General features: G+C 71.9%; 98 protein-coding genes, 1 tRNA gene and 1 riboswitch (1 of these 100 running past the window's edge). Of the genes, 40 read left to right on the plus strand and 59 right to left on the minus strand.

Going from position 1 to position 112911, the window contains the following annotated elements; genetic code table 11:
* Positions 1–151: 151 nt before the first annotated feature.
* The 3 genes from ACIGWZ_RS24645 to ACIGWZ_RS24655 form a co-directional block, all read right to left on the minus strand.
* Positions 152–1756 (minus strand): DUF5719 family protein, encoded by a 1605-nt coding sequence (locus ACIGWZ_RS24645; RefSeq protein WP_400068089.1) that lies wholly within the window; start codon positions 1754–1756, stop codon positions 152–154.
* Positions 1753–5529 carry a glycosyltransferase gene (locus ACIGWZ_RS24650; RefSeq protein ID WP_400068092.1) on the minus strand — a complete coding sequence of 1259 codons (3777 nt, stop codon included), beginning with the start codon at positions 5527–5529 and terminating at the stop codon, positions 1753–1755. The genes ACIGWZ_RS24645 and ACIGWZ_RS24650 overlap by 4 nt, the downstream gene beginning before the upstream one ends.
* A gap of 326 nt (positions 5530–5855) precedes the next feature.
* On the minus strand, positions 5856–6119 hold the full coding sequence (locus tag ACIGWZ_RS24655; protein ID WP_003983763.1) for a WhiB family transcriptional regulator: 264 nt from the start codon (positions 6117–6119) through the stop codon (positions 5856–5858).
* A 688-nt stretch (positions 6120–6807) separates the two neighbouring features.
* Here ACIGWZ_RS24655 and ACIGWZ_RS24660 point away from each other — a divergent pair.
* The 3 genes from ACIGWZ_RS24660 to ACIGWZ_RS24670 are packed head-to-tail and all read left to right on the plus strand — an operon-like array spanning position 6808 to position 9706.
* Positions 6808–7374: a cysteine dioxygenase gene (locus tag ACIGWZ_RS24660; RefSeq protein WP_400068094.1), complete on the plus strand. Its 567-nt coding sequence runs from the start codon at positions 6808–6810 to the stop codon at positions 7372–7374.
* 47 nt (positions 7375–7421) lie between these two features.
* Positions 7422–8378 carry a 2-phospho-L-lactate transferase gene (cofD, locus tag ACIGWZ_RS24665; RefSeq protein WP_400068096.1) on the plus strand — a complete coding sequence of 319 codons (957 nt, stop codon included), beginning with the start codon at positions 7422–7424 and terminating at the stop codon, positions 8376–8378.
* The gene (locus ACIGWZ_RS24670; RefSeq protein WP_400068098.1) at positions 8375–9706 is read left to right on the plus strand and encodes a coenzyme F420-0:L-glutamate ligase; all 1332 of its coding nucleotides are present in this window, start codon (positions 8375–8377) and stop codon (positions 9704–9706) included. Before cofD ends, ACIGWZ_RS24670 begins: the two co-directional genes overlap by 4 nt.
* A gap of 6 nt (positions 9707–9712) precedes the next feature.
* On the opposite strand, the gene ACIGWZ_RS24675 is transcribed toward ACIGWZ_RS24670, so the two are convergent.
* The 3 genes from ACIGWZ_RS24675 to ACIGWZ_RS24685 form a co-directional block, all read right to left on the minus strand.
* Positions 9713–10618, minus strand: coding sequence for a DNA-3-methyladenine glycosylase family protein (locus tag ACIGWZ_RS24675; RefSeq protein WP_400068100.1), 906 nt, complete (start codon positions 10616–10618; stop codon positions 9713–9715).
* A 40-nt stretch (positions 10619–10658) separates the two neighbouring features.
* Complete coding sequence (locus tag ACIGWZ_RS24680; protein ID WP_400068103.1) at positions 10659–11741, minus strand: sugar phosphate nucleotidyltransferase; 1083 nt, start codon at positions 11739–11741, stop codon at positions 10659–10661.
* 192 nt (positions 11742–11933) lie between these two features.
* Positions 11934–13253: a peptidoglycan recognition protein gene (locus ACIGWZ_RS24685; protein WP_400068105.1), complete on the minus strand. Its 1320-nt coding sequence runs from the start codon at positions 13251–13253 to the stop codon at positions 11934–11936.
* Between the two features lie 151 nt (positions 13254–13404).
* Between ACIGWZ_RS24685 and ACIGWZ_RS24690 the strand changes: the two genes are divergently transcribed.
* The 4 genes from ACIGWZ_RS24690 (at position 13405) to ACIGWZ_RS24705 (ending at position 19386) form a co-directional block, all read left to right on the plus strand.
* Complete coding sequence (locus ACIGWZ_RS24690) at positions 13405–14169, plus strand: TIGR03089 family protein (RefSeq protein WP_400068107.1); 765 nt, start codon at positions 13405–13407, stop codon at positions 14167–14169.
* A 169-nt stretch (positions 14170–14338) separates the two neighbouring features.
* The gene (locus tag ACIGWZ_RS24695; RefSeq protein ID WP_400068109.1) at positions 14339–15616 is read left to right on the plus strand and encodes an LCP family protein; all 1278 of its coding nucleotides are present in this window, start codon (positions 14339–14341) and stop codon (positions 15614–15616) included.
* 232 nt (positions 15617–15848) lie between these two features.
* A complete protein-coding gene (locus tag ACIGWZ_RS24700) occupies positions 15849–17615 on the plus strand; it encodes an LCP family protein (protein ID WP_400068111.1) in 1767 nt (588 codons plus the stop codon).
* 70 nt (positions 17616–17685) lie between these two features.
* Complete coding sequence (locus ACIGWZ_RS24705) at positions 17686–19386, plus strand: LCP family protein (RefSeq protein ID WP_400068113.1); 1701 nt, start codon at positions 17686–17688, stop codon at positions 19384–19386.
* Positions 19387–19474: 88 nt separating this feature from the next.
* On the opposite strand, the gene ACIGWZ_RS24710 is transcribed toward ACIGWZ_RS24705, so the two are convergent.
* Entirely contained in the window at positions 19475–20512 is a 1038-nt protein-coding gene (locus ACIGWZ_RS24710) for a glycosyltransferase family 2 protein (RefSeq protein ID WP_400068115.1), read from the minus strand.
* A gap of 233 nt (positions 20513–20745) precedes the next feature.
* On the opposite strand from ACIGWZ_RS24710, the gene ACIGWZ_RS24715 reads away from it, so the two are divergent.
* From ACIGWZ_RS24715 to ACIGWZ_RS24725, 3 genes are read left to right on the plus strand one after another with little or no spacing between them, the layout of a single operon-like run.
* On the plus strand, positions 20746–22221 hold the full coding sequence (locus ACIGWZ_RS24715) for an LCP family protein (protein WP_400068117.1): 1476 nt from the start codon (positions 20746–20748) through the stop codon (positions 22219–22221).
* Entirely contained in the window at positions 22218–22673 is a 456-nt protein-coding gene (locus ACIGWZ_RS24720) for a hypothetical protein (RefSeq protein ID WP_400068119.1), read from the plus strand. The genes ACIGWZ_RS24715 and ACIGWZ_RS24720 overlap by 4 nt, the downstream gene beginning before the upstream one ends.
* A gap of 20 nt (positions 22674–22693) precedes the next feature.
* Positions 22694–23284, plus strand: a complete 591-nt coding sequence (locus tag ACIGWZ_RS24725; RefSeq protein WP_400068121.1) for a VanZ family protein — start codon at positions 22694–22696, stop codon at positions 23282–23284.
* An 82-nt stretch (positions 23285–23366) separates the two neighbouring features.
* Here the strand turns inward: ACIGWZ_RS24725 and ACIGWZ_RS24730 are convergent, their stop codons facing one another.
* The 3 genes from ACIGWZ_RS24730 to ACIGWZ_RS24740 all read right to left on the minus strand — a co-directional run bounded on the left by ACIGWZ_RS24730 (position 23367) and on the right by ACIGWZ_RS24740 (position 26101).
* Positions 23367–24650 carry a cytochrome P450 gene (locus ACIGWZ_RS24730; RefSeq protein ID WP_400068123.1) on the minus strand — a complete coding sequence of 428 codons (1284 nt, stop codon included), beginning with the start codon at positions 24648–24650 and terminating at the stop codon, positions 23367–23369.
* Positions 24650–25438 carry an alpha/beta fold hydrolase gene (locus ACIGWZ_RS24735; RefSeq protein ID WP_400068125.1) on the minus strand — a complete coding sequence of 263 codons (789 nt, stop codon included), beginning with the start codon at positions 25436–25438 and terminating at the stop codon, positions 24650–24652. Before ACIGWZ_RS24735 ends, ACIGWZ_RS24730 begins: the two co-directional genes overlap by 1 nt.
* A 105-nt stretch (positions 25439–25543) precedes the next feature.
* Positions 25544–26101 (minus strand): acyl-CoA thioesterase, encoded by a 558-nt coding sequence (locus ACIGWZ_RS24740; protein ID WP_400068127.1) that lies wholly within the window; start codon positions 26099–26101, stop codon positions 25544–25546.
* Between the two features lie 274 nt (positions 26102–26375).
* On the opposite strand from ACIGWZ_RS24740, the gene ACIGWZ_RS24745 reads away from it, so the two are divergent.
* Complete coding sequence (locus ACIGWZ_RS24745) at positions 26376–27671, plus strand: LCP family protein (RefSeq protein WP_400068129.1); 1296 nt, start codon at positions 26376–26378, stop codon at positions 27669–27671.
* Positions 27672–27769: 98 nt separating this feature from the next.
* Here the strand turns inward: ACIGWZ_RS24745 and ACIGWZ_RS24750 are convergent, their stop codons facing one another.
* Positions 27770–28942, minus strand: coding sequence for an acyl-CoA dehydrogenase family protein (locus tag ACIGWZ_RS24750; RefSeq protein WP_400068131.1), 1173 nt, complete (start codon positions 28940–28942; stop codon positions 27770–27772).
* Between the two features lie 203 nt (positions 28943–29145).
* On the opposite strand from ACIGWZ_RS24750, the gene ACIGWZ_RS24755 reads away from it, so the two are divergent.
* Complete coding sequence (locus tag ACIGWZ_RS24755; protein ID WP_400068133.1) at positions 29146–30486, plus strand: UDP-glucose dehydrogenase family protein; 1341 nt, start codon at positions 29146–29148, stop codon at positions 30484–30486.
* Between the two features lie 7 nt (positions 30487–30493).
* Here the strand turns inward: ACIGWZ_RS24755 and ACIGWZ_RS24760 are convergent, their stop codons facing one another.
* Positions 30494–31060: a CGNR zinc finger domain-containing protein gene (locus ACIGWZ_RS24760; protein WP_400068135.1), complete on the minus strand. Its 567-nt coding sequence runs from the start codon at positions 31058–31060 to the stop codon at positions 30494–30496.
* A 74-nt stretch (positions 31061–31134) separates the two neighbouring features.
* Here ACIGWZ_RS24760 and ACIGWZ_RS24765 point away from each other — a divergent pair, with 74 nt between their 5' ends.
* Entirely contained in the window at positions 31135–31509 is a 375-nt protein-coding gene (locus tag ACIGWZ_RS24765) for a VOC family protein (protein ID WP_400068137.1), read from the plus strand.
* A 22-nt stretch (positions 31510–31531) separates the two neighbouring features.
* On the opposite strand, the gene ACIGWZ_RS24770 is transcribed toward ACIGWZ_RS24765, so the two are convergent.
* The 4 genes from ACIGWZ_RS24770 to ACIGWZ_RS24785 form a co-directional block, all read right to left on the minus strand.
* A complete protein-coding gene (locus ACIGWZ_RS24770) occupies positions 31532–32755 on the minus strand; it encodes a dipeptidase (RefSeq protein WP_400068139.1) in 1224 nt (407 codons plus the stop codon).
* Positions 32756–32970: 215 nt separating this feature from the next.
* On the minus strand, positions 32971–34158 hold the full coding sequence (locus tag ACIGWZ_RS24775) for a dipeptidase (protein WP_400068141.1): 1188 nt from the start codon (positions 34156–34158) through the stop codon (positions 32971–32973).
* Complete coding sequence (gene purE, locus ACIGWZ_RS24780) at positions 34155–34691, minus strand: 5-(carboxyamino)imidazole ribonucleotide mutase (RefSeq protein WP_400068143.1); 537 nt, start codon at positions 34689–34691, stop codon at positions 34155–34157. The genes ACIGWZ_RS24775 and purE overlap by 4 nt, the downstream gene beginning before the upstream one ends.
* The gene (locus ACIGWZ_RS24785; RefSeq protein ID WP_400068732.1) at positions 34688–35818 is read right to left on the minus strand and encodes a 5-(carboxyamino)imidazole ribonucleotide synthase; all 1131 of its coding nucleotides are present in this window, start codon (positions 35816–35818) and stop codon (positions 34688–34690) included. The genes purE and ACIGWZ_RS24785 overlap by 4 nt, the downstream gene beginning before the upstream one ends.
* A 229-nt stretch (positions 35819–36047) precedes the next feature.
* Between ACIGWZ_RS24785 and ACIGWZ_RS24790 the strand changes: the two genes are divergently transcribed.
* The gene (locus tag ACIGWZ_RS24790) at positions 36048–36479 is read left to right on the plus strand and encodes a protease inhibitor I42 family protein (protein WP_400068145.1); all 432 of its coding nucleotides are present in this window, start codon (positions 36048–36050) and stop codon (positions 36477–36479) included.
* A gap of 137 nt (positions 36480–36616) precedes the next feature.
* Complete coding sequence (locus ACIGWZ_RS24795; protein WP_400068147.1) at positions 36617–37174, plus strand: GtrA family protein; 558 nt, start codon at positions 36617–36619, stop codon at positions 37172–37174.
* Positions 37175–37187: 13 nt separating this feature from the next.
* Here the strand turns inward: ACIGWZ_RS24795 and ACIGWZ_RS24800 are convergent, their stop codons facing one another.
* Together ACIGWZ_RS24800 and ACIGWZ_RS24805 are read right to left on the minus strand one after the other, a co-directional pair.
* Positions 37188–38438, minus strand: a complete 1251-nt coding sequence (locus tag ACIGWZ_RS24800) for an ATP-binding protein (protein WP_400068149.1) — start codon at positions 38436–38438, stop codon at positions 37188–37190.
* 16 nt (positions 38439–38454) lie between these two features.
* A complete protein-coding gene (locus tag ACIGWZ_RS24805) occupies positions 38455–39135 on the minus strand; it encodes a response regulator transcription factor (protein WP_046927718.1) in 681 nt (226 codons plus the stop codon).
* A 488-nt stretch (positions 39136–39623) separates the two neighbouring features.
* Between ACIGWZ_RS24805 and ACIGWZ_RS24810 the strand changes: the two genes are divergently transcribed.
* Positions 39624–41153, plus strand: a complete 1530-nt coding sequence (locus ACIGWZ_RS24810) for a peptide MFS transporter (RefSeq protein ID WP_400068152.1) — start codon at positions 39624–39626, stop codon at positions 41151–41153.
* 93 nt (positions 41154–41246) lie between these two features.
* On the opposite strand, the gene ACIGWZ_RS24815 is transcribed toward ACIGWZ_RS24810, so the two are convergent.
* The 9 genes from ACIGWZ_RS24815 to ACIGWZ_RS24855 all read right to left on the minus strand — a co-directional run bounded on the left by ACIGWZ_RS24815 (position 41247) and on the right by ACIGWZ_RS24855 (position 49877).
* Positions 41247–41981, minus strand: a complete 735-nt coding sequence (locus ACIGWZ_RS24815; protein WP_400068154.1) for a TetR/AcrR family transcriptional regulator — start codon at positions 41979–41981, stop codon at positions 41247–41249.
* 138 nt (positions 41982–42119) lie between these two features.
* Positions 42120–42662: a hypothetical protein gene (locus ACIGWZ_RS24820; protein WP_400068156.1), complete on the minus strand. Its 543-nt coding sequence runs from the start codon at positions 42660–42662 to the stop codon at positions 42120–42122.
* On the minus strand, positions 42659–44050 hold the full coding sequence (locus ACIGWZ_RS24825; RefSeq protein ID WP_400068158.1) for a hypothetical protein: 1392 nt from the start codon (positions 44048–44050) through the stop codon (positions 42659–42661). Before ACIGWZ_RS24825 ends, ACIGWZ_RS24820 begins: the two co-directional genes overlap by 4 nt.
* A gap of 252 nt (positions 44051–44302) precedes the next feature.
* Positions 44303–45721 (minus strand): hypothetical protein, encoded by a 1419-nt coding sequence (locus tag ACIGWZ_RS24830; RefSeq protein ID WP_400068734.1) that lies wholly within the window; start codon positions 45719–45721, stop codon positions 44303–44305.
* A gap of 8 nt (positions 45722–45729) precedes the next feature.
* Positions 45730–46731, minus strand: a complete 1002-nt coding sequence (locus ACIGWZ_RS24835) for a hypothetical protein (RefSeq protein WP_400068736.1) — start codon at positions 46729–46731, stop codon at positions 45730–45732.
* A 110-nt stretch (positions 46732–46841) separates the two neighbouring features.
* Complete coding sequence (locus ACIGWZ_RS24840; protein ID WP_400068160.1) at positions 46842–47846, minus strand: hypothetical protein; 1005 nt, start codon at positions 47844–47846, stop codon at positions 46842–46844.
* A 68-nt stretch (positions 47847–47914) separates the two neighbouring features.
* A complete protein-coding gene (locus ACIGWZ_RS24845; RefSeq protein ID WP_400068738.1) occupies positions 47915–48634 on the minus strand; it encodes an LPXTG cell wall anchor domain-containing protein in 720 nt (239 codons plus the stop codon).
* A gap of 192 nt (positions 48635–48826) precedes the next feature.
* The gene (locus ACIGWZ_RS24850) at positions 48827–49336 is read right to left on the minus strand and encodes an ATP-binding protein (protein WP_400068162.1); all 510 of its coding nucleotides are present in this window, start codon (positions 49334–49336) and stop codon (positions 48827–48829) included.
* Positions 49337–49508: 172 nt separating this feature from the next.
* Positions 49509–49877, minus strand: coding sequence for an STAS domain-containing protein (locus ACIGWZ_RS24855; RefSeq protein WP_046927713.1), 369 nt, complete (start codon positions 49875–49877; stop codon positions 49509–49511).
* Positions 49878–50137: 260 nt separating this feature from the next.
* Here ACIGWZ_RS24855 and ACIGWZ_RS24860 point away from each other — a divergent pair, with 260 nt between their 5' ends.
* Entirely contained in the window at positions 50138–51091 is a 954-nt protein-coding gene (locus tag ACIGWZ_RS24860) for an RNA polymerase sigma factor SigF (protein ID WP_400068165.1), read from the plus strand.
* 259 nt (positions 51092–51350) lie between these two features.
* On the opposite strand, the gene hutI is transcribed toward ACIGWZ_RS24860, so the two are convergent.
* From hutI to hutU, 4 genes are read right to left on the minus strand one after another with little or no spacing between them, the layout of a single operon-like run.
* On the minus strand, positions 51351–52541 hold the full coding sequence (gene hutI / locus ACIGWZ_RS24865) for an imidazolonepropionase (RefSeq protein WP_400068167.1): 1191 nt from the start codon (positions 52539–52541) through the stop codon (positions 51351–51353).
* Between the two features lie 59 nt (positions 52542–52600).
* Complete coding sequence (locus ACIGWZ_RS24870) at positions 52601–53959, minus strand: formimidoylglutamate deiminase (protein WP_400068169.1); 1359 nt, start codon at positions 53957–53959, stop codon at positions 52601–52603.
* Positions 53950–55167 carry an allantoate amidohydrolase gene (locus ACIGWZ_RS24875; protein WP_400068740.1) on the minus strand — a complete coding sequence of 406 codons (1218 nt, stop codon included), beginning with the start codon at positions 55165–55167 and terminating at the stop codon, positions 53950–53952. Before ACIGWZ_RS24875 ends, ACIGWZ_RS24870 begins: the two co-directional genes overlap by 10 nt.
* 17 nt (positions 55168–55184) lie before the next feature.
* Positions 55185–56855: a urocanate hydratase gene (gene hutU, locus ACIGWZ_RS24880; RefSeq protein ID WP_400068171.1), complete on the minus strand. Its 1671-nt coding sequence runs from the start codon at positions 56853–56855 to the stop codon at positions 55185–55187.
* A 279-nt stretch (positions 56856–57134) separates the two neighbouring features.
* On the opposite strand from hutU, the gene ACIGWZ_RS24885 reads away from it, so the two are divergent.
* The 5 genes from ACIGWZ_RS24885 (at position 57135) to ACIGWZ_RS24905 (ending at position 61432) form a co-directional block, all read left to right on the plus strand.
* Complete coding sequence (locus ACIGWZ_RS24885) at positions 57135–57623, plus strand: hypothetical protein (protein ID WP_400068173.1); 489 nt, start codon at positions 57135–57137, stop codon at positions 57621–57623.
* Positions 57620–57967: a transcriptional regulator gene (locus tag ACIGWZ_RS24890; RefSeq protein WP_400068175.1), complete on the plus strand. Its 348-nt coding sequence runs from the start codon at positions 57620–57622 to the stop codon at positions 57965–57967. The genes ACIGWZ_RS24885 and ACIGWZ_RS24890 overlap by 4 nt, the downstream gene beginning before the upstream one ends.
* A complete protein-coding gene (locus ACIGWZ_RS24895; protein WP_400068177.1) occupies positions 57964–58935 on the plus strand; it encodes an ABC transporter ATP-binding protein in 972 nt (323 codons plus the stop codon). The genes ACIGWZ_RS24890 and ACIGWZ_RS24895 overlap by 4 nt, the downstream gene beginning before the upstream one ends.
* On the plus strand, positions 58932–59801 hold the full coding sequence (locus tag ACIGWZ_RS24900; RefSeq protein ID WP_400068179.1) for an ABC transporter permease: 870 nt from the start codon (positions 58932–58934) through the stop codon (positions 59799–59801). Before ACIGWZ_RS24895 ends, ACIGWZ_RS24900 begins: the two co-directional genes overlap by 4 nt.
* A gap of 86 nt (positions 59802–59887) precedes the next feature.
* Positions 59888–61432 carry a diaminopimelate decarboxylase gene (locus tag ACIGWZ_RS24905; RefSeq protein WP_400068181.1) on the plus strand — a complete coding sequence of 515 codons (1545 nt, stop codon included), beginning with the start codon at positions 59888–59890 and terminating at the stop codon, positions 61430–61432.
* Between the two features lie 65 nt (positions 61433–61497).
* On the opposite strand, the gene ACIGWZ_RS24910 is transcribed toward ACIGWZ_RS24905, so the two are convergent.
* From ACIGWZ_RS24910 to ACIGWZ_RS24920, 3 genes are all read right to left on the minus strand, one after another.
* Positions 61498–62034, minus strand: a complete 537-nt coding sequence (locus ACIGWZ_RS24910) for a hypothetical protein (RefSeq protein WP_400068183.1) — start codon at positions 62032–62034, stop codon at positions 61498–61500.
* A 153-nt stretch (positions 62035–62187) separates the two neighbouring features.
* Positions 62188–63084: a MurR/RpiR family transcriptional regulator gene (locus ACIGWZ_RS24915; RefSeq protein WP_400068185.1), complete on the minus strand. Its 897-nt coding sequence runs from the start codon at positions 63082–63084 to the stop codon at positions 62188–62190.
* 197 nt (positions 63085–63281) lie between these two features.
* The gene (locus tag ACIGWZ_RS24920; RefSeq protein ID WP_400068742.1) at positions 63282–64763 is read right to left on the minus strand and encodes an aromatic amino acid ammonia-lyase; all 1482 of its coding nucleotides are present in this window, start codon (positions 64761–64763) and stop codon (positions 63282–63284) included.
* Positions 64764–64982: 219 nt separating this feature from the next.
* On the opposite strand from ACIGWZ_RS24920, the gene ACIGWZ_RS24925 reads away from it, so the two are divergent.
* The 5 genes from ACIGWZ_RS24925 to ACIGWZ_RS24945 all read left to right on the plus strand — a co-directional run bounded on the left by ACIGWZ_RS24925 (position 64983) and on the right by ACIGWZ_RS24945 (position 69079).
* Complete coding sequence (locus tag ACIGWZ_RS24925) at positions 64983–66248, plus strand: ABC transporter ATP-binding protein (protein ID WP_400068187.1); 1266 nt, start codon at positions 64983–64985, stop codon at positions 66246–66248.
* Entirely contained in the window at positions 66245–66937 is a 693-nt protein-coding gene (locus tag ACIGWZ_RS24930; protein ID WP_400068189.1) for an ABC transporter permease, read from the plus strand. The genes ACIGWZ_RS24925 and ACIGWZ_RS24930 overlap by 4 nt, the downstream gene beginning before the upstream one ends.
* Before the next feature lie 7 nt (positions 66938–66944).
* Entirely contained in the window at positions 66945–67616 is a 672-nt protein-coding gene (locus ACIGWZ_RS24935) for an ABC transporter permease (RefSeq protein WP_400068191.1), read from the plus strand.
* Positions 67617–67690: 74 nt separating this feature from the next.
* Positions 67691–68620 carry an ABC transporter substrate-binding protein gene (locus ACIGWZ_RS24940; protein WP_400068744.1) on the plus strand — a complete coding sequence of 310 codons (930 nt, stop codon included), beginning with the start codon at positions 67691–67693 and terminating at the stop codon, positions 68618–68620.
* Between the two features lie 132 nt (positions 68621–68752).
* Positions 68753–69079, plus strand: coding sequence for an STAS domain-containing protein (locus tag ACIGWZ_RS24945; RefSeq protein WP_400068193.1), 327 nt, complete (start codon positions 68753–68755; stop codon positions 69077–69079).
* Here ACIGWZ_RS24945 and ACIGWZ_RS24950 read toward each other — a convergent pair.
* The 3 genes from ACIGWZ_RS24950 to ACIGWZ_RS24960 all read right to left on the minus strand — a co-directional run bounded on the left by ACIGWZ_RS24950 (position 69076) and on the right by ACIGWZ_RS24960 (position 71753).
* Positions 69076–70098, minus strand: a complete 1023-nt coding sequence (locus ACIGWZ_RS24950) for a sigma-70 family RNA polymerase sigma factor (protein WP_400068195.1) — start codon at positions 70096–70098, stop codon at positions 69076–69078. The two genes, ACIGWZ_RS24945 and ACIGWZ_RS24950, sit on opposite strands and share 4 nt — an antisense overlap.
* 117 nt (positions 70099–70215) lie before the next feature.
* The gene (locus ACIGWZ_RS24955) at positions 70216–70707 is read right to left on the minus strand and encodes a hypothetical protein (protein WP_400068197.1); all 492 of its coding nucleotides are present in this window, start codon (positions 70705–70707) and stop codon (positions 70216–70218) included.
* Complete coding sequence (locus tag ACIGWZ_RS24960) at positions 70704–71753, minus strand: LacI family DNA-binding transcriptional regulator (RefSeq protein WP_400068199.1); 1050 nt, start codon at positions 71751–71753, stop codon at positions 70704–70706. Before ACIGWZ_RS24960 ends, ACIGWZ_RS24955 begins: the two co-directional genes overlap by 4 nt.
* 164 nt (positions 71754–71917) lie before the next feature.
* Here ACIGWZ_RS24960 and ACIGWZ_RS24965 point away from each other — a divergent pair, with 164 nt between their 5' ends.
* From ACIGWZ_RS24965 to ACIGWZ_RS24980, 4 genes are all read left to right on the plus strand, one after another.
* On the plus strand, positions 71918–72835 hold the full coding sequence (locus ACIGWZ_RS24965) for an amidohydrolase (RefSeq protein ID WP_400068201.1): 918 nt from the start codon (positions 71918–71920) through the stop codon (positions 72833–72835).
* A complete protein-coding gene (locus ACIGWZ_RS24970; protein ID WP_400068203.1) occupies positions 72832–73437 on the plus strand; it encodes a cysteine dioxygenase in 606 nt (201 codons plus the stop codon). Before ACIGWZ_RS24965 ends, ACIGWZ_RS24970 begins: the two co-directional genes overlap by 4 nt.
* Positions 73438–73555: 118 nt before the next feature.
* Entirely contained in the window at positions 73556–74968 is a 1413-nt protein-coding gene (locus tag ACIGWZ_RS24975; protein ID WP_400068205.1) for a purine-cytosine permease family protein, read from the plus strand.
* A gap of 41 nt (positions 74969–75009) precedes the next feature.
* Positions 75010–75411: a hypothetical protein gene (locus ACIGWZ_RS24980; RefSeq protein WP_400068207.1), complete on the plus strand. Its 402-nt coding sequence runs from the start codon at positions 75010–75012 to the stop codon at positions 75409–75411.
* 356 nt (positions 75412–75767) lie between these two features.
* On the opposite strand, the gene ACIGWZ_RS24985 is transcribed toward ACIGWZ_RS24980, so the two are convergent.
* The gene (locus ACIGWZ_RS24985) at positions 75768–77156 is read right to left on the minus strand and encodes a cystathionine beta-synthase (RefSeq protein WP_400068209.1); all 1389 of its coding nucleotides are present in this window, start codon (positions 77154–77156) and stop codon (positions 75768–75770) included.
* Positions 77157–77554: 398 nt separating this feature from the next.
* On the opposite strand from ACIGWZ_RS24985, the gene ACIGWZ_RS24990 reads away from it, so the two are divergent.
* The 3 genes from ACIGWZ_RS24990 (at position 77555) to ACIGWZ_RS25000 (ending at position 81392) form a co-directional block, all read left to right on the plus strand.
* Positions 77555–78571, plus strand: coding sequence for an SGNH/GDSL hydrolase family protein (locus ACIGWZ_RS24990; RefSeq protein ID WP_400068211.1), 1017 nt, complete (start codon positions 77555–77557; stop codon positions 78569–78571).
* A 167-nt stretch (positions 78572–78738) separates the two neighbouring features.
* Positions 78739–79959, plus strand: coding sequence for an acetyl-CoA C-acetyltransferase (locus ACIGWZ_RS24995; protein ID WP_400068213.1), 1221 nt, complete (start codon positions 78739–78741; stop codon positions 79957–79959).
* Positions 79960–80453: 494 nt separating this feature from the next.
* Positions 80454–81392: a hypothetical protein gene (locus ACIGWZ_RS25000; protein ID WP_400068215.1), complete on the plus strand. Its 939-nt coding sequence runs from the start codon at positions 80454–80456 to the stop codon at positions 81390–81392.
* A gap of 28 nt (positions 81393–81420) precedes the next feature.
* On the opposite strand, the gene ACIGWZ_RS25005 is transcribed toward ACIGWZ_RS25000, so the two are convergent.
* Positions 81421–81765: a hypothetical protein gene (locus ACIGWZ_RS25005; RefSeq protein ID WP_400068217.1), complete on the minus strand. Its 345-nt coding sequence runs from the start codon at positions 81763–81765 to the stop codon at positions 81421–81423.
* 98 nt (positions 81766–81863) lie between these two features.
* Here ACIGWZ_RS25005 and ACIGWZ_RS25010 point away from each other — a divergent pair, with 98 nt between their 5' ends.
* Complete coding sequence (locus tag ACIGWZ_RS25010) at positions 81864–82091, plus strand: DUF4287 domain-containing protein (protein ID WP_400068219.1); 228 nt, start codon at positions 81864–81866, stop codon at positions 82089–82091.
* A gap of 124 nt (positions 82092–82215) precedes the next feature.
* On the opposite strand, the gene ACIGWZ_RS25015 is transcribed toward ACIGWZ_RS25010, so the two are convergent.
* Positions 82216–83043 carry a Bax inhibitor-1/YccA family protein gene (locus ACIGWZ_RS25015; protein ID WP_400068221.1) on the minus strand — a complete coding sequence of 276 codons (828 nt, stop codon included), beginning with the start codon at positions 83041–83043 and terminating at the stop codon, positions 82216–82218.
* Positions 83044–83716: 673 nt separating this feature from the next.
* Between ACIGWZ_RS25015 and ACIGWZ_RS25020 the strand changes: the two genes are divergently transcribed.
* Positions 83717–86566: a CDP-glycerol glycerophosphotransferase family protein gene (locus tag ACIGWZ_RS25020; protein ID WP_400068746.1), complete on the plus strand. Its 2850-nt coding sequence runs from the start codon at positions 83717–83719 to the stop codon at positions 86564–86566.
* A gap of 11 nt (positions 86567–86577) precedes the next feature.
* Positions 86578–87792: a glycosyltransferase gene (locus ACIGWZ_RS25025; protein WP_400068223.1), complete on the plus strand. Its 1215-nt coding sequence runs from the start codon at positions 86578–86580 to the stop codon at positions 87790–87792.
* A 90-nt stretch (positions 87793–87882) separates the two neighbouring features.
* On the opposite strand, the gene ACIGWZ_RS25030 is transcribed toward ACIGWZ_RS25025, so the two are convergent.
* Both ACIGWZ_RS25030 and ACIGWZ_RS25035 read right to left on the minus strand, forming a co-directional pair.
* Entirely contained in the window at positions 87883–88176 is a 294-nt protein-coding gene (locus ACIGWZ_RS25030; protein WP_400068225.1) for a hypothetical protein, read from the minus strand.
* 468 nt (positions 88177–88644) lie between these two features.
* Positions 88645–88726: transfer RNA gene (locus ACIGWZ_RS25035), tRNA-Leu, on the minus strand.
* A gap of 490 nt (positions 88727–89216) precedes the next feature.
* Between ACIGWZ_RS25035 and ACIGWZ_RS25040 the strand changes: the two genes are divergently transcribed.
* Entirely contained in the window at positions 89217–89999 is a 783-nt protein-coding gene (locus ACIGWZ_RS25040; RefSeq protein WP_400068227.1) for an ABC transporter ATP-binding protein, read from the plus strand.
* Between the two features lie 71 nt (positions 90000–90070).
* A complete protein-coding gene (locus tag ACIGWZ_RS25045) occupies positions 90071–92617 on the plus strand; it encodes an ABC transporter permease (RefSeq protein ID WP_400068229.1) in 2547 nt (848 codons plus the stop codon).
* Between the two features lie 75 nt (positions 92618–92692).
* Here the strand turns inward: ACIGWZ_RS25045 and ACIGWZ_RS25050 are convergent, their stop codons facing one another.
* From ACIGWZ_RS25050 to ACIGWZ_RS25095, 10 genes are all read right to left on the minus strand, one after another.
* Positions 92693–94012: a class I SAM-dependent methyltransferase gene (locus ACIGWZ_RS25050; protein ID WP_400068231.1), complete on the minus strand. Its 1320-nt coding sequence runs from the start codon at positions 94010–94012 to the stop codon at positions 92693–92695.
* A gap of 211 nt (positions 94013–94223) precedes the next feature.
* Positions 94224–95612 carry an NAD(P)/FAD-dependent oxidoreductase gene (locus ACIGWZ_RS25055; protein WP_400068234.1) on the minus strand — a complete coding sequence of 463 codons (1389 nt, stop codon included), beginning with the start codon at positions 95610–95612 and terminating at the stop codon, positions 94224–94226.
* A gap of 613 nt (positions 95613–96225) precedes the next feature.
* On the minus strand, positions 96226–97167 hold the full coding sequence (locus tag ACIGWZ_RS25060) for an exopolyphosphatase (RefSeq protein WP_400068236.1): 942 nt from the start codon (positions 97165–97167) through the stop codon (positions 96226–96228).
* Complete coding sequence (locus ACIGWZ_RS25065) at positions 97164–97724, minus strand: DUF501 domain-containing protein (RefSeq protein WP_400068238.1); 561 nt, start codon at positions 97722–97724, stop codon at positions 97164–97166. The genes ACIGWZ_RS25060 and ACIGWZ_RS25065 overlap by 4 nt, the downstream gene beginning before the upstream one ends.
* A 116-nt stretch (positions 97725–97840) precedes the next feature.
* Positions 97841–98308, minus strand: coding sequence for a septum formation initiator family protein (locus tag ACIGWZ_RS25070; RefSeq protein WP_400068240.1), 468 nt, complete (start codon positions 98306–98308; stop codon positions 97841–97843).
* 123 nt (positions 98309–98431) lie between these two features.
* Positions 98432–99712: a phosphopyruvate hydratase gene (gene eno, locus ACIGWZ_RS25075; RefSeq protein WP_400068242.1), complete on the minus strand. Its 1281-nt coding sequence runs from the start codon at positions 99710–99712 to the stop codon at positions 98432–98434.
* Between the two features lie 350 nt (positions 99713–100062).
* A complete protein-coding gene (locus ACIGWZ_RS25080; RefSeq protein WP_400068244.1) occupies positions 100063–100725 on the minus strand; it encodes a transglycosylase family protein in 663 nt (220 codons plus the stop codon).
* Positions 100726–100731: 6 nt separating this feature from the next.
* A riboswitch (cyclic di-AMP (ydaO/yuaA leader) is annotated at positions 100732–100942 on the minus strand.
* A 210-nt stretch (positions 100943–101152) separates the two neighbouring features.
* Positions 101153–102328: a transglycosylase family protein gene (locus ACIGWZ_RS25085; protein WP_400068246.1), complete on the minus strand. Its 1176-nt coding sequence runs from the start codon at positions 102326–102328 to the stop codon at positions 101153–101155.
* A 70-nt stretch (positions 102329–102398) separates the two neighbouring features.
* Positions 102399–103757: a cytochrome P450 gene (locus tag ACIGWZ_RS25090; RefSeq protein ID WP_400068248.1), complete on the minus strand. Its 1359-nt coding sequence runs from the start codon at positions 103755–103757 to the stop codon at positions 102399–102401.
* 53 nt (positions 103758–103810) lie between these two features.
* Positions 103811–104686 carry a LysR family transcriptional regulator gene (locus ACIGWZ_RS25095; protein WP_400068250.1) on the minus strand — a complete coding sequence of 292 codons (876 nt, stop codon included), beginning with the start codon at positions 104684–104686 and terminating at the stop codon, positions 103811–103813.
* 149 nt (positions 104687–104835) lie between these two features.
* On the opposite strand from ACIGWZ_RS25095, the gene ACIGWZ_RS25100 reads away from it, so the two are divergent.
* A complete protein-coding gene (locus ACIGWZ_RS25100; RefSeq protein ID WP_400068252.1) occupies positions 104836–106095 on the plus strand; it encodes an MFS transporter in 1260 nt (419 codons plus the stop codon).
* Between the two features lie 102 nt (positions 106096–106197).
* On the opposite strand, the gene ACIGWZ_RS25105 is transcribed toward ACIGWZ_RS25100, so the two are convergent.
* From ACIGWZ_RS25105 to ACIGWZ_RS25135, 7 genes are all read right to left on the minus strand, one after another.
* The gene (locus ACIGWZ_RS25105) at positions 106198–107211 is read right to left on the minus strand and encodes a nucleoside triphosphate pyrophosphohydrolase (protein ID WP_400068254.1); all 1014 of its coding nucleotides are present in this window, start codon (positions 107209–107211) and stop codon (positions 106198–106200) included.
* A 57-nt stretch (positions 107212–107268) separates the two neighbouring features.
* Complete coding sequence (locus ACIGWZ_RS25110) at positions 107269–107907, minus strand: SurA N-terminal domain-containing protein (protein ID WP_400068256.1); 639 nt, start codon at positions 107905–107907, stop codon at positions 107269–107271.
* Between the two features lie 202 nt (positions 107908–108109).
* Entirely contained in the window at positions 108110–108538 is a 429-nt protein-coding gene (locus ACIGWZ_RS25115) for a nuclear transport factor 2 family protein (protein ID WP_400068258.1), read from the minus strand.
* Positions 108539–108935: 397 nt separating this feature from the next.
* Complete coding sequence (locus ACIGWZ_RS25120; RefSeq protein WP_400068260.1) at positions 108936–109208, minus strand: hypothetical protein; 273 nt, start codon at positions 109206–109208, stop codon at positions 108936–108938.
* A 529-nt stretch (positions 109209–109737) separates the two neighbouring features.
* Positions 109738–111468: a protein kinase gene (locus tag ACIGWZ_RS25125; RefSeq protein WP_400068262.1), complete on the minus strand. Its 1731-nt coding sequence runs from the start codon at positions 111466–111468 to the stop codon at positions 109738–109740.
* Positions 111465–112085, minus strand: a complete 621-nt coding sequence (locus tag ACIGWZ_RS25130; RefSeq protein WP_400068264.1) for a hypothetical protein — start codon at positions 112083–112085, stop codon at positions 111465–111467. The genes ACIGWZ_RS25125 and ACIGWZ_RS25130 overlap by 4 nt, the downstream gene beginning before the upstream one ends.
* 176 nt (positions 112086–112261) lie before the next feature.
* On the minus strand, positions 112262–112911 hold the end of the coding sequence (locus ACIGWZ_RS25135) for an N-6 DNA methylase (protein WP_400068266.1). It continues 1534 nt past the right edge of the window; only the last 650 of its 2184 coding nucleotides appear in the window; its start codon lies off the right edge, out of view — the gene reads right to left on this strand; its stop codon occupies positions 112262–112264.

Raw genomic sequence — 112911 nt, forward strand, 5'->3', positions numbered from 1 at the left:
CCGACGGGATCGCGGGACCAGGAGTGAGCCGTACGGCATGGATGCCCGGGGCGGGAGCCGTTGCCGGTTGCGGTTCACGTCGTGGTGACCGCGGGATGCCGCCAGGGCCTGTCCGATGGGCAGGCCCTGGCGGCGGTCCGTGCGGGGGCTCTCAGTCGTTCAGCAGTGACAGGTCCTGGCCCGCCGTGGGGACGACGACCGTGCCCCGGTCGTCGGGCAGGGTCTGCACGGTGAAGGCGGGGATGCCGCCCATCGGCTGCACCAGGGTGCGCGCCGCATGGACCGGGCCGCTGCCCGGCTGGGGCTCCACCGTCAGCGCGTAGGAGCCCTTGAGGCCCGACGGGCGCGGCGGGTCGACGGCGAGCGTGCTGCCGCCCTTGACCGTGTACGTCTTGGAGACCGGCGTGCCGCCCTCGCTCCCCGCCGATGCGGTGACCTTGACCTTGGCGTCCTTGCCCGGCACCGGCGCGACGAGGGAGAGGGTGCTGCCCTTGGCCCGGTTGTCGGCGACCGTGGCGCGCTTGTCCACCGGGCGGGTCGCCGGGATGAACGCCATCTCCTGGTTGGCGCCCTTGCCCCGGGTCACCCGCAGCGCCGCCGTGACCGGGGCCTTGGAGCCGCCGTCGGCGGGCGTGAGCACCAGCGATCCGGCCTCGCCCTTGGTCAGGTCCTTGAGGTCGACGGCCGTGGTCATCCCGCTCTTGACGTGCAGCGTCTCCGCGCCGGCCGGGGTGATCAGGCCGGTCGGGGTGGCCAGCTGCACCTTGAGGTCGGCGTCCGCCGCACCGGGCGCGACGGCGACCAGGCGGACGGAGGTGGCGTCCTTCGGGATGCCGGGCAGCACCAGCGCGGCGGCCGGGTCGGCAGCGGGCGGCAGCCAGTCGCTGCCGAGCTTGGCGTCGGAGGCCTGGACGGCGGCGCCGACCCGGCCCTGGCGGACGACGACGTGCAGCGCGGCGTTGGTGGCCGGGGTGCCGGTGAGGGTGGACAGCAGCCGCGTGACGGTGGTGTGCGCCGGAACGGTGATGCCCTCGGCCGTGGTGCCGCTCAACTCCCCGTCCTTGCCGCGCAGTTCGAGATCGACCTCGGCGTCGGTGGGGCCGGGGTTGGTCAGATGGACGTGGTCCTGGCGGGCCTTGTCGGTGCTCACGCCGGGGAACCAGAACGTGGTGTCCGGGGCGGTGCAGCTCAGCCCGAGCAGTCCGCGGCCGTTGCCGGCGGCGACGGAGGTGGTCTGCTGGACGGTCCAGCCGGGGGCGAGGGTGCCGTCGGCGTCGCCCACCAGCGCGGGCGCATCGGCGGCGTCGGTCGTCGCGGTGACCGGCCGGCCTGCCTGCCGGAGGGGCGCGACGGGCTTGGTGTCGCGGGGCGGGACGATCGCGCTTCCGGAGTCCGCGCCGCCGCTCCTGCCCGCGTCCTTGCCCTTGCCCTTGCCCTTGCCCTTGCCGCGCTGCTTCGACGTGCCGTCGCCGGCGCCGCTGTCCTTGACGGTCCCGGCGGGCAGCAGCTTCGCGGTGCCCTTCTTGGCGTCCGCACCGGCCGCCGCGCCCCGGGGGACGAAGGAGGTGTACGTGGTGTCGCCGACCTCCGAGGACGTCGGGACCGGGCAGAGGAGCGCGGAACGCTGGACGGGCAGCCGGGTGCCGCCCTGGGGCGCCGCCTCGGCCGCGCCGTCCGGGGCGGCGACGGCGGCGACACCGGCGACGGCGGCCAGCCCGGCGGCCGCGCCGATCAGGGACATCATCGTGCGCTTCACTGCTGGTCGCTCCCGTCACGGCGCGGCTGCTCGGGGAAGGAGCCGGGGTACGTCGTGCCGTCGTCGTAGGGCTGCTGGGGCTGTTGGGGCTGCTGCTGGGCGTAGCCGTACGGGTCGTAGGTGCCCGCCTGGTAGGGATCCGCCGCGAAGGAGTCGGCGGCCTGGTAGGGGTCGGCCTGCGGGTACGGCGGCTGCTGGGCGTACTGGCCGGCCTGCGCGTACGGGTCGGCCTCGGCGGCCTGGTACGGGTCGGCGGGCGCGTAGGGCTGCTCGGCCGGCTGTCCCGGCTGGGCCGGAGCCGCCTGCTGGGCGGTCCCCCACTGCTCGTACGACTGCTGCTGCGGCACCGCCGCGTACGGGTCCCCGCTCTGCACGGCCTCCTGGGCCGCCACCGCGGGGGGCTCCTCCTCGGGTCCCGCCGCCTGGGCGCCCGGCTCCGGTGCGGCCTGGTGACCGGCCGCCTCCGCGGCGGCCCGCAGCCTCCGCGCCCGGCGGCCGTCGCCGGTGGCCGCCTGGGCCGCGGCCAGCACGGCGGCGTCCTCGGGCAGGTCGTCGTCGATCTCCCGGCGGCGGCCCGGCAGCGCCATCACGACCAGGACGACGGCGAGCAGGCCCTGGGTCCACAGCCAGACGGTGTGGCCGACCGGGTTCTCGTAGGTGAGGTCGAGCCGCCCGCCGCTCGTGGGGAGCGCGAAGCCCTGCGCCCAGCCGTCGACCGTCACGGGCTTGAGCGCCGTGCCGTTCAAGGTGGCCCGCCAGCCCGGGTCGGCGGTGTCCGCGATGCGCAGCACCCGGCCGGCGGGGCCGCCGGGCACCTTGTCGGTGTGCGCCTCGATGGGGCCGGACGGTACGGCGACCGGCGCGGCGGTCTCGCCGGCGCGGGTGCCGTCGGTCGTCCCGCCCTGCACGATGGAGACCCGCGAGACGCGGCGGTCGACGCGCCACAGGGCGCTGCCGTCGTCCTGGCTGAGCCGGGTCAGGCCCGGGGTCGCGTCCAGTACCCGGCCCATCGCGCCCGACGCCTTGTCGCGCACCAGGATGTAGCGGATCGCGTAGCCGCCGAGCTGGTTGGTCTGGTCGGCGCCGGAGCCCGCCACCAGGTTGGCGACGATGCCGCCGAGGCGCTTGTCCTCGCCGGCCGTGGCGGCCAGGTCGGCGTCGCCGAGCCGGGCGCCGGAGCCGCGGACCAGGGCGTAGTCGACGTGGCCGGTGCCGCCGTCCAGGACCAGCGTGCGGGCGCGGTCGTCGGTGCCGGACTCCTCGGCGACGAACGCCGGGACCTGCGCGGGATCGCGCCGCTCCAGGGGGCCGGCCGCACCGGTGACCATCCAGCTGACGGCGGCGTAGAGCGGGGCGAGGAGGGAGGCCAGCGCGATCAGCACGGCGACCGGCTGCTTCCAGCCGAAGCCCATGGCGGCCATCCGGGTGCGGATGCCCTCGGCGCCGATCGCCGCGGCGCACAGCAGCGCCAGCCCGTAGACCAGCATCGCGGGCCCGGTCCAGCCGGAGCCGTTGCCCAGCGCCGCGCACAGCAGCCCGGCCACCGCCGCCACCCAGGCGGTACGGATCGCCGTCTGCCGCTCGGCGCGCAGCGTCGCCGCCAGCGCGGCCAGGACGACGCCGGTCAGCAGCAGTCCGCCGGCCGCCTCGGGGCCGCCGGGGCTCAGGCCGATCAGGTCCAGTACGGAGGCCGATCCGGCGCCGTAGTCGAGCCCGGCCTCCTGGAAGAAGCGGGTGGGGTTCGCGAAGAGCGACAGCGACCAGGGGGCGAGCACCACGACGGGCACGACGGCCACGGCCAGGAAGCGCAGCAGATAGCCGACCAGCAGCTCGCGGCTGTCCAGGACGCGCCGCACCAGCAGCGCGACGCCGAGCAGCACCGCGAGCGGCCAGACGACCGGGGTGAAGGCCGTGGTGAAGGTGACCAGCAGGGTGTACGCCCAGGTGGCGCGCCAGCTGGGCCGGGTGCCGGGGCTCAGGCGCAGGCCGCCGGCGGCGACCGCGGCGCGGGCCGTCAGGGGCAGCAGGACGGCGAGCACCGCGGTGCCCAGGCGGCCGCCCGCCAGCGCGCCGGTGGCCGCGGGCAGGAAGGCGTACGCGATGCTGCCCCAGGCCCGCAGGAGCCGGGAGGCGACCAGCGGGCGGGAGGCGAAGTAGGCGGTGAGTCCGGCCAGCGGGACGGAGCACACCAGCAGCAGGGTGAGGGTGAAGCCCGTGCTGCCGAGGAAGAGCGTGGAGACCAGGGCGACGACGGCCAGGTAGGGCGGCGCGGAGGCGGCGTCGCCGGTGCCGACGGCGTGCCAGCTGTCGAGGTACGCCGACCACAGGTCGGACACGCTGCCGGGTGCGGGGAGCATCGCGCCGCCGGTGAGCGCGCCGGTGCCGAGCAGCCCGCGGCAGGCGATCAGCGAGACCGCCAGCAGCAGCAGGAAGAGCACCGGACCCGGCTTGCGGGCGATCCGCTTGAGCCGCGCGAACTGCTCGATCTCCAGGAAGTCGGCGTCGTCGCCACCGGGCCCGGATTCCCCGGCGCCGTGCCGGCCGGCCGAGGCCACATCGGGCGCGGCGCGGCCCGCGAGGTTGCCGGCGACCTGTTCGACGGTGGCGCGCACGGTCGCGCCGGGCGGCGGGAAGAGGGGCCGCAGCTCGCTCGCGTCCACCTGGGGGCGGCCCCTGCGTTTGCGGGCGGCGAGGATCTTGCCGGGCCGCAGCAGGGTGCCGAAGAGGCCGGCGAGTTCGTCGAGGGCCTGGCCGGGGACCTTGCCGACGAGATAGGCCAGGACCCGCAGGAAGGTGCCGAGCACCAGCCGCAGCAGGGTGTACGGGAGCAGCGCGCCGCGGGTGTTGGCGAGCAGGGTGTAGACCGCGCCGGCCTTGTCCACGCGGTGCGGGTTGGCGACGAAGCGGCCGACGCAGTCGATGGGGCGGCGTTCGCGGGCGGATGCCTCGGCGTGCCGCAGTATCGCGTCCGGCGCGACGAGCACCTGGTGGCCGGCCGCCTGGGCGCGCCAGCACAGGTCGACGTCGTCGCGCATCAGCGGCAGCCGGCGGTCGAAGCCGCCCAACTGCTCGTAGACGTCACGGCGGATGAGCATGCCGGCGGTGGAGACGGACAGCACGGGACGGATCTGGTCGTGCTGGCCCTGGTCCTGTTCGCGGCGGTCCAGGCCGGTCCAACGGCGGCCGCTGCGGGCGATACTGACGCCGGCTTCGAGCAGCTGGCGGCGGTCGTACCAGCTGCGCAGCTTGGGGCCGACGACGGCGGTGGAGGGGCTCGCGTCGGCGACCCGCAGCAGTTCGGCGAGCGCGGTGGGCGCGGGGGCGCAGTCGTCGTGCAGCAGCCACAGCCACTGGACCGGCTCGCCGTGCGGGAGATCCGGCATGTCGTAGGCCTCGTCGCGCCACGTCCGGCTGACCGGGTCCCAGCCGCTGGGGCGGCGCAGGTAGGCCAGATCGTCGGGGGTGAGCACCGGGGCCGTACGGACCGCCTCGTCCACCGCGGTGCCGAATCCGGAGCGGCGGGCGAGATGCAGCACCCGCTCGTCCCCGATGGCATCGGCGAGCAGCTTGGCGGATTCGTCCGCGCTGCCGGTGTCGGCGCCGATGACGTTCTGCACCGGGCGCTCCTGGCCGAGCAGCCCGGCGAGCGCGTCGGGCAGCCAGCGGGCACCGTCATGGGAGACGATCACGGCGGTGACGACATGCCGCGGGAACTCTGGGGTGTCAGCTGCGTATGAGGCGGCCTGGGCCGCCGACTGGCTGTGCACGGACATCGAGGTACGGGCCCTCCGGACCCGGGAGTCCGGGGCCCGCGGCGAAGTCGCTCAAGGCCCCCGCCCCCGGAAGACACTGCGACGGACTACGAGGCGACGCGCGCGACCCATGGGGCGGCGGCGCATCTCGGACGGTGCCCCACACTAATGGTTCGCGCCGGTGTCCCGTCCGGGCCCGTGCACAGCAGGAAACAACAGTCCGCCTCCGGCGTACAGGGCGCTGGAGGCGGGGTGTTCGCTATAGGGCGATATGGGGAGCTGGCGTGGCACGGCGGCGGGCGCGGTGAAGCCGCGCGCCGTGGGCGTTACGGGCTGCCGCGACATCGTCAGACGGCGGCCTTCTTCAGCCGGCGCCTCTCGCGCTCGGACAGACCGCCCCAGATGCCGAAGCGCTCGTCGTTGGCGAGCGCGTATTCAAGGCACTCGGAGCGGACCTCACAGGCGAGGCAGACCTTCTTGGCCTCGCGGGTGGAGCCACCCTTCTCCGGGAAGAAGGATTCGGGGTCGGTCTGGGCGCACAGTGCGCGCTCCTGCCAGCCGAGCTCCTCGTCCGCCTCCTCGACCAGCAATTCCTGGAACAGCTCGGTCATGTGCGCCCCTCGTCTGTCTTTACGTCCCCGTGATCCAGCCGTGATCGTTTTTGGCTGAACGACACGAGTGAAATTACAAGTGTGCTGATCCGGGCCAGTCAAGCCGAGATCTGCTATTGGGCCTCTTATTCACTCTGTGGAACCAAGCGTATGCGGAAAGTGTTCAAATCACCAAAAACCAGGACACATCCCCAGGCGCGCCGCCTGGGGAATCTTTCTCGCTACCTGAGATGCGATCGGACGGCATTCGCGTTGCATCCCGCGCGCCGGAGCGGGAAAGATCACAGACGGATCACGAGACCACAACGGCGTTTGGATGCGCGGTTGATGGGCGACATCTCCCGGTCGGCAAGTGCACAAACCTTTCGCCGGGCCCCGCAACCGGATGAGGTGAATCATCCGCGGCAAACCCGACATCCGGTTGACATCGCGCCGGGAACCCGGTCTCCTTGTCCGCATGCCAGTGACTCCCGCGCCCCGACTGACCCGTGCTTACGGGTCGCTCTGCGCTGCGCAGGCTCGCTGTCGCTGTTCCAGCTGTTGAAGCCACTGAGCTCCAGCCGTATCGCTCGCACCACCCCGCAGCGCCCCCGCATTCCCTGCGCGCCCGCGCCGTGCCCCCCACCGGGAAAGCCCGCGCCGTGCCGCACCCCTCTCCCAGCTCTTGCGCCGAGGAACCCGTAACCCCATGAACAGCGACGTCCAGATCGCCGGCGACCCGCTCGCCATCCCGCACCTGCTGCCGCCCGTCCCCGCCCACCCCTCGACCGTCGCCGGCTTCGTGGGCCTGGCCCGCTCCCTCGCCGCCGACCGCGCCAGCTGGGCCCCGCTCGTGCGCTACGACGCCACCACCCGCTGGTACCACCGGTTGCGCACCGGGCCCGGCTACGAGGTGTGGCTGCTGAGCTGGGTGCCGGGCCAGGGCAGCGGGCGGCACGACCACGGGCGCTCGTCGGGCGTGCTGACGGTCCTGGAGGGCGAATTGACCGAGCACGCCGGGGGCGCCCCGCGCACGCTGGGGGCGGGAACCCAACGGGTCTTCGCGCCGGGGTACGTCCACGAGGTCGTCAACGACTCGCTGACGCCCGCCGTCAGCCTGCACATCTACTTCCCCGGCATGACGGAGATGCCCATGCGCCCCCAGTCTCAACTCCGTTCGACCGGGGGGACCCCCACCCAGCCTCAGCTCCGTTCGACCGAGGGGACCCCCGTCGCCCAGTGCGCGCCGTCGGCGCAGGAGACCGCGGCCCGCTGAGGCCCGGCCCCTCTCAGGGACCCGTCCGCGGCTGACACACTGTCGCCATGCGCATTGTGGTTCTGGCCGGCGGTATCGGCGGCGCCCGCTTTCTGCGGGGACTGAAGGCAGCGGTTCCGGACGCGGAGATCACCGTCATCGGGAACACCGGCGACGACATCCATCTGTTCGGGCTCAAGGTGTGTCCCGACCTCGACACCGTGATGTACACGCTCGGTGGCGGCATCAACGAGGAGCAGGGCTGGGGCCGCACCGACGAAACCTTCCGGGTGAAGGAGGAGCTGGCCGCGTACGGCGTCGGACCCGAGTGGTTCGGGCTGGGCGACCGGGACTTCGCCACGCACATCGTGCGCACCCAGATGCTGGGCGCCGGCTATCCGCTCAGCGCCGTCACCGAGGCGCTGTGCGCCCGCTGGCAGCCGGGCGTACGGCTGCTGCCGATGTCCGACGACCGGATCGAGACCCATGTCGCCGTCGAGGAGGACGGCGAGCGCAGGGCGATCCATTTCCAGGAGTACTGGGTGCGGATGCGCGCCTCGGTCCCCGCGCACGCCGTGGTGCCGGTCGGCGCCGATCAGGCCAAGCCCGCGCCCGGGGTGCTGGAGGCCATCGCCGAGGCGGATGTGGTGCTCTTCCCGCCGTCCAACCCGGTCGTCAGCATCGGCACGATCCTGGCCGTGCCGGGCATCCGGGAGGCCATCGCGGACGCCGGGGTGCCGGTGGTGGGGCTCTCCCCGATCGTCGGCGACGCCCCCGTCCGCGGGATGGCCGACAAGGTGCTGGCGGCGGTGGGGGTCGAGGCGACGGCGGCGGCCGTGGCCCAGCACTACGGGTCGGGGCTGCTGGACGGCTGGCTGGTCGACTCCGTCGACGCGGGCACGGTGGCCGAGGTCGAGGCGGCCGGCATCCGCTGCCGGGCCGTGCCGCTGATGATGACGGACCTGGAGGCCACGGCCGCGATGGTGCGCGAGGCGCTGGCGCTGGCCGAGGAGGTACGGGCATGACGGGCGCCGCCGAGGCGCCCGCCTTCCGGGTGTGGGCGCTGCCGGGGTTTCCGGAGGTGCGCCCCGGTGACGACCTCGTCAAGCTGATCGCCGCGGCGGCGACCGGCGCCGGGCGGTCCCAACTGGCCGACGGGGACGTCCTGTTGGTGACGTCGAAGATCGTCAGCAAGGCGGAGGGCCGGGTGGTCGAGGCCGCCGACCGCGAGGCGGCGATCGACCAGGAGACCGTACGGGTGGTGGCGCGCCGCGGTGCGCTGCGGATCGTGCAGAACCGGCAGGGCCTGGTGATGGCCGCGGCCGGGGTCGACGCCTCCAACACCCCGTCGGGGACGGTGCTGTTGCTTCCGCAGGACCCGGACGCCTCGGCGCGCGCCATCCGGGCCGGGATCCGCGAGGCGCTCGGCGTGACGGTCGGCGTCGTCATCAGCGACACCTTCGGCCGGCCGTGGCGCAACGGGCTCACCGACGTCGCCATCGGGGCGGCCGGGGTGCGCGTACTGGACGATCTGCGCGGCGGCACGGACGCGCACGGCAATCCGCTCAGCGCCACGGTGGTGGCCACCGCCGATGAACTGGCCGCCGCCGGTGACCTGGTCAAGGGCAAGGCGGCCGGGCTGCCGGTCGCGGTGGTGCGCGGGCTTTCGCACATCGTCGAGGAGGCGGGCGACGGCGACGGGGCGCGGGCGATGGTGCGCGACGCCGAGGACGACATGTTCCGGCTGGGGACGTCGGAGGCCGTACGGGAGGCGGTGACGGCGCGGCGTACGGTCCGCGCCTTCACGGACGACCCGGTCGATCCCGGGGCGGTCCGGCGCGCGGTGGCGGCGGCGCTCACGGCCCCGGCACCGCATCACACCACGCCCTGGCGGTTCGTCCTGCTGGAGTCGCCGCAGTCGCGGACGCGGCTGCTGGACGCGATGCGGGACGCCTGGATCGCGGATCTGCGCGGCGACGGCAAGTCGGAGGAGTCCATCGCCAAGCGGGTGCGGCGCGGCGATGTGCTGCGCCGGGCGCCGTATCTGGTGGTGCCGTGCATGGTGACGGAGGGCTCGCACACCTACCCCGATGCGCGGCGCAATGCCGCCGAGCGGGAGATGTTCGTGGTCGCGAACGGCGCCGGGATCCAGAACTTCCTGGTGGCGCTGGCGGGCGAGCGGCTGGGCTCGGCCTGGATCTCGTCGACGATGTTCTGCCGGGACGTCGTACGGGAGGCGCTCGGGCTGCCCGGGGAGTGGGAGCCGATGGGGGCGGTGGCCATCGGCCGGGCGGCGCAGCCGCCGCAGGAGCGGCCGGCGCGGGACGGCGCGGACTTCCTCGTGGTGCGCTGAGCCCGTTCAGAGGCGGGCGATGTCCCCTACGGGGAACCTGGGCGCGCGCCGGGGCGGCGTGATGCCGGACAGCAGGATCAGCCGGGCCGCGCGGTGCCGCTGGCCCTCGTAGGGGGCGAGGAGTTCGAGCATCTGCGCGTCGGTGGTGCCGCGGCGGCCGGTGAGGGCGTAGCCGATGATCTTCGGCAGGTGGAGGTCGCCGACGGTGAGGGCGTCCGGGGCGCCGAGGGCGCGCTGGAGCGTCTCGGCGGCGGTCCAGGGGCCGATGCCGGGGATGGCCGTCAGACGGCGGGTGGCGGCGGCCAGGTCCATGCCCGCGGCCTCCTCCATCCGGCGAGCGGCGCGTACGGCGCGCAGGATCGCCGAGGAGCGCTTGGCGTCGACGCCCGCGCGGTGCCACTCCCAGGAGGGGATCAGGGCCCAGCTGCGGGCGTCCGGCATCACCCGCATCCGGTCCCACGGGCCGGGGGCGGGCTCGCCGTGCCGCTGGAGGAGGAGGCGCCAGGCGCGGTAGGCCTCGTCGGCGGTGACCTTCTGCTCCAGGACCGAGGGGATCAGCGATTCCAGGACCAGGCCCGTGCGGGCGAGCCGGACGCCGGGGTGGCGGCGGCGCGCTTCGTGGAGGATGCGGTGGCGGGCGGTGAGCCGGTCGGGCTCGTCGGACTCCCCCAGCAGGTCGGGCAGCCCGTCCAGCAGCCAGTCGGCGCCGGGGCCCCAGGCCTCCGCCTCGACGGCTCCCGCGGCCGGGCGGGCCGCCAGGCGCAGCGTGCCGGGTCCCTCGGGCGTACGGCAGGAGCGCCACACCTCGTCGCCGCGTACGGCGAAGGCGGGGTCGCCCGGTCCGCGCCGCAGCACGCACAGGGTGCGGTGCAGGTCGTACGGGCCGGGCGGGACCCAGCTGCGGGTGGGCATGCCGCCAGGTTAGGCGACACCACCGACACCCGGCCCGCCGCTACTGGTCGGAGGAGAAGCGCACCGACCCCGGCGGGATGTCGGCACCGCACCAGATGCGGATCCCGTCGCGCAGCTCGTTGTCGGCGCCGACCCGGGCGCCGTCGCCGATGACCGCGCCGTCCAGGACCGTGCGGGCCCCGATGCGGGCGCCGGCGCCGATCAGGGAGTCGTGGATCTGGGCGCCCGGTTCGATCACCGCGCCCTCCAGGACGGCGCTGCCCTCGATGCGGGCGCCGGCGCCGATGACGGCGCGCCGGCCGACGACGGTGCCGCCGGTGAGCTTGGCGTCCGGGGCGACCTCGGCGGTCTCCAGGACGAGGCGGTCGCCGCAGCGGCCGGGGACGGCCGGGGAGGGGGCGCGGCCCAGGACCAGGTCCGCGGAGCCGCGTACGAAGGCCTGCGGGGTGCCGAGGTCGAGCCAGTAGGTGGAGTCGACCATGCCCTGGAGGTGGGCGCCGTCGGCGAGCAGTCCGGGGAAGGTCTCGCGCTCGACGGAGACCGGGCGGCCGGTGGGGATGGTGTCGATGACGGAGCGGTTGAAGACGTAGGCGCCCGCGTTGATCTGGTCGGTGACGATCTCCTCGGGGGTCTGCGGCTTCTCCAGGAAGGCGGTGACCCGGCCGGTGCCGTCGGTGGGGACCAGGCCGAAGGCGCGGGGGTCCTCGACCCGGGTGAGGTGCAGGGAGACGTCCGCCCGGGAGGTGCGGTGGGTGGCCACCAGGGCCTTGATGTCCAGGCCGGTGAGGATGTCGCCGTTGAAGATCAGCACCGGGTCGCCGGGGGCGGAGTGCAGCCGTTCGGCGACGTTGCGGATGGCGCCGCCGGTACCCAGCGGCTCCTGTTCGGTGACGTATTCCAGGTGCAGGCCGAGCGCGGAGCCGTCGCCGAAGTACGGCTCGAAGACCTCGGCGAGGTAGGAGGTGGCCAGGACGATGTGCGTCACGCCGGCGGCGCGGGCCCGCGCCAGCTGGTGGGTGAGAAAGGGCACACCGGCCGCCGGGACCATGGGCTTGGGCGTGTGCACCGTCAGCGGGCGCAGCCTGGTGCCCTTGCCGCCGACCAGGAGGATCGCTTCAGTCACCTTGTCGTCTCTGCTTCCTGCTGGGGTCGGCAAACGGCCGACCAGTGTAGGCAGACGGATCTTCGACCGCGCTCCGCGGGACGCCGAGCGGCTGCGGGAGCGCGTGTCATGGCCGGTAGGACGCGACGAGCGCGGGGACGGTTCATTCGGGGCACAACCGGACGGTACCGGACGGTAACTGTCGGGGGACGGTCAGCGCCCCTGAAGCTTGGCGGCGGCGGTGCGGGCGTCGGCGAGCTGGTCGTAGAGGCGGTCGCCGGGGCAGGCGGACCGGTAGCCGTCACGATGGCCGGAAATGACGTTCAGGTTGGCGATCTCGTCCCTGTCGAAGAGGTTGCTGCCGTCGGAGGTGAGCCGGGCCGTGCCGCGCGGATCGACGCCGGCCAGGCCGAGCTTCCAGGCCGTCAGGGCGGAGATGGCCTCGACGGAGGCCTTCGACGGTTCGGTGTCGGTGAAGGTGCCCAGGACGGCGATGCCGGTGGTGTCGGTGTTGAAGCCGAGGGTGTGCGCGCCCAGGACCGGCTTGGAGACGCCGCCCGCGCGGCCCTCGTAGATGACGCCGCACCTGTCGATCAGGAAGTTGTAGCCGATGTCGCGCCAGCCGCTGCTCTTGACGTGGTAGCGGTAGATGGCGCGGATCGCCGAAGGGGAGTCCGAGCAGCTGTAGTTGTTGCCGGTCGCGGTGTGGTGGACGAACGCGGCGCGGACGGGGCCGGTGTAGGGGCCGATGGGTTCGCGCAGGTTCTCGTCGGCGCCCCAGCCGGCCCGGGTGACGATCCGCGGGCGGGGTCCGATGTACGTCTTGCCGGCCGGCCGCTCGCCCCCGGGGACCGGGGCCTGCGTCCGGGCCTCGGCCTGCGCTTCGGCCTGCGCCTCGGCCCGGCCGAGCGGTCGGAGTTCGGTGACCGCGCCGCGCTCGGTGCGCCGCGCCGCTCCCGGGTCGACGAGCTCCAGCCTGAGCCCGCCCGGGAAGGGGGCCGGGGCGCGGTCCATGTTCTCCGGGGCGATGCGCAGTTGTACGGCGTCGGAGGCGCCGACCCACAGGGGCGCGGTGCTGCCGCGTACCCCGCTGTTGCGGCGTTCGGCGGACTCCGGGTCGGGCAAATCGTCGTTGTGGGTCTGGACGTCCTGCCAGCCGGACCAGGTGTGGGAGCCGGCGGCGCGGGTGCGGACCTGGACCTGGCCGTGCAGCTCGACCTCGGGGTCGTCCCACACCACACCCAGGAGCGAGAACGGCCGTACCTCCCGGACCGGCATGACCCGGGTCCCGGGGACGGGCGCGGGCTCGGATTCGGCTTCGGTGGCGGGCGGGTCGACCGCGCCGAGGTCCGCGAGGGGCAGGGACTGGGTGCTGCCCGGTGCGTCATCGGCGGGGGCGGCGAGGGGGCGTTCGGCGGCGGTCGCGGCGGCCGGCGGCAGGAGCGAGGGGAACGAGAGCACCAGGCCGGCCGCCCAGAGGGCGCCGAGCGAGGTCGCACGAAAAGACCGCGAAGCAGCAGGAAAAGGGCGCATGGTCACCATCGTTGGCACGGCCCGGCGGATGACGCCATCGCTGATCTGACGGGGCATCGGCCGAACGGCGGGCGGCGCCTGGGCCGAACCGGTGGCCGGGCCCGCCGCGCCCGGCAGACCGCCGGCCGCCGCCGCGCGTACCCTGACGGCGATGAACGCCACCGACCGCACCCCCGCCGACCTGCTGGGTTCCGCGCTCGCCGCGGACCCGGCCCGCCCGCTGGTGACCTTCTACGACGACGCCACCGGCGAACGCGTGGAACTGTCCGTCGCCACCTTCGCCAATTGGGTGGCGAAGACCGCCAACTATCTCCAGGGCGATCTGGCCGCCGAGCCCGGCGACCGGCTCGCGCTGCTGCTGCCCGCCCACTGGCAGACCGCCGTCTGGCTGCTGGCCTGTTCGTCGGTCGGCGTGGTCGCGGAGGTGGGCGGCGATCCCGCCGCGGCCGATCTCGTCGTGAGCGGCCCGGACTCCCTGGAGGCGGCGCGGGCCTGTTCCGGGGAGCGGGTGGCGCTGGCGCTGCGTCCGCTGGGCGGCCGGTTCCCGCAACCGCCGGCGGGCTTCGCGGACTACGCCGTCGAGGTGCCGGGCCAGGGCGACCGGTTCGCGCCGTTCGCGCCGGTGGACCCGGGCGCGGTGGCGCTGGCCGTCGGCGGCGAGGAGCTGACCGGCGCCGGAATCGGTGGGCGGGCGCTGGCCGACGCCGCGGCCGCCGGGCTGCCCGAGGCGCCGCGGGTGCTGTCGGGGCTGGGGTACGACACCTGGCAGGGCCTGTCGTACGGGCTCTACGCCCCGCTGGCGACCGGCGGCTCGGTGGTGCTCTGCCGCCATCTGGAGCGGCTGGGCGCGGACGGGACCGCCGCCCGGGAGACCGCCGAGAAGATCACGTACCGGGCGCCGGACACCCTCGTCTGACGTCTCCCTCCCCCGTCCGGCGCACCGGACCCCGCTCGGGGCGGGCCGGTTCGTCCGCGGTGGGCGAGGATTTTGCGTACGTACAACCCTGCGCGGGGTCCGTCCGTCCACCGCCCAACGGGCACCGCGTGCGGGCGCGACGCCGACTCCGTGAGGGAGGAACGCACACGTGACCGAGAGCCCCGGGACTCCATCCGGCCGCGCGGGCCCCGCCGAGGGCACCGGCCGGACGGGTGCGGGGCCCGGTCGCGCGGCGAAGTTCCCCGGCTGGGGCGCGCGGCCGCTGCGCTCGGGCGCCGCGGGCGACGGCCCCGGCCCGCCGCGTACCCCGCCCTCCCCGCTCCACTGGATGCGCCGGGCCGCGCTGGCCACCGTCGTCGGCGTCCTCGTCGCGACCGGCACCGGCTGGGGCCTGTACACGAAGCTGAACGGCAACATCCGCTTCGACAGCGACACCCAGAACGAGCTGGAGAAGTACGAGTCGGAGCGGCCCGACCCGGGCCCGCCGAACGCCGAGAACATCCTGCTGGTCGGCTCCGACAACCGCGGCAACGGCAACGAGGAGTACGGCACCGACAGCGGCACCCAGCGCTCCGACACCACGATCCTGCTGCACCTGGCGGCGGACCGGAAGAGCGCCACCGCGGTGAGCATCCCGCGCGACCTGATGGTGACGGTGCCGCACTGCAAGCGCTCCGACGGCAAGGAGATCGCCGAGCAGACGGCGCAGTTCAACTGGGCGTTCCAGTTCGCCGGGGCCGCCTGCACGATCCGTACGGTCGAGAAGGCGACCGGGATCCGGATCACCCACCACATGATCATCGACTTCGTCGGGTTCAAGAAGATGGTGGACGCGGTGGACGGCGTCGAGATCTGTCTGCGCCGGCCCATCGATGACGAGAAGGCGCATCTGGTGCTGCCCGCCGGCCGGCAGACGCTGCTCGGGGAGGACGCGCTGGGCTTTGTCCGGGCGCGGAAAAGCCTGGGTAACGGCAGTGACACGCAGCGTATGGAACGTCAACAGGAGTTTCTTGGCGCGCTCGTGAAGAAAGTGCAAAGCAATGGTGTGCTGCTCAATCCGACGCGGCTGTATCCGGTGTTGGATGCCGCGACGAGTTCCCTGACCACCGATGCGGATCTGGCTTCGCTCACCGGCCTGTACGAATTGGTCCGCAGCATGCGCAGCATTCCGACGGACCGGGTGCAGTTCCTGACCGTGCCCCGGCGGGAGTACCGCTACGATCCCAATCGCGACGAGCTGGTGCAGCCGGATGCCGATCGCCTCTTCGGTGAGCTGCGCAGGGACCGCCCGGTGCGGGTGGCGCCGGCCGGGGCCCCCGAGGAGACCACCGCCTCGGACGGGAAACCCGATGACTCGCCCTCTCCGCCCGCCGGTTCGGGTCCGGCCTTTACCGGAACCACGGCGGAACGCGGGAGCTGCGAATAAAGATGCCGCAAAGGAACGTGCGGCGTCGCGAATGGATTGGGCGGATTGCCCAGTTGTAGGGAAGTGGAATTTGTCACCGCCGTCGCCGGGCGCTGAACTGGGCGGATAGTGTGAGCGACCCGGCCCGCCCGACCAGCGGGCCGATGACCATGTGGTCAAGTATTTGCACGATCGACCGATCGAGCGCCTTGAGGGGGAGGCGCCGCGCCACCGACGGAGGATTCAGGGCACCGTGGACGCGCAAGGCCGTGGGCGGGCGGGCGACGACAACGTCGATCCCGCCGATCAGTGGGTGTTCGATCCGAACACCGGCAACTACGAGCTGCGGCTTGACCCTGCCGGTCAAGCCTCGGACCGGCCCTCCGGCCGCAAGGCCCCCGGCTCCAGACGCGGCCGGAGAAATCCGGCCGGCCAGGGCGACGACACCGACACCCGTCCGCTGCCGACCCAGCGCGACCGCCGGGGCGACGCGCGAAGCGGCGGCGCGGACGAGCGGCGCGGCGGTGGCCGGGCGGAGCGCCGTGCCGCCGCGCGGGGCACGGCGTCCGCGATGGCTTCGGGTCCGGCGAGCCGCCGGCGGCCCAAGCCGAAGAAGTCCGGGAAGAAGAAGGCGCTGTACTGGACGTCCGGCGTGCTGGGATTCGTCCTGGTGGCGGCGGCCACGACGGCGTACGTCATCTACCAGCAGCTGGACGGCAACATCAAGAAGGTCGACGTCGGCATCAACAACGACGCGGTCTCCGACGGTCCGGTCAACCTCCTCGTCATCGGCACGGACTCGCGCGCCGGCAAGGGCAACGCGGGCTACGGCGACGCCGGCAGCGTCGGGCACGCGGACACCACGCTCCTGATGCACATCTCCAGGGACCGCTCGAACGCGACCGCGCTGAGCATCCCGCGCGACCTGATCACCGACATCCCCAACTGCCCGACGAAGCAGAAGGACGGCTCGACCAAGATCATCCCCGGCGAGCAGCAGGTACGCTTCAACACCAGCCTCGGCCAGGAGGGGCGGGACCCCGGCTGCACCTGGCGCACCGTCGAGAAGCTGACCGGGCTGAAGATCAGCCACTTCATGATGGCCGACTTCAACGCGGTCAAGGAGCTGTCCAACGCGGTGGACGGTGTCGAGGTGTGCGCCGGCAAGGACATCAACGACCCCAAGTCGCACCTGAAGCTGTCGGCCGGCCGGCACACCGTCAAGGGTGAGCAGGCCCTCGCGTTCGTCCGTACCCGGCACAGCGTCGGCACCGGCAGCGACCTGAGCCGGATCCAGCTCCAGCAGCAGTTCATCGGCTCGCTGATCCGCAAGCTGAAGTCCAGCGCGTTCAGCAGCCCGGGCAAGCTGTACGACGTCGCCCAGGCCGCGACCAAGGCGCTGACCGTGGACACCGGCATCGGCAGCGCGAGCAAGCTGATGGACTTCGGCGACGACATGAAGAAGGTGAACATCAACAAGATCACCTTCGCGACGGTGCCGGTGCTGGACAACCCCAAGGACCTGGCCACCGTCATACTCGACCGGGCCAAGGCCGATCCGCTGTTCCGGATGGTGCAGGCCGACCACGCCCTGGCCAAGGGCAAGAAGTCCAAGGGGAAGAAGGCGCCGGTCAAGAAGGCCCCGCCGGAGCTCGTACGGGTCGATGTCCTCAACGGCGGCGGACCGATCGGCGCGGCCCAGGAGAGCGTGGACTGGCTGCAGAACACCAAGGGCGCCCGGCTGTCCACCAACGCCGGCAACGCCTCGCAGAAGGTGGCCGAAACCGTTCTCGAGTACGCCCCCAACCAGGCCGACCAGGCCGCCACTCTGGCCGACTGGATGGGCCTGCCCAAGAGCGCGCTGAAGAAGTCCGCGCAGGACGCCGGCGACCGCGTCCCGATGAAGCTGACGCTCGGCAGGGACTTCAAGGCGGCGGGCGAACCGATTGAGGCGCCGACCGAAACCCCGGACGGGGTCCAGAACGTCAATGCGGATGACAAGAACGTCTGCGCCAAGTGACCCGAGCGGGATCCGGCCGCCTGCGAAGGCGCCGAGCGCACCACCGGACTGACAACGGGGAGAGGGCCCAATGCGGCAGAGCAGTGTGCGTGGTGAGCGATCACCCGGGCGACGGCAGCCCGGAGCACCACAGAGGCTGGGCTTCGACACCGGCCTCGACGAGGACGGGGCGGGCGGGCTGCCGCCGGATGCGCCCGGATGGACGCCGGAGGACGGCGACGGCGCGGTGCCGTCCGCGCCCGACGAGGGCGGCCGGCGCGCGGGGCGCCAGGGCCGCCGGAAGAAGGGCGGCAAGGGCCGCCGGGTACTGCGGTGGACCGCGCTCGGCCTCGGCGTCCTGCTGGTCGTCGGGGCGGGCGCCGGCTACTGGTACTACGAGCACCTCAACGCCAACCTCCGCAAGGCGCCCAGGATCCTGGGCGGCGGCGATCTGAAGAAGCCCGATCCCAATGCGTTCGGGCAGACGCCGCTCAACATCCTGCTGCTGGGCTCCGACGGCCGCAACAGCAAGAAGAACATCGAGCTGGGCGGTGCCCGTCAGGACGCCGACCGCAAGCCGCTGGCCGACGTCCAGATGCTGCTGCACGTCTCCGCCGACCGCAGCAACATGTCGGTGATCTCCATACCCCGGGACACCCGCGTCACCATCCCCAAGTGCACCGACCCCAAGACGCACGAGAACTACCCGCAGACCACCGCCGCCATCAACCAGTCGCTCCAGCACGGCGGTCCGGGCTGCACGCTCGCCACCTGGCAGGAGCTGACCGGCATCTACATAGACCACTTCATGATGGTCGACTTCTCCGGCGTGGTGGACATGGCCGACGCCATCGGCGGCGTCCCGGTCTGCGTCAACCACAACGTCTACTCGCACGACAGCAAGGGCCACGGCAGCGGGCTCAAGCTCACCGCGGGCACCCACTCGGTCAAGGGCGTCCAGGCCCTGCAGTGGCTGCGCACCCGCTACGGCTTCGAGGACAACACCGACATCGGCCGGGCCAGGGCCCAGCACATGTACATGAACTCCATGGTCCGCCAGCTGAAGCAGAACGCCAAGCTCACCAACCCCGGCCAGCTGCGCGACCTGGCCGAGGCCGCGACCGCCGCGCTGACCGTCGACGACGGGCTCGACACCGTCAAGAAGCTCTACGACCTGGGCGGCGACCTCAACCGGGTGCCGACCAAGCGCATCACGATGGTCACCATGCCCTGGGTGTACGGCCCCGGCGAGGAGTACGTCCTGCCCAAGCCGGGCGACGCGGAGCAGACCTTCGCGATGATGCGCAACGACACCGCGCTGGACGGCAAGGACGCCAGGAAGAAGCCGGCGCCCGACCCCAAGCCGTCGACTCCCAAGGGAGAGCTGAAGGTCGTCGTCCAGAACGGCACCAACAGCACGGTGTCGGGCCCGGTTTCCGGCCGCGCGAGCGTCGTCCAGCAGCGGCTCGCGCAGCTCGGCTACACCGCCGCCGGCACCGACTCCTCCCTCACCACCCAGGCCGACACCACCATCACGTACAAGGACAAGGCGCAGCGCGGCGACGCCCTCGCGCTGGCCAAGGCGCTCGGCCTGTCCAAGGGCGCGGTGAAGGAGTCCAGTTCGGCCACGGAGATGCGGCTGGTGGTCGGCAACGACTGGCGCACGGGGGCGGAGTACCCGAAGAAGCAGGGCGGCGACAAGACTCCGGACAAGGCGCCGGACAGCGCGGATGCGCTCCACGGGAACGACAAGACGGCGTGCATGAAGGTGAATCCGGACTACACGTTCTAGGTGGTGTCCGCAAAGTCGGAGCGCGTCGCACGGAAAGGGGGCGGGTGGCCGAAGTGGCCGCCCGCCCCCTTTCCCGCGTTTCTCGCGCCTACTCGGCCGCGGGCTGCCCCGCCGCGGTCGTCACCGCCGGCCGGCGGCTCGCGATGACCTTCCTGGCGAGCGCGCGCGGGCTGGTGAGGAACCCGTAGCCCCAGGACATGTGCATGGTGGCGAGCGCGACGGGGATCTGGGCGCGGGCCTTGAGCGACAGCCCCTTGCCGGCCGGGAGCGAGCCCGCCACGATCGCCGCCAGGTAGCCGGCCGGGACGACGAAGCCCCACGGCGTGACGGCCGCGCCGACGACGGTGCCCGCCGCGATGGCGCACACCGCGGTCGGCGGCGCCAGATAGCGCAGATTGATCGACCCGGAGTGGTAGCGCGCGACGACATGGCGCCACTTGCCGTAGTCCTTGTACTGCTTGGCCAGCGCCTTGATGCTCGGCCGCGGACGGTACTGCACCTTCAGCTCCGGCGAGAACCAGATCCCGCCGCCCGCCTCGCGGATGCGGAAGTTCAGCTCCCAGTCCTGCGCGCGGATGAACTCCTCGTTGTAGCCACCCTGTTGCTCCAGCGCCTCGCGCCGGAACACCCCGAGGTAGACGGTCTCGGCGGGCCCCGCCTGTCCGCCCGTGTGGAAGGCGGCGTTGCCCACGCCGACCTTGGAGGTCATGGCGGCGGCGACCGCGTCCTCCCAGGCGTTCTCGCCCTCGGCGTGCATGATGCCGCCGACGTTCTGCGCGCCGGTCTCCTCCAGGAGGCGCACGGCGGTGGCGACGTAGTTCGGCGAGAGCATGCCGTGCCCGTCGACGCGCACCACGATCGGATGCCGGGAGGCCTTGATCGCGGCATTGAGCGCGGCCGGGGTGCGGCCGGTCGGATTGGGCACGGTGTGCACCCGCGGGTCTTCGGCGACCAGCTCGGCGGCGATCTCGTCCGTACGGTCCGCGGACGGGCCGAGGGCGATCACCACCTCCATTTCGCCGGCGTACTCCTGCTCCAGGATGTGCCGGACCGAATTGCGCAGGTGACGTTCCTCATTGAGCACCGGCATGATCACGGAGACGGCCGGGGGCTGCTGCTGCGGCATGGTTCCTCGGGGGTACGGCCCGCGCGCGAGCCGCCATGGGCGGCAGCGCCCGCCGGGAGACTGCGGTATCTCGCCTCACGTTACCGCGAACGGGGGACAGGGGCGGACGTCGGACGGGTGGCCGGGCGGGAGGTGCCCGGCGTGTGATGCTTTGCAGTCGATCGTATGGGCCTACGGTGTTCCCGCCGGCTTCACCCCGACTCGCCGCCCGTCCCGCCGCGGAGGTGTCCCCCGTGACCGCCCCGTCCCGCTCGACCCGCCCCACGCAGCGCCGGACCACCGAGCCCACGGGGCGCCGGCACCCGCCGCGCAAGCGCTGGGGGCTGCGCAGCAGCGCCGTCACCGCCGCGCTGCTGCTCGGCGCGGGCGGTGTGGGCCATGCCATGGTCACCGGCGTGGAGACCCGGATCGGCCGGGTCGACGCCTTCAGAGGTATGCCGACCGACGAGCGGCCCGGTGGCGGCAGCGGCCTGAACTTCCTGGTCGTCGGCACGGACGGCCGCGACAATCTCACCAAGGACGAGAAGCGGACGTACCACCTGGGCGGGGCGCCCTGTCACTGCACCGACACGCTGATGCTGGTGCACCTCTCCGCCGAGCGGGACCGCGCCAGCATCATCAGCCTGCCGCGGGACTCGTACGCCGAGGTCCCCGACCATCAGGACTCCGCCACCGGGCGGCGGCACCGCAAGCACGCCGTCAAGCTGAACGCCGCGTACGCGGAGGGCGGCCCCAACCTCACCGTGCGGACCGTCGAGCACATGACCGGCGTGCACATCGACCACTACCTGGAGGTCGACTTCACCAGCTTCATGCGGAGCGTGGACGCGGTCGGCGGGGTAGAGGTCTGCACCCCGCGCCCGCTCAAGGACAGCTTCAGCGGCCTCGACCTCCCCGCCGGCAAGACGCTCCTCGGCGGCGGCCAGGCCCTGCAGTACGTCCGCTCCCGCCATATCGACGCCTCCGCCGACCTCGGCCGGATGCATCGCCAGCAGCGCTTCCTGGCCTCCCTCATCCACAAGATCACCTCCTCCGGCGTCCTGATGAACCCCATCCGCTTCAAGGACGTCGCCGAGACGATGCTGGAGTCCGTCCGCGCCGACTCCGGCTTCGAGGCCAACGATCTGGTCGACCTCGGCCAGGCCATGCGGGGCTTCACCCCGTCCTCCTCGGAATTCGTCTCGGTCCCCCTGACCAAGGAGAATCTGCGGCTGCCGGGCGGCGGCGAGGCCGTCCGCTGGGACCCGGTGGCGTCCCAGCAGCTCTTCCAGGCGGTCCGCGACGACAAGCCGATCGCCAGGCACCCCGCCAAGGACAGGAAGCAGCCGCGGGCCACGGTCGTGGACGTACCGCCGTCCGCGATCAGGGTCCATGTCGACAACGGCACCGCCCGGCCCGACCTCGGCGACACCGTCGCCAAGGCGCTGCGCGCCACCGGCTTCGTCATGGCCGGCGTGCCCGGCAACACGGCGCGCGGCACGGCCCCCCGTACCGTCATCGACTACGACCCGCGCTGGGACCGCTCGGCCCGCTCGCTGGTCGCCGCGCTGCCCGGTGCGCAGCTGCGCCCGATGGCGGGGCGCGGCCCGGTGCTCCAGGTGACCGTCGGCGACGACTTCAAGGCGGTGACGCCGGTCAGGGCGGAGCAGCCGCCGCAGACGCCGGGCACCGTCGGGGCGATCACCGGGGACGAGGCGGTGTGCCCGTGACGGTGCCCGCCCCCCGCCGCACCGGGCCCCGGCAGCTCGCCGGCCGCCCGGCCGCCCACCGCTACGCGCCCCGGGCCGGCGTCACCCTCGCCGCCCTGTGTCTGGTCGCCGCCAGCGCGGCCGCGGCCCCGCCGGCGCCCGCCGCCCCGACCGGCTGCGGCGATCTGGCCAACGGCCGGCTGTGCCTGCACGGCCCGGTGGGCGCGACGGGCAGATACACCACCGCCTACCGCCGGCAGGCGCCCGCGCCGACGTCCGATTTCTCCGTACGCCTCGGCTACCAGCGCAAGAACGCGAGGATCACCGCCTTCCCCGGCTGGTTCGGCAGCCGCCGCCTGCGACACGGCTCCGCCGCCCTCGGCAGCCGGGTGGAGATGCTGGCGGGCGAATGCATCCGGGGCGTCATGGAGCACGCCGGGACCGTGTTCGTCACCAAGTGGAGCTGCGCCTGACCCCCAGGTGGCGGTCCCCCATGTCCAGGGCCCCTCGCAAGGAGGACACCATGTGGCAGGCAGCGGTACCGGCCTTCTCCCCCACCACCGTCGCGCTCTTCCTGGCCGCCATGGCGGCGCTGGCCCTGTCCCTCGCCGGCTGGACCGCCCGCGCCCCCGCCGCCGCCCGCACCACGGCCGCCGCCCTGCTGGCCGGCTGGCTCCTGGTGCTCCTCTTCGCGACCCTGTCCCCCACCCAGCCGGTCGGCTCCGGCGACGCCACCGTGTGGTGGCGGCCGGGCGAGGGCCTCTTCGACCCCGGCGCCCAGCTGCCGCCGCAGGAGCTGGCGATGCTGATCCGCCAGCACCTCGCCTACGCCGCCCTGTACGTGCCGGGTCCGCTGCTGCTGCGCTTCGCGGCGCCCCGCTGGCCGGCCGCCGCCGCGTTCCTGCTCGGGGTGGGCCTGTGCGTGACGGTCGAGACGGCCCAGCTGCTGATGCGGGCCGGGCGGATCGCCGATATCGACGACGTCATGTGCGCGGCGGCCGGGACGGTGATCGGGGCGGGGCTGGGACTGCTGGCCCGGCTGGCGGCCCGACGGCTGGGCCGCGCCGCCGCGGTGGCCGCGTAGGCGCACGCGAGCGGGCCGGTACCCCGGAATCCCTGGGGTACCGGCCCGGAATCCGGGCTACCGGGGCATCGCCGCGGGGCCCTCACACCACCCGCAGCCGCAGCGATTTCACGCCATGGATGAAGTTGGACACCAGCCGCTGCGGTGGCGCGGCGAGTGCCAGTGCGGGCAGCAGGTCGCGGGTCTCCTCGTAGAGCACCCGCAGCTGGAGGCGGGCGAGGTGTGCGCCCAGGCAGACGTGCGGGCCGTCGCCGAACGAGACGTGGGGGTTGGGGGTACGGGTGAGGTCCAGCCGGTGCGGGTCGGCGAAGACCCGCTCGTCGTAGTTGGCCGAGCCGTGGAAGACGACCACCTTGTCGCCGGCGCGGAGCGGGCGGCCGGCCAGTTCGGTGGCGTACGCGGCGGTCCGGCGGAAGCTGAGCACCGGCGGGTGCCAGCGCAGCAGCTCCTCCACGCAGGCCGCCGTCGGCACCGCCCGGGCGCGCAGCGCGCGGTAGGCGGCCGGGTGCCGGGCCAGTGCGAGCAGGCCGCCGGGGGCCGCGCTGCGGACGGTGTCGTTGCCCGCGATGGTCAGCAGGAAGAAGAACATCTCCAGCTCGGGCGTGGCCAGTTCGCGGTCGGCGGCGAGGACGGTCATGACGTCGTCGCCCGGGTTCCGGCGCTTGTGGGCGGCCAGCTGCCGCGCGAAGGCGAACATGTCCTGGAGCATCGCCGGGGAGCGCGGGTTCGCGGGGCGGCCGTCCGCGCCGGAGGCGGCCGGGCCCGCTTCGTCCGGGTCCTGGTAGCCGATGACGCGCCGGGTCCAGTCCAGGAGCAGCCCGCGCTCGCCGGGCGGGACGCCGAGCAGGTCGGCGAGGTTGAGCAGCGCATAGTCGTCCGTGACGCGGGCGACGAGGTCGCATTCGCCGCTCCCGGCGCGGGCCTCCTCGACCGCCGCCGTCAGCAGGCCGCGGGCCCGCTCGCGCGCCACGGCCTCGAAGCGCTCGACCCGGCGCGGGGTGAAGGCACGGCTGACCAGGCGGCGCAGCCGTCCGTGGTCGTTGGAATCGCCCCCGCTCGACCGCGTGCGAGAGCTCGGGGCAGGGTCCTGGTTGAGCATCATGCGGCGGATGAACGGCAGGTCGGCGGGGTCGGGATCGCGGATCTGGGTGGCGCCCAGACGGGAGGAGAAGGTGCGGGCGTCCTTCAGGACCCGTACGACGTCCTCGTGCCGGGTGACCGCCCAGAAGCCGGGGCCGGCGGGCCAGCCGAGCACCTCGGGCTCGTCCTGCCAGGCGACCGGGTGCCGGTCGCGCAGCAGCCGGTAGGCGGCGTGCGGCAGCCCGTCGGCGTAGCGGCGCGGGTCGAAGACGTCCGGTACGGCCATCAGGCCCGCGGCCGGTCGTCGCCGTCGGCGCGCAGGAAGTCCTCCACGGCCCGGATCAGCTCCAGCGGCGTCTCGTCCATGGCGTAGTGCCCGGCCGACGGCAGCTCGACCAGCTCGCTGTCGGCGTACCACCGCAGCCAGGTCTGCCGCGCGAGTTCGGCGTTCAGCGCGGGGTCCAGCGTCCCGGTGACCGCGAGCGCCGGCACCGCCGAGCCCTCGACCTCGGCGGCGAAGCCCTCGGTGGCCCAGGAGTCCAGCCAGGCGCGGAACGCCTTGGGGTCGCTGCACTCCAGGGACCGGCGCACCATCCGGTCCAGCCAGGCCGCGGGGCGCTGCCCGCCCGTGGTGAGGTCGATGATGACCCGCCGGTTGTCCGGGGCGTGCGCCGCGCCGGCGAACAGCTCCCACTGCTCGGGCGGCAGCGGCAGCCCGGAGGCGGGTACCGGAGAGATGCCGACGAGCCGGCGCAGGCGGTGCGGTGCCGCGGCCAGCACCCGCTGGGCGACGCTGCCGCCCATCGAGTGGCCGATCACCGAGAACCGTTCCCAGCCCAGCCGGTCGGCGAGCGCCAGCACATCGGCCGCGCCCTCACCCGTGGTGTAGGCGCCGGCCGCCGCCTTCGCCTCGCCGTAGCCGCGGAGGTCGACCAGCGCGTACTGGAAGGTGTCCCGGTCGAGGTCCGGCAGTACCGGGTCGAAGGCGGAGCGGTCGGCGAACCAGCCGTGCACCGCGATGACCTTGTGCGCTCCCCGGCCGTGCAGGGCATGGGGCAGTACGAAGGAAGCCACGCTCGCTCCAGAGGGGTGACGGAGCGCGCCCTGGGTGGGCGGCGCCTGCGGTCCCAGACTGGCGTCGGCCGCTCCACCGGGCAAGGGCGCCGCGGGCCCGCCGGTCTACTGCGCCGCGTCGAGCCCCTCGGCCGCCCGCCGCTCCCGCAGCTCCATGATCGCGCGGCGTCGGGCGAGGCGGTGGGTGCGGCGGATCTGGGCCTCCTGGTAGCGGCCCTTGTCGCGCTCGGTCTCGGGGAGCACCGGCGGTACCCGGCGCGGCTTGCCGTGTTCGTCGACGGCGGCGAAGACGAGGTAGGCGGAGCCGACCTGCTGGGCCGGGGTGGATTCGTTCCAGCGCTCGGCCAGGACCCGTACGCCGACCTCCATGGAGGACCGGCCGGTCCAGTTCACCTGGGCCTTCACATGCACCAGGTCTCCCACCCGGACCGGCTCGAGGAAGGCCATCTCGTCCATCGAGGCCGTCACCGCGGGGCCCCCGGAGTGCCGGCCGGCCACGGCGCCCGCCGCGTCGTCGACCAGTTTCATGATCACGCCACCGTGCACCGTCCCGAGGAGATTGGTGTCGGACGCGGTCATGATGTGCGACAGCGTCGTACGGGAGACGGAAGTGGGCTTGCCCGCGAGCTCGCCCTCCTGGCTGTTGGTGACGAGTTCGGTCATGCCGACCAGCCTAAGCGGGGCTTTCGCGAGGCCGCCCGGAACCGAGCGTGACGCCCGTCTCGTGACCGCTCTCTCCCCGCGTGACGCTGGTCACCCCGCCCTCGCCGGAAACTATCCGGAATGACTTGTTCCGATACACGCGCCGGAATGGTCACGGCCCCTTGCACTATGGGCGGGAAGGCCGTCGTCTCTTTGCATCAGCTCTGCAACAGCCCTGGCCCGATCCGGCACCCGCTCTATTGGGCGGTCCCTCTTGGCGTGCACACTGCCGGTTATGAATGAGTGGCCCAATGGGTGGTCCGGGGACCAGGACGGCAACCGGTACGGACGCGGCAGCGGCAGCGCCGATCCGGAGGGCGCGCGTGCCATGCGGCAGGTGCGGCGCGACGCCGGCTCCGGCTACCCCCGAAGCGAACCCCCGCTGCCCCCGCAGATGTCCCCGCGCCGCGGCTCGGTCCCGCCGCAGCAGTCCCAGGGCTACGACGAGTACGACAGCGGCTACAACACCGGCCAGGTCTACGGCGGCGGAGGCGGCGGCCGCGACGGCGACGGCTACGACGGCTCGTACGGCCGCGGCGGCGCCCGGCCGCGCCCCAACTGGGGCCGCCGCATCAAGTGGACCGTCCTGACGCTGGTCGTGGTGCTGGCCGTCGCCTCCGTCGCCACGTACTTCTGGGCGGACGGCAAGCTGCGCCGCCAGGTGGACCTGAGCAAGGTCATCGACCGGCCGGAGGCCGGTGACGGCACGAACTACCTGATCGTGGGCTCGGACAGCCGCGAGGGCATGACGGCCGAGCAGAAGAAGAAGCTGCACACGGGCTCCGCCGACGGCAAGCGCACCGACTCGATGATGATCCTGCACGACGGGTCCGACGGCCCGACGCTGGTCTCGCTGCCGCGCGACTCGGACGTCGAGATACCCACCTTCGTCGGCTCGGACTCCGGCAAGAAGTACCCGGGCACCGGCCGCCACACCAAGCTCAACGCGGCCTACGCCGAGGACGGCCCGGAGCTGCTGGTGCGGACCGTCGAGTACAACACCCACCTCCACATCGACCACTACGTCGAGATCGGTTTCGCCGGCTTCGCCAACATCGTGGACTCGATCGGCGGGGTCGAGATGGACATCCCCAAGGCGTTCAAGGACAAGTGGTCGGGCGCCGACTTCCCGGCGGGCAAGCAGACCCTCAACGGCCAGCAGGCCCTCGCCTTCGTCCGCACCCGGCACGCCTTCGCGGGCAGTGACCTGGACCGTACGAAGAACCAGCAGAAGTTCCTGGGCACCCTGGCCGGTCAGGTCGCCACGCCGGGCACGATCCTCAACCCCTTCAAGCTCTACCCGACGATGAGCGCCGGCCTGGACACCCTCATCGTCGACAAGGACATGAGCCTGTGGGACCTGGGCCAGATGTTCTTCGCGATGAAGGGCGTCATGGGCGGCGACGGCAAGTCGATGAACATGCCGGTCTCCGGCTCCACCGGCGGCAACCTGGTCTGGGACAAGGCCAAGCTCCGGCAGCTGGTGCAGCAGCTGAACAACGACGAGAAGGTCACGGTCAGCGGCAACTGACCGACGGCGGGGACAGACCAACGCCGGAGGGCCCGTACCGCAGCTGCGGTACGGGCCCTCCGGCGTTGCGGCGCCCGATGCTCGGCGCCTGACGCGTACTACGGCAGGTTCCGCGCCATCACGATCCGCTGGACCTGGTTCGTGCCCTCGTAGATCTGGGTGATCTTGGCGTCGCGCATCATGCGCTCGACGGGGTAGTCGCGGGTGTAGCCGTAGCCGCCGAGGAGCTGGACGGCGTCCGTGGTGATCTCCATGGCGGCGTCCGAGGCGTAGCACTTGGCCGCGGCGCCGAAGAAGGTGAGGTCCTCGTCCTTGCCGCCGGCCGAGATGCGCTCGGACTTGGCGGCCGCGGCGTAGGTCAGCTGGCGGGCCGCCTCCACCTTCATGGCCATGTCGGCCAGCATGAACTGCACGCCCTGGAAGTCACCGATCGGCTTGCCGAACTGCTTGCGCTCCTGGACGTAGCCCTTGGCGTAGTCCAGGGCGCCCTGGGCGATGCCGAGCGCCTGGGCCGCGATGGTGATGCGGGTGTGGTCCAGGGTCTTCATGGCGGTGGCGAAGCCGGTGCCCTCGGCGCCGATCATGCGGTCGGCGGGGATGCGGACGTTGTCGAGGTAGACCTCGCGGGTCGGCGAGCCCTTGATGCCGAGCTTCTTCTCCGGCGCGCCGAAGGAGACGCCCTCGTCGCCCTTCTCGACGACGAAGGCCGAGATGCCCTTGGAGCGCTTCTCGGGGTCGGTCACGGCCATCACCGTGTAGTACTCGGAGACGCCGGCGTTGGTGATCCAGCGCTTGACGCCGTTGAGCACCCAGTAGTCGCCGTCGCGTACGGCCTTGGTCTTCATGCCGGCCGCGTCGGAACCGGCGTCCGGCTCGCTCAGGCAGTACGAGAACATCGCGTCGCCCTTGGCGAGCGGGCCCAGGTACTTCTTCTTCAGCTCCTCGGAGCCGGAGAGGATCACCGGGAGCGAGCCGAGCTTGTTGACGGCCGGGATGAGGGAGGAGGAGGCGCAGACCCGCGCGACCTCTTCGATGACGATGACGGTGGCCAGCGCGTCGGCGCCGGCGCCGCCGTAGGCCTCCGGTACGTGCACGGCGTGCAGGTCGTTGGCGACCAGCGCGTCCAGCGCCTCCTGGGGGAAGCGCGCCTCCTCGTCGACCGCGGCGGCGAACGGCGAGATCTTCGCCTCGGCGAGCGCACGCACCGACTCGCGGAGCATGTCGTGCTCCTCCGACGGCCGGTACAGATCGAAATCAGCGGTTCCCGCCAAGGTTTCTCACTCCCCTGTGAGCTGATGCTAACTACCGTTAAGTAACTCGTTACGTCTTCGGATTCTAGGCCTCGGTCCGGGCTACGGATACGTGAGGTTGCCGACAGCCTCCTGGCGGGGGGCGCACGGCCGGGTCCGCGCGCAGGGGGCACGACTATGCTCGGTCAGCACCATTTCCCCCGGAAGCGTCTGGAGCAGCATCCATGGCCCCCAAGATCACCGTGATCGGCACCGGCTACCTCGGTGCCACCCACGCCGCCGCCATGGCCGAGCTGGGTTTCGAGGTGCTGGGCCTGGACGTGGTGCCGGAGAAGATCGAGATGCTCCAGCGCGGCCGGGTCCCGATGTACGAGCCGGGGCTGGAGGAGCTGCTGCGCCGCCATGTCGCCGGGATCGAGGGCTCGAGCGGACGGCTGCGCTTCACCACCTCCTACGAGGAGGCCGCGGCCTTCGGCGATGTGCACTTCGTGTGTGTGAACACGCCGCAGAAGCACGGTGAGTACGCCTGCGACATGACGTATGTGGAGAGCGCCTTCGACGCGCTGGCGCCGCATCTGACCCGGCCCGCGCTGGTCGTCGGCAAGTCCACGGTGCCGGTGGGCAGCGCGGCCCGGCTCGCCGTACGGCTGGCGGAGAAGGCCCCGGCCGGCGAGGCCGCCGAGCTGGCCTGGAACCCGGAGTTCCTGCGCGAGGGGTTCGCCGTCCAGGACACCCTGCACCCCGACCGGATCGTGGCGGGCGTGGCGAGCGAGAAGGCCGAGGCGCTGCTGCGGGAGGTCTATGCGACGCCCCTCGCGGAGGGCTCGCCGTTCATCGTGATGGACTACCCGACCGCCGAGCTGGTCAAGACCTCCGCGAACTCCTTCCTGGCGACGAAGATCTCGTTCATCAACGCCATGGCAGAGGTGTGCGAGGCGGCCGACGGCGATGTGGTGAAGCTGGCCGAGGCCATCGGGCACGACGAGCGGATCGGGAAGAAGTTCCTGCGGGCCGGGATCGGCTTCGGGGGCGGGTGTCTGCCCAAGGACATCCGGGCGTTCATGGCGCGCGCCGGTGAGCTGGGCGCGGACCAGGCGCTGACGTTCCTGCGCGAGGTCGACTCCATCAACATGCGGCGCCGCGGCCATATGGTCGAGCTGGCCCGCGACGCGGTGGGCGGCGGCTTCCTGGGCAAGCGGGTCGCGGTACTGGGGGCCACCTTCAAGCCGGACTCGGACGATGTACGGGATTCGCCGGCGCTGAACGTCGCGGGTCAGATCCATCTCCAGGGCGGCCAGGTGACGGTCTACGACCCGAAGGGGATGGAGAACGCGCGGCGGCTGTTCCCGACCCTGGCGTATGCGGACAGCGCGCTGGAGGCGGTGCGGGGCGCCGATGTGGTGCTGCATCTGACGGAGTGGAACGAGTTCCGGGAGCTGGATCCGGCGGCGCTGGCCGAGGCGGTCTCCGAGCGCCGGATCCTGGACGGGCGCAACGCCCTGGATCCGGAGCTGTGGCGGAAGGCCGGGTGGACGTACCGGGCGCTGGGCCGCCCGCAGGCGTGACCCTTTCCTACGAGGACTCCGCGCGTCGGGCGCGGTAGGTCCGCATCTTCGCCCGGCTGCCGCAGACCGCCATGGTGCACCAGCGGCTGCGGCCGGCCGGGCTCTTGTCGTAGAAGACCCAGCGGCAGTCATGGGCCTCACAGGCCTTGAGCCGGGTCCAGGTGCCGTCGGCGGCCGCGGTGGCGATGCCCGCGGCTATCCGGGCGGTCAGGTGGGCGGCGCCGCGGAGCGCGGCGGCCGGGCGCAGCGCCGCGCCGCCGTCGGCGCCGACGGCCAGGACCAGGGGTGCGCGGGCGAGCAGCCGGTCCAGGGTCCCGGTGGTGTCCGCATCCACCTCCGTACGGGTCGTATGGGCGACGCAGACCGCGCGCAGCGCCTCCCTCAACTCCCGCAGCTCGGCCGGAGCCGACGCCGGCTCCCCTTGGCCCAGGGCGGCTTCGGGCACGCCGTGCGCGCGGAGGAAGGCCGTCGTGCCGCCCTCCGCCGCCAGCGCGTCCTCGCCCGTCTCGACGTCGAGGGTGTTCACCAGGTCCTGCACCAGAAGCAGGGCGTCGGGAGCTGTTCGGTCGGCCACCCTTGCCACGTTACGTGAAGACCGCCATGATGCAGTAACGAAGTTACCGGTTGATACGAGGAAGAGGTAACGCCATGGCTCTGATCGATCTCGGCGTCACGGTGCTGGACTGCCCCGACCCGCGGGCGCTCGCCGACTTCTACGCCAAGATGCTCGGCTGGCGGGTCGAGGACTCGGACGAGGCGGACTGGGTGGAGGTCGCCGGGCCCGGTGGCCGGACGCTCGCCTTCCAGCAGGTGGACGGCCCCTATCGGCCGCCGCGCTGGCCCGGTCAGGACCAGCCGCAGCAGTTCCATCTCGACTTCGACGTCCGCACCGCCGACATCGACGAGGCCGAGGCCAAGGTCATCAGGCTGGGCGCGAAGCTGGTCCAGCCCGATGACGGCAAGCGGGACTTCCGGGTCTACCTCGATCCGGCGGGGCACCCCTTCTGCCTCTGCCTGAAGTAGGCCGCGCGGCCGCTCCGGGCGCTCACACCCGTGGCCCGTCCAGCCGCGCGATGGTCGCGGTGGACGGGACCCGGCGGCCCCGTACCGCGCGCGCGACGAGCTCCGCGCCGCGCACCGCCCGCAGCGCATTGCCCCAGGTCAGAGCGGCAAGATCGCGGAAGGACCAGCCCCGGTCGATGAGTTCGGCGATCACCAACGGATAGCCCGCGACGTCCGGGACCGGGCTGCGGTGCGTACTGGCCGGATCGGTGTCGAAGCCGGCGCCGAGGCCGACGTGGTCGGGTCCGGCCACCGTCCGGATGTGGTCGAGGTGGTCGGCGACGTCCTGGACGGAGGCGGGGACGCTGCCGCACGCGAGGTGTTCCGGGGTGAAGGTGACCATGCAGACCCCGCCGTTGTGGGGCAGCAGCGTGAGCACCTCGTCGGGGACGTTACGGGCGTGCCCGGTGACCGCGCGGGCCGCCGTGTGGCACAGCAGCACCGGGGACTTGGTGATCGCGAGGGTGTGCCGCATGGTGTCGGCGGAGCACCACGACAGGTCGATCAGCATGCCGAGGCGGTTCATCTCGCGGACCACCTCCTCGCCGAACGGCGTCAGCCCGCGGGCCCCTGGCGCGTCGGTGGCGGAGTCCGCCCAAGGGGTGTTGCGGTCGGCGGTGAGCGCCAGGGAGCGTACGCCGAGCCGGTAGAAGGACCGCAGGACGCCCAGCGAGCTGTCGATGGCGTGACCGCCGGCGGAGCCGAGCAGCGAGGCTATCCGGCCGTGGTCGCGGGCCTCGGTCATATCGTCCGCGGAGAGCGCGAGGTGCAGCGCGTCGGGGTAGGCGCGGACCAGCGCGTGGACGAAGTCGATCTGCTCCAGCGTCGCGCTGACGGCCGCCTCGCCGGTCAGGTCGGTCGGCACCTGGAGGGACCAGAACTGGCCGCCGACGCCGCCGGCCCGCAGCCGCGGGATGTCGGTGCGTACCCCGGTCTCGCCGTGGTCCAGGTCGAAGCGGTGGCCGGGGGTCAGGTCGTGGCCGGTGCGCTGGCGCAGTTCCCACGGGAGGCCGTTGCAGCCGTCGACGACGGGGTACGCGGCGAGCAGGGCGCGGGCCCGGGCGAGCGGGCCGCGCAGATTGAGCGGCAGCGGGCCGTCGGACTCGGCGCCGGCCTCCGGGTCGAGGGCCTCGTCGGGGTCGATGACACCGGATATCTCCGCAATGCCGGTGGAGTCGGTCAGCTCGGCGGGGGCGAGATCGGCCATGGCGTTCTTCCTCCCGGGGAGGGGCGCGCGGTCGGGGGAGCTCGTTGTGGACGTCGGGCGGGCAATGGTGACGCCACCGTCGCACGCGGGCCCGTACGGTTCGCGGTGAGCGATGCGTACGGGTTAGCACCGTCCGTCGCGGTGGTGCGGTGGATGGGGGCCGGGAAGCTCGGTTGCCCCGCCGGAGCCGTCCGCCCCGGCCCCCTCGACAGGCCCTAGCCGTCCAGCTGCTCGATCGTCGCGTGGGAGGGGCCACGGCGGCCCTGTTCCTCGCGCGCCACGTCCTCGGCGGCGCGCAGCGTGCGGACCGCGTTCTGCCAGGTGAGCTTGGCGAGGTCGGCCTCGGACCACTTGCGGTCCAGCAGCTCGGCCAGCAGGTTCGGGTAACCGGCGACATCGGCCAGGTCGGCGGGGGTGAAGGCGGTGCCGTCGTAGTCGCCGCCGATACCGATGTGGTCGACGCCCGCGACCTCACGCATATGGTCGAGGTGGTCGGCGACGGTGGCCGCGGTGGCCTTCGGCCGCGGGTGGGCGGCCTCGAAGGCCCGCTGGACCGTCATGCCCGCCTCGGTGGTGTCGAGGTGGTGCAGCCCGTGCGCACGCATGTTCTCGTCGGCGCGCAGCGTCCATTCCCCGGCGGCCGGCAGCACGAACTTCGGCACGAAGGTGGCCATCGCGGTGCCGCCGTTGGCGGGCAGCTGGGCCAGGACGTCGTCGGGGACGTTGCGCGGGTGGTCGCAGACGGCGCGCGCGGAGGAGTGCGAGAAGATCACCGGCGCCCGGCTGACCCGGAGCGCGTCGCGCATGGTCGTGGCGGCGACGTGGGAGAGGTCGACGAGCATGCCGAGGCGGTTCATCTCGCGGACCACCTCCTCGCCGAAGGCGCTGAGGCCGCCGGCCCGCGGCTCGTCCGTCGCCGAGTCGGCCCACGCCAGCGAATCGTTGTGGGTGAGCGTCATATAGCGCACGCCCAGCTCGTACAGGGCGCGCAGCGTGGCGAGGGAGTTGTTGATGGAGTGGCCGCCCTCGGCGCCCATCAGGGACGCGATCCGGCCCTGCGCGCGGGCCGCCTCCATGTCGCCGGCGGTGTGCGCCGCCCGCAGGTCGTCGGGGTAGCGGGCGATCAACTGCCGTACGACATCGATCTGTTCGAGGGTGGCGCTGACCGCCGTGTCGCCGACGTAGTCGGCCCGTACGTAGACGGACCAGAACTGGGCGCCGACGCCGCCGGCCCGCAGCCGGGGGATGTCGGTGTGCAGATGGGCGGACTGGTCGCCGGCGATATCGCGCCGGTCGAGGTCGTAGCGGACCTGCTCGCGCAGCGCCCAGGGCAGGTCGTTGTGGCCGTCGACGACGGGCCAGCGCGCGAGCAGGTCCGCCGCGGCGTCCCGGGAGGCGCTCACTTGCCGCTGCCGAAGCCGAAGCCGCTGGGGGTCGCGACCTTGTTGCGCAGCCGCTTGCCCTTCTCGGTGGCCTGGTCGTTCAGCTCCTGCTGGAACTCCCGCATACGGGTGAGGAGTTCGGGGTCGTGGGCGGCGAGGATCCGGGCGGCGAGCAGCCCGGCGTTACGGGCGCCGCCGACCGAGACGGTGGCCACCGGGACGCCGGCGGGCATCTGGACGATGGAGAGCAGGGAGTCCATGCCGTCCAGGTACTTGAGCGGCACGGGCACGCCGATGACCGGGAGCGGGGTGACCGAGGCCAGCATCCCCGGGAGGTGGGCGGCTCCCCCGGCGCCCGCGATGATCACCTTCAGGCCGCGCTCGGCGGCGTCCTCGCCGTAGGCGATCATCTCGCGCGGCATCCGGTGCGCCGAGACGACATCGACCTCGAAGGGGATCTCGAACTCGGCGAGGGCCTGGGCGGCGGCCTCCATGACGGGCCAGTCGGAGTCGGAGCCCATGACGACGCCGACGGCAGGAGAGCTGCTTGTCATTCGGTGATTGTTCCTCGCAGATAGCCGGCGGCGTGCGCGGCGCGCTCGCGCACGTCGGCAAGGTCGTCGCCGTAGGTGTTGACGTGACCGACCTTGCGGCCGGGCTTCACGTCCTTTCCGTACATGTGGATCTTCAGCTGGGGATCGCGTGCCATGCAATGCAGATACGCCGCATACATGTCGGGATAGTCGCCGCCGAGGACGTTGGCCATCACCGTCCACGTGGCGCGCGGGCGCGGATCGCCCAGCGGAAGGTCGAGCACGGCGCGGACGTGGTTGGCGAACTGCGAGGTGATCGCGCCGTCCTGGGTCCAGTGGCCGGAGTTGTGCGGGCGCATCGCGAGCTCGTTGACGAGGACCGCGGGCTCGCCGTCGGCGTCCCTGACCTCGAACAGCTCGACCGCGAGGTGGCCGGTGACGTCGAGCTCGTCGGCGATGCGCAGGGCGAGCTGCTGGGCCCGCGCCGCGAGGGAGGCGGACAGGCCGGGCGCCGGGGCGATCACGGTGTCGCAGACGCCGTCGACCTGGATCGACTCCACGACGGGATAGGCGACGGCCTGGCCGTGCGGCGAGCGGACGACATTGGCGGCCAGTTCCCGGACGAAGTCGACCTTCTCCTCGGCCAGAACGGGCACTCCCGCACGGAACGGCTCGGCCGCCTCCTTGGAGGATCGTACGAGCCATACTCCCTTGCCGTCGTACCCCCCTCGGACGGTCTTGAGGATCACCGGGAAGCCCTCGCCCTCCTCGGCGAACCGCTCCACGTCCTGGGGGTCGGAGACGATGCGGTGCCGCGGACAGGGCACGCCGATCGCGTCCAGCTTCGCGCGCATCACCCCCTTGTCCTGGGCGTGCACCAGCGCCTCGGGACCGGGCCGCACGGGAATGCCGTCGGCCTCCAGCGCCCGCAAGTGCTCGGTGGGAACGTGCTCGTGATCGAAGGTGATCACATCGCAGCCGCGAGCGAAGGCGCGCAGCGTCTCCAGGTCGCGGTAGTCGCCGATGACGACCTCGCTCACCACCTGGGCCGCCGAGTCCTGCGGGGTGTCACTGAGGAGCTTGAACTTGATGCCGAGGGGGATACCCGCCTCGTGGGTCATACGGGCGAGCTGACCGCCGCCGACCATGCCGACTACCGGGAACGTCACGCTCCCCAGGGTATCCGCACATCAGCGCTGCCCCGACCCGTCTTTGGATGATCCTCCGAATACGAACGTTCGGGGATCACCCGCGAAGACCGCCTGGCGAAGATCGGTGCGGTCCGGGGACGGCGGCGCCGGGGATCGGCGAGGCTGTGGGTCGACAGGCCCGCGGACCGGCCGGGGCCGCGGACCGGCGAGGCGAAGGAGAGAGCGGATGGGGACCGGTGACATAGCGAGGAACTCCCGGCTGCTGGTGATCGCCGTCGCGATCGTCACACTGCTGATCGCGGTCCACTCCGTCGTCAGCCAGCTGTCCGGACCGAAGGTCTACGACCCCGGCAGCACCGAGATATCCGTCCGGGCCGGCGAGCACTTCGAGATACGGGTCCCGGACGGGCCCGCCGACGGCCTCCACTGGGTCGTCGCCGCCCCACGTCCCGATCCGGCCGTTCTGAAGCCCGCCGGAAACCACCTCGAAGCGGACGAGCCGCCGCCGTCCGGCGAGGGCGGCTCCCGCTACTTCGACTTCGAGGCGGTCGGCGCGGGCCGTACGGATCTGCGGCTGCTGCGCTGCCGGCGGTGCGACACCGGAGCCGGCGGCGCGGACGGCGCCCGGAGTCTCGTTTTCCGTATCACGGTCGGCTGAACCGGACCGGGCCCGCGGAGTTCGTGGCCGGAGTTGACCGGCGGCGGGCACCGCTTGGTACCCGTGGTTAGCATGAGGGAGCGGACCAGGGTTGACGGCCGCCGACATCCGCCCACGACGGGAGCTGAACGATCACCATGAGTGAACGGAGCGCGCTGCGGTCGAGGCTTCAGGCGCTCACCCGGGAAGTGGTGAAATTCGGCGCGGTCGGCGGCGCGGGCGTGTTCGTGAACTTCGCCGTGTTCAACCTCGTACGGCATCTGACCGAGATCCCGGTCGTCCGGGCCAGCATCGTGGCCACGGTCGTGGCCACCGGCACCAACTACCTCGGTTACCGCTACTTCACCTACCGCGACCGCGACAAACAGGGCCGCACCAAGGAACTCACGCTCTTCCTGCTGTTCAGCGTGATCGGCCTGGTCATCGAGAACGGCGTGCTCTACACCGCGACCTACGGCTTCGACTGGGACAGCCCGCTGCAGAGCAACGTCTTCAAGTTCGTCGGCATCGGCATCGCGACGCTCTTCCGCTTCTGGTCGTACCGCACCTGGGTGTTCCAGGCGCTGCCCGCCCGGGAAGCCGTGGAGACCGCCGAGTCCTTCCTGGCCGACGGCGCCGACGGCGCGGAGGGGATCAGGAGCCCGGAGAGCGTCGGCGGCCCGGCGCGGGCCGCCCGCAGCGGCTCCCGCACGTAGCGGGCGCCGCGCCTCACTCCTCGACGCTCTCCGCCTCCCGCGCCAGGAACAGCGCGAACACCGGCGGATGCTGCTGGAGCAGCTCCAGCCGGCCGCCGTCCGCCTCCGCCAGATCGCGGGCCACGGCGAGCCCCAGCCCGGTGGAGTTGCGGCCGGAGACGGTCCGCTCGAAGACCCGCGAGCCGAGGTCCGGCGGGACACCGGGACCGGCGTCGGTGACCTCGACGACCGCCTGGTTGCCGGTGACGCGGGTGCGCAGCGCGACCGTTCCGGCGCCGTGCATCAGGGAGTTCTCGATCAGCGTGGCCAGCACCTGGGCGACCGCTCCCGGCGTGCCGACGGCCCGTAGCCCCTTCTTGCCGGAGCGGACGATGGCCCGCCCGGCGCTGCGGTAGGCCGGGCGCCACTCCTCGACCTGCTGCTTGACCACCTCGTCGAGGTCGAAGGCGACGGCCGAGCCGGTGCGCGGATCGCGGGAATTGGTCAGCAGCCGCTGGACGACATCGGTCAGCCGCTCCACCTGGGCCAGCGCGATGGTGGCCTCTTCCTTGACGGTGTCCGGGTCGTCGGTGACGGTGATCTCCTCCAGCCGCATGGACAGCGCGGTCAGCGGGGTGCGCAGCTGGTGGGAGGCGTCGGCGGCGAGCCGGCGTTCGGCGGTCAGCATCCGGGCGATGCGTTCGGCGCTGGCGTCCAGTACGTCGGCGACCCGGTCGAGTTCCTGGACGCCGTAACGGCGGTGGCGCGGGCGGGGGTCGCCGGAGCCCAGCCGTTCGGCGGTCTCGGCGAGGTCGGTGAGCGGCGCGGTCAGCCGGCGGGCCTGGCGTACGGCCAGGATGACGGCGGCGATGATCGCCAGCAGCGCGACGGCCAGGATGACCAGCAGGGTCCGGCCGATCTCCGCGCTGACCGTGGAGCGGGACTCCTGGACCATGACGGACTCGCCGCGGTCGCCCTTGACCTCCGACTCGATGACATCGCCCGACGGGCGCCGCCCGATCTCGATCGGCGCGGCCTTGCCGGGCACCCGGATCTCGGCGTACCGCTTGGCCGTGATCTGTTCGGAGAGGATCTCCGGAGTGATCTTCTCGCCGCTGCCCAGCCGGCTCTCGACTATCCCCACCAGCCGGACCGCCTCGGACACCACGCTCTCCTGCGCGCCCGCCTGGATCGTGCGGGTCTCGACGATGACCAGCGAGACGCCGAAGACGGCGATGACGACGAGCACCACGGCGAGCGTGGAATTGATCAAGCGGCGGCGCACAGGCTCCTGGCTCTTTTCAGCTTTTTTCGAATCGGAAGCCGACACCGCGAACGGTGGCGATGTAGCGCGGGTTGGCGGCGTCGTCACCGAGCTTCTTGCGCAGCCAGGAGATGTGCATGTCCAGCGTCTTGGTGGACGACCACCAGGTGGTGTCCCAGACCTCGCGCATCAGCTGGTCGCGGGTGACGACCCGGCCGGCGTCCCGTACCAGAACCCGTAGCAGGTCGAACTCCTTTGCCGTCAGCTGGAGTTCGTCGTCGCCCATCCATGCCCGGTGCGACTCCACATCGATCCGTACGCCATGGGTGGCGGGCGGCTGCTGGGGCTCGGCGGTGGAGCCGCGGCGCAGCAGGGCCCGCACCCGGGCCAGGAGTTCGGCGAGCCGGAAGGGCTTGGTGACGTAGTCGTCGGCGCCGGCGTCCAGGCCGACGACGGTGTCCACCTCGTCCGCGCGGGCGGTCAGTACCAGGATCGGGAAGGAGTGGCCTTCGTTGCGCAGCCGGCGGGCGACCTCGAGGCCGTCCATGCCGGGCAGCCCCAGGTCGAGCACGAGCAGGTCGATATTGCCCTGGAGACCGGCGTCGAGCGCCGTGGGGCCGTCCTCGCGCACCTCGACTTCGTAACCCTCGCGGCGCAGTGCGCGGGCGAGCGGCTCCGAGATGGACGCGTCATCCTCGGCGAGCAGTACACGGGTCATGGGCCGATGGTAGTCCGAGGTGCGGCGGCCGAGGGGCGGACCAGCACGGACGGGCGACGACCGGCCGTTTCCGCCCCCTCCGTGGCCATGAGCTGGGCACCCTCGGCGAGGCGGCGCCAAACGGTTCCCGACGGCAGTGTGAGCGTTGTCTCACGACGCCCAATGGTGGCGGAACGACACGTATGGTGTCGGGACGTCCATCGCACAACCTTTGGGCCGCTGACTCTCAACTGGTGTCATCGGTCCCTGTTGTGTGCGGGGCTGGCAACCACCAGCCCCGGTACACAGTGACTGACCTGTCGACCGGGTCCACCGCGCTAGCAGCACGGGGGGCGTGGATCCCGGTGTAAGACCGTCCTGCCGGTGCCGTTCTGCGCGGTGCCGACCCCCCCGGACGTGGGGCGGGCCTGTCTGCACCGGTGCCGGTCAACCCCCACAAGGGCGCGTAACGGTCACCGAGCGCGTCCCGAGCAGACCAAGGAACCTCCATGGCGTCCAGCCTGACGAAGGACGCTGCCCGGCAGGGGAACCCTGCAGACGGCGGCAAAACCTTCTTCGGCCACCCCCGCGGCCTGGCCCCCCTCTTCATGACCGAGATGTGGGAGCGCTTCAGCTATTACGGCATGCGCGCCCTGCTCGTGGTCTATCTGATCTCCGGCGGCCCGGACGCCGAAAAGGGCGCCCAGGGCGGCGGTCTGGCCATGAACGCGGCCACCGCCTCGGCCATCTACTCCGTCTACGTGGCAATGGTCTACCTGCTGGCCATGCCCGGCGGCTGGATCGGCGACCGCATCTGGGGCCCGCGGAAGACCGTCGCCATCGCGGCCGGTGTCATCATGACCGGCCACCTGGCGCTGGCCATCCCGGGGCAGGCCGGATTCTTCGCGGGTCTGGCGCTGGTCGCGGTGGGCTCGGGCCTGCTGAAGGCCAATATCTCGACGATGGTCGGCCACCTCTACGACGGTCCCCAGGACCCGCGCCGGGACGGCGGCTTCACCATCTTCTACATGGGCATCAACATCGGTGCCTTCGCGGCGCCGCTGGTCATCGGCACCGTCGGCCAGAGCGTCAACTGGCACCTGGGCTTCGCGCTGGCGGCGGTCGGTATGGGCCTGGGCCTGGTGACGTTCCTGATCGGCACCCGCCACCTCGACCCGAAGTCCAGCGTCGTGCCGACCCCGCTGCAGGCGCAGGAGCGCGCCATGTGGCTGCGCAAGGGCCTGATCTGGGTCGCCGTCGCCGCGGTCTTCTACGCCGTCGTCGGCTTCACCGGTCACTTCACCATGAACTGGGCGCTGGTCCCGCTCGCCCTGCTCGGTCTGATCATTCCGATCACGGTCCTGGCGCGCATCAAGCGCGACAAGGAGCTGACCCACACCGAGCAGACCAAGGTCAGCGGCTACATCTGGTTCTTCGTGGCCGCCGCGGTGTTCTGGATGATCTTCGACCAGGCGGGCTCGACGATGTCCGTCTTCGCGGAGAAGAAGACGAACGGCGAGGTCTTCGGGCTGAGCTTCCCGTCCTCGTGGTTCCAGTCCGTGAACCCGCTGTGGGTCATGGCCCTCGCCCCGGTCTTCGCCTGGCTGTGGCTGTGGCTGGCGCGCCGCGACCGCGAGCCGAGCACCACGGTGAAGTTCTCGATGGCGATGTTCTTCATCGGCGCCTCGTTCTTCGTCTTCATCGTTCCGATGATGATGGCCTCGGACGGTACGAAGGTCAGCCCGATGTGGCTGCTGTCCATCTACATGATCCAGACCATCGGCGAGCTGTGCCTGTCCCCGGTCGGCCTGTCGGTGACCACCAAGATGGCGCCGCAGAAGTACGCGAGCCAGATGCTGGGCGTGTGGTTCCTGGCCGTCACCGCGGGCGACTGCATCACCAGTCTGCTGTCCACCGGCGGCGCGGATCTGAGCGGTATCCCGGTGCTGGCCGTCGAGGCCGGGATGGCGGTGCTGGCCGGCTTCGCGGTGTGGATGAGCCGTAAGAAGATCGTCGCGCTCATGGGCGACGTCCGCTGACGCGACCCGCAGTCAGGGAAGGGCCCGGTACGCCGCTGCGTACCGGGCCCTTTGCCTTGCGCGTTGCGGTGGCGCACCCCGTGGTCCGGCGCGTCAGGAGGCCGGTTCCGGGGGCCGGTACTCCTCGCCCAGCCCCATGCCGGTCATCAGCTCCCGCATCAGCATCTCGAACATCGGCTCCTGATCGGCGTTCATCAGCGGCGCGAAATGGTCGAAGACCTCCAGCGCCACCTGCCCGTAGATCCCCCGCCAGCAGGAGAGCATGACGGCGAGGGCGCCCAGCGGGATCTCCACCCCGGTCGCCGCGCGGTATTCGGCCATCTGCGCCGCGAGGCGGGGGTCGAGGGCGTCATCGGCCCGGATGACGAACGGACGGGCCGCCCAGAACTGCATGAACACCAGGCCCCAGACCTTGGCCAGCTCCCGTACCCATTCGCTGGTCATTTCCGCCTGGGCGTCGCCGGCCGCCTTGGTCGGCGTGCCGAACAGCAGGCTGAACTCCTGGCGATGGGCGAGGGCCCACCGCCGGAAGACGCGGCACGGGGCAATCATGCGGGCGGCGTAGTCGGTCTCGTCCTCCCCGTCGACCGCGGCCTGCAGCGCGGACGCCAATTCGGTGACGATGTCCCGGGCGGCGTGCCGGACGATGTCTTCCAGACCCCCCGGGAAATGCCGGTACAGCGCGGCCGGGGTGACGCCGACCCGGCGGGCGATCTCCGCCAGGGTGAGCGCTTCCACGCCCTGGCTGGTGATGATCTCCCGCGCGCTGGCCCGGACCTCTTCCGACATCTGGATGCGCAGGCGGTCACGTCGGGTTGCTGCACTCACTCTGCCCAGCCCTCTCCCGTGTCTCGCGGTGGCCCCGTGCCGACTGTAGGCCGTCCTGAGCAGGCACGGAGCGGCGGGGCCGGGAACACGCCTGTGGTCCCGGCCCCGTTCGCGGCCGCCGCCGCATCGCTCATTCCGTCATCGCGCGATCAGCACCATCCCCAACGCCACCGCATAGAGCACCGCGAACGTGCCGGGTACCGCCAACTCCACCCGGGTGAGCGGCACATAGTCCTTCCACGACTTCCCTTCGCCCAGCTCCGACCACTCGGCCTCCAGGTAGAGCCGAGCGGGCAGCCGCTTCTCCAGCTCTCCGATGACCCGGTACTTCGCCCCGTTGAGCTGCTTGTACGAGCGGATCAGCAGCAGCCACACCGTGCACTGGCAGCATCCGACCAGCGCGGCGAGCAGCAGTCCCCAGACCGGTAATTCCCTGAGGAACGAGCGGCTCACGGCACCGGCGGCGGTGAGCAGCGCGGCATTCACCGTGAGGAAGAAGGTGTTCGTCAGGCTGCGGCGCGCGCTGATCCGGTCCGCCATCTCCACATAGAGCTTGTACTGCTCCATGACCGCCGATTGGTATTTCTCACCGCCCGCCGTGGCGTAGTCCTGCGGGGTGACCGCGCCGTTCCACAGGCGAGGGGCGAGGCCCGAAGGGCCGCCGCCCGGGAGGCCGGTCATGCGACCGGGTCTCCCTCGAAGTGCTCTTGGGTGCCGGCCTCCGCGGCCCGTCCCAGTTGCCCGGGTACGACGGGGAGCACGGCCGCGTCCGGCTGTCCCGTGACGAGCAGTTCGGCGGCATCGGCCGCCTGTTCCAGACCGATGTCCCACTGCGCGACCCGCCCCCGCGACGGCACGACCTTGGAGACGACGACATGCACTTCACTGCCCTTGGTCACCGAACCGGCGCGCATGGCCTGCCAGAGCTCATCGCTCATGTTCGTGAAGTGCAGAAGTCCCAGCCGGCGATATCCGCCGAGCCGCACCTTCACGAATCCGCCGCCCAGGTTCACGTCGAACAGCGTCCCGACGAACCGCTCCCCCACCTTCGGATACTCCCCCTCGGGCGGTTCCGTCAGATTCGCCTTCGGCGCCTCGGCCAGCGCGACGTCGATACGTCGCTGCTGGGGGTCGACCTTGGTGATCCGCACCTGGATCTCGTCGCCTTCGGCCAGTCCCGCGGCCCGCGCCTGATACGGCGGGATGAAGGACTTGCCGCCCTCCGCGGAGAGCCGGATGAAGGCGCCCGAGGGACCGATGTTGGTGACCCGTGCGGACTGGATCTGCCGTGGGAGGTAGGCGGACACCCGCCGCGGCCAGGGATCGCTCTGCCGGTGCCGCCGGGTGAACTTGACCCGTCCCTCGTCGTCGGTCACAAAGCAGCCGGTGACCGTGCTGCCCTGGCAGTAGTCCTTGTGGGTGGCCATGTCCTCGGGGAGCATTTCGTCGTAGCCCAGGTCCTCCCGGCGCAGCTCGGCACTGCGCCGGGCGTCGTTGATGTCCCGTACGAAGACGTGGTCCCGACAGGCGATCTCCACCGTCGTGGTGGCCTCGAACGCTCCGGAACCGGTGCGCGCCTTGAGGTCCATCTCGGGGTCGGTGCGACGGAGTTCGGTCCGGATCCGCTCCTTGAGGTCCTCCTTGAGCTTGCGGATCCGCTGCATGTCCTGGGTGTAGGGGATGGGTCGCAGCTGGCCGCGCACGTTCGTCGGCACGTCCGCGCCTTCGTACGCGAGCACGACCATCCGCTTGTGCAGGCACATCGCCCAGCCCAGCTCCATCGCGACGGATGTCGACGGGACGGACAGGTCCACGACCACGATGCCGGCCCGGTCGACCCCGTCCCAGGCGGCCTCCAGCAGTCCGACGCTGCTGTCCCCGTTCTCGTCGGCCCGCTCGACCCGCATCTGCATCTTGCTCACGAGCTCATCGCGAAGCTCCTGGTAGAAGAGATTGAAGTCCAGCTCAGAGCCGTCGGCGACGGTCTTTCTCTCGTACGGCATCAGGAAGAAGACGAGATCCGGTTCCACCGGGCGCCCGGACTTCCGTTCCAGATTCATCGACCCCATAGGGCAGCACTCCTTACGATCTCCTCCGAGTAACGAGCCATTACAAACTATCGTCGAGTTACTTCGTAGTCATCCGTTACGCGACGAGGCGTCGAGGCACGGAGGGGGCGCACGCCGCCCCGGAGTGCGCCCAACCTCCCTTCGCCCGAGGAGTCGTGACGGCACGTCGGAAGCGACGGCCGCAGCGGCCACAGCAAGGGGCCGGCACACGGCTGTGAAGCGCCGTGTGCCGGCCCCTGGCCTGTGCCCGGTCTAGCGGTGCAGCCGCCGCCACGGGGTGAAGGTGAAGACGGCGCCGCCGAGCAGGATGACGGTGCCGGCGACCAGCCCGAGGGCGGTCAGGCTGCCGTGGTCGGTGGCGCCGGTCTCGGCGAGGCCGCCGGCGCTGCCGCTGCCGCCGGTGGCGGATCCGGCCGCGCCGCCCGACGCACCACCCGACGAGCCGCCCGTCGCGCCACCGGACGTGCCGCCCGGCTGTGCCGAGGTGTCCAGCGTGAGCGAGGCGCCCGGGTCCTTCTCAGGGGTGCAGGTCGTGGTCGTCCCCAGGGCGTTGACGGTGAGCACGCCCGGCGTCAGCGTCGCCTTGCCGGTGGCGCCCGGCTTGTACGTGCCCTTCAGATCCGGGATCTCGATCGGTTCGCCCGACTTGATGGGCTGGTCGTTGGTCGGGCCCTCCACCTTGACCGACCCCTTGTCCGCGCCGCCCACCTTGACGTCCATCGACGGCTTGACCGAGTCCTTGGGGATGTCCGCCGGGCTGTCCATGACGGACTTCTTGAACTGCACCGTCAGGTCGTAACCGCCCCCCTTCTTCACGGCGTTGATCTGCACCGGCGAGATCGCCTTCTTGTCCCCGATGGGGGTCTTGCAGGCGTAGGGGACCTGGATCTCCTTGCCCTTGTACGCGGTGCCGTCGGGGTCTTGGCCGGAACCGCCGGTGGAGCCGGAGGAACCGGTGGAACCTGAGGAGCCGGAGGTCGTCCCGGACGAGCCGGCGCTCGTACCGCCGGCGGTGCTGCCGCCGGAGTCCGTACCGGCGGAGGTGCCACCGCTGGTCGTGCCGCCACTGGTCGTTCCGCCGTCGGTCGTGCCGCCGCTCGTCGTCCCGCCGGAGTCGCCCCCGCCGTCCGTCACCTTGATGGTGACCGCGGGCGGCACCGTCTCCTTGGGCGAGCATTTGGTGTCCGTGGAGATCGGCTTGCTGACGTTGATGTTGTAGAAGCCGGGCGACAGGGTCACCTCACCCGGCTTCTCCAGCTTCAGCTTGCCTTTCATGTCCGACAGCTTCATCGGGCTGCCCTTGGGGATCGGCGGATTCTCGCGCGGCCCCTCCATCGGCAGATCGCCGGTCTGCGCGCCCGCCACCTTGATCGTGCCGGTCGGCTGGACGGTGTTCTCGCCCAGGTCGAGGATGTCGGGGTTCTTGGAGGCCCCCTCAACCGTCTTCCAGACCACCTCGATCTCGTCGCCCACCTTGGCGGTCGCCGGCGCGCTGACCGCCGCCTTCGTGACGCCCTCGATCGGCGGCAGCCCGGATATCGGCGGCGGCAGACACTCCGTCTGGTACGACACCTCCGCCGCCTGGGCGGGACCGGCCAAGGCCAGTACCCCCGCACCCGAGAGCACCAGAGCGGCCGCCGCGGCCACCCCCGCTCTCCTCCGTTGCCTCATCAGCATCATCACGCGGAACCTTTCGATGGGGTTCGTTCGGTTGATGTGGTGGACGGTGCGGTGTCCGGGGTGAACCACGGCAGCGCGGCGCTCTCGCCGGCGTCCCTGGTCACGCTTCGTCGTGCGGTCCTGTGCCGGCGGTGACGGGTGGCGGCGGCCGGCCGGCGTGGGCGTACGCGGTCCACGACCGCCATCCCGATGCGGAACACCGCGGTCGGGATCACCAGGCACAGCAGCACCCAGAACAGCGTCACGCCCCACGGCCGGCCCACCCCCCACGGCTGCTCCACCAGAACCTTGCCGCCGTACTTGAGGGAGACCAGATAGTCGCCGTGCGCCCCGGCGGCCAGCTCCACCGGCAGCCTGACCTCGGCCTTCTTCCCGGCGGGCACGGTCCCCCGCCACTGCTGGTCCTCCCACTCGGGCGCGAACACGCCGTGCGAGGTGCCGACCTGGAAAACCGGGTTCCGGGCCGGCGCCGAGCCGAGATTGCCGACGGTGAGGACCAGGTCGCGCTGCGGCGGGGCGCCGAACCACGTCAGCAGTCCGCTGCTGCCCGCCAGCCGTGGTGCGGCCAGAACGGTCAGCCGTCCGCCGGTGCTCTCCTTGGGCAGCGGCGCCACGGGGTGACCCGCCACCTTGAACGCGGCGTCCGCCGCGGCCGCCGCACCGGTCACCGTCGCCACATGCACCACACAGGGACAGGGCTTGGGCGGTTCGGCGACCGGGAGACTCCGGTGGAAGGCGCCGTGCGCGTCGGTGGTGACGGCCCGCCCGTCCCCGTTCGCGCAGGCATTGGTGCCGCCGATCATGTTCTGCCCGCAGATCAGCAGGGTGAGCAGCGTCTTGGGCCGCCAGCCGCGGCCGGTCACGGTGAGGGTGCCGCCCTTGCCCGCCTCCTTTTGGGAGAGGTGTACGGAGGGCCGCCCGTCGGCCGCGGCGGCGGTGGCGTTCGCGGCGGCGGGGAGCAGGGCCAGCGCGAGGGCGGCACAGAGCGCGAGGGCGGCCACGGCCCGCCGCGTCGCGGTGGCGGGGTGTGTGGTGGGGGAGTCCGTGGTGCGGGGGGTCGTGGTGCGGGGGGTCGTGGTGCGGGGGGTCGCCGCCGTATCCGTCTGGCCGTTCACTGTCGCGCTCCTGATCCCGGTACCGATCCCGATCCCGTGCCGTTTCCCGATCCCGATCCTGCGCTCGCCAATTCCCGTTCCCGGAGGGCGAGTTGGCCGGAACCGCCCCCGCTCGCGGCGTCCGTTTCCGCGCCGCCCGCCCCTGCCGTGCGCCGCCTGTGCACGAGCACCCGGCCGCCCGCCCCCGCCACCAGGACGAGGGCCACCCCGGCGGCCCCACGCCAGGGAACGGCCGTGTACGTCGCCGTCGCGGTATCCCGCGCCCCGCCCTCCGCCGTCGCCGTCACTCGTACGTCCACCGAGTCCAGACCGGGTGGATCCGGCCATTTTTCGGTGCGGTCGATGCGTCGGCCGGGCCGTAGCTCATGGGGCAGTGAGCGGGCCGCACGGCGCAGCACGTCGCCGAAGACGCCCTCGGCGCGCACCGCAACCCGCGGCCGCAGCGCGGTGTTTCCCCTGTTGACCAGCGCATACCGAATCACCGCCGGGCCGCCCCCGTCCCCTCCCCCGCTCACCGACACGTTCTCGACGGTCAGTGCGGACAGCGCCGGCCCGGTCACCCGGAGGTGAACCGGCACGCTGGTCTGCCTGCCCGCCTTGCCGACGCCGGTCGCGACGACCGCGCCGGAGTGGTTGCCGGGTGCCGCGCCGCCCGGCACGGTCACCGTGAACGGCACACCGGCGCGCGTACGCGGCGGGATCGTCACCTCCTTCGTGGCGAGCTCGAGCCAGGATCCGATGCCCGAGCCGCGCAGCCGTACGGTGACGGCCCGGCCGGAGGGGTTGCTGAGGGACAGCCGGTCCGTCATGACGGTGCCGGGGGTGCCCTCCAGGTAGAAGTACGGGCGATCCTGCGCGCTCGGCCGGGCGCCGCCGCCCGGCGCGGGCGCGGCGGACCACCCCGGTGCGGCGGGCCGGGCCATGGCCGCGGCGGGGCACAGCAGTACGGCGGCGGTCGCAAGGACCGCACCGCTGACCGCTGCGCGAAAACGGAACGGCATCGGCGGCTCCTGGTGCTCGGGCTCGGCTCAGGCTCGTGCGCGTACGGAAGGCGGGGGCGCGCCCCGCGTCACGCCCGCTGGTTGCGACGGGTCAGCCACAGCGCACCGGCCGCCCCGGCCAGCAGGACGGTGCCGCCGAGGGTGCCCAGCGCGATCGCGGAGTCCCCGGGCCCGGTCTGCGGCAGCTGCCCGCCGGAGGAGCCGCCCGAGGCCGAACCGCCGGTGCCGCCCGTGGAGCCGCCCGAACCGCCGGCGCCCTTGACGTCCAGCGAGAGTGAGGGCTTGGGGTTGTTGCTGGGGGTGCAGGTGGTCGTGGTGCCCAGGGCCTTGATGGTCAGGGTGGAGGCCGTGAAGGTGACCTTGCCGCCGGCCTTGGGGGTGTATGTACCGCTCAGGTCGCTGATCTTGATGGGGGTGTTGGCCGGTATCGCCTCGCTGTTGGGCGGCCCGGCGACCGGCACCGTACCGCTGTCCGCGCCGCCCAGCTTGATCAGCGCGCTCGGTTTCATGGCGCCCTTGCCCAGCTCGACCGGGCTGGAGGAGACGCCCTTCTGGAAGGACATGACGAGCTTGTACGCACTGCCGCTGGGGGTGGACTTGATGTCGATGGGCGATACCGCGCCCTTGTTTCCGATCGGTGTCTTGCACTGGTAGTTGACGTCGACGACCTCGGCGTGTGCGGCCGGTGCGGCGAGCAGCACCGCGGATCCCGCCGTCATCGCCACGGCCGCGCCAAGAGCGGCCGTACGGCGCGGGCGCCTGCCGTGTGGTGCACAGAAGCGGGCCACCTCGATCTCCCCTTCTCCCGGGTAGTGCACCGCCGGATGTTACTGACGGCACATCAGATTGGGCGCTCAAGGTACGCCCGGGCCCTTGCCGAGGGAAGGCAAAGCGCAGCGCCGATCGGAGCGCAGGGGTGTGTATACGACAAAGCGCGGGCCCGCGGGCCCGCGCTCAACTCTTTCCCTCCCGCCCGCCCGTCAGGACGGCGCGGCGAGCTCCGCCCAGACGGTCTTGCCCGCACCGTCGGCGTTGCGTACCACGCCCCAGTCCAGGCACAGGCGCTGCACGATGAACATGCCGTGGCCACCGGGGCGGCCCGGACGGTGCGGGCTGCGCGGTGCGGGCGAACCGGCGCCGAGGTCGCTGACCTCCAGGCGCAGCACCTTGTTGGTGCACCGCAGCCGCAGCTCCTCCGGCCCCTCGGCGTGCAGGCAGGCGTTGGTGACCAGCTCGGAGACGACGAGCAGCACGTCCTCGGCCGCCGCCCGCTGGTCGGCGTTGGCGGCCGGCAGCCAGCCCCAGTCGTGCAGGGCCTGCCGGGCGAAGTCACGGCCGCGCGCCACCGCGCCCCGGGTGCCCGCCAGGCGCAGCCGCCGGACCTGACCGGCCGGGGCGGCGGTCGGGGCGGCGGACTGGGATGCGGAGGCACCGGCGCCACCCGGCTCCGGGCCAAGATCGCCCGGCGGGTACGGCCGGGTGGTGCTCATCAGCGCTTCACCTCACCGATTCGCCTTCTCGCGGAATACAGATACTGACTGGTTGCAACGGATTCAGATGTCTCCTGCCCGACCGGGCCGTGAGAACACCCACTTCTTGGGTACGGAAGTTGTGACTCGTACTACGTGCCCGGATTGCAACCATCCGGGCACTGTCGTCACGTCAGTCGGCCAGTGCCGCGTCGAGCGAGTCATGCACGGTGAAGACCGCTTCCGCGCCGGTGATCTCGAAGACCCGGGCAACGACCGGCTGCATCCCGGCCAGATGGACCCCGCCCCCCGCGGCCTCCGCTTTCAAGCGGGCGCCGAGCAGCACATTGAGTCCGGTGGAGTCCATGAATTCAAGCGGTGAGCAGTCCACCACCAGGCGTGCATACCCATCGTCCACGCACCCCTCCAGTGACTCACGCAACAGATCTGCGGTGTGGTGATCGAGCTCACCGGCGGCGGTCACGACCGCGCTGGCGCCGTGATGCCGGATCGCGACATGCAGCCGACCCCGGCTTGCACTGCCGACCGTCCCGCGGTCCATGCGCGCGCACCCCTCTTGCTGTCTCGGCGTCTGATTGCTTATGACTGCGCTGGTCGAAGACTACGCCCTCGCATCACACAGGGGTAGCCGAACAATCGCCATATAGCCCGAGATATGGACAACACGCACTTGCCATCTTCATGCAAAGCCAGGTAGGCGTAGATGGAGACACATTCGAAACGGCCGGCTTTGGAGGCGCCGCACACCGCAGCTTCACGTAGAGGCTTCGGCAGCCATATGCCGAGAACGATGGAGGACACATGTCACCCCGGCTCGACGAACTGCGCACCGACGACACCCGGCAGCACACCTCGTCGACACCCTCGTCCGAACCGACGGGGCACATCCCTTCCCAGTCGCCCCCTGCCCAGTCGATCCCTGCTGAATCCGATCCGGCGGGAATGCCCGAAATCGACGGTCTGCCGGAAATCCCGCCGTTCGACGAGGTGGGCCCGGTAGATGCGCGGGCACTGTCCAAGACCCTCTTCGAGCGGCTGGAAAAGCTCGAAGAAGGCACGCACGAATATGCGTACGTCCGTAACACCCTGGTCGAGCTCAACCTCGCCCTGGTGAAGTTCGCGGCCTCCCGGTTCCGCTCCCGCAGCGAGCCCATGGAGGACATCGTCCAGGTCGGCACGATCGGCCTGATCAAGGCGATAGACCGCTTCGAACTGAGCCGCGGCGTCGAGTTCCCGACGTTCGCCATGCCGACCATCGTCGGCGAGATCAAGCGCTTCTTCCGCGACACCAGTTGGTCGGTGCGCGTACCGAGGCGCCTGCAGGAACTGCGGCTGGATCTCGCCAAGGCGGGCGACGAACTGGCGCAGAAGCTGGACCGCGCCCCCACGGTGAGCGAGCTCGCCGAACGCCTCGACATCACCAAGGACGAGGTCGTGGAAGGGATGGCCGCGAGCAACGCCTACACCGCGAGCTCGCTGGACGCCCAGCCCGAGGAGGACGACAGCGAAGGCGCGCTGGCGGACCGCATCGGCTACGAGGACAACGGCCTCGAAGGCATCGAGTACGTCGAATCGCTCAAGCCGCTGATCGCCGAACTCCCGCCGCGCGACCGCAAGATCCTGTCGCTGCGCTTCGTGGCCAATATGACGCAGTCCGAGATCGGCGAGGAGCTGAACATCTCTCAGATGCACGTCTCCAGACTGCTCTCGCGCACGCTCGGCCGGCTCCGCAAGGGCCTGATGGTCGAGGAGTGACCGCCCGCGGTCGCACCGCCGGTCCGTTGCGGCCGGCAGCCGCCCGCGCAGAGGAGGGCCTGGCCCGAGGGATTCTCGGGACGGGCCCTCCTCTGCTGCCGGAAGGGCCCAGGGCGCTTCTGACGGATCTCGTCGCGACGCCGCGGAGATCCGTCGGAAGCGCCCTGGTAGCCGTGCTCGCTCAGCTACCGCTGCGCACGCAGTCATCGTGGCAGCAGGGTCCGACGATCGCGGTCCGGCGTCCGGCCTCCGGGGCCGCTCAGACGAGAACTCCCTTGTGCCATACGGCGGATACGAGCGGTACGCCCGGCCGGTAGGCGAGGTGGACGTGCGAGGGGGCGTCGAGGAGGGCGAGGTCGGCGCGGGCGCCGGGGGTGATCCGGCCGACGTCGGTGCGGCGCAGCGCGCGGGCGCCGCCCGCGGTGGCGGACCAGACGGCCTCGTCGGGGGTCATGCCCATGTCGCGGACGGCCAGCGCGATGCAGAACGGCATGGAACTGGTGAAGGACGAGCCGGGGTTGCAGTCGGTGGACAGGGCGACGGTGGCACCGGCGTCGAGCAGCGGGCGGGCGTCGGGCCAGGAGGCGCGGGTGGAGAACTCGGCGCCGGGGAGGAGGGTGGCGACGGTGTCGGACTGGGCGAGGGCGTCGATGTCGGCGTAGGTGAGGTGGGTGCAGTGGTCGGCGGAGGCGGCACCGAGTTCGACGGCGAGCTGGACGCCGGGGCCGTGGCCGAGCTGGTTGGCGTGGACCCGGGGGATCAGGCCCTTGGCCTGGCCCGCGGTGAGGACGGCGCGGGCCTGGTCGGCGTCGAAGGCACCCTTCTCGCAGAAGACGTCGACCCAGCGGGCGTGCGGGGCGCAGGCGTCCAGCATCGGGCCGGTGACGAGGTCGACGTAGCCGGCCGGGTCGTCGGCGTAGTCGGGCGAGACGATATGGGCGCCGAGGAAGGTGACCTCGTCGGTGTGCTCGGCGGCGATGCGCAGCGCGCGGGCCTCGTCCTCGACGGTGAGGCCGTAACCGGACTTGGTCTCCTGGGTGGTGGTGCCCTGGCGGAGTCCCTCGGCGAGGTAGCGGGCGACGTTGGCGTGCAGGGCCTGGTCGGTGGCGGCGCGGGTGGCGGCGACGGTGGTGCGGATGCCGCCGGCGGAGTAAGGGCGGCCGGACATCCGGGCGTTGAATTCGGCGGTGCGGTCGCCGGCGAAGACCAGGTGGGAGTGGGAGTCGACGAAGCCGGGGATACCGGCCCGGCCGGCCGCGTCGACGGCGTTGTCGGTGGCGGGTGCTTTGCTTGATTCACCGACCCAGGCGATGCGGTCGCCGTCGAAGACGACCGCCGCGTCCTGGATCAGGCCGAGGGGGCCTTCGCCGAGGGAGGGGTCGTTGGTGACGAGCTGGCCGATGTGGGTGATGGCGGTGGTGGGCGCGGAGGCCGTGGTGTCGGTCGTCATCGCGGGGGTGTTCTCCTTCGGCCGCCGGCGGCACGGGGCCGGCGTCTGGCGGGCGGGGGTCAGCCGCGTACGGCGGCGATGGATGCGGCGAGCGCGGCGGGCACGTCGGACACGCGCGTGTGGGCGCCGTCCCGGACGATCTGACGGCCGCCCACGATCGTGTGCCGCACATCCGCGGCGGAGGCGGCGAATACGGCCGTCTCGGCGCCCAGCCGGGGCGGTGGTCCTGCGGTGCGGACGGAATCCAGCGCGATCGTGGTGAGGTCGGCGAGCGCGCCGGTCTCGATGGCGCCGGCGTCGTCCCAGCCCAGGGCTGCGTGACCGTCGGCGGTCGCGGCGCGCAGCAGCGCGGCGGCCGTCCAGTGCCCGCGGGTGCGGGTGCGCAGCCGTTCGTCGAGCTCCATGGCGCGGGCCTCTTCGAGCAGGTCGATGACGGCGTGGCTGTCGCTGCCGAGGGACAGCGGGCTGCCGTGGGCCTGGAGCCGGGGGGCCGGGCCGATGCCGTCGGCGAGGTCGCGTTCGGTGGTCGGGCACATGCAGACGCCGGTGCCGGTGCCGCCGAGCAGGCCGATGTCCTCGGGGGTGAGGTGGGTGGCGTGCACGGCGGTGGTGCGGGGGCCCAGCACGCCGTGGTCGGACAGCAGCTGGGTGGGGGTGCGGCCGTGCGCGTCGCGGCAGGCGTCGTTCTCGGCGGTCTGCTCGGAGAGATGGACGTGCAGGGGGGCCTGCCGGGCGCGGGCCCAGTCGGCGACGGTGGTCAGCTGGTCGGCCGGGACGGCGCGTACGGAGTGGAGGGCGGCGCCGATCCGGGCGTGCTCGGGGCCGTCCTTGAGGGCGTCGGCGCGCTGGGCCCAGGCCTCGGCGGTGCCGTCGGAGAAGCGCAGCTGGTGGTGGTTGGGCGGGGTACCGAAGCCGGCGGAGAGATAGGCGGTGTCGAGGAGGGTGATCCGGATTCCGGCGTCCGCGGCGGCCGCGAGCAGCGCCTCGCCCATGGCGTTGGGGTCGGCGTAGCGGGCGCCGCCGGGCGCGTGGTGGAGGTAGTGGAATTCGCCGACGCAGGTGATGCCGGCCAGCGCCATCTCGGCGTAGACGGCGCGGGCGAGGGCGAAATAGGTGTCGGGGGTGAGCCGGTCGGCGACGCTGTACATGGTCTCGCGCCAGGTCCAGAAGGTGCCGGAGCCGACCTGGACGGTGCCGCGCAGGGCGCGGTGGAAGGCGTGGGAGTGGGCGTTGGCGAGGCCGGGGAGCGTCAGGCCGCGCAGCGCGACGGCGCCGGGCGGGGGGCTCGCGACGCCGGTGCGGACGGCCGCGATCCGCCCGTCCGCCACGTCCACGGCGACGCTCGGCTCGACATGGGTGCCCAGCCAGGCGTGTTCGAGCCAGTACGTGACCGGTGCTGTCTGCGGTGTCAGCGGCACGCCAGCCCCTCCAGTACGTCGGCGAGTGCGGTGACCCCGGCGACGCAGTCGTCCTCGGCCGCCGTTTCGGCGGGCGAGTGCGAGACGCCGGTGGGATTGCGTACGAACAGCATGGCCGTGGGGAGGGTCCCGGACAAAATACCGGCGTCGTGTCCCGCGCCGGTGCCCAGGACGGGCACGGGCCGCTCTCCCGCCTTGCCGAGGATGGCGCCCAGCTCGTCCCGCAGGGCGTGCTGGAACTCCACGACGGGGGTGAAGGATTCGCGGACGACGGTCAGGTCCACTCCGTCGCGTGCGGCGCGTTCGGCGGCCGCCCGCTCGATTCCCTCGATCACGGTGTCCAGGGTGTCCTGGTCGGCGGCTCGGGAGTCCAGCCAGCCTCTGACCAGCGAGGGAATCGCGTTGACGCCGTTCGGCTCCACGCTGATCTTCCCGAAGGTGGCCAGGGCGCCGGCCAGCCGGGCCTGCTCGCGGGCGGCGAGCACGGTCGCGGCGTAGGTGAGCATCGGGTCGCGGCGGTCCTCGAGGCGGGTCGTCCCGGCGTGGTTGGCCTCGCCGTGGAAGTCGAACCGCCAGCGGCCGTGCGGCCAGATGGCGGAGGCGATGCCGACCGGGTCGCCGGAGAGGTCGAGGGCGCGCCCCTGCTCGACGTGGAGCTCGACGAACGCGCCGATCCTGGCGAGCCGTTCGGGGTCCGGGCCGATGGCCTCGGGGTCGTATCCGGCGCGCTCCATGGCCTGCGGCAGGGTGACGCCGTCGCCGTCGCGCAGCCGGTGCGCGGCCTCGGTGGTCAGCGCGCCGGCGGCCAGCCGGGAGCCGACGCAGGCCAGGCCGAAGCGGGCGCCTTCCTCGTCGCCGAAGTTGACGACGGCCAGCGGCTTGGCGAACTCCGCTCCCCGCCGCCGGAGTTCGTCCAGTGCGGCGAAGGAGGAGACCACGCCGAGCGGGCCGTCGAAGGCGCCGCCGTCCGGTACGGAGTCCAGGTGCGAGCCGGTGACGACGGCGTCGCCGAGGGCCACGTCCTGGTAGGTCGCCGCCCCGAGCCACGCCCACTGGTTGCCGTTGCGGTCCAGTTCGTAGGCGAGCCCGCGGGCCTCGGCCTGCGCCTTGAACCACGCGCGGCAGTCCGTGTCGGCGGCGGTCCAGGCGTAGCGGCGGTAGCCCCCGGAGGAGGAGTTGCGCCCGATCGGCCGCAACTCCTCCCACATCTCGTGGAACGAGGCGGTCACGCGCCCTCGCCTTCGCCCTCGCTCATCGGGATACGGACACCGCGCTCGGCGGCCACTTCCTCGGCGCGCTCGTAGCCCGCGTCGACGTGGCGGATGACGCCCATGCCCGGGTCGTTCGTCAGCACCCGGCGGATCTTCTCGCCCGCCAGCGGGGTGCCGTCGGCGACGGTGACCTGGCCGGCGTGGATCGAGCGGCCCATGCCGACGCCGCCGCCGTGGTGCAGCGAGACCCAGGAGGCGCCGGAGGCGACGTTGACCATGGCGTTGAGCAGCGGCCAGTCGGCGATGGCGTCCGAGCCGTCCTTCATGGCCTCGGTCTCGCGGTAGGGGGAGGCGACCGAGCCGCAGTCGAGGTGGTCGCGGCCGATGGCCAGCGGCGCGCGCAGGGTGCCGTCGGCGACCATCTCGTTGAACCGCTCGCCGGCCTTGTCGCGTTCGCCGTAGCCGAGCCAGCAGATGCGGGCGGGCAGGCCCTGGAAGTGGACCCGCTCCCCCGCCAGCTTGATCCAGCGGGCGAGCGACTCGTTCTCCGGGAAGAGGTCCAGGATCGCCTTGTCGGTGGCGGCGATGTCGCGGGCGTCGCCGGACAGCGCGGCCCAGCGGAACGGTCCCTTGCCCTCGGCGAACAGTGGCCGGATGTAGGCGGGGACGAATCCGGGGAAGGCGAAGGCGCGCTCGTATCCGGCGAGTTGGGCCTCGCCGCGGATGGAGTTGCCGTAGTCGAAGACCTCGGCGCCGGCGTCCATGAAGCCGACCATGGCCTCGACGTGCCGGGCCATCGACTCGCGGGCCCGCTGGGTGAAGTCGGCGGGCTTCTCGGCCGCGTAGGCGGCCATATCGGCGAAGTCGATGCCGACGGGCAGGTAGGCGAGCGGGTCGTGCGCGCTGGTCTGGTCGGTGACGATGTCGATCGGCGCGCCCTCGGCGAGCATCTGCGGCAGCAGTTCCGCGGCGTTGCCGAGGAGGCCGATGGACAGCGGCTTGCGCTGGTCACGGGCCTCGACGGCGAGTTCCAGGGCGTGCTTGAGGCTGTCCGCCTTCACGTCCAGGTAGCGGTGCTCGATCCGCCGCTCGATGGCCCGCGGGTCGCAGTCGATGCAGAGGGCGACGCCGTCGTTCATGGTGACGGCGAGCGGCTGGGCGCCGCCCATGCCGCCGAGGCCGGCGGTGAGGGTGATCGTCCCGGCGAGCGTGCCGTTGAACTTCTTCGCCGCGACGGCCGCGAAGGTCTCGTACGTGCCCTGGAGGATCCCCTGCGTGCCGATGTAGATCCAGGAACCGGCCGTCATCTGGCCGTACATGGTCAGGCCGAGGGCCTCCAGGCGGCGGAACTCCTCCCAGTTGGCCCAGTCGCCGACGAGGTTGGAGTTGGCGATGAGCACCCGCGGCGCCCACTCGTGCGTCTGCATCACGCCGACCGGCCTGCCGGACTGGACGAGCATCGTCTCGTCCTGCTTGAGCGTGGTGAGCGTGCGCACCATGGCGTCGAAGGAGCGCCAGTCACGGGCGGCCTTGCCCGTACCGCCGTAGACGACGAGCTGGTCCGGGTGCTCGGCAACCTCCGGGTCGAGGTTGTTCTGCAGCATGCGCAGCGCGGCTTCCTGCTGCCATCCCCGAGCACTCAGCTCCGTACCGCGCGGTGCCCGCACGGGTCGCGGTCCCGACATGGGCCGTGCCTCCCTGACATCGTATGGATTGAGCTATTCACATACTGACGTCGCTGAATAGCGCTAGTCAACAGGGCGCGGCAACCCGGCTCCGCGAACCGCAGGTACCGGCCACCGCACCCCGGCCACGACCTCGCCCGCACGGAGTTGTCCACAGGAGCGGGAGTCGACTTGCCCGACGGGAAAGCCAGGGGTTAACTTTCCCATCAGGCAAGTAGAAGCGAGCGTACGGCCGGGCCGGCCGCGGGCGCACGGAACCGTCACGGGGAGACGATGATCATGAGCACACCGGTGGACGCCGAACAGGCATGGGCGGATCTGCAACGCATCCGGGTGCCGCAGGAGCGGGTGTACGACGAGATCGAGCGGTGCGCGTTCGGCGGCACCCGCACGACGTGGACCACGGCGGCGATCATGTGGGTGTTCCTGGCCAGCCTCGGGTTCGACCCGCCCCTGTGGGGTTTCGTCCTGATCCTCGTCGCGTATGTCGGCCTGTTGCTGACGCTGGCCGTCTTCGCCAACCGAAAGAGCCGGATGCGGGCGCACCATTCGGTCTACGGCTGGCGGAGCGTCGCCACGTTCGTCGCGGGCGGGGCGGTCACCGGCGGGACGGTCCTGCTCTCCGGCCGGCTCGTCGACTGGCTCCAGCTGCCGCTGGGCAGCGTCGTGCAGGCCACGCTCTCGGCCGGCGCCTTCGTCCTGTTCATCGGCCCGGCCAACAGATGGGCCGCCGGCTCGGTCCGCGGCCGGCTGGAGGTGCGCCGATGAGCACGCCCTCCGGCTTCGATGAGCTGATCCATCCGTCCACCCGGCTGTCGGTGGTCGCGCTGCTCGCCGCCACTGAATGGGCCGACTTCGCGTTCATCCGCGAGAGCCTCTCGCTCAGCGACTCCGCGCTCTCCAAGCAGCTGCACACCCTGGAAGAGGCCGGGTATCTGGAGATCCACAAGGAGGGCGGAGGCCGCAAGCGCCGCACGAAGGTACGGCTGACGGAGCGCGGCCGGACCGCCTTCGAGGGCCATGTGGCGGCGCTACGGGCGATCGTCGAGGGCGCGGGACCCGCCACGGTGGCGCGGGAGCGGCAGCAGGACCACGCGGAGGCGGGCCGATGACAACGACCGAACACCCGACCGTACGCCCCACGGGGCCGGACGCAGCCACCCGGCCGGCCGGCCCGGCCGGGTCCGCCCCACCCGTCATCCGGGTGCGCGACCTGCGCATGGCGTACGGCACCACCGACGTCCTGCACGGCATCGACCTGGACATCGACCGCGGCGAGATCTTCGCCCTGCTCGGGCCGAACGGCGCCGGGAAGACGACCACCGTCGAGATCCTGGAGGGCTTCCGGCAGCGTTCCGCCGGTGAGGTCCACGTCCTGGGGACGGACCCGGCGCGCGGCGGCGACGCCTGGCGCGGCCGGATCGGACTGGTCCTGCAGTCCTGGCGCGACCACCGCCGCTGGCGGGTCGGGGAACTCCTGGCCCACTTCGCCGCGTACTACCCCGACCCGCGCGACCCGGCCGAGCTTCTGGCCCTGGTCGGCCTCACCGACCAGGCCGGTCGGCAGGTGGACCAGCTGTCCGGTGGCCAGCGCCGCCGCCTGGACGTCGCGCTCGCCATCGTCGGCCGCCCCGAGCTCCTCTTCCTGGACGAGCCGACCACCGGATTCGACCCCGAGGCGCGGCACGGCTTCCACGTACTGGTCGAACGGCTGGCCCGCGAGGAGGGCGTCACGGTCCTGCTCACCACCCACGACCTGGTGGAGGCCGAGCGGCTGGCCGACCGGATAGCCGTGCTGGTCGGCGGCCGGATCCGGGCCCACGGCACCCCGGCGGACCTGGCCCGCCAGGCCGCCGCGCGGGCCGAGGTCCGCTGGACGGCCGCCGACGGCACGGCCCGCCGCGAGCGCACCGAAGACCCCTCCCGGCTGGTCTGGGACCTCCACCGGGAGACCGGCGGCCCGATCGCCGGCCTGGAGGTCCGCCGCCCGACGCTGGAGGACACGTATCTGCACATGGTGCACGGCGGGGGCGAGGGGTCCCAGGACCGGAACGACAACGGGGAGAAGCACACCGCATGACCGAGACCCACCACTTCCGCCGCCGCTACTGGCGCGCCGGTTTCCTGCGCGGCGGCATCGAGCTGCGCCACTTCCTCCGCAACCGCAAGGAGATGGCCGGCCAGCTGGCGAACGTGGTCGTCGCGCTGGTGCTGGCGGCCAACCTCAGCAAGAACGTGCCGGGCACCCACATCCCGATGGCCCATCTGACCCTGTCGGGCTTCGCCGCCTATCTGCTGTTCCAGATCGGGCTGGTCAACCTCCCGCAGATCCTGGTGACCGAACGGGAGGAGGGCGCCCTGCTGCGCCTGCGCGCCACTCCCGGCGGCATACCGGCCTATCTCGTCGCCAAGTCGCTGCTGGTGGTCGCCATGGCGCTCGGCACGCTCGTTGTGCTGCTGGGGGCCGGTGCGCTCCTGGTGGACGGACCGCTGCCGCGCGATCCCGGCGGCTGGCTGACGCTGCTGTGGGTGGCCGGGCTGGGGCTGCTGGCCGTGGTGCCGCTGGGCGCCGCCATCGGGGCCGTACTGCCCAATCCGCGCGAGGCGCTGGCATTGCTCATGCTGCCGGTGATGGGGCTGCTGTTCACCTCGGGCGCGATGTTCCCGCTCACCGCAATGCCGGTGCCGGTGCAGAACATAGCCTCCGTCTTCCCGCTGAAGTGGATGGCGCAGGGAGTGCGCTCGGCGCTGCTGCCGGACGCCGCTCGGGTCGCGGAACCGGCCGGCTCCTGGGAGCTGCCGACGGTCGCCCTGGTACTGAGCGCCTGGGCCGTCCTCGGGTTCCTTCTGGCCGTACCCCTGCTGCGCCGCGCCGCCCGCCGCGAGTCCGGCTCCCGGCTGGCCGAGCGCCACCGCAAGGCGGGGCTGAGCGGGTCGGCGGCGTAACGGAACGGGGCGTCGTGCCGTATCCGATGGCGCGACGCCCCGCCCGATGGTGAAGTTGCTTCATGGTTGGCCCCAAGGACGAGCCCATGACAGGTCCCCGCAACGGCCCCGTGCCAGGACATCTGCCCGGGCCCGCGACCGGACCCGTTCCCGGTCCGGTGCCCGGTTCCACGAACGGCTCCGCGACCTCCGGCACGAACGGCTCCACCACCTCCGGCACGGACGCGTGCACCACCTCCGGCACGGACGCCTGCACCACCGGCGCCACGGACGGCACCGGCCGGGACCGCGCCGTACGGGCGGCCGTCGCAGAGGGGCTGGTCGGCCCGGCCGAGCCGGTCGCCGGGCTGCTCGACATCGCCGGGATCCGCCGCTCGGCGGCCGAACTCCGCGCCGTCTTCGAGGAGTTCACCGCACCGGGCACTCCGGTGCTGCACGCCTTCGCGGTGAAGGCCGCCTCGCTCGTGCCCGTACTGCGGCTGCTCGCCGAGGAGGGGCTCGGCTGCGAGGTGGCCAGCCCCGGGGAGCTGGCGCTGGCCCGCGCCGCACAGGTGCCGGCCACGCATACGGTGCTGGACTCCCCCGCCAAGACCCGCGCCGAGCTGCGCGAGGCCCTGGCGCTGGGCATCGCGGTCAACGCCGACAACCCCGAAGAGCTGTCCCGTATCGATGCCCTGATGGCCTCCGCGCCGTCCTCCGCGCCGATCGGCCTCCGCGTCAATCCGCAGATCGGCGGCGGCAGCATCGGCGCGATGAGCACCGCCACCGACACCTCGAAATTCGGCGTGGGGCTACGCGACGAGGGCGCCCGCGACTGGGTCGTGCGGGCCTGCCTGGAGCGCCCGTGGCTGACCCGGCTGCACGCCCATGTCGGCTCCCAGGGCATGCCGCTGGAGCTGATGGCGGCGGGGGTGGCGGCGCTGTACCAGCTGGCCGAGGAGATCAACGCGAGGGCCGGCCGACGGCAGATCGACACCCTCGACATCGGCGGCGGCCTCCCGGTCAACTTCGCCTCGGACGAGGCCACCCCCACCTTCCGGGAGTACGCCGCGCTGCTCCGCTCGACCGTTCCGGGCGTGCTGTCCGGACGCTACGGGCTGGTCACCGAGTTCGGCCGCTCGCTGCTGGCCAAGCACGGCACGGTCGTCGCCCGCGTCGAGTACGCGAAGTCGGCGGGCGGCCGTCCCATCGCGGTCACGCACGCCGGCGCCCAGGTCGCCACCCGTACGGTCTTCGTCCCCGACGCCTGGCCGATCCGGGTCGCCGCCTACGACGCGCAGGGACTGCCCAAGGACGGCCCGCCGGTCGCCCAGGACATCGCGGGTCCGTGCTGCTTCGCCGGCGACCTCGTCGCCGAGAACCGCCCGCTCCCCCTCCTCCGGTCCGGCGACCACGCCGCCCTCCTGGACACCGGCGCCTACTACTTCTCCACCCATTTCGCCTACAACTCCCTCCCCCGCCCCGGCATTTACGGCTACGCCACCGCCCCCGACGGCACCGTCCGCTTCGCGACCGTCCGCACCCCGCAGACCCTGGCCGAACTCACCGCGGAGAGCGGCGGGGCCCACACGAACGCGCTGCGCGGTCTCGGCCAGGGCCCGGCCGCAGGACCGGGCGGCCCCGCCAGGTGAGGTGACGGCGGGTCATGGGGCGGTGCCGTCCGCGGTGCGACGCGCGGACGGGGCCCGCAGCGCCCTCACGCCCGGACGCCACGCTCCGCAGCCGATGCCGCCCCCGTGACCGTCCAGGCCGCCATGCCCCAGAGGGAGAGCGCGGAGAGGAGACCCACCACGAGGCGCACGGTCTCGTCCGGGCCGTTCATGGCCCACACGGTCATGCCCGCCGCCCCGGCCACGCTCAGCAAGGCCGCCGGTATGCGCAGCCGGGGCTGCTCGAACACCGCCGCCAGCGGCAGGAAGTGGAGCCCCACGACCACCGCGACCAGCGGGGGGATGAGCACCGGCACCCCGGCGCGGCCGCACACCACGCCGATGACGATGATCAGCAGCCACTGGAGGCCGTTGATCTGCTGGAAGCGACGGCGCCGGTCGGCGGGGAACGGCGCCCCTTCCGACGCGGGAAGAAAGTGACGTGCGGCGAGCATCAGCCCGATCGTGGCGGCACAGCCGGCTACGACCGCGACCGGCCGCACCCACCCGCCGAATGCGCTGGTGCCCAGCAGCCACCAGCCGAGCCCGAACAGCGCGAGGAACCCCACCCCTGACTTGAACATGACCAACATGTTAGGCGGAAGAGTGATCCACGCACCCCGTTGAACGGGGAATTCCGACGTGACACGGGCATCGGCGGCAGACCCACCCCTATCGCAGCCCGGACCCGGGCGACGACATCACCCTCCGTCATCCAAACGGACGACCGCCCCCCCTCACTCCACGAACAACCCCCTGGCCACCGCCTTCGCATCGAACTCCTCCAGCCGCGCCTGCGCGTCCGGCAGGGAGTCGCACATCGCCTCCAGCAGGACGCGGCCCAGCAGCATCGGGGCGCAGGCCGTGTCGAAGGCGAGGCCGGTGCCGACGGGGGCGGGGAGGAGGAGGTCGGTGTGGTGCGCAACGGGGGCGAAGGCGCTGTCGGCGACCGTGACGATGGTCAGGCCGGCCGCGCGGGCGTATTCCAGGGCGTCGACGACCTCGCGGGGGTGCCGGGGCAGGGCGAAGCAGAGCAGGGCGCTCGCGCCGGCGCGGACGGCGGCGTCGACGCGGTCGGTGAGCAGGGTGCCGCCCTCGTCCAGGAGACGGACGTCGGGGTGGACCTTGCGGGCGAAGTACGTGAAGCCCCCGGCCTGGGCGCCGGCGGCACGCAGGCCGAGGACCGGCAGCGGGCGGGAGGCGGCGAGGAGGCGGCCTGCCTCGATCACCGGGGACGGGTCGGCGAGGGCGGCGGCCAGGTGGCGGAGGTTGTCGATCTCCGCCTGGACGGCCTGCTGGTACTCGTTGTACGAGCCGCTGTCGTCGGGTTTCTCCGCGGGCGCGACCTCACGGAGGTGGCGGCGGAGCGCCGGGTAGCCGTCGAAGCCGAGCGCGACGGCGAAACGGGTGACGGAGGGCTGGCTGACGCCGGCCAGTTCGGCCAGTTCGACGCTGGAGAGGAACGGCGCGTCGGCGGCCCGCCGCACCATGCAGTGCGCGATCCGCCGCTGGGTGGGCGTCAGCCGGTGCCCCTCGAAGAGCTTCTGCAGGCGGGCGGCGGTGCCCGCGTCGACCGCGCCCGTGCCCGTACGCGTGCCCTCGCCCGCGCCGCCGTTGTCCCCGTCCCCGCTCATCGCCTCTTCTTCCCGGCCCGGAAAGGGGCCTTGTGACCTTGTGCCGTGACGTGTGCCGTGCGGCGTCCTGTGTGAACCGCTGTCGGCCGGTGCAGGGACCGGCCGGCTGTACGGGCCGGCCGACGGTACGGACGGACCGACTGTACGGACCGGCGGACGGTAGGTGATCCCTGGCCCGCCCCGGCCTCCGCCATGCCTCACACCTCCGCCAGCCCGTCCAGCAGCCCCGCCGCCACCGCCACATCATCGGTCAGCGGACGGTCCTCCATGCGCGGGTCCAGCGCCTCGGCGGCGCGCGCATAGGCGGTGGCGAGCGGCAGGCCCGGCTCGGGCTCCAGCGAACGCATCCGCAACGCCCGTACGGCGGCGACCAGTTCGCAGGCCAGGACCTGACGGTAGTACGTGGCCGCACGCAGGGTCTGGCGGGCGCCGAGGGAGGCGAAGCTGGCCTGTTCCTCCACTCCGCGGGAGAGGACGGCGTGGCCGAGGGAGGCCGGATGGGAGACGGCACGCATTTCGCCGAGGGCCGCGCCGGCCGCGTATTCGAGGATCATGACGCCGGAGCTGGCGGGGGCGGCGTCGCCCAGGAACGGCCGCAGACGGGTGAAGTCCGGCTCGGAGAGGGCGGCGAGGCGGGCGGTGGAGAGCCGGGCGGTCTGGAGGACGGCGAGGCGGAAGGCGTCGAGGGAGAGGGCGGCGTGCGCGGCGTAGAAGTTGCCGTGGTGGTAGGCGGCCTGGTCGTCGATGCTGATGAGGGGGTTCTCGGAGGCGGCGTTCACCTCGATCGTCAGGATCGCGTCCAGCGCGTCGGCGGCGTCGAGTGCCGGGCCGTGGATCTGAGGGAGGCAGCGGAAGCCGTAGGGGTCCTGGATGCGGCCCAGGGGCGGGGCGGGGCGGTCCGGGACGCCGGAGAGGCCGCGCAGACGCTCCGCGGCGGCCGCGGAGCCGGGGTGCGGGCGGGCGCGCATCACCGGTTCGGCGAAGGGTTCGTAGGAGCCGCCGACCGCGAGGAGGGAGAGCGCGGCGACGGGCAGGGAGGCGGCCAGCAGGCGGCGCAGTTCGTCGAGGGCGAGCGCGGACTGGCCGAGGGTGAGGGCGTTGCTGCTGATGAGGGCGAGGGCGTCGTTGTTGTCGAGGGCGATGGGGGCGGGAACCCGGCCGCCGGGGGCGCGGTGCCAGGGGTGTTCGCCGGCCAGCGCGAGGCCGGTCTGGGCGAGGGCGGCGAGGTCGCCGGTGCCGACGGCGCCGTGTTCGTTGACGACGGGGTGCGCGCCGGATTCCAGGGCGGCGAGCAGGGAGGTGATCACGGCGGGGTTCAGGCCGGCGCCGCCCGCGAGCAGCTGGTTGGCGCGCACGGCGAGCATGGCGCGGACCTCGCGGGCCGGCAGCGGGTCGCCGATCGCGCCGGCGTGGCTGCGCAGCAGGCGCAGGCCGTGTTCGGCGTCGGCCCCGACCTCCTCCGTACGGTTGGCTCCGACGCCGGTGCTGCGGCCGTAGACCCGGCCGGTGGCGGCGAGGCGGCGGGCGGTGTCCCAGGATTCCTCGGCGAGCGCGAGGGCCTTGGGATCGGGGGCCTGGGTGTGCGCGGTGCGGTCCGCGAGGGCGGCGACATCGGCGGTGCCCAGACCGGTGCCGTCGAGTGTGATGTGCCGGCCGGCCCGTCGGCCGTTGTCCAGCATGTGAGAAACCAAGGGGCTCAACTCCCTCATATAAGACTTTTTATGGACAGAAGTCCGACACCTCGTTCCGTACGGTGACCGAAGCGAACGGGCGGCACAACAGGCGCCGCGGCCGCCCTCCGGCCGCGATGTAACACGTGATTCACGTCCACCTATTGACTTCTATTCACGTGCCTAAGACTCTGCATGACACTATGCAGGCCGGGCAAGGGGCAGCGGATGATCAAGTTCGACGCAGTCAGCAAGCGGTACCCGAACGGCACAACGGCGGTGGATGATCTGTCGCTGGACTTCCCCGAGGGCGGGGTCACCGTCCTCGTCGGATCGTCCGGGTGCGGCAAGACCACCACCCTGCGCATGATCAACCGGATGGTCGAGCCGACCTCCGGCACCATCAGCATCGGCGGCCGCGACATCCTGGAAGCGGACGCCGCCCGGCTGCGCCGCGGCATCGGATACGTCATCCAGCAGTCCGGCCTCTTCCCCCACCGTACGATCCTCGACAACATCGCGACCGTGCCGCTGCTGCTCGGCTGGGGCAAGCGCAAGGCCCGCACCCGCGCCGCCGAACTGCTGGAGCTGGTGGGCCTGCCCGCCGACGCCGGCAAGCGCTATCCGCACCAGCTCTCCGGCGGTCAGCAGCAGCGCGTCGGCGTGGCCCGCGCGCTCGCCGCCGATCCGCCCGTCCTGCTGATGGACGAGCCGTTCGGCGCGGTCGACCCGGTCGTGCGCACCCAGCTCCAGAACGAACTGCTGCGCCTCCAGGACGAACTGCGCAAGACGGTCGTCTTCGTCACCCACGACATCGACGAGGCGGTCCGCCTGGGCGACCGGATCGCGGTCTTCCGCACCGGCGGCCGGCTCGTCCAGTGCGCCCCGCCCGCCGAACTCCTGGCCCGCCCCGCCGACGACTTCGTCGCCGACTTCCTCGGCGCCGAACGCGGCCTGAAGCTGCTCTCGCTCACCACGCTCGCGGACGTTCCGTACACGCCCGGCCGGGCGATACGGGCGGACGAGCCGGTCGGCAAGATAGCCCGCGCCGGGGACCGCTGGCGGCTGGTGACCTCCCCGGGCCGCGAACCGCTGGGCTGGCTGGACACCGACGCCCTGCCGGCCGGCGGCACGGCGGGCGAGGCCGCGCTGGAGGCCGTACGGCCGCTGCGCGACGAGGACTCGCTGCTCTCGGCGCTCAACGAGGCGGTGTCCTCGCCGGCCGGCGCGGTCGCCCGGGTCGACGCCGAGGGCGTGCTGGTGGGGCTCACCCCGCGGGATGCGATCCATGAGCGGGCGGGCCGCAGCCACGCGGAGGCGGGACGGGCCGCGGCGGCCACGGAAACGGACGCCGGGGAAACGGACGCCGCGGAAGCGGACACCGGCGAGGCCGGCGCCGGGGAAGCCGATGCCGGGGCGGCCAAGAGCCTCAAGCCCGCGCCCGCCACCGCACCCGCCGCGGACCCGGCCCCCGCCACGGAGCGCCCCGCATGACCATCGAATGGGGCTGGTTCCCCGACCACGCCGACGAGATGGCCCGCCTGACCGCGGACCACCTCGCCACCGCCGTGCCCGCCGTCCTCCTCGGCCTGCTGATCGCGCTGCCGCTGGCGGTTCTCGCACACCGCGTACGCCCGCTGCGCGGCCTGGTCCTCGGCGCGTCCAACATCCTCTACACCATCCCCTCCCTCGCCTTCTTCGTCCTCCTCCTGCCGGTCACCGGCCTCACCCGCACCACGGCGATCGTCGGCCTCACCGCGTACACCCTGGTGGTGCTCGTACGGAACACGGTCGAGGGCCTGGACGCCGTGCCCGCCAAGGCCCGCGAGGCATCGCAGGCGATGGGGACCAAGCCCCTGCGCACCCTGCTCACCGTCGAGCTGCCGCTCGCCCTGCCGGTGATCATGGCGGGCGTACGGGTCGCCACCGTCATGTCCATCTCCCTTGTCAGCGTGGCGAGTTACATCGGCTACGGCGGCCTCGGCCAGCTCTTCACCGACGGCTTCCAGCGCAACTTCCCCACCCCGGTCATCGCCGGGGTCGCCCTGACCCTGCTGCTCGCCCTGGTCGCGGACGCCCTGCTGGTGACCGTCCAGTGGCTGTGCACCCCCTGGCGGCGCGGCGCCTCCCGGTCACGCAGCGGCACCCTGCCGTCCGTCCTCAAGCTGTGGAAGCGAGCGTGACGCACCGATGCTCGAACTCCTGAAGAACCTCGCGTCCTGGCTGACCGGTCCGGCCCAGTGGTCCGGCCCCGAGGGCATCGCCACCCGCATCCTGGAGCACCTCGAATACTCGGTGCTCGCCACCCTGGCCGCGGCCGTCATCGCGCTGCCGATCGGCCTGCTCATCGGGCACACCGGCCGCGGCGCCTTCCTCGCCGTCAACCTCTCCTCCTTCGGCCGGGCGCTGCCCACCGTCGGACTGGTCACCCTCGTCTTCCTCGCGGGCGGACTGAGCGTCTGGCCCGTGTACGTCTCCCTGGTGGCCCTCGCCGTCCCCGTCATCATCACCAACACCTACGCGGGGATGGCCGCCGTCGACCCCGAGGTCAAGGACGCCGCCAAGGGCGTGGGCCTGCGCGGTCCCCAGATCCTCTGGCAGGTCGAACTCCCCCTCGCGCTGCCCCTGATCATGACCGGGGTCCGGCTGGCGACCGTGCAGGTCGTCGCCACCGCCACCATCGCCGCCTACGTCAGCTTCGGCGGGCTGGGCCGCTATGTCTTCGACGGGCTGGCGCAGCGCGACCTGGTGCAGGTGCTGGGCGGCGCGGCCCTGGTCGCCGTTCTCGCCGTCGCCGCCGACCTGGCCCTGGGCGGCCTGCAGCGGCTGCTGTTCCGCGGCCGGCCGGCGACCGCCCGCTGATCCGCCCCCGTACGCGCCGCAGACCTCACCCCGTACGCGCCAAGGAGTCCGACGCCATGAACCGCCGTACCGCGATGACCCGACGTACCGCCCTGACCGCCCTTCTCGCCGGCGCCTCGGCTCCGCTGCTGGCCGCCTGTTCCTCCGGCATCACCTCGCTCAAGGGCGACGGCGCCGGCGGCGACAGCGGCAGCAGCAGCGGCGGACTGGTCATCGGCACCGCCAACTTCACCGAGAACCAGATCCTCGGCTACCTCTACGCGGGCGTCCTGAACGCCGCCGGCGTCAAGACCACCGTCAAGCCCAACCTCGGATCCCGCGAGATCGTCGTCCCCGCGCTGCGCTCCGGCGACATCGACCTGCTCCCCGAATACCAGGGCAGCCTGCTCCTCTACCTCGACAAGAAGGCCACCGAGACCGAGGCGGGCGCCATGCAGAACGCCCTGGCCACGGTCCTCCCCGACGGCCTCGAAGTCCTCCCGTACGCCGCCGCCGAGGACCGCGACACCTTCGCCGTCACCCGCGCGACGGCCGACCGCTACGGGCTGAAGTCGCTCGCCGATCTGCGCAAGGTCAACGGCAAGCTGATCTTCGGCGCCGCCGCCGAGATGAAGAAGCGGGTCGTGGGCGTCGTCGGCCTCAAGGAGCAGTACGGCGTCGAATTCAAGGAGTTCAAGGCGCTGGACTCCTCCGGGCCGCTGGTCAAGGGCGCCCTGAAGAAGGGCGACATCGACATCGCCAACGTCTTCACCACCGACGTCGACACCGCCGCGAACGGCTGGGTGCTCCTCGCCGACCCCAAGCACCTCATCCCCGCCCAGCACATCGTCCCGCTGGTCGCCTCCCGCAAGGCGGACTCCAAGGTCCGCAAGGCCCTCGCCCGTCTCGGCAACACCCTCACCACCTCCCAGCTCACCGAACTCAACCGCCTCGTCGACAAGGACAAGCGGGACCCGGACCGGGTAGCCGACGCCTGGCTGGCCAAGCACGGGCTGAAAGGCTGAGGCGGGGGCGGCCGGAGGCCACGGGGCCGGGGCGGGGCTGCGTCCCGTCGGATTCTTTCCGGGGTACTGGATGAATTTCCCGCCGCCCCGGGGTCTTCCCTCCAGACGCTCCCCACCTTCAGGAGGCGCCCCGTGCCCACCCCGTACGAGCCGGTGGTCTGGCCGCTCACCGCCGTCCTCGCCGCCGACGACGTCCCGTCCCTGTGCGCGCGCCTCCGCACGTACCTGAGCGAACACCCCCACGCCACGGTCGTCTACGACGCGCGGGCCCTGTCCACACCCCCGGACGCCGCCACCCTCGACGCCCTGCTCCGCCTCCAGCTCACCGCCCGCCGCCTCGGCCGCACCATCCGGCTGTGCCACGTACCGCAGGCCCTGGGCGACGTCCTGACGCTGACCGGCCTCGGCCGGAGGCTGCCGGCCGAGGAGGGCGGGCGAGCCGCTCCGGAGGAGTCCTAGGCCGGGTCCGCGTACCGCATCGGCAGCCCGAACAGCGGGAACAGCCGCTCCGTGTCCAGGAACGAGTGGAGCCCGGTGATCCGCCCGTCGGCCGTCTCGATCACCTGGATCGCCCACGGCCGGCCGTCCGCCCGGTACTGGCCGAACGCCGGCCGCCCGTTGGCGGTCAGCGGCACCAGATGCGAGCCCTCGCAGCCGCAGCCCGGGCCGAGCATCCATCGGACGATGTCCGCGCGGCCGCGCAGCCACAGCTCGTACGGCGGCATCGACAGCGTCGAGTCCTCGTGCAGCAGGGCCGTCAGCGCGTCCATGTCGAAGCGCTCGAAGGCGTCGACGTACCGGTTCAGCAGCGCCCGCTGCTCGTCGTCCAACGGCTGGGCGGCCGGGTCCTCGCCCTGGTCCGCCGCGAGCGTCGCCCGCGCCCGTTGCAGGGCGCTGTTGACCGCGGCCACGGAGCTGCCGAGCAGTTCCGCGACCTCGCTCGCCGACCAGCTCAGCACCTCCCGCAGGATCAGTACCGCCCGCTGCCGGGGCGCCAGCCGCTGCAACGCGGAGATGAAGGCGAGCCGGATCGACTCCCGGGCGACGGCCGCCTCCGCCGGATCCACGACCTGCGCCAGCACCCGCCCGTCCGGCACCGGCCCGATCCAGGTGGCCTCGGGCAGCCCGTTGCCCACCGGGGTGTCCACGCTCGACGGCGATGCAAGATCCATCGGCCGCGCCCGCCGCCGGCTCCCCTTGAGCAGATCCAGGCACACGTTCGTCGCGATCCGGTACAGCCACGACCGCAGCGAGGACCGCCCCTCGAACCGGTCATGGCTCCGCCAGGCCCGCACCATGGTCTCCTGCACGGCGTCCTCGGCCTCGAACGCGGACCCCAGCATGCGGTAGCAGTAACCGGTCAGCTCGGTGCGGTGCGCTTCGAGGCGGTCCGCCAACTCGCCTTCCGCGCCGCCTTGTTGCCGGGTCCCGTCGTCCAGGGCGAGGTCACCGTTCGAGGACTTGATCGAGGGTTCCATCGAGGACCGCCCTTCACCCGTCGGCCGACCACCGGCACGCGTGCGACGACGGTACCGGAGCACCGTGCACCAGTCTGCTCCCCGGACGCCGGGGGCGCAGCGCGAGGCAGCCGGGCTCTACGCGCCCCGCGCCGCCCCGTGGGGCCACACCACATCCACCGCGATTCCGGCCGCACGGGCCTGCGCCACGGTGTCCGCCGTGCCGCCGCCCCTGCCCGACGGCGGCGAACCGTCCCACACCGCGACCAGCCGGTCGGCGCGGGCCAGCAGCTCGCCGTTCGCGGCTTCGTACGCGGCCCGGTCGGCCCTCGGCGCGGGCATCGCGATCACCTCGGCCGCCGCCGTCAGCAACCGGTCGAAGGTCCCGGCGTGCTCCGGCGTGACCTGGGTGTCGCGGTAGTCGCGCGACGGCACCACGGCGATCAGCCGCCCGCCCGCCGCCAGCACCTCCTCCGCGAAGAGCGCGTCGGCGCCCTCGGCGAGGCACGAGATCCCGACCAGGCCAACCGGCGCCTGCCGCCCGACGAGCGCCCGCAGCGCCGCCCGCACCGCGGGGACGGCCGCCTCGGTCAGGTCCATGTGTCCGGTGACCGCGAGGGCCGTCGTCATGGGCGCACCTCGACGGCCGACCCGCGCTCCGACAGCCGGGGCGCGCACAGGATGCGTTTGCGGCGGACCCGGCGGCCCTCGATGGCGGCGACCGCCAGGCGGGCGGCTTCCTTGGCGATGTCGGTGAGGCCCCAGTCGACGGTGGTCAGGGGCGGCGTGAGGACGCGGGAGACGGGGTGGTCGTCGAAGCCGACGACGGAGAGGTCGCGGCCTACGGTGAGGGAGGCCTCGGCGGCGGCCGCGTAGACGCCGTAGGCGATGGAGTCGGAGAAGCAGAAGACGGCGGTGGGCGGGGCGAGGCCGGCGGCGGGACCGGTGCGGGGGCGGCCGTCCGGAGTGTTGGTCAGAACGCGGCGGGCGACGGCCGTGGCGTCGCTCAGCTCCTGGGCGCAGGGCAGGACCTCGACCCCGATGCCGAGGCGGTCGGCGGCCTCGCGGACGTAGACGTCGGCGGGGCGGTCGGGGGTGGAGGGGCCGGTGGGGGTGAGGACCGTGACATGGCGGTGGCCCAGGCCGCGGAGGTAGTCGAGGACGGCGTCGATGCCGGCGCGGTTGTCGAAGAGGACCTCGCCGGCCGTACGGGCGCGGCTGAGGGCGTCGCCGATGGAGACGACGGGGACCGCTTCGGCGATCTTCGCCCAGCCTTCCGCCGAGGGGTCGACGGGGGAGACGAGGAGGCCGTCGACGCGCTGGTCGCGGAGTTGTTTGGCGAGGGTCAGCTCGCGGGCCGGGTCGCCGCCGGCGTCGAGGATGAGGGCGTAGCGGTCGCCGGCCAGGAGCTCGCGCCCTATTGCCGCCATCAGTTGCTGCTGCCACAGGTCCTGGAGGTCGCCGGCCAGTACGCCGACCATGCTCGTGCGGCCGCTGGCGAGGGCGCGGGCGATGGGGTCGGCTTCGTAGCCGAGCTCGGCCGCCGCCTTGCGCACCCGCTCCTCGGTCTCCTTGGAGACGTGCTTGCCGCGCAGTGCGTAGGAGACGGCTGCGGTGGAGAGTCCGGTGGCCTCGGCCACCTCGCGGAGGGTGGTGCGCTTATTGGGCCTGGCCATGTCGGGAAGCCTACCCAAGGAAGCCCGCGCCTCCTTCGGCAATCCGGTCCGCCCTTGACAGGAGCTCATGTTAACCGGTTCACTTAAGCGCATCAGTTAAGCGGTTAAGTGAACCGGTTGAGGACACCGGCCGGTCGCGGAGATCGGGAGACGGGAGGGGCGCCGTGCCCACCGACGTGCACCAGCACATCTGGCCGCAGGAGTTCCTCGCGCTGCTGCGCGCCCGTACGACGCCGCCGCGGCTGGACGGCTGGACGCTCCGGCTGCCCGGCGAGCCGCCGTACGCCGTCGACCCCGCCGACCACGACATCGCCGCCCGCGCCCGGCTCGCCCGCGCCGACGGCCTCGATCTGGCACTGGTGTCGCTCTCCAGCCCGCTCGGCATCGAACATCTGCCGCCCGCGGAGGCCGCACCGCTGCTCGCCGCCTTCCATGACGGTGCGCTGGACCTGCCGGCCCCCTTCGGCGTCTGGGCCTCGGTCTGCCTCTCCGCGCCCGAGCCCGACACCGAGGCGCTGCGACGGGAGCTGAACCGCGGCTGCGCGGGCCTGCAACTGCCCGCCACCGCGCTGCTCGACGCCGAGGGCTGGGCCCGCTGCGCGCCGCTCCTGGACGTCGCCGCCGAGCTGGACAAGCCGCTGTTCGTCCACCCCGGCGCCGCACCCGCCGCGCCCGACGGCGCGCCCTCCTGGTGGCCCGCGCTCGTCCCGTACGTCCACCAGCTGCACGCCTCCTGGTTCGCCTTCCGCGCCTTCGGCCGGCCGCGCCACCCGGACCTGCGGGTCTGCTTCGCGGCGCTGGCGGGCCTGGCGCCGCTGCACGGCGAACGGCTGGTCGCGCGCGGCGGCGGGCGGGACCGCGGCCGGGTGGACTGCAACGCCTTCTACGAGACGTCGTCGTACGGGACCCGTGCGGTGGATGCGCTCGTACGGGCCGTCGGCATCGATGTGGTCGTCAGCGGCAGCGACCGCCCGTACGCCGAACCCGTCGTCCCCGATCTCGGCGCAGCGGCCGCCGTCCACGCCCTGCGCACCGCCAACCCGGCCCGCCTCCTGGGCCCGACGAGAGGAGCCCGCCCATGACGCCCACCGCCTCCCAGGCCGATGCCGCCCGCGAGGTCCCCGACGGCGAGCGGCCGTTCGCCACACTGCCCGAGCGCAACCTCGACAAGCGCGAGCTGCAGGCCCTGGTCGACGAACTCGCCGCCCGCCCGGACCTGTGGCGCGAGGAGGTCGCGTTCTCCGACACCGAACGCCACTACGCCTCCCTGCACCGCGACGAGTTCGTCGATGTCTGGCTGCTGTGCTGGACCCGGCAGAACGACACCGGGTGGCACGACCACGACATCTCGTCCGGGGCGGTGCGCGTCGTCCAGGGCGTGCTGACCGAATCCAACCCGCGGATCGGCGGGGAGCACCTGGCCACCGCGGTCGGGGCGGGGGACTCCTTCTGCTTCGGCCCGGATCACATCCACCGGCTCACCGGGGCCACCGATGACGCCGTGTCGGTGCATGCGTATTCGCCGCCGCTGTGGCGTCTGGGGCAGTACGACATCACCGGGGACGGGCTGATGCGGCGGGTCTCGGTGTCGTACGCGGATGAGCTGCGGCCCATGGAGGCGGAGGCGGCGGACGCGGCACAAAAGGCACCCGCCGGGCCGTCCCGGGACGTACCCGCCGCCTGAGTCCCGTCCGTCACCGCGAATCGGCCGCCGTTCTCGACCTGCCTATTGCTTTTCCATTCAACGACGTTGATCCTGCATGAATCCATACAGGAGCGGGCGCGACGCGAGGCGGGCTGTGATGGCAGGCGTGGTGGAACAACGGTCGATCGACGTCGTCCCCGACGACGAACGGCACGGCAGCGCGGTCAGCCAGTTCACCCTCTGGCTGGGCGCCAATCTCCAGATCACCGCCGTGATCACCGGCGCGCTGGCCGTCGTCTTCGGGGCGAACGCCTTCTGGTCGCTGATCGGGCTGCTGCTCGGCAATCTGCTCGGCGGGGCGGTGATGGCGCTGCACTCCGCGCAGGGGCCGCGGCTCGGGCTGCCGCAGATGATCACGTCGCGGGCGCAGTTCGGGGTGCGCGGCGCGGTGGTGCCGCTGGCGCTGGTGATCGTGATGTACATCGGCTTCTTCGCGAGCGGGAGCGTGCTGGCGGGGCAGGCGGTCGGCGAGCTGACGCACCTCGGCGAGACACCCGGGATCGTCCTCTTCGCCGCGGTCACCGCCGTCGCCGCGACCGTCGGCTACCGCCTCATCCACACCCTCGGCAGGATCGCCGGCCTGGTCTGCGCGCTGGCCTTCGTCTATCTGGGCATACGCCTCCTCCAGCGCGCCGACCTCGGAACGCTCCTGCACGACCACCGCTTCTCGCTGCCGGTCTTCCTTCTCGCCGTCTCGCTCTCGGCCTCCTGGCAGCTGGCGTTCGGACCGTACGTCGCCGACTACTCGCGCTATCTGCCGCGGCACACCTCGGCGCGCGCCACGTTCTGGTGGACGCTGTCGGGATCCGTCCTCGGGTCGCAGTGGTCGATGACCTTCGGCGCGCTGGCGGCGGCCGCGGCGCCGGCCGCGTTCGTGGGACACGAGGTCACCTACGTCGTCGGGCTGGGCGGCGCGGGGCTGATCGCCTCGCTCCTCTACTTCGTCATCGCCCTCGGCAAGCTCACCATCAACATCCTCAACACCTACGGCGGCTTCATGTCGCTGGTGACGAGCGTCAGCGGCTTCCGGGGACAGCGGACCCTCTCCCCGCGCGGCCGCGCCGCCTACATCGCCGGGATCATGGTCGCCGGTACCGCCGTCGCCCTCCTGGGCAAGGACTCGTTCCTCACGTCCTTCAAGGACTTCCTGCTCTTCCTGCTGACCTTCTTCACACCGTGGTCGGCGATCAACCTGGTCGACTACTACCTGATCTCCAAGGAGCGCTACGACATTCCCGCACTCAGCGACCCGGCCGGCCGCTACGGCGCCTGGAACCTCCGGGCGCTGACCGTCTACGGACTCGGCGTGCTCGCCCAACTCCCCTTCCTCGCCACGCACTTCTACACCGGCCCCCTGGTGGCGCCCCTCGGCGGCGCCGACATCTCCTGGCTGATCGGGCTCGCCGTGCCCGCCGCCCTGTACGGGGCCGTCGCCCGCCGCGACACCGCCCGCATCCCGGACGCGCAGCCCCTCCCCGGGGAACGCACTCCGACCGGATCGGGGGGCTAGCCCTGCCGCGCCGCCCGCCCGGCGTCCGTAACCTCACCGGCATGGCGACACACGACCCGGAACTGCGCAAGGAATGCGACGCGATCCTCCAGACGCGCAAGGAGCTGGGCCCGGAGTACGAGCCGGAGCTGCTGGAGTCCTTCCTGGAGAAGCTCGAGAGCAGCGTCGACCAGCGGGTGCGGCGGCAGTTGGCCGAACAGCAGATACAGGTGGCGCGCGGGACCCGGCCGGCCCGCCGGGGCGGCGGGGGCTGGGGCGGGCCCGACGGCTTCGCCGCGCGGTTCGGGTTCGCCACCGTCTCGCTGGTACTGGCCGTGCCGCTGTCGGCGATCGCCGCGGGCACGGTCGGGATGCCGGGGCTGCTGGTGTCCTGGGCCGGGATCGTGGGGGTCAACGCCGTACACAGCGCGGGCGTGACGGGTCGGCTGCGGCGCCGGGAGTGAGCGCCGGTACGGACACCGGAAGGACACCGGAAGCGGGCCCGTGCGGTCCCCGCAAAAGACTGTTGCGGGGACCGCCGCACCCCGGCCGAGCCGGGGGCGGGACGACGGCGGTCCCCGCAAGGGACGCGGACCGGGTCAGGGCCGGGCGTCGCGTCCTGGCGATCGTGGAGGTCCGGGAGCCGCTCCGGAAGCCCGTATCGCCGTAGTCATCAATGTGCCTGACGAGTGTTAAGTCCGTGCTGCGAACACGTGACGCATACGTACACCTTGCGGTGTCGGCCCGTTTCCTGACGGCCACTTAACACCGGTACGGGAAATCGGCGTTCCCCGTCGGCCGCCTGCCGGCCGCCCGGCGGCTACTTGGCGACCCCGCGCGCCAGATAGGCCAGCAGGTCCTGCCGGCTCACCACGCCCTTCGGCTTGCCCTCGACGAGGACGATCGCCGCGTCCGCGTTCTCCAGGACGGCCATCAGGTCGCCGACGGCCTCGCCGGAGCCGACCTGCGGCAGCGGCGGGCACATGTGCTTCTCCAAGGGGTCGGAGAGCGAGGCCCGCTGGGTGAACAGCGCGTCCAGCAGCTCCCGCTCCACGACCGAGCCGATGACCTCGGCCGCCATCACGTCCGGGTGCCCGGCGCCCGGCTTGACGATCGGCATCTGCGAGACGCCGTACTCGCGCAGGACGTCGATCGCCTCGCCGACGGTCTCCTCCGGGTGCATATGGACGAGCGAGGGCAGGGCGCCCTCCTTGTGCGCGAGCACCTCGCCGACCCGCGCCGCGGTGCCGCTCTCCTCCAGGAAGCCGTAGTCGGCCATCCACTCGTCGTTGAAGATCTTGGAGAGATAGCCGCGGCCGCTGTCCGGGAGGAGGACGACGACGACATCGTCCGGGCCGAGCCGCGAGGCGACCTCCAGGGCGGCCACCACGGCCATCCCGCAGGAGCCGCCGACCAGCAGGCCCTCCTCCTTGGCGAGCCGGCGGGTCATCTGGAACGCGTCCTTGTCCGAGACCGCCACGATCTCGTCCGCGATGGTGCGGTCGTAGGCGGTCGGCCAGAAGTCCTCACCGACGCCCTCGATCAGATACGGACGCCCCGAACCGCCGCTGTAGACCGAGCCCTCCGGGTCCGCGCCGACGACCTCGACCCGGCCCTCACTGGCGTCCTTCAGGTAGCGGCCGGTGCCGCTGATCGTGCCGCCGGTGCCGACACCCGCCACGAAGTGGGTGATCCGCCCGTCGGTCTGCGCCCACAGCTCCGGGCCGGTGCTCTCGTAGTGCGACCGCGGGTTGTTGGGGTTGCTGTACTGGTCGGGCTTCCAGGCACCGGGCGTCTCGCGCACCAGCCGGTCGGAGACGTTGTAGTACGAGTCCGGGTGCTCGGGGTCCACCGCGGTCGGGCAGACGACCACCTCCGCGCCGTACGCCCGCAGCACATTGATCTTGTCCGTCGACACCTTGTCGGGGCAGACGAAGATGCACTTGTAGCCCTTTTGCTGGGCCACGATCGCCAGGCCCACCCCGGTGTTTCCGGAGGTCGGCTCGACGATCGTGCCGCCCGGCTGCAATGCGCCGGACTCCTCCGCGGCCTCGATCATCCGCACCGCGATCCGGTCCTTGACCGAGCCGCCGGGGTTGAAGTACTCGACCTTCGCCAGGACGGTGGCCTGGATTCCCTTGGTCACGCTGTTGAGCCGTACAAGCGGGGTGTTGCCGACGAGCTCAATCATCGAATCGTAAAACTGCACGGTGGTCTCCGCGGTCGGGGGCACGCTCTCCTGCGCCCGTACGGCCAGCCTATTCGCCCGGACCTGCCGGGGCCCGGCCCATCCGGCGTCCAGCGACCGGACCACCGGCTGCGACCGGCCCGGGAACCGCTGCCCCCACCCCCTCTGACCACGGCTTTCCTCGGGAGCCCGCGCCGCTGTCGGTGGCTGGCGCTCTCTTGAAGGTCGGCTGCAGGGGCCGTCCGGGAAGCCCGCGGGTACGCGCGGGCGGGGCCACTGCGTTCCGTTGGAGGTCAGGTGCGTTGCGTTCCGCGCGGGAACGGGCAACAACCTCTCGTACGCATGTGTTGTAGCTGTCAGAAGCGCGTCCGGCCCGCGGGGCCGCGGCGCGCACGCACTGCACGGGGAGGTGCCCGGCTATGCCGATGACGATGTCCAGGGCGCGCGTGGCGCGCCGGATCGCGACCGCGGCGGCGGTCGGCGGTGGCGGGATCGGCCTGCTCGGGGTCGCCGCCGTCGGGGTGCTGCTGACCGAGGTCCGGCTGGCCCGCCGTACGGTCGGCGGCTCCAGCGACACCCCGCCCTGCGCGGACGGCCGCTACGGCGCCCCGTTCCGGCACAGCGACGACGGCCGGCCGCCGCTGCGGCTGGGCTTCCTCGGCGACTCCACCGCCGCCGGGCAGGGCGTGCACCGCGCCCGCCAGACCCCGGGCGCGCTGCTGGCCTCGGGCCTTGCCGCGCTCTCCGAACTGCCCGTCGACTTCCGCAATGTGGCCCTGCCCGGCGCCCAGTCCGACGACCTGGAGCGCCAGGTGGAGCTGATGCTGGCGGACGGCGCCGAACCGCCGGACGTTTGCGTCATCATGATCGGCGCCAACGATGTCACCCACCGGATGCCGCCGGCCGAATCCGTACGGCATCTGTCGGAGGCGGTGCGCCGGCTGCGCGCCGCGGGCTGCGAGGTGGTCGTCGGCACCTGCCCCGACCTGGGCACCATCGAGCCGGTTTACCAGCCGCTGCGCTGGGTGGCCCGGCGGCTCTCCCGGCAGCTCGCCGCGGCCCAGACCATCGGGGTGGTCGAGAGCGGCGGCCGTACGGTCTCGCTCGGCGACCTCCTCGGCCCGGAGTTCGAGGCCCATCCGCGGGAGCTGTTCGGGCCGGACAACTACCACCCGTCGGCGGAGGGGTACGCCACCGCCGCGATGGCCGTCCTGCCGACGCTGTGCGCCTCGCTGGGGCTGTGGCCCGAGGAGGAGCGGCCGGAGCCGGGCCGCGGCGAGGGCATCCTGCCGGTCGCGCAGGCGGCGGCCGAGGCGGCGGCCGAGGGCGGTACGGAGGTCAGCGGCCGGCGCGCGCCGTGGGCCCTGCTCAAACACCGCAGGCGGCGGCAGCTGCCGACCTCGGAGCCGACGGAGGTGCCGGGGATCGGGTGGTGACGGCGGGCCGGGAGAAGGGGCCGTACGGGAATACCCGGCGCCCCCGTCCCGTTCCCATAAGCGCCCGCTTAGAAAAGAGGCCCGCATCACAGCACGCATCCAGTGACCTGGGCACTACGTGCAGGTAACTTCCCTGAGAGTCCATCACCGATACCCCTGGAGCCGTGATGCCCGAAGCCGTGATCGTCTCAGCCGCCCGCTCCCCGATCGGCCGCGCCTTCAAGGGCTCGCTCAAGGACCTGCGCCCCGACGACCTGACCGCGAAGATCATCGAAGCGGCCCTCGCCAAGGTCCCCGAGCTGGACCCCAAGGACATCGACGACCTGATGCTCGGCTGCGGCCTGCCCGGCGGCGAGCAGGGCCACAACCTCGGCCGCATCGTGGCCGTCCAGATGGGGATGGACCACCTCCCCGGCTGCACGGTCACGCGTTACTGCTCCTCCTCGCTCCAGACGTCCCGGATGGCGCTGCACGCCATCAAGGCCGGCGAGGGCGATGTCTTCATCTCCGCGGGCGTCGAGACCGTCTCCCGGTCGGTCAAGGGCAGCTCCGACGGCCTGCCCGACACCCACAACCCGCTCTTCGCCGACGCCGAGGCCCGTACGGCCGCGCGCGCCCAGGAGGACGGCGCGGGCTGGCACGACCCGCGCGAGGACGGGCTGGTCCCGGACGCGTACATCGCGATGGGCCAGACGGCCGAGAACCTCGCCCGCCTCAAGGGCGTCACCCGTCAGGACATGGACGAGTTCGGCGTACGGTCCCAGAACCTCGCCGAGCAGGCGATCAAGAACGGCTTCTGGGAGCGGGAGATCACCCCGGTCACACTGCCCGACGGCACGGTCGTCGCCAAGGACGACGGCCCCCGCGCCGGCGTCACCGTCGAGGGCGTCTCCGGCCTCAAGCCGGTCTTCCGCCCCGACGGCCTGGTGACGGCCGGCAACTGCTGCCCGCTGAACGACGGCGCCGCGGCGCTGGTCATCATGTCCGACACCAAGGCGCGCGAGCTGGGCCTGACCCCGCTCGCCCGGATCGTCTCCACCGGCGTCTCCGGCCTCTCCCCCGAGATCATGGGCTACGGCCCCGTCGAGGCCAGCAAGCAGGCCCTCCGGCGCGCGGGCCTGTCGGTCTCCGACATCGACCTGGTCGAGATCAACGAGGCGTTCGCCGCCCAGGTGATCCCCTCGTACCGCGACCTGGGCATCGACCTGGACCGGCTGAACGTCAACGGCGGCGCGATCGCCGTGGGCCACCCCTTCGGCATGACGGGCGCCCGGATCACCACCACCCTCATCAACTCCCTCCAGTGGCACGACAAGCAGTTCGGCCTGGAGACGATGTGCGTGGGCGGCGGCCAGGGCATGGCGATGGTCATCGAGCGGCTGAGCTGAGCCGAGCCGCCGCGCGGGCGGCGGAGGGCAGCGGAGGTCAGGGGCCGGGCGCGCGGGACGAGCGCCCGGCCCCTGGGCCGCCCGTTCAAAGGGTGCGCGTGGAGATACGGGCCAACTCCCTCTCCCCGCGCACCCTTCGCTGTCGCACCGGCACCTACGGCGACGGCGGGTGGCCTGCGTCACCCGTTGACAAGATCGCGACCCAAGAGCCGCCAGGATTGTGACCAACGCCCCGTCGCCATGGAGTTCATGCAGGTCACCCCGGGGGCACCCGCAGGCAGGAAGCCCAAAGCCCCCTGCATTTCGGGACATAGTGCACTGGGAGCGGTCGCCGTCCTCCGGCACCCTGATGTAGGAAGTCGGGGGACATTCTGCTATCGGGAGAGCGCCATGCGCGAGCACAGCATGGGGGTCCCCCCGGCCGAAGGCTGGGGGAGAACGATGGACAGGTGCGCGCCTCGCGGATGCGGGGCCGAGCGAAGCGAGGTTTCGGCATGAGCGTCATCACCCTCATCCTGCTGCTGGCCGCGGCCGTGGCCGTGGTGCTGGGCGCCGCTGCCCTGCACACCGCCCGGGCCCTGCGCCGCCAGGTCGCCGCGCTGCACGCCGAGCTGGCGGCCGCCCGCACGGACGGCGCCGCGGCGGGCCTCGCGGCCATTCCGGCCGCCCGCACCACACCGGCCGGCGAGACGCCGCTCGCGGACATACGTGCCGCGGTCGCCGACGCGCTGGCGGAGGAGCGGGAGCGGGAGCTGGCCGAGGCCCGCGCGTTCTGGGCCGCTCAGGAGGCCCGGGACGCCGCCGACGCCCCGTCGCTGCTGGGCGGGCTGGCCGGCCTCGGCGAGGAGGGCCCGATGGACGCCCGCGCCGAGCAGCGCGAGGCGGCCGAGCGGATCGAGGTGGACCGCCTCGACGCGCAGCCCTTCCTGCCGCGCCAGGCGGACCTGGCCGGGCTGGAGCCGCTGCTCGGCCCGGAGGCGCTGGAGCCGTTCGACGCGCTGGAGTCCGTCGAGGCGCTGGACGCGCCCGAGTTGGAGCATGTCGAGGAGGCCGAGTCGGCCGAGCTGGCCGCCGCCCGCCGGCGACACCCCTCGCACCCGGACTTCTCGCCCTCCCCGGTGATCAGCGATCACGAGCGCACGGTCGCGCGCCTGGAGGAGCTGGCGCAGCGGTCCGTCCCGCTCGTGGACGTACGTCCCGGCCCGCTGGGCACCCTGGACGTCTATGTCTTCGCCGACGGCACCACGCTCTGTCTGACCCCCGGGGACCGCGCCACCGCCGAGCGCATCGCCGGTGCCCTGCGTGCGGACCAGACCCCGGTGCTGATGGGCGGCTCCGGAATCGCCGGCGCGTACGCCCTGACCTTCTCCTGGGGCGAGTACCGCCAGGAGAGCGTCTACATCCTGGCCGACCGGGTCATCGCCTCGATGTGACCCGGGAGCCCACGGGCCGGGGAGGCCGCTAACAGCGGCCCGCCGCCTCCTCGACCGACCGCACGGCCTCCGCCAGCTCTTCGGCGGGGGCCGCATTCGCGTCACGAGCGGGATCCGCCGCCGCGCCCCGCAGCGCTTCGACAAGATCGTGGCCGGCCACCGCCAGCTGGTCGCCGGCCGCGAACATCCCGGCGTCCGGCATCGCCCGCGGCACCCGCCCGGGGCTCTCGATCCGCTGCGCACGCAGCGCCAACTCCTGCGCCAGCGCAAGCCCTTCGGCCGCGGCTCCGCGGCTCAGGGTGCTCTGCGGCAGCGACCTGAGGCGGTCGGCGAGGGCGTCCACGGCAGTCTGCAAAGGCATCACGTCAAGCACGCGGTGAGCCTATGCGCCACTCCCGGGTGGTTGCCAACGCCCGAACGCTCAGGCACGGTGTGCTGAAGAAACAGCATCGACCGCGTCCGGAGGCGCCGATGTCTCAGCTCTTCTCAGAAGAGACCCACCGGAATCTGCTCTCCCGTATCCCGCACTGCACCGGCCGGGAAATCTCCGACTGGCTCCGCACCGTCGACGAAGGCCCGTCCCTCTTCCGCTTCGAGGAAAAAGTCAGCTGGCTCCGAGGCGAGCACAACCTCGCCTACGGGCACGCCAAGGCGATCGTCCACGAACACGACCTCAGGCGCGCCGCGCGGAAGCTGTGAAGCCGGGCCCGCCATGACGGGACCACGGCAGCCCCAGAGGAGACCGACGAGACGAAGGGCCCGCAGGCGATGTGCCTGCGGGCCCTTCGTACGGCTGCGGCGCCGGTGCGGGCGCCGTGCGGGGTCAGTCCCTCAGGATCTGGACCAGCCGCAGCATCTCCATGTAGATCCACACCAGGGTCAGGGTCAGGCCGAACGCGGCCAGCCAGGACTCCTTGTGCGGCGCGCCGTAGGCGATGCCGTCCTCGACCTGCTTGAAGTCCAGCGCGAGGAACAGCGCGCCGAGGACCACGCCCACGACGCCGAAGAGGATGCCCAGGCCGCCGCTGCGGAAGCCGAGGCCGTCGCCCCCGCCGAACACCATGAACAGGGTGTTGACCAGCGACAGCAGCACGAAGCCGAGGGCCGCGATGATCACGAAGCGGGTGAAGCGGGCGGTGACCCGTACGAGCCGCGTCTTGTAGGCGACCAGCATGGCGACGAACACCGCCATCGTGCCCAGCACCGCCTGCATGGGGGCGCCGTTCATCTTCGGCAGGTCGTTGATGTAGCCGCTGAGCGCGCCGAGGAAGATGCCCTCGAGGGCCGCGTACGCCAGGATCAGCGCGGGGACCGGCTTGCGCATGAACGACTGGGCGAAGCCCAGCACCATCGCGACCAGGCCGGCGCCGATGGCGAAGCCGAGCTGCTGGGTCAGGAAGATCCAGCCGACCGTGGCGCCGGCGACGACCGTGCCGAGCGTCATGCCGGTGCGCGTGACGACGTCGTCCATCGTCATCGGGCGGGTCTGCGGGGCGTACTGCGGCGGCGCCTGGGTGGCGTTGTCCGCGTAGGGGTTCGTTCCGGCGTACGGGTTGGCGGCGCCCCCGGCCTGCGGCGGTGCGTTGAAGCCCGCGTAGCCGGTGTCGCGGCTGAACCCCCGTCGCGAGAAGACCGGGTTGCTGCTCCTCATCTCACTCCTTCATGGCCACCCTGCGCGGCCTTGCCGGCAAGCGTAATGGTCTGGCAAAGGCGCGTCGCTAGTTCTTGAGCAGGATCTTTCCCTGAACTTGGCCCGACACATCCTCTCCAGGGAGGACGTACGGGAGCGCGGGGAGGTGCCCGGATCCGGCGAACGGCCGACTGTGCTCCACGCCACTCGGCGGCCGTTCGGGTATCGAACGTTCAGGAACCGGATGTTCAGGAACCGGTCAGGTTCGGCGCGCAAGTATGTCGACAAGGCATGCCGGCCGGGTATGCCGAACAGGCATGTCGAGCAGAAACGTCGAACGGCCCACACGAACGGTCCGGATATGCCGGGATAACGACCGCCCGTCCGCCGCCACGGAATCCGATAAATGTCTGATCCGAACGGCCCAATGAACCGCCCGGTGAACCTCCGATGAACGGCCCGCCGAGCGGCGCGATGTGACGACTCGATGAGACGAGCGTTACGCCATGAGAGGCAACCGATTCACGGAGTCGGCCGTCTTCCCTGGCAGCCGGAACCTGCCCCGACAGAGGGATCCGTCGCGCGCCGCAGCGATCACCGTCCGTATCGACTCGGGTGCGGAAAGTCTGCGGAACAAGGGGACAGATAGGTCTATTCTGGCGGGAAACAGTAGCGAAAGAGGGTTGAGGTGCCTGTGCCTGACGTCTCAGTAGTCGTGATCGTCTACAACGACGCCGACCGGTTGCCGACCGCTGTCCAGTCCGTACTGGATCAAACGCTCCGGGACGTCGAGGTGGTGATCGTCGACGATTGCAGCACCGACCGTTCTTTCGAAGTCGCGCAGAATATCGCGGCCACTTACCCCGAGCGGGTAAGAGCCTTTCAACTGCCCGAGAACAGCGGCGCCGGAGGCGAACCGCGCAACTTCGGAATCCAGCGCACCACCGGCAAGTACGTCATGTTCCTGGACAGTGACGACGTACTGGAGCTGAATGCCTGCCGGAACATGCTGGAGGCGGCCGAGGAAACCGGCTCGGACATTGTTTCCGGACTCTGCGTACGGCTGCACAAGGACACCCGCCAGCAGAAGCGCGACGAGTGGTACGCCTGGATGTATTCCACCACGCGCACGCTGGAGTCGGTCACCGAGCTGCCCGACCTTTTCGTGTGGGACACCCTCTCCACCAACAAGTGCTACCGCCGCGATTTCCTCATCGAGAACGACCTCCGGTTCCCCAAGGGGATGTTCTACGAGGACCTGATGTTCATCGCGGACGCCTATCTCGCGGCCAACCGCATCACGCTGATCCCCAACCAGGTCTACTTCTGGCACGTTTACGAGCGGGCCGCCGTGAAGTCGGTGACGAATCGCCGGCACGAAATGACCAACTACGCGCACCGGCTGGAGATCCACCGCCGGATCGACGCGTTGCTGGCCGCGCGCGGGCTCGACGAGATGAAGCTCGCCAAGGACGTCAAATTCCTCAAGCACGACCTCGTCCTGCATCTGCGGGACCTGCCCTTCCGGGACGAGTCCTACCGCCGGGAATTCTCCGAACTCTCCCGTGAATATCTCGCCGGCATCGCGCCCGAGGCGTATGAGCGGGTGCAGCCGATACAGGCCATCTGCGCCTATCTGCTCCAGCGGGGCGACTGGGACAATCTGATCCCCGCGGTCGACACTCTCATCAACCGCGACAAGCTCTCCTCGCCGCTCGCCGAGCGCGACGGCCGGATCTACTGGTGCGACGGGCATTTCGACGACGAGTTCGGCCGCGACGTGCTGGATGTGACCGACGCCGGATATCACGAGAAACCGGTCAACAAACTCTTTCTGCGCAATCAGCTCACCCGGTTCCACGAGTCCGGCCGGACCGTCTCGCTGGCAGGGCGGATCACCAACCCGCTCGGGGTCGTCCCCGCGGGCGCGCGACTGTCCGGCGAGCTGGAGTTCAGCGCCCGCCGCCGCAGCCTGCAGTCCTTCCGCTTCCCGGTGCGGGCGCTGCGCCACGAGGGCGACGCCCTCCACTGGGAGGCCGCCGCGGACCTCACCGCGAAGCTGCGCCCGCTGGGCATCGTCGACACCATCTGGGACGTACGGCTGGTCCTGAACGTGGACGGGGTGCGCACCACGACCCGGCTCACCGCCGCCGACACCGAGCTGTCGGGGGCGCCGCTGCCCGTACGCCCGCGGCTGACGCGGATCGTCGCCGATCACATCGAGCCGCACATTTCGGCCCGGGGGCATCTCGCCTTCCGCCTGGTCAGCGAGAACCGCAACAGCGAGCGAGTGCAGGAACTGATCGCGCGCGGGGTGCGCGGAAAGCCGGGCGTGCTGGCCAAGAGCGGCTATCGCAAGGCGAAGGCGCTGCGCAAGAAGATCGTCTCCGGCGACAACAAACTCCGCGCCTATCACGAGGTGTTCTGCCGGCTGCCCATCAAGAAGCGCACCGTCGTCTTCGAAAGTCATCTGGGCAAGCAGTACAGCGACAGCCCGCGCGCGATCTACGAGGAAATGCGCCGGCAGGGCCTGGACTTCGAAGCGATCTGGTCCTACACGGGATCCCCGAAGGAATTCCCGCAGGACGTCACTTTGGTACGGCGCTGGTCGCTGCCCTACCTCAAGGCACTGGCACAGGCCGAATTCTGGGTGGACAACCAGAGTTACCCGCTCAAGCTCACCAAGCGCCCGGAGACCACCTACCTCCAGACCTGGCACGGCTCGGCGCTGAAGAACATGGGATTCGACCAGCCGGCGCTGAAGGCGCAGACCCGGCGGCAGCAGGCCGAACAGCAGCGTTCGCTGGACCGATTCGACCGCTTTCTGTGCCGGTCCGAGCACGATGTGCGCACCCTGGCGAAGGCGTTCCGGCTCAAGGAGAAGACGCTGCTGCGGGTGGGATATCCGCGCAATGACGCACTGGTGAAGTCCCGGCAGCGGGAGGCGGAGCTGGGGCACCGCGAACGCGGGGAACTGGCCGCGGAGCTGGGAATTCCCGACGACAAGACCGTGCTGCTGTACGCGCCGACATTCCGCAAGGCGGGGGGCCGGCACGGCCGCTTCACCCTCCCCTTCGACGTGGAGCGCTTCGCGGAGCAGTTCGGCGACCGCTATGTCCTCCTGGTCCGCTCGCACTACCTCAATCACGTGGTGTTGCCGCCGACCGTGGAGGGCCGGGTCATCGACGTCTCCGCCCGCCACGACGTGACGCCCGTACTGGAACTGGCCGACGGGCTGATCACGGACTACTCCTCGGTGATGTTCGACTATGCGCTGCTCGACCGGCCGCTGGTGTTCTTCACCTACGACTACGACGAATATGTGCACGAGGGCCGCGGCACCTATTTCGATCTGCTGGAGCACGCGCCGGGTCCGGTGGTCCGTACCGAGGAAGATTTCTACGAGACCCTCAAGTCGTTCGACACCCAGGCGCTGGAATACGCGGCGGCCCGTAAGGAATTCGTCGCCAAGTTCGGCGAATACGACCGGGGTGATGCCGCCCAGAGCATCGTCGACCAGTTCTTCGCGCAGTGGATTCGTTAGTGGAGCAGTTGATGAAAAATCCGTACCCAGACAAGCCGAGCGCGGACGAGCCGTACGCTGCCGGGCCGTACGCCGCCGGGCCGCGGGACATCTTCTTCGTATCCAACAGCGTCAATGAGATGGGCGGCATCACGAGTTGGTCGCACCAGATGGCGCGCCTGTTCAGCGAACGGGGCCATCGGGTGCACATCGTCGGTGTCGTGCCGCCGCCCGAGGGCCGGGTGCACGAGCTGGCCGACGACCTGCCGTTCGAGACCACCACGCTCTACGCCGAGCATCCGCCGAGCATCCGCCCGGCACGCGGCCTCAAGGGCAAGCTGAACCTCGCCGAGCAGCGCCGCCGGGCCGCCCGGGATGCCGGGATGCTGGAGCAGGCGGCCAAGATGAGCGCGCTGTTCCGGGCTGCCGGGCCGGGCGGGGTGGTGATCGTCACCCAGGTGTGGGCGATGGAGTGGGTGGCGCTGGCCGATACCGCCGGGCTGACGGTGATCGGAATGAGCCATGAATCGTTCGCGACCTGCCGCAAGTCGTCCCGTTTCGGCCGGGTGAAGCGGTTCTACAAGAACGTCGACCGGATGCTCACCCTCACCCGTGAGGACGCCGACCGCTGGATCCGCCAGCGCATGGACAACGTCGGCTTCATGCCGAACCCGCTCCCGTTCTTCCCGGAGGTCCCCTCCGACCGCTCCGCCAAGTGCGTGGTCAGCATCGGCCGGCTGCACGAGGAAAAGGGCGTCGACCTGCTGCTGGAGGCCTGGGCGCGGGTCGCGCCGCAGCACCCGGACTGGACGCTGCGGATCTACGGCTCGGGCGAGGAGGAGGACGCCCTGCGCAAGCTGGCCGCCGAACTCGGGGTGGCCGCCTCCGTCCTGTGGAGGGGGCGGACCAGCGATGTGCCCGAGGCGCTGCGGGAAAGCTCGGTGTTCGCGCTGAGTTCACGCGGCGAGGGGTTCCCGCTGGCCCCCATGGAGGCGATGGCGACCGCCGTGCCGTGCGTGGCATTCGATGTCGCCCCGGGCGTGCACGAGATCATCACGGATGGCGAGGACGGGCTCCTGGCCCCGCCGGGAAACATCACCGAATTCGCCCGCCATCTCGACACCCTGATCCGCGACAAGGAACTCCGGGACGCAATGGGCGAAGCCGCCCGCGAGAACATCCAGCGGTACTCGACCGAGGAGATCGTCGGCCGCTGGGAGAGCCTGTTCGCGCTCGTCGAACGGTGAGTCGGCAACACCTCGGCCAGGAGGGCCGCCGGCGGTGACCGGCGGCCCTCCGCGCTTCGGGGATCGGCGTCCGTCCCCCGGCCGAACGGATCAGGCGTTGTTCTCGGCGTCGATGTACGCCTGGATCTTCCGGTCCAGCGCATTCGCCTGGTCGCGGGTGCGCTTGGCCTCCGCGTGGTGGCCGTCCCGCTCGAGCCGCGCGGCCTTGGCCTTCAGCTCGGCGGACTGCTGGCGCAGCTCTTCGATGTTGACGGTGACGGCACCGCGGGCCGCCACGCTCTGCCCGCCGGCAACCGTGGTGGCGGCGTGCGCGGGCAGCGCCGTGAAGAGAATGCCGCCGGCCATGGCTGCGGTCACGGCGAGCGTGGAAATGCGTCGACGCATGGTTCCCCCTTGTGTGAAATCGGCTTTTACCGGGAGGTAACTCTATATTAAATGATCTTGCATCCCGGCAGGGGCGAGGCGCGCATCGCGGGGCGATACCTGCGGCGGATGACGTCGTCCGCCAATGCGCTTGAGATGAGGGGGAGTTCACCCGACGGCTGCCCCATCCCGCAGGAATCCGGGACTCGGAATCCTCGGGCGCGGCGGCTCGGAGTGTCGGCGCCCTCTCACCGGCGCTCCGTATGACGTCCAATTCGGTGGCCGACGCGGGTGAGTTCGGGGGTGGCGCGACGCAGCACCGCATCCAGGCCCGTTAGTTGAAGGCTGCACGGTAAGCTGGCATGTACGCGGGGAGTACCGCCTCTTCGCAGCCGCATCGATACCCGGCCACACCATCGGCCGGAAGTCGACCGGGCCATAGGAATATGCGTGAGATCCGGGCTTTCGGCCGGAATTACTACCGTTTTGTGCCCGGAGCCGGACTTGAACCGGCACGGCCCGTAGGCCAGCGAGGTTTAAGCTCGCCGTGTCTGCATTCCACCATCCGGGCCTGGGATCCCCCATGCCACCTCAAAGAGGGCAGCACGAGCGTAGCCCGCAGCGCACCACGCAGTTCGGCCGCTCACCCCGAGGTTGTCTTATTTTATTGGCAACTGAGGGAGCATCAGCGACCGGTACACGCCTTCGGCACATGCCTGAAGGCCAGCTTTGCCGGTGCACCGGCGCAACGGAATTCACGCCCGAATTGACGGAAACTCGACGTCTGCCCTTCTCCGCGGGTCACCCCCGTGCCACCGGCCCGCCGGACGGCCCTGACCGGGGCCGCACCATCGGGTCCGGCCGCCCGGTGGCTCAGGGTCCGTCTCCTCCCCAGGTATGACCGACATGGCGGGCCGGTACGCCGGAGGGCCCGTCCAGGACGGGCACAAGGGTTGACGCTCCGACCCCTTTTCCTGTCCCACGATGGAAAGGTCCGCGCCACGCGGCCACCCGGCCGCCGCGGATCAGACGGTCCCTCGTCCCGACAGGAGCTCCACCCCGTGACCACCACCCACTCCGGTGCCCCCACCGCCACCCGCGCCACCGCGGTGGCCGCCCGCGCCACGGATCTCACCAAGGTCTACGGACAGGGCGAGACCCAGGTGGTCGCCCTGGACGCCGTCTCCGTCGACTTCCGCCAGGCCCAGTTCACGGCGATCATGGGCCCCTCCGGGTCCGGCAAGTCGACCCTGATGCACTGCATGGCGGGCCTCGACGCGATCTCCGGCGGCTCCGCCCGGATCGGCGAGGTGGAGCTGACCGGCCTGAAGGACAAGAAGCTCACCCAGCTGCGGCGCGACAAGATCGGCTTCATCTTCCAGGCGTTCAACCTGCTGCCCACCCTGAACGCCCTGGAGAACATCACCCTCCCGATGGACATCGCGGGCCGTAAGCCCGACCGCGCCTGGCTGGACCGCGTCGTGGAGACCGTCGGCCTGGCCGGCCGCCTCAAGCACCGCCCCGGCCAGCTCTCCGGCGGCCAGCAGCAGCGCGTCGCGGTGGCCCGCGCGCTCGCCTCCCGGCCCGAGATCATCTTCGCCGACGAGCCCACCGGCAACCTCGACTCCCGCTCCGGCGCCGAGGTCCTGGGCTTTCTGCGCAACTCCGTACGCGAACTGGGCCAGACCGTGGTGATGGTGACCCACGACCCGGTCGCCGCCTCCTACGCGGACCGCGTGATCTTCCTGGCCGACGGCCGGATAGTCGACGACATGCCCGACCCGACCGCCGACCTGGTGCTGGAGCGGATGAAGGGCTTCGACGCCAAGCGCCGTACTAGCTGACGCCCCGGCAGCCGCCTCCGCCCTCCAGACCTCCGGCCCCCGCGGGCCTTCTCTCCAGGACTGACCCACTCATGTTCCGTACCGCCTTGCGCAATGTGCTCGCGCACAAGGCCCGGCTGCTGATGACCGTCCTCGCCGTGATGCTCGGCGTGGCCTTCGTCTCCGGCACCCTGGTCTTCACCTCGACCCTCTCCGACGCCTTCCGGAACAGCTCCCAAAAGGGCTACGACAACGTCGACGTCGCCCTCGCGCCGAAGCACGGCGAGCGCGCCACCGGCAGGCCCGGCGCCGCCCCCGGCCTCGACCGGAAGCTGCTCGACACGGTCGCCCGGGTGCCCGGTGCCGCCTCCGCCACCGGCACCGTCTCCGGCTTCACCGCCATCGCCGACAAGAAGGGCGAGCTGCTGGGCGACGGGTTCTCCACCCGCGGCGGCAACTACTTCCCCGGCAAGGACGGCAAGGACGCCCGCTACCCGCTGCGCGACGGCACCGCCCCCAAGGGCCCGCACGAGTTCGCGCTGGACGCGCACACCGCGGACAAGGCCGGCTACAAGGTCGGTGACACCGTCCGGATATCCGTCGACGGGCCGGTCACCGAGCAGAAGCTGACCGGCATCTACACCACCGACGACGGCACCGTCGCGGCCGGCGGCAGCCTCGCGCTGTTCGACACCGCGACCGCGCAGAAGCTGTTCGCCACCCCCGGCGCCTTCAGCGAGATCGACGTCAAGGCCGCTCCGGGCACGTCCCAGACCGCGCTCAAGGCCGCGATCGACAAGGTGCTGCCCGAGGACGGCGTCGAGACCACCACCGGCAAGAAGCTCGCCGACGACCAGGCCGAGACGATCGCCCACAGCATGGACGGCATGAAGACCGGCCTGCTGGCCTTCGCCGGGATCGCGCTCTTCGTCGGGATCTTCATCATCGCCAACACCTTCACCATGCTGGTCGCCCAGCGCACCAAGGAGCTGGCGCTGATGCGCGCGGTCGGCGCCGGCCGCCGCCAGGTGACCCGCTCGGTGCTGATCGAGGCCTTCCTGGTGGGCGCGGTCGCCGCGGTCGCGGGCCTGGCGGCCGGTACCGGCATCGGCGCCGGACTGCGCGCGCTGATGAGCACCATGGGCGCCACGGTCCCCGACGGCCCGCTGGTGATCTCGCCGACCACCGTCCTGGCCTCCCTCGCCGTCGGCATCGTCATCACCGTCCTGGCCGCCTGGCTGCCGGGCCGCCGCGCCGCGAAGATCCCGCCGGTGGCCGCGATGAACAGCGTGCACGCCCCCGCCACCACCAAGTCGCTGGTGGTCCGCAACACCCTCGGCGCGGTCCTCGCGGGCGCCGGAGCGGCCGCCGTCCTGGTGGCCACCGGCATGGACGACGGCAGGGCGATGATGGGCGGCGGGGCGGTCCTGTTGCTGATCGGCGCCTTCGTCCTGACGCCGCTGCTGTCCCGCCCGCTGATCGCGCTGGCCGCGCCCGTACTGCGCGCCTTCGGCATCTCCGGCAAGCTCGCCCGGCAGAACGCCCTGCGCAATCCGCGCCGTACGGCCGCCACGGCCTCCGCCTTGATGATCGGGCTCACCCTGATCACCGGCATGACGGTGATCGCGGGCGGCGTGCAAAAGGGCATCGACAAGCTGGCCACGTCCTCGCTCAAGGCCGACTACGTCGTCTCCATGGCCAGCGGCATACCGCTCTCCCCCGATGTGGCGAAGAAGCTCGACGGCCTCGGCGAGGTCACCGCCGCCAGCCCGATGCGCAACTCCCCGTCCCGGATCGGCACGGGCTCCGGCGCCACCACCGCGTACCTGACCGGCGTCAACGGCCAGGACTTCGGCAAGCTCACCCGGCTCGACTTCACCCAGGGCGCGCTCGGCGATCTGCGCGGCGGCGGTGCGGTCGTGGACGACGCCACCGCCAAGGAGAAGGACTGGCGGGTCGGTTCGCACGTCCCGGTGACGTACGAGGACGGCAAGAAGGGCACGCTGACCGTGTCCGGCGTCTACACCGGCAACCAGATGATCAAGGGCATCATCCTCGACAACGCCACCCTCGCCCCGCACCAGCGGCATCCCACCGATATGCAGGTGATGGTCAAGACGAAGGACGGTGCCACCGACACGGCCAAGGAGTCGCTGGTCAAGGCGCTCGGCAAGAACCCGGCGATCTCGGTCTCGGACAAGAAGGACATCTCCGAGGGCATCGCCCAGATGTTCAGCCTGATGCTGAACATGCTCTACGGCCTGCTGGCCATGGCCGTGATCGTCGCCGTGCTCGGCGTGATCAACACCCTGGCGATGTCGGTCTTCGAACGCCAACAGGAGATCGGCATGCTGCGCGCCATCGGCCTGGACCGCCGCGGCATCAAGCGCATGGTGCGCCTGGAGTCGCTGGTGATCTCCCTCTTCGGCGGGGTGCTCGGCGTCGGCCTGGGCGTGTTCTTCGGCTGGGCGGCCGGCGAGCTGATCGGCGCCCACCTGAGCACCTACCAACTGGTGCTGCCGTGGGGCCGGATGGCCCTCTTCCTCGGCCTGGCCGCGGTGGTCGGCGTCCTGGCCGCGCTGTGGCCGGCGCGGCGGGCGGCGAAGCTGAACATGCTGGCGGCGATCAAGGCGGAGTAGCGGAGCGGTCGGCAGTACGGCCGAGGGCCCGGGGACCGTCGACGGTCCCCGGGCCCTCCTGCTCACGGCGCCGCCTCAGCCCTGCCAGGCGCGCGCCCGCAGCGACATCCCGGACGCCCCGGACTCCGGCGTCCGCACCGCCAGCACCTGGTTGATCCCTATGCGGTTGCGCTCGAACGACACCGCGGAGGCGGCCATGTACAGCCGCCACACCCGCGCCCGCCCCGGCGACGTGAGCCGGGCCGCCCGGTCCCAGTGCTTCTCCAGATTGGCGACCCACTGCCGCAGCGTCAGCGCGTAGTGCTCCCGGAGGGCCTCGACGTCGCGCACCTCGAAGCCCGCGTCCTCCAGGGCGCCGACGGTCCGGCCCACGGGCGCCAGCTCGCCGTCCGGGAAGACGTACCGGTCGATGAACTCGTCGACGCGATAGGCCTCCTCGTCGGCCAGCGGGCGCCGCGCGATCTGGTGGTTCAGCAGCCGCCCGCCGGGCCGCAGCAGGGCGTACAGGGTCCGTGCGTACTGCGCGTACCGGGCCTGGCCGACATGCTCGGCCATCCCGATCGAGGAGATCGCGTCGAACGGCTCGTCGTGGACCTCGCGGTAGTCCTGCACCCGGATCTCGACCCGGTCGGCGAGCCCGGCGTCGGCGATCCGCTTACGGGCGTAGGCCGCCTGCTCCTCGGAGAGGGTGATGCCGACCGCCCGCACGCCGTACTCGCGGGCGGCGTGCAGCACCATCGAGCCCCAGCCGCAGCCCACGTCCAGCAGCCGCTGGCCCTCCGTCAGGCCGAGCTTGCGGCAGATCAGGTCGAGCTTGTCGCGCTGCGCGTCCTCCAGGGTGCCGACGCCGTCTTCGCCGGTCCCCCAGTAGGCACAGGAGTAGACCATCGAGGGGCCCAGCACCAGCTCGTAGAAGTCGTTGCCGACGTCGTAGTGGTGGCTGATGGCCGCCCGGTCGCTGAGCAGCGTGTGCAGCCGGCCGCGACGGCGTCCGGCCTCTTCGGCGGGCGGCGACGGCGGCAGGGGGGCGCCGGCCAGGGACAGCAGCTCCTTGGCGGCGGCGCGGATCTCCGGCCGGGCCAGGGCCCGCAGGGCGGCGGCCCGCTGCGGCTTGTCGGCGGGCGCGGGCCGCTCCCAGATCATCTCGGCGAGCAGATCCAGCGCCTGGTAGAGATCGCCCTCGATGTCGAGGTCGCCCGCCACCCAGGCGCGGGCCAGGCCCAGCTCGCCCGGCTTGAACAGCAGGCGGCGCAGCGCCCGTCGGTTGCGGATGACGAGCGTGGGCGCCCCCGGCGGGCCGGACTCGCTGCGGTCCCAGGCGCGGATGCGGACCGGGAGCGGGGCTCCCAGCACCTCCTTGGCGAGCTGGGTGAGCCGTCCAGCGGCGTCGGCCATGTCGCACACCTCCGTGTTGACGAGTCGGGCAAAAGAAGTTTCACCCACCACGTAAACGCCAAGTGGGCGCCCAGTTAGTCCCGTTCACACGTAAGAGAACCGCAAACCGCCTGCTTTCCGCCAGCGTGGACACGCCCCCGGACATGCCGAAGGGCGCCCGCCCCACGGATGGCGGACGCCCTTCGGGCTGGTCGGAGTACCGACCGGGGTGCTAGGAGGCCTTGGCCTTCGGCTTGTCGCCGGAGTCGGCCGCCGCCGGGGCGGGGGCCGGCTTGGCCGCCTCGTAGAACTCCTCGCGGGGGTTCTCCATGGCGCCGAGCGAGACGACCTCGCGCTTGAGGAACATGGCCAGCGTCCAGTCGGCGAAGACGCGGATCTTGCGGTTGTACGTCGGCATCGCCAGGCCGTGGTACGCGCGGTGCATGTACCAGGCGAGACGGCCCTTGAGCTTGATCTTCACCTTGCCCATGACGATCATCGCGACGCCCTTGTGCAGGCCCAGACCGGCGACCGCACCCTTGTTGGCGTGGCTGTACTCCTTCTGCGGGAAGCCCCGCATACCGGAGATCACGTTGTCGCCGAGGACCTTGGACTGCCGCAGCGCGTGCTGCGCGTTCGGCGGGCACCAGGCGTTCTCGTTGCCGGCCCGGCGGCCGACCATGTCCGGGACCTGGGCGTTGTCGCCGGCGGCCCAGATGTAGTCGGTGCCCTGCACCTGGAGGGTCGCCTGGGTGTCGACGTGGCCGCGCGGGCCCAGCGGCAGACCGAAGCGGGTCAGCGCCGGGTTCGGCTTGACGCCCGCGGTCCACACGATGGTGTTGGAGTCGACCTCGAGCCCGTTGTTCAGCACGACGTGGCCGTCGACGCAGGAGTCCATACCGGTCTTGAGGTAGACCTCGACGCCGCGGCCCTCGAGGTGCTCCTTGCCGTAGGCGCCGAGCTTGGGGCCCACCTCGGGGAGGATCTTGTCGGCGACGTCGACCAGGAGGAAGCGCATGTCTTCGCGCTTGACGTTCTTGTAGTACTTCGCAGCATCGCGGGCCATGTCCTCGACCTCGCCGATGGACTCCGCACCCGCGAAGCCACCGCCGACGAAGACGAAGGTCAGCGCCTTGCGGCGGACGTCCTCGTCGGTCGTGGAGTCGGCCTTGTCCAGCTGCTCCAGGACGTGGTTGCGCAGGCCGATGGCCTCTTCCACGCCCTTCATGCCGATGCCGTTCTCGGCCAGACCGGGAATCGGGAAGGTGCGGGAGACCGCGCCCATCGCGATGACCAGGTAGTCGAAGGGCAGCTCGTACGCCTCGCCGACCAGCGGGGCGATCGTGGCGACCTTGCGGTCCTGATCGATGGTGGTGACCCGGCCGGTGAGGACCTCCGCCTTGGGCAGGACGCGTCGCAGCGGGACGACGACGTGCCGAGGGGAGATGCTGCCGGCGGCGGCTTCGGGGAGGAAGGGCTGGTAGGTCATGTACGACCGCGGGTCGACGACCGTGACGGTCGCCTCGCCGTAGCGCATCTTCTTGAGAATGCGCCGAGCTGCGTACAGGCCTACGTACCCACCGCCTACTACGAGGATCCTGGGACGCTCCGTGGTGCTCATGCAATCGAGTATCCACCCCCACATGGGGGGTCGCTCGTGAGCCCCTTCACAAGCACCTCCGGGGTATCTGCTACACTCCGCCGGCTTCGTGACCGACGCCATAGCGCGAGTGGGGAACCACGGTGTACCGCGAGGCGTTGAGACCCCCGCTGATCAGGGATTGCGGGCTCTGGGCCGCGGCGAGCACACCCCGCCGAAGCACGCCCGCAACGCCGCCGAAACCGCGCATCACCCGGGTCGGCGGGGCCCAGGACCTTCGAATGAGGGCCATGCGGCCACAATCTTCAGCCCTCGGGCGGTTTTTTCATGTGAAGGATTTCACGAACTTTTTTCGCGGACCCTCGCGGCAGCCCCTCCCAAAGCCCCCGAAGCACGCTCAGACGGCGGCCGACCCGCTCAAAGGCCGCGCCGTCAGAGGCGGTTGCCGGGCCCTTTTGCCCACCGACGAGGGAAGCGCGGAACCCGGTTCGGCCCCGGCCGGCCAGGGCGGCCACCGGCACCGCTGTCGGCGACCTCGGCAGCGAGGACGGTTACCCGACGTGCTTCCTGCACGCCGGGTGCCGCCCGGCAGCGATGCTCTGCCAGGGCTGACACCCGGTGCGCGGACGGAACCTCAGACCAGGCTCCAGGCGATGCCGTCCAGAATGTCGTGCTCGCTGACCACGACCTCCTCGGCGCCCACCCGTTCCATGATCGAGAGCAGCACGAGCGCGCCCGCGGCGATCACATCGACCCGGCCCGGGTGCATGACGGGGTGCGCGGCGCGTTCGGCGTGCGTGGAGATGAGGAGCCGCTCGGTGATCTCGCGGACCTCGGCCAGCGGGATGCGGGAGTGGTGGATGGCCGCGGAGTCGTAGTGGTCCAGGCCCAGGGCGATGGCGGCGACGGTGGTGACGGAGCCCGCCAGGCCCACGAGGGTGGTGGCCCGGGACAGCGGCACCGTTTCCTCGGCGTGGTCGAGGGCCTGGGCGATATCGGCCCTGATGGCGGTGATCTGCTCCGGGGCCGGCGGGTCGCTGATCGTGCCCTCGTGGACGAGGTGGCGCTCGGTCATGCGGACGCAGCCGATGTCGACCGAGCGGGCCGCCCGGACCACGTCGTTGCCCAGGACGAATTCCGTGGAGCCGCCGCCGATGTCCACGACCAGATAGGGCGACGGCATGTCCTCGCGGCCGGCGATCTCCCTGGTGGCGCCGTGGTAGGAGAACTCCGCTTCCTGGTCGCCGGTGATCACCTCGGGCTCGACGCCCAGGATCTCGACCACCCCGCGGACGAATGCGTCGCGGTTCTCGGCGTCGCGGGAGGCGGAGGTGGCCACGAAGCGGAGGCGCTCGGCGCCCAGTTCCTTGATCACCTCGGCGTAGACGCGGCAGGCGGCGAAGGTGCGCTCCAGCGCCTCCGGGGCCAGCCGGCCGGTCCGGTCCACGCCCTGGCCCAGCCGGACGATCTGCATCCGGCGGTCCAGGTCCTTGAGCTCACCGGTCTCCGGGTCGAGGTCCGCGACCAGCAGCCGGATGGAGTTCGTCCCGCAGTCGATGGCGGCGACCCGCGTCACGTGGCGTCTCCTTCAGGTCCTTCGGCGGATCCGGGGGCGTCCGGGCACGGGCTGACGCACGGCCCCTTCTTCCACCATTCCGGAAGCATGGCGATGGCCTCGTCGCCCAGCGGGTTGACGCCGGGGCCGGCCGCGAGCGAGTGGCCGACGAGGACGTGCAGGCACTTGACCCGGTCGGGCATGCCACCCGCGCTGGGGAAGCCCTGCAGCACGTCGATGGCGTCCCGGCGCCGGATGTAGTCCTCGTGGGCCGCGCGGTAGGCGGCGGCCAGCTCCGGGTCGGTCTTCAGCCGCTCGGACATCTCCTTCATCACGCCGTTGGCCTCCAGCGTGCCGATCGCGGAGGCCGCGCGCGGGCACGTGAGGTAGTAGAGCGTGGGGAAGGGCGTGCCGTCCTCCAGGCGGGGCGCCGTCTCGACGACGTCCGGCTGCCCGCAGGGACAGCGGTGCGCGATGGTGCGCAGGCCGCGCGGCGGGCGGCCCAGCTGCTCCTTGAAGGCGGCGATGTCCGCGGCGGTGGGCTCGGTGGGCTCGGTCTGGGGCGGGGCGGTGTCCATGTGCGCTTTCGGTGGGATGGGGTGAGGTGGGTGCGAGGGGGTGTGGGCTCCCTCTTATGACAGTACGGGGCTGCCGCTGCGCGGCCGTACCGGCCGGGGCTCCGTGACCGTGGCGGCTACCGCCTGTTCGCGGCATCGACGTCGGCCCACAGGTTCTCGTACCAGGGCCGCTGGGCCGCCCGGGGCGCCTTCTTGGCCGGGCCGGTGCCGGAGCCGTCCTGGACGATGTAGCCGGTCTCGCCCGGCTTGACGAAGTGCAGATGGCGGCGGGCCTGCTGTTCGACATAGGCCGGGTCCTGCCAGCGGGACTTCTGGTCGCGCAGGCCGTCGAGCGTCCTGGCGGCGTTGTCGGCCTTGCGGCGCTGATCGGCGATGTCCGAGCGCTGGGAGACGTATTGCCGTATCGGGTAGGCGAGCGCGACGACCAGCGAGCACATCACCAGCGCCAGCAGCGCGGCGCGGCCGGTGAGGCGGTTGCGGCGGGGCGGGCGGGCGCGGTAGACGCGGGCGGCCGCTCCGGACTCGACAAGCACAGCACCGAGCGCCTTGAGCCGGGTCGCGGTCGAGAACCGGTCCGCGGGCACGTCGCCTCCCCTTCCGTCGTCCGGACGCCGTAACCACGTACGTCCCCGGCAACGGTACGGGACCGTTGCCGGGGACGCGGGGAAGACCGGAGCACTCGGCCGTCGGCCGTGTGCCCTGAGCCGTCAGCCCTTGAAACGCGGGAAGGCGGAGCGGCCCGCGTACACCGCCGCGTCGTCGAGGATCTCCTCGATGCGCAGCAGCTGGTTGTACTTGGCGACGCGCTCGGAGCGGGCCGGGGCGCCGGTCTTGATCTGGCCGCAGTTGGTGGCGACGGCGAGGTCGGCGATGGTGACGTCCTCGGTCTCACCGGAGCGGTGCGACATCATGCACTTGAAGCCGTTGCGCTGGGCCAGCTCGACGGCGTCCAGGGTCTCGGTCAGCGAGCCGATCTGGTTGACCTTGACCAGGAGGGCGTTGGCGGAGTTCTCCTCGATGCCGCGGGCGAGGCGCTCGGGGTTGGTGACGAAGAGGTCGTCGCCGACGAGCTGGACCTTGGCGCCGAGCTTCTCGGTGATGACGTTCCAGCCGGCCCAGTCGTCCTCGAACAGCGGGTCCTCGATGGAGACCAGCGGGTAGGCCGCCACCAGCTCCTCGTAGTACTCGGTCATCTCGGCGGCCGAGCGGTCCTTGCCCTCGAACTGGTACTTGCCGTCCTTGTAGAACTCGGAGGCGGCGACGTCCAGGGCGAGCGCGATGTCCTGGCCGGGGGCGTAACCGGCTTCCTTGATGGCCTCGAGGATGAGGTCGAGGGCCTCGCGGTTGGAGCCGAGGTTCGGGGCGAAGCCGCCCTCGTCGCCCAGGCCGGTGGCCAGACCCTTGGCCTTCAGGACCTTCTTGAGGGTGTGGTAGACCTCGGCGCCCCAGCGCAGCGCCTCGGAGAAGGACTCCGCGCCGATCGGGGCGATCATGAACTCCTGGATGTCCACGTTGGAGTCGGCGTGCGAGCCGCCGTTCAGGATGTTCATCATCGGGACGGGCAGGACGTGCGCGTTCGGGCCACCGAGGTAGCGGAACAGCGGGAGGTCGCTGGCCTCGGAGGCGGCGTGCGCGACGGCGAGGGAGACGCCCAGGATGGCGTTGGCGCCGAGGGAGCCCTTGTTGTCGGTGGCGTCCAGGTCGAACATCGCCTGGTCGATCAGCCGCTGCTCGGTCGCGTCGTAGCCGACGAGCTCCGGGCCGATCTGCTCGATGACGGCCAGGACGGCCTTTTCGACGCCCTTGCCGAGGTAGCGGTTCGGGTCACCGTCGCGGAGCTCGATGGCCTCGAAGGCGCCGGTCGAGGCGCCGGACGGCACGGCGGCACGGCCGGTGCTGCCGTCGTCGAGGCCGACCTCGACCTCGACCGTGGGATTACCTCGCGAGTCGAGAATTTCGCGGGCTACGACGACGTCGATGGACGGCACGTTGTCTCCTTCAGGGGTGTCTGGAGTTCTGCAGCACGAGCCTAACGGCCCCGGGCAGATCCGCTTGCCGTCGGCCCGCTCCGTGGGACGAAAAGGTGCCCAGATGCCCAGTTCACGGGATGTTTGGGTGCATTGTTCGCCGAACGGGGAAAACGCGGGAAGCCGCTGGTGGGCGGGGTGGTACCGGAAGGGGGTGCGGATCGGGGTGCGGCGGGGCGTAAGGAGTGACGCCCGCCCGGCGCATGGAGAAGCCCCGCCGCGGCGCGCTGGGGGGGGAAGCGCGCCGGGCGGGGCCGGCTCGGGGGAAGCGGGCCCGTCGCCGGGTCCGCGGGGTCCCGGTGGGGGACGGCTCAGATGCTGAGCTGCTGGCCCGGGAAGATCAGGTTCGGGTTGCCGCCGATGACGGACTTGTTGTTCGCGTAGACCGACTTCCAGGTGGTGCCGTGCGCCTTGGCGATCTTGGCGAGGGTGTCACCGGACTTGACGGTGTAGTTGCCGTGGCCGTGCGGCTTCTGCGGGGCCGGCTTGGCCTTCTCCTGCTTCGGGGCCTGCTCCTGCTTCGGGGCCGGCTGGGTCTGCTTCGGCGCGGGCTGGGCCTTCTTGACCTCGGCCTTGGTGGAGGTGTCGAGGTCGGGGGACGGACCACCGGCGGTCAGGTTGCCGGCACCGGCGCAGGACCAGGCGCCCGGGCCCTGGATGGCGAGGAGCTTCTCGGCGGCGGCGATCTGCTGGGCCTTGGTGGCCAGGTCGGCGCGGGCCGCGTACTGGGTGCCACCGGCGGCGGCCCAGCTGGAGTTCGAGAACTGGAGGCCGCCGTAGTAGCCGTTGCCGGTGTTGATCGACCAGTTGCCGCCGGACTCGCACTGGGCGACCTTGTCCCAGGTGGCGACGGACGCGGCGGAGGCGGAGGTGGCGCCCATCATCGGGACGGCGACGGCGGCACCGGCGACACCGGCGAGGGTGGCGATGCGGACGGCCTTGGACGGACGACGGTGCTTGCCCTTGTTCAGCATGTGCGTTCGTTTCCTCACCGACGCCTGCGAGGTGAGCTGTCGGGTTCGGGCCATGTGAGTTGCCCGGCCGTGTGTGCTGCACACACGGCTTCACCCCAAGCCGGTTGACCCGCTTTCACGGGTGGGGCCGGCACTTACCTTGGGTCCCCCGCTCCTGCCTTCGGCGCTTGCGCGTCGACTGCCTGCGATCACCGGCAGGATTCGGCGTGTGATCGAAGGGCCCGCTTTGCGAGCGGTCCTGACCGTAATCAGTAATCCTCTTGGTGTTCAAACCCCACTATCTGAACCAAGTTGACCGTTTTTGATCATCGGAGGCGCATATTTCCGCAGGTGGGCCCGGGTGCGGAATCCGGCCGACGAGCCGGACACCGCACCCCGGAACGAGACGCTTGTCTCACTTTCGCCAAAAGGGACGAACTGGCGGTAACTACCCTTTCGCGTGCCCGAGATCGAGCAGCTGACCTGGGCGGATCAGGTCCGCGTCGACCCCGACGACCTTCTCGTTGCGCTCGTAGAGCGCGGGCCAGCCGCCCGGCAGATCGTGGGCCTGGGCGATGGCTGACAGGGTGTCACCGCGGCGGACGGTGTAGTCGCTGGCGGGGGCGGACGGGTCCGCACCGGAGTCCGCGCCGGGCTCCGCGCCGGGGTCCGTGCGGTGGTCGTCGCCGCCGCGGGAGGCGTGGCGGCCGGCGGGCCGGTCGGCGTCGCCCGCACCCTTGCCGCCCTTGCCGCCCTCGCCGTCGCCCTTGCCACCCGGGCTCTCGTCGGCGCCGCCGCGATGCTTGCCCTTGGCGGGGGTCTCCGGTGCGGCGGGGCCGCCGTCGCCGTCCTGACGGCCGTCCTCGTCGCCCGCACGGGAGGGGTCGGACGGGTCGGAGGGGCCGGACGGGTCACCGGGGTCCGTCGCGTCCGGGGCCGACGGGGACGGCGTCGCGTCGTCGGCGTCGCCGCCGGAGGGTTCGTCGGAGGGGCCGTCGGAGGGTTCGTCGGACGGGCCGGACGGATCGTCCGGGTCAGCGGTGTCCGACGGCTTGGGCCGCGGGGTGCTCGTGCTGCCCGGGTTGACCTCCGGCGCCCGGCCGTCCTTGGTCAGCCCCGCGTTCACCGCGCAGCTCGGCCAGGCGTCCGGGCCGCGGTCGTCGAGGATGGATTCGGCGACGGCTATCTGCTGGGCGCGGCTGGCGAGGTCCGGGCGCGAGGCGTACGCGGTCCCGCCGTACTGCTCCCACATCTCCTGGGTCAGCTGGAGGCCGCCGTAGAAGCCGTTGCCGGAGGCGGCGCTCCACATCCCGCCGCTCTCGCACTGCGCGACCTTGTCCCAGGTCGCGGTGTCGGCGGCGTGCGCACCGCTCGCGCCGAGCAGCGGCAGTGCGAGGCCGGCGCCGGTCACTCCCGCCGCGACAAAGAGGGCCGGTGCCTGACGGGGGCGACGATGTCGGCCGTTCCCGGAGCGCATGCAGTTGCCTTTCGAGCGGCGGATGACGTGCTGGAGTTGTCTCCGAGCCGGCGCGGTACGGCGGACCCGTACGGCGAACGCGTACGCCCCGTCGAACCCCTGGCCGATTCGGTGGATCGAAAGGTAGCCGGGGTCACGGGTAGTCACAAGTCGGTGTAGCCGAGATCACGCGCAGGTCACGCAACTGACCCTCCGTCACCACACGGGTATCTGCTGGTCAGGCCCGCTCCGCGGAAGCCTCCGGCGTGAACTCCACCGGCAGCGACCGCAGTCCGCGCATGATGAGCCCGCCGCGCCAGCGCAAATCGCCCGGTTCCGCGGCAAGTCGGATGTCCGGAAGGCGCGTCAGCAGCGTCGCGAGGGCCGCCTGCCCCTCCAGCCGGGCGAGCGGTGCGCCCAGGCAGTAGTGGATGCCGTGTCCGTAACCGAGATGCTGGTTGTCACGCCGGGTGAGGTCGAGGACGTCCGGCTCGGCGAAGCGCGTGGGGTCGCGGTCGGCGGCGGCCAGCACCACCAGGACCGGGTCCCCCTCGGCGATCCGCTGCCCGCCCAGCGTCAGCTCCTCGGTCGCGAACCGCCAGGTGGCCAGCTCCACGGGACCGTCGTACCGCAGCAGTTCCTCGATGCCGGTGGCGAGCAGGTCCGGGTCGCCCGCCGCGATCGACTTCTGGAGCAGCTCGCGCTGGGCGGGGTGGCGGAGCAGCTGGTAGGTGCCGTTGCCGATGAGGTTCACGGTGGTCTCGAAGCCGGCGAAGAGCAGGATGAACGCCATCGCGGCGACCTCGTTCTCGGTGAGGTGCTCGCCGTGGTCCGAGGCCCGGATCAGCCCGGAGATCAGGTCCTCGTCGGCCTCCGGCCGCTCCCCCAGGGACTCGCGCTTGCGATGGATCAGCTCGGCGAGATAGCCGCGCATCTTCTTCACGGAACGGGCGACTCCGCCGCGCGGCCCCCCGCCGTGCCGGATCATCATGCCCGCCCAGTCGCGGAAGTCGTCCTGGTCCTCGGGCGGTACGCCGAGCAGATCGCAGATCGCGTAGATGGGGAGGGGGAAGGCGAATTCATGGATCAGATCCGCCTCCCCCCGCTCCGCGAAGCCGTCGATGAGGCGGTCGGTCAGCTCCTGTACGCGCGGGGCGAAGGCCGCGACCCGGCGCGGGGTGAACGCCTTGGACACGAGGCGGCGCAGGCGCGTGTGGTCGGGCGGGTCGATATTGAGCAGATGCGTCATGAGGTTGGCGCTGCGCTCACCGGGGATGCCGACCTTGCCCTTGCCGTGTGCCGACTCGCTGTGATGGACCGGGTTCTTGGAGAGCCGGGCGTCGGCGAGCGCCTGGCGCGCGTCCCCGTAGCGGGTCACCAACCAGGCCTCGACGCCGCTGGGGAGCGCGGTCCGGTGCACCGGCGCATGCTCCCGCAGCCAGGCGTACGCGGGGTACGGGTCGGCGGCGAACTCCCAGGTGAACAGCTCGGGCCGGCCGACGGGGCAGCCGTCGGGGGCGTCGGGGCGGTCGGCGGGGGCGTCGGCGTCCGGGGTGGTCGCGGCGTCGGGGCGGGCTGCGTCTGGCGTGTCGTGCACATCCCGACCGTAACGCCTGCCCCCTGCGGCGCTGTCCTCCCGTAGGCCCCGGTTCACTGCGGGGACACGCCCAGCTGCTCCAGGAACGCCGCGGCCGCCGGCGAGGGCCCCAGTCCGCTCCACACCACGCGCTCGGTACGCTCCGGCGCCGGCCGTACGCGCACAATGGCCAGCCCCGGCAGCTCGGAGGCGATGGCCTCGGGAACCATGCCGACGCCCAGCCCCGCCCGTACCAGCTTCGCCAGGAACTCGACGGTGGTCACCTCGAACGCCACCTCCGACGTCAGCCCCGCCGCCCGGAACGCGTCGTCGCGCTGCCGGCGGGCCGCCGACCCCGCCGTGAAGTCGACGAACGGCTCCCGCGACAGCCGCGACAGCGTGGTCCACTCCCGCCCGGCCACCGGGTGCCCCGGCGCGACCACCGCGACCAGTTCGCCCCGGGCCAGCTCCTTCTCCCGCACCCCGACGGTGCGCGCGCTGGGCACCAGCCCCACGAAGGCGACGTCCAGGGCCCCCTCCCGCACCTTCTCGATGAGCGGATCGCTCATCTCCATCTGGAGGCTGACCCGCACCTGGGGGTAGCGGGCCCGGAAGGCGCCCAGCTCCTGGGCGAGATCGACGGCCGCCACGGTCGAGATCGCGCCCACCGCCAGCCGCCCGCGCACCTCCCCGACCGCCGCCTCCACCTCCGCTCGGGCCCGCTCGGCCGCCTGCAGCGCCTGCCGGGCGACGGGCACGAACGCCTCACCCGCGGCGGTCAGCCGGACGCTCCGGCTGGTCCGGTCGAAGAGTCGCGCGCCGAGCTCCTTCTCCAGCCGGGCGATCTGATGGCTGAGCGCGGACTGGACGACGTGGCAGCGCTCGGCGGCCCGGGTGAAGCCGCCCGTCTCGGCGACCGCGACCACATAGCGCATCTGCTGAAGCTCCATGCCGGTCGATGGTAAACGCCATCAATCATCTTCTGCGATGGATGCGATGAAAACTATGTGTTGGACTCATCGATGGGTGGGGGCGCAGGGTGGGTCGTGCCCGCCGCCACCGTGGCCGCGGGCGTGCTGGGGAGTCAGGGGGACCCGTAATGAAGCCAGGAACCGAAGCCCGGGCGGGGCTGGGGCGCGGCATGCTGCTGCTGATGTCCGTGGCGGCCGGCCTGTCCGTCGCCGGGAACTACTTCGCCCAGCCGCTGCTGGACCTGATCGGCCGCGATCTCCAGCTGCCCGCATCCACCGCGGCCCTGGTGGTGACCGTCGCCCAGACCGGCTACGGGCTCGGCCTCCTGCTCCTCGTCCCGCTCGGCGACCTCGTGGAACGGCGCCGGCTGGCGGTGACGCTGTGCGCGCTGACCGCCGTCTTCCTGACCGTGACGGCGAGCGCGCCGAACGCCGCCCTGCTGCTGACCGGCACCGCGCTGACCGGCCTGACCTCGGTCGCCGCCCAGGTCATCGCCCCGTACGCGGCCACCTTGGCCGCACCCGCCGAACGCGGCCGGACCCTGGGCACCGTCATGACCGGCCTGCTCCTGGGCATCCTGCTGGCCCGTACGGCCGCCGGTCTGCTGGCCGGGCTGGGCGGCTGGCGCACGGTCTACTGGGTCAACGCCGGGCTGATGCTCCTGATGGCCGTACTCCTGCGGCTCCGCCTGCCCGCCCTGCGCACCACGGCCGGGCTCGGCTATCCCGCGCTGCTGCGCTCGACGCTCGCGCTGTTCGCCCAGGAGCCGGTGCTGCGCTGGCGGGCCGCCCTCGGCGCGCTGACGTTCGCGGGCTTCTCCGTCCTGTGGACCGCCATGGCGTTCTTGATGTCCGGCCCGGCCTACGGCTGGCAGGAGTCGGCCATCGGGCTGCTGGGCCTGGTCGGGGCGGCCGGTTCGCTGGCCGCGTCGGTGGCGGGGCGGCTGTCGGACCGGGGGCTGGTGCACCGGGTCACGGGGGCGGCCGCGGTGCTGCTGCTGGGGTCGTGGGGGTTGCTGGCGACGGGCGGGTCCGGCGGGGCCTGGTCGCTGGCGGCGCTGCTGGCCGGGGTGGTGGTGCTGGACCTGGCCGTGCAGGCGATACACGTCAGCAACCAGAACGTGGTGTACGGGGTGCGGCCGGAGGCGCGTAACCGGCTCAACTCCGCCTACATGACCAGCTACTTCGCGGGCGGGGCCGTGGGGTCGGCGCTCACTTCGGTGGTGTGGGGTGCCGGGGGCTGGAGCGGGGTGTCCGCCCTGGGAGCCGGGCTGGCGGGGGCGGTTGTGATGGTGTGGACGGGAGAGCGGGTGTGGCAGCGGCGGACGGCGGACCGCACGCGCACCGAGCCGGAGCCTGCGGCCGAGCTGGTCACCCCGGCTCCGTGACGGCCTCCGGAGCCTCGGCCGAGGGCCGCCGCCTCACCCCGCGGGACCAGGGCGCTTCCGACGGATCTCGGCACGACGCCGCGGAGATCCGTCGGAAGCGCCCTAACCGGCCCCGCCCTCCACCGCTATCACCGCATCGCGATACGCCCGGGCCGCCGCCCGCAGCGCCGCCTCCGGGTCGACGCCGTCCCGCTCCGCCCGTACGGCCATCGCCAGCAGCTCGTAGCCGACGCCCTCCCCCGTCGGCAGCGGCACCTCCAGCTCGGCCGTCCGCACCCGCGACGCCAGCTTCGCCGCCAGCGCCAGACCGGGCTGGCCCAGCGGGACGCCCTCGGTCAGCGACTGCCGCTGCTTCTCCTCCGCCTTCGTCCGCAGCCAGTGCGCCTTGACGTCCTCGGGGGTCTCGGCCGCCTCCTCACCGAAGACATGCGGATGCCGATGGATCAGCTTCTCGACGATCGTCCCCGCCACATCGTCGATCGAGAACGGGTCCTCGGTGTCGTCCTGCGCGATCCGGGCATGGAAGACGACCTGGAGGAGCACGTCCCCCAACTCCTCCCGCAGCTCCTCGCGGTCGCCCGCCTCGATCGCCTCGACGAGTTCGTACGCCTCCTCCAGGCCGTACTTGGCGAGGTCCCCGTGCGTACGGATGCTGCTCCACGGGCATGCGGCGCGGATCTGGTCCATCACCTGGACGAGATCGAGCAGCCGGGCGCCGGGCAGGTCGTACGAACCGGGCAGCAGCTCCAGGTCGGGCATCGTCTCGCGGCCGGAGCCGGCCAGCCGGGCCAGGCCGTCGGTCAGCGCGCTCTCACCGACCGCGGACGTCAGGACGACGGCGGTACGCGCCTGCGCGACGCAGAAGTCGACCAGCTCGCGGGCGGTGGGAGCGGCCACCTCCACCTCGATACCGGCGTCCCGCAGATACGGCAGCTGCGGATGGTCGGGGTCGGCGCACAGCACCCGATCCGCCGCGCGCAGGACCTGCCACGCGGGCCAGGAGAGCAGGCCGGGGGCGACCCGGTGGCTGGTGGTGAGCAGGACCAGGCGTCCGGTGCCGCCGCCCTCGGGGCGGCTGTCGGCGCCGGTGTCGGCGGCAGAGGCGTCAGCGTTCACGCTCCGAACGTAACCCACCGCACCGACAACGCCCGGCGCCGGTCCGGACGCGGCCGGTCAGACCCGCTGTTTCGCGGACCCGCTGGTGATCCACGGCTCCTTGGTCTCTCCCAGGATGACCTGCCGGTCGTCCCACTTGCCGAACCGCGGATTGACGTCGATGCCCATCGACCGCGACGTCCGGGACAGCTCCTTGGCGAGCTGCTCCTGGCCCTGCGGCTGACCGCGGTCCGCGCCGAGGTGCTCGGCCACCCCGTCCAGCAGCAGCTGATTACGCACCATGGCATCGATCTCGTCGGGGGCGATGCCCTGCTGGAGCCACATCGCCTTCAGCCGCTCGGCGCCGCCGGCCCGCCGCTCGGCCGTCGTCCGCCACTTCTGGATGGCGGCCCGGGTGACCGTGACCCCGGCGTCCTTGGCGCTGCGCGCCAGCACCTCGTCGAAGATCATGCCGTTGAGGGTGGCCAGGCTCAGCCGGCCGGTGTTCATGATCAGCTGGGCGCCCTGCGGGGAGCTGCCCTGCGCCTCGCGCACGTCCTTCACCTTCGCCTGCAGCTGCGCGACGGTGATCCGCTTCCCGTCCACAACGGCCGCGGCACCGGGGTGCGCACCGCTGCCGCAGGCGGCCAGCAGGGGTGTCGCGGCCACCAGGGCGGCGGTGGCGGATACGGAGAGCGCTGTCCTACGGCGGAACACTTGGCCTCCCGGCAGATCGTGCGACGGAGTCTCGACCTTGCGTGATCGAGACCGATGCTAAGGAGTCGACGTGGCGCAGGCCACTGCTTCGGCCAACGATCTCCCGCGGCGGCGGTTTCCCCGTACGGGGAGGGGGCCGGGTGCGGGCGCCGTGTCCCTGCGCCCGCACCCCGGCGGCTCCCCCGCTTCTCGACGGCTGGGGCTACAGGTTGTCGCCCCAGCCGCTCTGGATCATGGTCTGGAACGCCCACTGCCCGCCCCGCCGCACCAGGATGTCGGCGTAGCGCAGCTGCCGGGTCTGCCCCTCGGCCGTCATGGCCGAGTCCGTGAAGACCACGGCCATGGCGGGCGAGAGGAAGACGGGCGTCCGCGTGGACGTGAAGGTGATGCCCTCGCTCCCCTCCCCCATCACCTGCGTCATCGTCGCAATGAACCGTTCCCGGTCCCACTGCGCCGAACGGCCGTTGCCGGCCGCGTCGTCGCTGACGAGGTTGAGGGGGAACACCGCCATATCGGCCATACGCGCAACGTTGCGCTGCGCGCTCTGTGCGTCGTACTCCGCGAACCAGCGGTCCAGGCTCTCGCGGTCCTCGTCGGTCGGGACGTATCCGGTGTCGGGCAGAACGGTCACGCGGGCTCCTCACGGTCTTCGAGGTAGTTCGAGGTCTTCGGGATCTACGAGGTCTCCGAGCGCGCACACGCTCATCAAATTTGACTACAGGCGCGCCACGGAAGGTAGAGAGCGCAAGGGCCATTAGTCAAACTTGAATAGCCGGGTACCCGGTGGGCCGCAGCCCTGCATGTGCCCCAGCCGCTGCAGCGTGCGCCGCAGTCCCGGCGGGTTCCGGCACCGAGGGGCACCTTCCCATTCCTGCCACCCGCCCCGGACGATGCGGCATCGCGCACCGCCCGAGCCTCGGGGGGGGGGACAAATGGTTACTGAAGACTCAAAGCCTTAGTGACCAGGACTGCGGCGACGAGCACGGCCACAGCCAGGAGGGCTGGCTGCATGCGTCCCTTGCGCCCGGTCACCACGAATAAACGGCCTTCTCGACCAGCGGAACGGCAATAGTCATCGCCACCGCCAGAATGCTCAGCGACATCTTTTCCTTGCGCCACGCCAGGACCGCCACGGCCGTAGAAAGAGCACAGGCAGCGGCGAACACGACTAGGCCGGGGTTCCTCCAGCCTCCAGGCTGGGTCAACAAAGCCATAAAACCAATAAGCGTCATCGCGGCAGTAATGGCGATCGCTTTTATGTACTTCCACCGCGAGGTCGCATCTACCTCATCAGTGCTCATGCCCCCGCACCCTTTCCGGATCACGCCACTGCATTATCATAGCCCTTCCCGGGGACGGGGAACTTTTTGACCTTCGCATACATGGCGGTGGATTCCGGAGCACAATAGCCAGGGGCAGCGGGCCGACGGCGAATGATGCGCCCCTGCGCATCGCGAATCCCCGTGCCGAATGCCGACGAAGTACGCGAACCCGGAATCGTCTGCAGGCTGTTCGGCCCGACGTTCCTTCATTACCCCCAGTGAAGATTCCTTCAGCATGCCTGGCCGTGACATCTGGCCAGGCATGAATCATCCACAATCTTAAGCAAGTTGAGGGCACGGGCGCCCACTTATTACTCGCCAACAAAGAGTTCAATCACGCCAATTCTCCCGGAGGAGTGCACATTTCCGACCGCTTGACTGAGTCCAATAATCGCTGCAAATTCGGCGATTTGACGGCTTTGGTCGGTGATTATTTATGCCTTCGAGGTGACCCTTGTGAGGCCGGCGAGCCGATTTCCGAGCATGGTCCGGTGGGTGATGAAGTGCCTCACCCCCGTACCTGACCCAGCCACTGCAGCGTCCGCCGTACCTCCTCCGGGAAGGCGTGGTGCGGGCCGTGCAGGCGCTCCGCGTCGTAGAGGAGTCTGGACAGGCATTCCTGGGCGGCGTCGCGTTCGCCCTGGGCGAGGAGCAGGTGGCCTATGGAGCGGCGGATCTCCAGGGGGCGGGCGGGGTCGTCCGGGTAGCGCTCGAAGTACGGGAGGAGGGCGCGGTATTCCTCCAGGGACTGGGTGACCTCGCCGAGTTGTTCCAGGCACTGGGCGGCCTCGTAGTGGAACTGGAGGGACTGGCGGGTGGCTGCCGGGCCGGTTTCCTTGGCGAACTCCTCGGCCAGCAGGCGGAGTTCGGGGAGGGCGCGGCGGTACTGGCCGTCGTCCATGAGGGTGGCGGCGTACTGCTTGCGCAGGGTGCGGACCACCGGGGAGTTCCGGCCGTGGCGGGCGGCTGCGGTCGGGAGGATGCCGCCGAGGATGTCCACGGCGCGGGTGATCCGGCCCTGGTCGAGGAGGCTTTTGACCTCGTCGACGGCGGCGGCGACGTCCGGCCCGGAGGAGGACGACCCGGAGGAGGACGACCCGGAAGACGTAGGTCCGGAAGAGGACGGCCCGGTCGACGGGGACGGGGTGGGCGGCGCGGCGCGGGGGGTGAGGGTGGCGAAGGAGGAGCGGGGGTCGGGGGAGGAACGGGGGGCGGGGGCCGTGGGGGCGCTTCCGGCTGCGGCCTGGGCGGGCGCGGGTGGCGGGGCGGACGGGCCGACAGGGCCGGATGCCGGGGACGTGGCGCGTACGGGCCAGGGGGCGTGCGGCTGGCGGAAGGGGCGGGTGGGGTCCATCGGGGCGAGCGGGGTGAGCGGGTGGTGGCTCGCGCGGGAGCCGGATTCGGAGGCGGGGAGGAGGGGGGCCAGCGCCCGGTAGACCTCCTGGGCGTCGGCGGGGCGGGCCGCCGGGTCCTTGCGCAGCAGGCGGAGGACCAGGGCTTCGAGGGGTTCGGGGACGTCGGGGCGGAGGCGGCGTACCGGGACCGGGTCCTCGTACAGGTGGCGGTGCAGGACGCCCAGGGCCGTGGAGCCGGCGAACGGGACCTGGCCGCTGAGGAGTTCGTGCAGCAGGATCCCGAGGGCGTAGAGGTCGGTGTGCGGGCCGACGGCGCCGCCCATGGCCTGTTCGGGGGCCATGTAGGCGGGGCTGCCGAGGGGGGACCCGGTGTGGGTGAGGCGGGTGGTGTCGGTGTCGAGGGCCGAGGCGATGCCGAGATCGAGGACGACCAGGGTGCCGTCCGGGCGGACCATGACGTTGCGGGGCTTGAGGTCGCGGTGGACGATCGGCACCGCGTGGACGGCGGCCAGTACGGCGCAGAGCTGGGCGGCGGCGCTGGCCGCCCACTGCCACGGGTAGGGGTCGTGTTCGGCGAGGTGGTCGGAGAGGTCGGCGCCGTCGACGTACTGCATCACCAGGAAGAGGTCCTCGTCGTCGCTGCCGGCGTCGTGGACGGTGACCAGTCCGGGGTGGTCGACCTGCGCGGTGACCCGGCATTCGCGGACGAAGCGGCGGCGCATCTCCTCGCCGTCGGGGGTGCCCGCCAACCGGTCCGGGCGCAGGAGTTTGACGCCGACGCGGCGGTCCAGGCGGCGGTCGTAGCCGATCCAGACCTGGCCCATGCCGCCCTGGCCCAGCAGGACGGAGAGTTCGTAGCGTCCGGCGATGACGCGGCCGTTCACCGTTGTTCCTCCTGGCGGAGGTAGTCGCTGAGTTCGTCGAGTTCGGCCCGGACCTGGTCGATGCGCTGCGGTTGCGGGCGGTCCTGGGCGTACGGGGTCGAATTCGGGTTCAGGTTCGGGTTCGGGTGCGGGTGCGAGTTCGGGCTCGGATTCGGGTACGGGCGGGTGCCGGGGGCGTAGGGCCGGGGCTGCTGGGCGTACGGCGAGGGCGGGGCGGGCGGCTGCGGGGGGACGTAGGGGTGCGGGGCCGGGGCGGGGGCCGGGGCGTATCCCTGCCCGTAGGCGGGCCGTGCGGCCTCGCGGATGTCGACGACCAGGTAGTACGCGACCGCGCCGGTCATCTGCAGCAGCAGCGCCCCCACCGCGAGGTTCGTGCGCCAGTCGGTCTCGGCGTAGGAGAGCACCAGGAAGCAGACGCCCGCGAGCACCGCCAGATCGGCGCCGAAGAGCCACCAGCCCAGCGGCCGCCGCTGCACGATCGCGGCCCGCAGCATCGCCGCCCAGGCCAGCAGGCCCAGACTGCCCACCGTGACGGCCACGAAGACCACGCGCAGCAGGACCACCACCCCCGTCGCCGGTGGACGGTGCGGCGGGGGTGCCGGGGCGGGGGCATGCATTGCTGCTCCTGGTGGATCAACGGTGGCGACCGTGCCCGCGAGGGGGCGCGGGCACGGTGACGCATAGGGACCTGCGAGCGTACGAGCGTATATACGACCGCGGCGCCGCGTCCGGGGTTATGCGGAATGCGCCGGGGCAACTGCCGTCACCGTGCCCCGCGGGTCGGCCGGGCGGGTCAGTCCGGCGCCACCGACCCGTCCGTGAAGCCGTCGTACATCCCCTGGACCAGCCGCTCGCCCAGCCGGGAGGCGAGCCGCAGGGCCTCCTCGAAGGCGGCCAGTTCGCGGAACCGCGCGCCGTAGCGCCGCTGTTCGGCGAGGGCGAGGCGGGGCAGCTGGAGGCGGCGGACGTCGAGGCGGGTGGCGGTGGAGGCGTAGCTGCTGGCCTGGCGGTTGTTGGCGGTGCCGCGCAGGAAGCCGGCGAGGAACCAGGCGTCGAGGGCGGCCGGGTCGGGGCGCAGCAGGGTCAGGTTGCGGCCGAGGGCGGCGCCGGCGGTGGCAGCGTCGACGACCCGGGCGATGGCGCCGCCGCCGAGGACGGGGACGACCACATCGCCTTCCAGGACGAGGACGGGTTCCTCGGCGGGGGTGGCGGGGGCGGCTTCCGGGAGGGTGCCGGTGGGGCCGGTGGCGGCGATGACGTCATGGTCGGTCAGGACGGCGTACGGGACGCCGGGGAGCGCGGTGCCGGCGCCGCCCGCGCGCAGCACCAGGGCGCCGGAGCGGGCGAGTTCGCCGAGGGTGGTCAGCGGCCAGCGGGCCGGGCCCGGTGCGGTGGCGGCGTCCTGGGACGCGGCGCGGGGGGTGAGCTGGGTGGTGCGGGCGA

The sequence above is a fragment of the Streptomyces sp. NPDC053427 genome, assembly GCF_044544985.1.
Taxonomy (GTDB): domain Bacteria; phylum Actinomycetota; class Actinomycetes; order Streptomycetales; family Streptomycetaceae; genus Streptomyces.

What these genes read in the sequence shown, in the direction of transcription:
- ACIGWZ_RS24730 (WP_400068123.1), bottom strand. Translation starts at nt 24,650, where the DNA reads ATGGCCGTACCGGACGTCTTCGACCCGCGCCGCTACGCCGACGGGCTG.
- ACIGWZ_RS24825 (WP_400068158.1), bottom strand. Translation starts at nt 44,050, where the DNA reads ATGGGGTCGATGAATCTGGAACGGAAGTCCGGGCGCCCGGTGGAACCG.
- ACIGWZ_RS24895 (WP_400068177.1), top strand. Translation starts at nt 57,964, where the DNA reads ATGACAACGACCGAACACCCGACCGTACGCCCCACGGGGCCGGACGCA.
- ACIGWZ_RS24850 (WP_400068162.1), bottom strand. Translation starts at nt 49,336, where the DNA reads ATGAGCACCACCCGGCCGTACCCGCCGGGCGATCTTGGCCCGGAGCCG.
- ACIGWZ_RS24755 (WP_400068133.1), top strand. Translation starts at nt 29,146, where the DNA reads ATGGCCCCCAAGATCACCGTGATCGGCACCGGCTACCTCGGTGCCACC.
- ACIGWZ_RS24920 (WP_400068742.1), bottom strand. Translation starts at nt 64,763, where the DNA reads ATGCTGGACAACGGCCGACGGGCCGGCCGGCACATCACACTCGACGGC.
- ACIGWZ_RS24950 (WP_400068195.1), bottom strand. Translation starts at nt 70,098, where the DNA reads ATGGAACCCTCGATCAAGTCCTCGAACGGTGACCTCGCCCTGGACGAC.
- ACIGWZ_RS24840 (WP_400068160.1), bottom strand. Translation starts at nt 47,846, where the DNA reads ATGCCGTTCCGTTTTCGCGCAGCGGTCAGCGGTGCGGTCCTTGCGACC.
- ACIGWZ_RS25000 (WP_400068215.1), top strand. Translation starts at nt 80,454, where the DNA reads ATGAGCGTCATCACCCTCATCCTGCTGCTGGCCGCGGCCGTGGCCGTG.
- ACIGWZ_RS25010 (WP_400068219.1), top strand. Translation starts at nt 81,864, where the DNA reads ATGTCTCAGCTCTTCTCAGAAGAGACCCACCGGAATCTGCTCTCCCGT.
- ACIGWZ_RS24875 (WP_400068740.1), bottom strand. Translation starts at nt 55,167, where the DNA reads ATGTGGGAGGAGTTGCGGCCGATCGGGCGCAACTCCTCCTCCGGGGGC.
- ACIGWZ_RS24770 (WP_400068139.1), bottom strand. Translation starts at nt 32,755, where the DNA reads ATGGCCGATCTCGCCCCCGCCGAGCTGACCGACTCCACCGGCATTGCG.
- ACIGWZ_RS24685 (WP_400068105.1), bottom strand. Translation starts at nt 13,253, where the DNA reads ATGCGCCCTTTTCCTGCTGCTTCGCGGTCTTTTCGTGCGACCTCGCTC.
- ACIGWZ_RS24670 (WP_400068098.1), top strand. Translation starts at nt 8,375, where the DNA reads ATGACGGGCGCCGCCGAGGCGCCCGCCTTCCGGGTGTGGGCGCTGCCG.
- ACIGWZ_RS24830 (WP_400068734.1), bottom strand. Translation starts at nt 45,721, where the DNA reads ATGAGGCAACGGAGGAGAGCGGGGGTGGCCGCGGCGGCCGCTCTGGTG.
- ACIGWZ_RS24860 (WP_400068165.1), top strand. Translation starts at nt 50,138, where the DNA reads ATGTCACCCCGGCTCGACGAACTGCGCACCGACGACACCCGGCAGCAC.
- ACIGWZ_RS24655 (WP_003983763.1), bottom strand. Translation starts at nt 6,119, where the DNA reads ATGACCGAGCTGTTCCAGGAATTGCTGGTCGAGGAGGCGGACGAGGAG.
- ACIGWZ_RS25080 (WP_400068244.1), bottom strand. Translation starts at nt 100,725, where the DNA reads ATGCTGAACAAGGGCAAGCACCGTCGTCCGTCCAAGGCCGTCCGCATC.
- ACIGWZ_RS25055 (WP_400068234.1), bottom strand. Translation starts at nt 95,612, where the DNA reads ATGAGCACCACGGAGCGTCCCAGGATCCTCGTAGTAGGCGGTGGGTAC.
- ACIGWZ_RS25095 (WP_400068250.1), bottom strand. Translation starts at nt 104,686, where the DNA reads ATGGAGCTTCAGCAGATGCGCTATGTGGTCGCGGTCGCCGAGACGGGC.
- ACIGWZ_RS24725 (WP_400068121.1), top strand. Translation starts at nt 22,694, where the DNA reads ATGTCCAGGGCCCCTCGCAAGGAGGACACCATGTGGCAGGCAGCGGTA.
- hutI (WP_400068167.1), bottom strand. Translation starts at nt 52,541, where the DNA reads ATGACGACCGACACCACGGCCTCCGCGCCCACCACCGCCATCACCCAC.
- ACIGWZ_RS24675 (WP_400068100.1), bottom strand. Translation starts at nt 10,618, where the DNA reads ATGCCCACCCGCAGCTGGGTCCCGCCCGGCCCGTACGACCTGCACCGC.
- ACIGWZ_RS25120 (WP_400068260.1), bottom strand. Translation starts at nt 109,208, where the DNA reads ATGAGCACTGATGAGGTAGATGCGACCTCGCGGTGGAAGTACATAAAA.
- ACIGWZ_RS24765 (WP_400068137.1), top strand. Translation starts at nt 31,135, where the DNA reads ATGGCTCTGATCGATCTCGGCGTCACGGTGCTGGACTGCCCCGACCCG.
- ACIGWZ_RS24710 (WP_400068115.1), bottom strand. Translation starts at nt 20,512, where the DNA reads ATGCCGCAGCAGCAGCCCCCGGCCGTCTCCGTGATCATGCCGGTGCTC.
- ACIGWZ_RS24885 (WP_400068173.1), top strand. Translation starts at nt 57,135, where the DNA reads ATGAGCACACCGGTGGACGCCGAACAGGCATGGGCGGATCTGCAACGC.
- ACIGWZ_RS24705 (WP_400068113.1), top strand. Translation starts at nt 17,686, where the DNA reads ATGCGGCAGAGCAGTGTGCGTGGTGAGCGATCACCCGGGCGACGGCAG.
- ACIGWZ_RS25130 (WP_400068264.1), bottom strand. Translation starts at nt 112,085, where the DNA reads ATGCATGCCCCCGCCCCGGCACCCCCGCCGCACCGTCCACCGGCGACG.
- ACIGWZ_RS24790 (WP_400068145.1), top strand. Translation starts at nt 36,048, where the DNA reads ATGGGGACCGGTGACATAGCGAGGAACTCCCGGCTGCTGGTGATCGCC.
- ACIGWZ_RS24930 (WP_400068189.1), top strand. Translation starts at nt 66,245, where the DNA reads ATGACCATCGAATGGGGCTGGTTCCCCGACCACGCCGACGAGATGGCC.
- ACIGWZ_RS24970 (WP_400068203.1), top strand. Translation starts at nt 72,832, where the DNA reads ATGACGCCCACCGCCTCCCAGGCCGATGCCGCCCGCGAGGTCCCCGAC.
- ACIGWZ_RS24910 (WP_400068183.1), bottom strand. Translation starts at nt 62,034, where the DNA reads ATGTTCAAGTCAGGGGTGGGGTTCCTCGCGCTGTTCGGGCTCGGCTGG.
- ACIGWZ_RS25015 (WP_400068221.1), bottom strand. Translation starts at nt 83,043, where the DNA reads ATGAGGAGCAGCAACCCGGTCTTCTCGCGACGGGGGTTCAGCCGCGAC.
- cofD (WP_400068096.1), top strand. Translation starts at nt 7,422, where the DNA reads ATGCGCATTGTGGTTCTGGCCGGCGGTATCGGCGGCGCCCGCTTTCTG.
- ACIGWZ_RS24915 (WP_400068185.1), bottom strand. Translation starts at nt 63,084, where the DNA reads ATGAGCGGGGACGGGGACAACGGCGGCGCGGGCGAGGGCACGCGTACG.
- ACIGWZ_RS24975 (WP_400068205.1), top strand. Translation starts at nt 73,556, where the DNA reads ATGGCAGGCGTGGTGGAACAACGGTCGATCGACGTCGTCCCCGACGAC.
- ACIGWZ_RS24960 (WP_400068199.1), bottom strand. Translation starts at nt 71,753, where the DNA reads ATGGCCAGGCCCAATAAGCGCACCACCCTCCGCGAGGTGGCCGAGGCC.
- ACIGWZ_RS24925 (WP_400068187.1), top strand. Translation starts at nt 64,983, where the DNA reads ATGATCAAGTTCGACGCAGTCAGCAAGCGGTACCCGAACGGCACAACG.
- ACIGWZ_RS24740 (WP_400068127.1), bottom strand. Translation starts at nt 26,101, where the DNA reads ATGACCGAACTCGTCACCAACAGCCAGGAGGGCGAGCTCGCGGGCAAG.
- ACIGWZ_RS24890 (WP_400068175.1), top strand. Translation starts at nt 57,620, where the DNA reads ATGAGCACGCCCTCCGGCTTCGATGAGCTGATCCATCCGTCCACCCGG.
- ACIGWZ_RS24690 (WP_400068107.1), top strand. Translation starts at nt 13,405, where the DNA reads ATGAACGCCACCGACCGCACCCCCGCCGACCTGCTGGGTTCCGCGCTC.
- ACIGWZ_RS24805 (WP_046927718.1), bottom strand. Translation starts at nt 39,135, where the DNA reads ATGACCCGTGTACTGCTCGCCGAGGATGACGCGTCCATCTCGGAGCCG.
- ACIGWZ_RS24990 (WP_400068211.1), top strand. Translation starts at nt 77,555, where the DNA reads ATGCCGATGACGATGTCCAGGGCGCGCGTGGCGCGCCGGATCGCGACC.
- ACIGWZ_RS24820 (WP_400068156.1), bottom strand. Translation starts at nt 42,662, where the DNA reads ATGACCGGCCTCCCGGGCGGCGGCCCTTCGGGCCTCGCCCCTCGCCTG.
- ACIGWZ_RS24745 (WP_400068129.1), top strand. Translation starts at nt 26,376, where the DNA reads ATGAATGAGTGGCCCAATGGGTGGTCCGGGGACCAGGACGGCAACCGG.
- ACIGWZ_RS25045 (WP_400068229.1), top strand. Translation starts at nt 90,071, where the DNA reads ATGTTCCGTACCGCCTTGCGCAATGTGCTCGCGCACAAGGCCCGGCTG.
- ACIGWZ_RS24995 (WP_400068213.1), top strand. Translation starts at nt 78,739, where the DNA reads ATGCCCGAAGCCGTGATCGTCTCAGCCGCCCGCTCCCCGATCGGCCGC.
- ACIGWZ_RS24900 (WP_400068179.1), top strand. Translation starts at nt 58,932, where the DNA reads ATGACCGAGACCCACCACTTCCGCCGCCGCTACTGGCGCGCCGGTTTC.
- ACIGWZ_RS24955 (WP_400068197.1), bottom strand. Translation starts at nt 70,707, where the DNA reads ATGACGACGGCCCTCGCGGTCACCGGACACATGGACCTGACCGAGGCG.
- ACIGWZ_RS24795 (WP_400068147.1), top strand. Translation starts at nt 36,617, where the DNA reads ATGAGTGAACGGAGCGCGCTGCGGTCGAGGCTTCAGGCGCTCACCCGG.
- ACIGWZ_RS25065 (WP_400068238.1), bottom strand. Translation starts at nt 97,724, where the DNA reads ATGGACACCGCCCCGCCCCAGACCGAGCCCACCGAGCCCACCGCCGCG.
- purE (WP_400068143.1), bottom strand. Translation starts at nt 34,691, where the DNA reads ATGACAAGCAGCTCTCCTGCCGTCGGCGTCGTCATGGGCTCCGACTCC.
- ACIGWZ_RS25025 (WP_400068223.1), top strand. Translation starts at nt 86,578, where the DNA reads ATGAAAAATCCGTACCCAGACAAGCCGAGCGCGGACGAGCCGTACGCT.
- ACIGWZ_RS24785 (WP_400068732.1), bottom strand. Translation starts at nt 35,818, where the DNA reads ATGGTCGGCGGCGGTCAGCTCGCCCGTATGACCCACGAGGCGGGTATC.
- hutU (WP_400068171.1), bottom strand. Translation starts at nt 56,855, where the DNA reads ATGTCGGGACCGCGACCCGTGCGGGCACCGCGCGGTACGGAGCTGAGT.
- ACIGWZ_RS24810 (WP_400068152.1), top strand. Translation starts at nt 39,624, where the DNA reads ATGGCGTCCAGCCTGACGAAGGACGCTGCCCGGCAGGGGAACCCTGCA.
- ACIGWZ_RS24660 (WP_400068094.1), top strand. Translation starts at nt 6,808, where the DNA reads ATGAACAGCGACGTCCAGATCGCCGGCGACCCGCTCGCCATCCCGCAC.
- ACIGWZ_RS24905 (WP_400068181.1), top strand. Translation starts at nt 59,888, where the DNA reads ATGACAGGTCCCCGCAACGGCCCCGTGCCAGGACATCTGCCCGGGCCC.
- ACIGWZ_RS24940 (WP_400068744.1), top strand. Translation starts at nt 67,691, where the DNA reads ATGACCCGACGTACCGCCCTGACCGCCCTTCTCGCCGGCGCCTCGGCT.
- ACIGWZ_RS24650 (WP_400068092.1), bottom strand. Translation starts at nt 5,529, where the DNA reads ATGTCCGTGCACAGCCAGTCGGCGGCCCAGGCCGCCTCATACGCAGCT.
- ACIGWZ_RS24855 (WP_046927713.1), bottom strand. Translation starts at nt 49,877, where the DNA reads ATGGACCGCGGGACGGTCGGCAGTGCAAGCCGGGGTCGGCTGCATGTC.
- ACIGWZ_RS25050 (WP_400068231.1), bottom strand. Translation starts at nt 94,012, where the DNA reads ATGGCCGACGCCGCTGGACGGCTCACCCAGCTCGCCAAGGAGGTGCTG.
- ACIGWZ_RS25030 (WP_400068225.1), bottom strand. Translation starts at nt 88,176, where the DNA reads ATGCGTCGACGCATTTCCACGCTCGCCGTGACCGCAGCCATGGCCGGC.
- ACIGWZ_RS24935 (WP_400068191.1), top strand. Translation starts at nt 66,945, where the DNA reads ATGCTCGAACTCCTGAAGAACCTCGCGTCCTGGCTGACCGGTCCGGCC.
- ACIGWZ_RS24980 (WP_400068207.1), top strand. Translation starts at nt 75,010, where the DNA reads ATGGCGACACACGACCCGGAACTGCGCAAGGAATGCGACGCGATCCTC.
- ACIGWZ_RS25100 (WP_400068252.1), top strand. Translation starts at nt 104,836, where the DNA reads ATGAAGCCAGGAACCGAAGCCCGGGCGGGGCTGGGGCGCGGCATGCTG.